The 115,343-nt window shown below is 59.6% G+C and carries 90 protein-coding genes, 6 tRNA genes, 9 rRNA genes and 1 pseudogene (2 of these 106 running past the window's edge); 40 read left to right on the top strand and 66 right to left on the bottom strand.

The annotated features are described in order from the left end of the window. Positions 1–745, bottom strand: the beginning of a protein-coding gene (locus ACEN9O_RS10775; protein WP_495617535.1) for an ABCB family ABC transporter ATP-binding protein/permease. It extends 1,112 nt beyond the left edge of the window; only the first 745 of its 1,857 coding nucleotides appear in the window; its start codon is at positions 743–745; its stop codon lies beyond the left edge, outside the window. A gap of 61 nt (positions 746–806) precedes the next feature. Here ACEN9O_RS10775 and ACEN9O_RS10770 point away from each other — a divergent pair, with 61 nt between their 5' ends. The 3 genes from ACEN9O_RS10770 to ACEN9O_RS10760 are packed head-to-tail and all read left to right on the top strand — an operon-like array spanning position 807 to position 3,202. After that, entirely contained in the window at positions 807–1,256 is a 450-nt protein-coding gene (locus ACEN9O_RS10770; protein WP_495617534.1) for an acyl-CoA thioesterase, read from the top strand. An 11-nt stretch (positions 1,257–1,267) separates the two neighbouring features. Then, entirely contained in the window at positions 1,268–2,851 is a 1,584-nt protein-coding gene (locus ACEN9O_RS10765) for an alkaline phosphatase D family protein (RefSeq protein WP_495617533.1), read from the top strand. A gap of 54 nt (positions 2,852–2,905) precedes the next feature. Next, the gene (locus ACEN9O_RS10760) at positions 2,906–3,202 is read left to right on the top strand and encodes a hypothetical protein (RefSeq protein WP_495617532.1); all 297 of its coding nucleotides are present in this window, start codon (positions 2,906–2,908) and stop codon (positions 3,200–3,202) included. Between the two features lie 40 nt (positions 3,203–3,242). Here the strand turns inward: ACEN9O_RS10760 and ACEN9O_RS10755 are convergent, their stop codons facing one another. From ACEN9O_RS10755 to ACEN9O_RS10740, 4 genes are all read right to left on the bottom strand, one after another. Next, positions 3,243–4,913 carry a long-chain-fatty-acid--CoA ligase gene (locus tag ACEN9O_RS10755; RefSeq protein ID WP_495617531.1) on the bottom strand — a complete coding sequence of 557 codons (1,671 nt, stop codon included), beginning with the start codon at positions 4,911–4,913 and terminating at the stop codon, positions 3,243–3,245. 3 nt (positions 4,914–4,916) lie between these two features. Next, positions 4,917–6,608: a long-chain-fatty-acid--CoA ligase gene (locus ACEN9O_RS10750; RefSeq protein ID WP_495617530.1), complete on the bottom strand. Its 1,692-nt coding sequence runs from the start codon at positions 6,606–6,608 to the stop codon at positions 4,917–4,919. Positions 6,609–6,798: 190 nt separating this feature from the next. Continuing rightward, positions 6,799–7,926, bottom strand: coding sequence for an aminopeptidase (locus tag ACEN9O_RS10745; RefSeq protein WP_495617529.1), 1,128 nt, complete (start codon positions 7,924–7,926; stop codon positions 6,799–6,801). 9 nt (positions 7,927–7,935) lie between these two features. Then, positions 7,936–10,014, bottom strand: coding sequence for a molybdopterin-containing oxidoreductase family protein (locus tag ACEN9O_RS10740; protein ID WP_495617528.1), 2,079 nt, complete (start codon positions 10,012–10,014; stop codon positions 7,936–7,938). Between the two features lie 147 nt (positions 10,015–10,161). Between ACEN9O_RS10740 and ACEN9O_RS10735 the strand changes: the two genes are divergently transcribed. Beyond that, positions 10,162–11,355, top strand: coding sequence for a M20 aminoacylase family protein (locus ACEN9O_RS10735; RefSeq protein ID WP_495617527.1), 1,194 nt, complete (start codon positions 10,162–10,164; stop codon positions 11,353–11,355). Here ACEN9O_RS10735 and ACEN9O_RS10730 read toward each other — a convergent pair. Then, the gene (locus tag ACEN9O_RS10730; protein ID WP_495617526.1) at positions 11,352–12,248 is read right to left on the bottom strand and encodes an NAD(P)-dependent oxidoreductase; all 897 of its coding nucleotides are present in this window, start codon (positions 12,246–12,248) and stop codon (positions 11,352–11,354) included. The genes ACEN9O_RS10735 and ACEN9O_RS10730 overlap by 4 nt on opposite strands. 204 nt (positions 12,249–12,452) lie before the next feature. Here ACEN9O_RS10730 and ACEN9O_RS10725 point away from each other — a divergent pair, with 204 nt between their 5' ends. Then, the gene (locus tag ACEN9O_RS10725; RefSeq protein ID WP_495617525.1) at positions 12,453–12,914 is read left to right on the top strand and encodes an acyloxyacyl hydrolase; all 462 of its coding nucleotides are present in this window, start codon (positions 12,453–12,455) and stop codon (positions 12,912–12,914) included. Positions 12,915–13,017: 103 nt separating this feature from the next. Here ACEN9O_RS10725 and ACEN9O_RS10720 read toward each other — a convergent pair whose 3' ends face one another. The 7 genes from ACEN9O_RS10720 to ACEN9O_RS10690 all read right to left on the bottom strand — a co-directional run bounded on the left by ACEN9O_RS10720 (position 13,018) and on the right by ACEN9O_RS10690 (position 20,913). Then, positions 13,018–14,178: a L,D-transpeptidase family protein gene (locus ACEN9O_RS10720; RefSeq protein WP_495617524.1), complete on the bottom strand. Its 1,161-nt coding sequence runs from the start codon at positions 14,176–14,178 to the stop codon at positions 13,018–13,020. A 68-nt stretch (positions 14,179–14,246) separates the two neighbouring features. Then, the gene (locus ACEN9O_RS10715; RefSeq protein ID WP_495617523.1) at positions 14,247–15,518 is read right to left on the bottom strand and encodes a L,D-transpeptidase Cds6 family protein; all 1,272 of its coding nucleotides are present in this window, start codon (positions 15,516–15,518) and stop codon (positions 14,247–14,249) included. A 257-nt stretch (positions 15,519–15,775) separates the two neighbouring features. After that, positions 15,776–15,888: ribosomal RNA gene (gene rrf / locus ACEN9O_RS10710) — 5S ribosomal RNA — on the bottom strand. Positions 15,889–16,051: 163 nt separating this feature from the next. Further along, positions 16,052–18,924: ribosomal RNA gene (locus tag ACEN9O_RS10705) — 23S ribosomal RNA — on the bottom strand. A gap of 220 nt (positions 18,925–19,144) precedes the next feature. Then, positions 19,145–19,220: transfer RNA gene (locus ACEN9O_RS10700), tRNA-Ala, on the bottom strand. 11 nt (positions 19,221–19,231) lie between these two features. Continuing rightward, positions 19,232–19,308, bottom strand: a tRNA-Ile gene (locus ACEN9O_RS10695). A 76-nt stretch (positions 19,309–19,384) separates the two neighbouring features. Beyond that, a 16S ribosomal RNA gene (locus ACEN9O_RS10690) occupies positions 19,385–20,913 on the bottom strand. Together the 16S, 23S and 5S rRNA genes with 2 tRNA genes alongside form the textbook arrangement of a ribosomal RNA operon. A gap of 428 nt (positions 20,914–21,341) precedes the next feature. Between ACEN9O_RS10690 and ACEN9O_RS10685 the strand changes: the two genes are divergently transcribed. Beyond that, positions 21,342–22,706 (top strand): sodium-dependent transporter, encoded by a 1,365-nt coding sequence (locus ACEN9O_RS10685; protein ID WP_495617522.1) that lies wholly within the window; start codon positions 21,342–21,344, stop codon positions 22,704–22,706. Positions 22,707–22,819: 113 nt separating this feature from the next. Beyond that, positions 22,820–24,001 carry a sensor histidine kinase gene (locus ACEN9O_RS10680; protein ID WP_495617521.1) on the top strand — a complete coding sequence of 394 codons (1,182 nt, stop codon included), beginning with the start codon at positions 22,820–22,822 and terminating at the stop codon, positions 23,999–24,001. A 17-nt stretch (positions 24,002–24,018) separates the two neighbouring features. Here the strand turns inward: ACEN9O_RS10680 and ACEN9O_RS10675 are convergent, their stop codons facing one another. The 7 genes from ACEN9O_RS10675 to ACEN9O_RS10645 form a co-directional block, all read right to left on the bottom strand. Next, positions 24,019–25,458 carry a DUF4214 domain-containing protein gene (locus tag ACEN9O_RS10675; protein WP_495617520.1) on the bottom strand — a complete coding sequence of 480 codons (1,440 nt, stop codon included), beginning with the start codon at positions 25,456–25,458 and terminating at the stop codon, positions 24,019–24,021. Positions 25,459–25,582: 124 nt separating this feature from the next. After that, positions 25,583–25,695, bottom strand: a 5S ribosomal RNA gene (gene rrf, locus ACEN9O_RS10670). Positions 25,696–25,822: 127 nt separating this feature from the next. Continuing rightward, positions 25,823–28,694: ribosomal RNA gene (locus ACEN9O_RS10665) — 23S ribosomal RNA — on the bottom strand. A gap of 220 nt (positions 28,695–28,914) precedes the next feature. Beyond that, positions 28,915–28,990 (bottom strand) — tRNA-Ala (locus ACEN9O_RS10660). An 11-nt stretch (positions 28,991–29,001) separates the two neighbouring features. Further along, positions 29,002–29,078 (bottom strand) — tRNA-Ile (locus ACEN9O_RS10655). A 76-nt stretch (positions 29,079–29,154) separates the two neighbouring features. Next, positions 29,155–30,682 (bottom strand): 16S ribosomal RNA (locus tag ACEN9O_RS10650). A 375-nt stretch (positions 30,683–31,057) separates the two neighbouring features. Further along, positions 31,058–31,342: an SDR family NAD(P)-dependent oxidoreductase gene (locus ACEN9O_RS10645; protein WP_495617519.1), complete on the bottom strand. Its 285-nt coding sequence runs from the start codon at positions 31,340–31,342 to the stop codon at positions 31,058–31,060. 187 nt (positions 31,343–31,529) lie between these two features. Here ACEN9O_RS10645 and ACEN9O_RS10640 point away from each other — a divergent pair, with 187 nt between their 5' ends. Then, positions 31,530–32,426 carry an AraC family transcriptional regulator gene (locus ACEN9O_RS10640; protein ID WP_495617518.1) on the top strand — a complete coding sequence of 299 codons (897 nt, stop codon included), beginning with the start codon at positions 31,530–31,532 and terminating at the stop codon, positions 32,424–32,426. Between the two features lie 87 nt (positions 32,427–32,513). Then, positions 32,514–33,044, top strand: coding sequence for an outer membrane beta-barrel protein (locus tag ACEN9O_RS10635; RefSeq protein WP_495617517.1), 531 nt, complete (start codon positions 32,514–32,516; stop codon positions 33,042–33,044). A 61-nt stretch (positions 33,045–33,105) separates the two neighbouring features. On the opposite strand, the gene ACEN9O_RS10630 is transcribed toward ACEN9O_RS10635, so the two are convergent. The 8 genes and pseudogenes from ACEN9O_RS10630 to ACEN9O_RS10595 form a co-directional block, all read right to left on the bottom strand. After that, positions 33,106–33,273 (bottom strand): hypothetical protein, encoded by a 168-nt coding sequence (locus tag ACEN9O_RS10630; RefSeq protein WP_495617516.1) that lies wholly within the window; start codon positions 33,271–33,273, stop codon positions 33,106–33,108. 318 nt (positions 33,274–33,591) lie between these two features. Further along, positions 33,592–34,068: a hypothetical protein gene (locus ACEN9O_RS10625; protein WP_495617515.1), complete on the bottom strand. Its 477-nt coding sequence runs from the start codon at positions 34,066–34,068 to the stop codon at positions 33,592–33,594. A 79-nt stretch (positions 34,069–34,147) separates the two neighbouring features. Then, positions 34,148–34,273 (bottom strand): annotated as a pseudogene (locus tag ACEN9O_RS10620) (IS256 family transposase); the annotation flags it as partial. A gap of 146 nt (positions 34,274–34,419) precedes the next feature. Further along, positions 34,420–34,532: ribosomal RNA gene (rrf, locus tag ACEN9O_RS10615) — 5S ribosomal RNA — on the bottom strand. Positions 34,533–34,659: 127 nt separating this feature from the next. Then, positions 34,660–37,532: ribosomal RNA gene (locus tag ACEN9O_RS10610) — 23S ribosomal RNA — on the bottom strand. A 220-nt stretch (positions 37,533–37,752) separates the two neighbouring features. Continuing rightward, positions 37,753–37,828 (bottom strand) — tRNA-Ala (locus ACEN9O_RS10605). 11 nt (positions 37,829–37,839) lie between these two features. Then, a tRNA-Ile gene (locus tag ACEN9O_RS10600) sits at positions 37,840–37,916 on the bottom strand. Between the two features lie 76 nt (positions 37,917–37,992). Then, positions 37,993–39,519: ribosomal RNA gene (locus tag ACEN9O_RS10595) — 16S ribosomal RNA — on the bottom strand. Positions 39,520–39,950: 431 nt separating this feature from the next. Between ACEN9O_RS10595 and ACEN9O_RS10590 the strand changes: the two genes are divergently transcribed. From ACEN9O_RS10590 to ACEN9O_RS10550, 9 genes are all read left to right on the top strand, one after another. Continuing rightward, on the top strand, positions 39,951–41,423 hold the full coding sequence (locus ACEN9O_RS10590; protein WP_495617514.1) for a B12-binding domain-containing radical SAM protein: 1,473 nt from the start codon (positions 39,951–39,953) through the stop codon (positions 41,421–41,423). A 126-nt stretch (positions 41,424–41,549) separates the two neighbouring features. After that, positions 41,550–42,677 carry an MlaE family ABC transporter permease gene (locus ACEN9O_RS10585; protein ID WP_495617513.1) on the top strand — a complete coding sequence of 376 codons (1,128 nt, stop codon included), beginning with the start codon at positions 41,550–41,552 and terminating at the stop codon, positions 42,675–42,677. Beyond that, positions 42,677–43,534, top strand: coding sequence for an ABC transporter ATP-binding protein (locus ACEN9O_RS10580; RefSeq protein ID WP_495617512.1), 858 nt, complete (start codon positions 42,677–42,679; stop codon positions 43,532–43,534). Before ACEN9O_RS10585 ends, ACEN9O_RS10580 begins: the two co-directional genes overlap by 1 nt. After that, positions 43,534–44,472 (top strand): MlaD family protein, encoded by a 939-nt coding sequence (locus tag ACEN9O_RS10575; protein WP_495617511.1) that lies wholly within the window; start codon positions 43,534–43,536, stop codon positions 44,470–44,472. The genes ACEN9O_RS10580 and ACEN9O_RS10575 overlap by 1 nt, the downstream gene beginning before the upstream one ends. 11 nt (positions 44,473–44,483) lie before the next feature. Further along, entirely contained in the window at positions 44,484–45,086 is a 603-nt protein-coding gene (locus tag ACEN9O_RS10570; protein ID WP_495617510.1) for an ABC-type transport auxiliary lipoprotein family protein, read from the top strand. A gap of 2 nt (positions 45,087–45,088) precedes the next feature. Further along, positions 45,089–46,243 carry a VanZ family protein gene (locus tag ACEN9O_RS10565; protein WP_495617509.1) on the top strand — a complete coding sequence of 385 codons (1,155 nt, stop codon included), beginning with the start codon at positions 45,089–45,091 and terminating at the stop codon, positions 46,241–46,243. Between the two features lie 41 nt (positions 46,244–46,284). Continuing rightward, entirely contained in the window at positions 46,285–46,602 is a 318-nt protein-coding gene (locus ACEN9O_RS10560) for a (2Fe-2S) ferredoxin domain-containing protein (protein WP_495617508.1), read from the top strand. 6 nt (positions 46,603–46,608) lie between these two features. Next, a complete protein-coding gene (locus ACEN9O_RS10555) occupies positions 46,609–47,274 on the top strand; it encodes an alpha/beta hydrolase (RefSeq protein ID WP_495617507.1) in 666 nt (221 codons plus the stop codon). A 48-nt stretch (positions 47,275–47,322) separates the two neighbouring features. Then, positions 47,323–48,468 (top strand): D-alanyl-D-alanine carboxypeptidase family protein, encoded by a 1,146-nt coding sequence (locus tag ACEN9O_RS10550; RefSeq protein WP_495617506.1) that lies wholly within the window; start codon positions 47,323–47,325, stop codon positions 48,466–48,468. 109 nt (positions 48,469–48,577) lie between these two features. On the opposite strand, the gene ACEN9O_RS10545 is transcribed toward ACEN9O_RS10550, so the two are convergent. Further along, on the bottom strand, positions 48,578–49,873 hold the full coding sequence (locus tag ACEN9O_RS10545; RefSeq protein WP_495617505.1) for an EAL and HDOD domain-containing protein: 1,296 nt from the start codon (positions 49,871–49,873) through the stop codon (positions 48,578–48,580). A 209-nt stretch (positions 49,874–50,082) separates the two neighbouring features. Here ACEN9O_RS10545 and ACEN9O_RS10540 point away from each other — a divergent pair, with 209 nt between their 5' ends. Then, positions 50,083–51,009, top strand: coding sequence for an aldo/keto reductase (locus ACEN9O_RS10540; RefSeq protein WP_495617504.1), 927 nt, complete (start codon positions 50,083–50,085; stop codon positions 51,007–51,009). 10 nt (positions 51,010–51,019) lie between these two features. Here the strand turns inward: ACEN9O_RS10540 and pssA are convergent, their stop codons facing one another. Further along, positions 51,020–51,799 carry a CDP-diacylglycerol--serine O-phosphatidyltransferase gene (gene pssA / locus ACEN9O_RS10535; RefSeq protein WP_495617503.1) on the bottom strand — a complete coding sequence of 260 codons (780 nt, stop codon included), beginning with the start codon at positions 51,797–51,799 and terminating at the stop codon, positions 51,020–51,022. Between the two features lie 144 nt (positions 51,800–51,943). Here pssA and ACEN9O_RS10530 point away from each other — a divergent pair, with 144 nt between their 5' ends. Together ACEN9O_RS10530 and ACEN9O_RS10525 are read left to right on the top strand one after the other, a co-directional pair. After that, positions 51,944–52,906: a CAP domain-containing protein gene (locus ACEN9O_RS10530; RefSeq protein ID WP_495617502.1), complete on the top strand. Its 963-nt coding sequence runs from the start codon at positions 51,944–51,946 to the stop codon at positions 52,904–52,906. After that, a complete protein-coding gene (locus tag ACEN9O_RS10525) occupies positions 52,903–53,469 on the top strand; it encodes an Hpt domain-containing protein (RefSeq protein ID WP_495617501.1) in 567 nt (188 codons plus the stop codon). The genes ACEN9O_RS10530 and ACEN9O_RS10525 overlap by 4 nt, the downstream gene beginning before the upstream one ends. A gap of 2 nt (positions 53,470–53,471) precedes the next feature. Here the strand turns inward: ACEN9O_RS10525 and ACEN9O_RS10520 are convergent, their stop codons facing one another. After that, on the bottom strand, positions 53,472–53,678 hold the full coding sequence (locus ACEN9O_RS10520; protein ID WP_495617500.1) for a hypothetical protein: 207 nt from the start codon (positions 53,676–53,678) through the stop codon (positions 53,472–53,474). A gap of 306 nt (positions 53,679–53,984) precedes the next feature. Between ACEN9O_RS10520 and ACEN9O_RS10515 the strand changes: the two genes are divergently transcribed. Beyond that, positions 53,985–54,974 (top strand): diguanylate cyclase, encoded by a 990-nt coding sequence (locus tag ACEN9O_RS10515; RefSeq protein ID WP_495617499.1) that lies wholly within the window; start codon positions 53,985–53,987, stop codon positions 54,972–54,974. A gap of 38 nt (positions 54,975–55,012) precedes the next feature. Here ACEN9O_RS10515 and ACEN9O_RS10510 read toward each other — a convergent pair whose 3' ends face one another. From ACEN9O_RS10510 to ACEN9O_RS10500, 3 genes are all read right to left on the bottom strand, one after another. Further along, a complete protein-coding gene (locus ACEN9O_RS10510) occupies positions 55,013–55,678 on the bottom strand; it encodes a glutathione S-transferase family protein (RefSeq protein WP_495617498.1) in 666 nt (221 codons plus the stop codon). Positions 55,679–55,811: 133 nt separating this feature from the next. Then, on the bottom strand, positions 55,812–56,600 hold the full coding sequence (locus ACEN9O_RS10505; RefSeq protein WP_495617497.1) for an FRG domain-containing protein: 789 nt from the start codon (positions 56,598–56,600) through the stop codon (positions 55,812–55,814). Between the two features lie 422 nt (positions 56,601–57,022). Beyond that, on the bottom strand, positions 57,023–57,187 hold the full coding sequence (locus tag ACEN9O_RS10500; RefSeq protein ID WP_495617496.1) for a hypothetical protein: 165 nt from the start codon (positions 57,185–57,187) through the stop codon (positions 57,023–57,025). 156 nt (positions 57,188–57,343) lie between these two features. Between ACEN9O_RS10500 and ACEN9O_RS10495 the strand changes: the two genes are divergently transcribed. Beyond that, entirely contained in the window at positions 57,344–58,303 is a 960-nt protein-coding gene (locus ACEN9O_RS10495) for a DUF932 domain-containing protein (RefSeq protein ID WP_495617495.1), read from the top strand. A 252-nt stretch (positions 58,304–58,555) separates the two neighbouring features. Here ACEN9O_RS10495 and ACEN9O_RS10490 read toward each other — a convergent pair whose 3' ends face one another. Further along, the gene (locus tag ACEN9O_RS10490) at positions 58,556–59,146 is read right to left on the bottom strand and encodes a BglII/BstYI family type II restriction endonuclease (protein ID WP_495617494.1); all 591 of its coding nucleotides are present in this window, start codon (positions 59,144–59,146) and stop codon (positions 58,556–58,558) included. Positions 59,147–59,208: 62 nt separating this feature from the next. Between ACEN9O_RS10490 and ACEN9O_RS10485 the strand changes: the two genes are divergently transcribed. Beyond that, positions 59,209–60,528 (top strand): DNA adenine methylase, encoded by a 1,320-nt coding sequence (locus ACEN9O_RS10485; RefSeq protein ID WP_495617493.1) that lies wholly within the window; start codon positions 59,209–59,211, stop codon positions 60,526–60,528. A gap of 61 nt (positions 60,529–60,589) precedes the next feature. On the opposite strand, the gene ACEN9O_RS10480 is transcribed toward ACEN9O_RS10485, so the two are convergent. After that, positions 60,590–62,551, bottom strand: coding sequence for an ATP-dependent nuclease (locus tag ACEN9O_RS10480; protein ID WP_495617492.1), 1,962 nt, complete (start codon positions 62,549–62,551; stop codon positions 60,590–60,592). A gap of 251 nt (positions 62,552–62,802) precedes the next feature. Between ACEN9O_RS10480 and ACEN9O_RS10475 the strand changes: the two genes are divergently transcribed. Continuing rightward, on the top strand, positions 62,803–63,369 hold the full coding sequence (locus ACEN9O_RS10475; RefSeq protein ID WP_495617491.1) for a recombinase family protein: 567 nt from the start codon (positions 62,803–62,805) through the stop codon (positions 63,367–63,369). Positions 63,370–63,438: 69 nt separating this feature from the next. Here ACEN9O_RS10475 and ACEN9O_RS10470 read toward each other — a convergent pair whose 3' ends face one another. Beyond that, complete coding sequence (locus tag ACEN9O_RS10470) at positions 63,439–63,747, bottom strand: helix-turn-helix domain-containing protein (RefSeq protein WP_495617490.1); 309 nt, start codon at positions 63,745–63,747, stop codon at positions 63,439–63,441. Between the two features lie 192 nt (positions 63,748–63,939). Here ACEN9O_RS10470 and ACEN9O_RS10465 point away from each other — a divergent pair, with 192 nt between their 5' ends. Then, a complete protein-coding gene (locus tag ACEN9O_RS10465; RefSeq protein ID WP_495617489.1) occupies positions 63,940–64,890 on the top strand; it encodes a toxin-antitoxin system YwqK family antitoxin in 951 nt (316 codons plus the stop codon). A gap of 69 nt (positions 64,891–64,959) precedes the next feature. On the opposite strand, the gene ACEN9O_RS10460 is transcribed toward ACEN9O_RS10465, so the two are convergent. The 9 genes from ACEN9O_RS10460 to rpmH all read right to left on the bottom strand — a co-directional run bounded on the left by ACEN9O_RS10460 (position 64,960) and on the right by rpmH (position 73,292). Beyond that, entirely contained in the window at positions 64,960–66,108 is a 1,149-nt protein-coding gene (locus ACEN9O_RS10460) for a YagK/YfjJ domain-containing protein (protein ID WP_495617488.1), read from the bottom strand. A 250-nt stretch (positions 66,109–66,358) separates the two neighbouring features. After that, the gene (locus tag ACEN9O_RS10455; protein ID WP_495617487.1) at positions 66,359–66,598 is read right to left on the bottom strand and encodes a helix-turn-helix transcriptional regulator; all 240 of its coding nucleotides are present in this window, start codon (positions 66,596–66,598) and stop codon (positions 66,359–66,361) included. Between the two features lie 125 nt (positions 66,599–66,723). Then, the gene (locus ACEN9O_RS10450; RefSeq protein ID WP_495617486.1) at positions 66,724–67,752 is read right to left on the bottom strand and encodes a hypothetical protein; all 1,029 of its coding nucleotides are present in this window, start codon (positions 67,750–67,752) and stop codon (positions 66,724–66,726) included. 17 nt (positions 67,753–67,769) lie between these two features. Next, a complete protein-coding gene (locus tag ACEN9O_RS10445) occupies positions 67,770–68,987 on the bottom strand; it encodes a tyrosine-type recombinase/integrase (protein ID WP_495617485.1) in 1,218 nt (405 codons plus the stop codon). Positions 68,988–69,164: 177 nt separating this feature from the next. Next, positions 69,165–70,544, bottom strand: coding sequence for a tRNA uridine-5-carboxymethylaminomethyl(34) synthesis GTPase MnmE (gene mnmE, locus ACEN9O_RS10440; RefSeq protein WP_495617484.1), 1,380 nt, complete (start codon positions 70,542–70,544; stop codon positions 69,165–69,167). Between the two features lie 167 nt (positions 70,545–70,711). Beyond that, positions 70,712–72,406 (bottom strand): membrane protein insertase YidC, encoded by a 1,695-nt coding sequence (yidC, locus tag ACEN9O_RS10435; protein ID WP_495617483.1) that lies wholly within the window; start codon positions 72,404–72,406, stop codon positions 70,712–70,714. A gap of 11 nt (positions 72,407–72,417) precedes the next feature. Beyond that, positions 72,418–72,684, bottom strand: a complete 267-nt coding sequence (gene yidD / locus ACEN9O_RS10430) for a membrane protein insertion efficiency factor YidD (RefSeq protein WP_495617482.1) — start codon at positions 72,682–72,684, stop codon at positions 72,418–72,420. Next, positions 72,681–73,121 (bottom strand): ribonuclease P protein component, encoded by a 441-nt coding sequence (rnpA, locus tag ACEN9O_RS10425; RefSeq protein ID WP_495618456.1) that lies wholly within the window; start codon positions 73,119–73,121, stop codon positions 72,681–72,683. The genes yidD and rnpA overlap by 4 nt, the downstream gene beginning before the upstream one ends. A 36-nt stretch (positions 73,122–73,157) precedes the next feature. Continuing rightward, positions 73,158–73,292: a 50S ribosomal protein L34 gene (gene rpmH, locus ACEN9O_RS10420; RefSeq protein ID WP_040378179.1), complete on the bottom strand. Its 135-nt coding sequence runs from the start codon at positions 73,290–73,292 to the stop codon at positions 73,158–73,160. A 386-nt stretch (positions 73,293–73,678) separates the two neighbouring features. Between rpmH and dnaA the strand changes: the two genes are divergently transcribed. The 4 genes from dnaA to ACEN9O_RS10400 all read left to right on the top strand — a co-directional run bounded on the left by dnaA (position 73,679) and on the right by ACEN9O_RS10400 (position 81,230). Beyond that, positions 73,679–75,076, top strand: coding sequence for a chromosomal replication initiator protein DnaA (gene dnaA, locus ACEN9O_RS10415; RefSeq protein ID WP_495617481.1), 1,398 nt, complete (start codon positions 73,679–73,681; stop codon positions 75,074–75,076). A 218-nt stretch (positions 75,077–75,294) separates the two neighbouring features. Then, positions 75,295–76,401 (top strand): DNA polymerase III subunit beta, encoded by a 1,107-nt coding sequence (gene dnaN / locus ACEN9O_RS10410; RefSeq protein WP_008453129.1) that lies wholly within the window; start codon positions 75,295–75,297, stop codon positions 76,399–76,401. A gap of 156 nt (positions 76,402–76,557) precedes the next feature. Then, the gene (gyrB, locus tag ACEN9O_RS10405; RefSeq protein WP_495617480.1) at positions 76,558–79,062 is read left to right on the top strand and encodes a DNA topoisomerase (ATP-hydrolyzing) subunit B; all 2,505 of its coding nucleotides are present in this window, start codon (positions 76,558–76,560) and stop codon (positions 79,060–79,062) included. 140 nt (positions 79,063–79,202) lie between these two features. Beyond that, complete coding sequence (locus ACEN9O_RS10400; protein ID WP_495617479.1) at positions 79,203–81,230, top strand: DUF2075 domain-containing protein; 2,028 nt, start codon at positions 79,203–79,205, stop codon at positions 81,228–81,230. Positions 81,231–81,293: 63 nt separating this feature from the next. Here the strand turns inward: ACEN9O_RS10400 and ACEN9O_RS10395 are convergent, their stop codons facing one another. From ACEN9O_RS10395 to aroQ, 7 genes are all read right to left on the bottom strand, one after another. Next, complete coding sequence (locus tag ACEN9O_RS10395) at positions 81,294–81,563, bottom strand: PAAR domain-containing protein (RefSeq protein WP_495617478.1); 270 nt, start codon at positions 81,561–81,563, stop codon at positions 81,294–81,296. Between the two features lie 12 nt (positions 81,564–81,575). Continuing rightward, on the bottom strand, positions 81,576–83,207 hold the full coding sequence (locus ACEN9O_RS10390; protein ID WP_495617477.1) for a type VI lipase adapter Tla3 domain-containing protein: 1,632 nt from the start codon (positions 83,205–83,207) through the stop codon (positions 81,576–81,578). A 20-nt stretch (positions 83,208–83,227) separates the two neighbouring features. Then, the gene (locus ACEN9O_RS10385) at positions 83,228–85,477 is read right to left on the bottom strand and encodes a T6SS effector phospholipase Tle3 domain-containing protein (RefSeq protein WP_495617476.1); all 2,250 of its coding nucleotides are present in this window, start codon (positions 85,475–85,477) and stop codon (positions 83,228–83,230) included. A gap of 6 nt (positions 85,478–85,483) precedes the next feature. Then, positions 85,484–88,282 (bottom strand): type VI secretion system Vgr family protein, encoded by a 2,799-nt coding sequence (locus tag ACEN9O_RS10380; RefSeq protein ID WP_495617475.1) that lies wholly within the window; start codon positions 88,280–88,282, stop codon positions 85,484–85,486. Positions 88,283–88,291: 9 nt separating this feature from the next. Further along, a complete protein-coding gene (gene tssG / locus ACEN9O_RS10375; RefSeq protein ID WP_495618455.1) occupies positions 88,292–89,206 on the bottom strand; it encodes a type VI secretion system baseplate subunit TssG in 915 nt (304 codons plus the stop codon). Positions 89,207–89,211: 5 nt separating this feature from the next. Then, the gene (gene tssF, locus ACEN9O_RS10370) at positions 89,212–91,047 is read right to left on the bottom strand and encodes a type VI secretion system baseplate subunit TssF (RefSeq protein ID WP_495617474.1); all 1,836 of its coding nucleotides are present in this window, start codon (positions 91,045–91,047) and stop codon (positions 89,212–89,214) included. Between the two features lie 122 nt (positions 91,048–91,169). Next, positions 91,170–91,796: a gamma subclass chorismate mutase AroQ gene (gene aroQ / locus ACEN9O_RS10365; RefSeq protein ID WP_495617473.1), complete on the bottom strand. Its 627-nt coding sequence runs from the start codon at positions 91,794–91,796 to the stop codon at positions 91,170–91,172. A gap of 119 nt (positions 91,797–91,915) precedes the next feature. Here aroQ and ACEN9O_RS10360 point away from each other — a divergent pair, with 119 nt between their 5' ends. Together ACEN9O_RS10360 and ACEN9O_RS10355 are read left to right on the top strand one after the other, a co-directional pair. Then, on the top strand, positions 91,916–92,305 hold the full coding sequence (locus ACEN9O_RS10360) for an HI0074 family nucleotidyltransferase substrate-binding subunit (protein WP_495617472.1): 390 nt from the start codon (positions 91,916–91,918) through the stop codon (positions 92,303–92,305). Next, positions 92,293–92,634 (top strand): nucleotidyltransferase domain-containing protein, encoded by a 342-nt coding sequence (locus ACEN9O_RS10355; protein WP_495617471.1) that lies wholly within the window; start codon positions 92,293–92,295, stop codon positions 92,632–92,634. The genes ACEN9O_RS10360 and ACEN9O_RS10355 overlap by 13 nt, the downstream gene beginning before the upstream one ends. A 29-nt stretch (positions 92,635–92,663) precedes the next feature. On the opposite strand, the gene ACEN9O_RS10350 is transcribed toward ACEN9O_RS10355, so the two are convergent. The 4 genes from ACEN9O_RS10350 to ACEN9O_RS10335 all read right to left on the bottom strand — a co-directional run bounded on the left by ACEN9O_RS10350 (position 92,664) and on the right by ACEN9O_RS10335 (position 100,052). Further along, entirely contained in the window at positions 92,664–93,578 is a 915-nt protein-coding gene (locus ACEN9O_RS10350; RefSeq protein ID WP_495617470.1) for a hypothetical protein, read from the bottom strand. A 96-nt stretch (positions 93,579–93,674) separates the two neighbouring features. After that, positions 93,675–94,235 (bottom strand): type 1 glutamine amidotransferase domain-containing protein, encoded by a 561-nt coding sequence (locus tag ACEN9O_RS10345; protein ID WP_495617469.1) that lies wholly within the window; start codon positions 94,233–94,235, stop codon positions 93,675–93,677. A gap of 107 nt (positions 94,236–94,342) precedes the next feature. After that, entirely contained in the window at positions 94,343–96,271 is a 1,929-nt protein-coding gene (locus tag ACEN9O_RS10340) for an SPFH domain-containing protein (RefSeq protein WP_495617468.1), read from the bottom strand. A 409-nt stretch (positions 96,272–96,680) separates the two neighbouring features. Further along, positions 96,681–100,052, bottom strand: a complete 3,372-nt coding sequence (locus tag ACEN9O_RS10335; protein WP_495617467.1) for a DUF4214 domain-containing protein — start codon at positions 100,050–100,052, stop codon at positions 96,681–96,683. A 144-nt stretch (positions 100,053–100,196) separates the two neighbouring features. Here ACEN9O_RS10335 and ACEN9O_RS10330 point away from each other — a divergent pair, with 144 nt between their 5' ends. Both ACEN9O_RS10330 and ACEN9O_RS10325 read left to right on the top strand, forming a co-directional pair. Beyond that, a complete protein-coding gene (locus ACEN9O_RS10330) occupies positions 100,197–100,928 on the top strand; it encodes a substrate-binding periplasmic protein (protein WP_495617466.1) in 732 nt (243 codons plus the stop codon). 8 nt (positions 100,929–100,936) lie between these two features. Beyond that, positions 100,937–102,139 carry a DUF2252 domain-containing protein gene (locus ACEN9O_RS10325; RefSeq protein WP_495617465.1) on the top strand — a complete coding sequence of 401 codons (1,203 nt, stop codon included), beginning with the start codon at positions 100,937–100,939 and terminating at the stop codon, positions 102,137–102,139. Here ACEN9O_RS10325 and ACEN9O_RS10320 read toward each other — a convergent pair whose 3' ends face one another. The 3 genes from ACEN9O_RS10320 to bufA2 are packed head-to-tail and all read right to left on the bottom strand — an operon-like array spanning position 102,140 to position 104,044. Then, complete coding sequence (locus tag ACEN9O_RS10320; protein ID WP_495617464.1) at positions 102,140–102,898, bottom strand: HvfC/BufC family peptide modification chaperone; 759 nt, start codon at positions 102,896–102,898, stop codon at positions 102,140–102,142. It lies immediately after the preceding gene. Then, on the bottom strand, positions 102,895–103,725 hold the full coding sequence (gene bufB / locus ACEN9O_RS10315) for an MNIO family bufferin maturase (RefSeq protein WP_495617463.1): 831 nt from the start codon (positions 103,723–103,725) through the stop codon (positions 102,895–102,897). The genes ACEN9O_RS10320 and bufB overlap by 4 nt, the downstream gene beginning before the upstream one ends. Before the next feature lie 52 nt (positions 103,726–103,777). Continuing rightward, positions 103,778–104,044 (bottom strand): BufA2 family periplasmic bufferin-type metallophore, encoded by a 267-nt coding sequence (gene bufA2 / locus ACEN9O_RS10310; RefSeq protein ID WP_495617462.1) that lies wholly within the window; start codon positions 104,042–104,044, stop codon positions 103,778–103,780. A 174-nt stretch (positions 104,045–104,218) separates the two neighbouring features. Between bufA2 and ACEN9O_RS10305 the strand changes: the two genes are divergently transcribed. Further along, positions 104,219–104,833 carry an OmpW/AlkL family protein gene (locus tag ACEN9O_RS10305; protein ID WP_495617461.1) on the top strand — a complete coding sequence of 205 codons (615 nt, stop codon included), beginning with the start codon at positions 104,219–104,221 and terminating at the stop codon, positions 104,831–104,833. 1 nt (position 104,834) lies between these two features. On the opposite strand, the gene ACEN9O_RS10300 is transcribed toward ACEN9O_RS10305, so the two are convergent. Further along, positions 104,835–105,758, bottom strand: coding sequence for a LysR family transcriptional regulator (locus tag ACEN9O_RS10300; RefSeq protein WP_495617460.1), 924 nt, complete (start codon positions 105,756–105,758; stop codon positions 104,835–104,837). Between the two features lie 113 nt (positions 105,759–105,871). Between ACEN9O_RS10300 and ACEN9O_RS10295 the strand changes: the two genes are divergently transcribed. Further along, the gene (locus ACEN9O_RS10295; RefSeq protein ID WP_495617459.1) at positions 105,872–106,471 is read left to right on the top strand and encodes an NADPH-dependent F420 reductase; all 600 of its coding nucleotides are present in this window, start codon (positions 105,872–105,874) and stop codon (positions 106,469–106,471) included. A gap of 68 nt (positions 106,472–106,539) precedes the next feature. Continuing rightward, entirely contained in the window at positions 106,540–106,977 is a 438-nt protein-coding gene (locus ACEN9O_RS10290; RefSeq protein ID WP_495617458.1) for a hypothetical protein, read from the top strand. 86 nt (positions 106,978–107,063) lie between these two features. Here the strand turns inward: ACEN9O_RS10290 and ACEN9O_RS10285 are convergent, their stop codons facing one another. The 3 genes from ACEN9O_RS10285 to ACEN9O_RS10275 all read right to left on the bottom strand — a co-directional run bounded on the left by ACEN9O_RS10285 (position 107,064) and on the right by ACEN9O_RS10275 (position 110,260). Further along, the gene (locus ACEN9O_RS10285) at positions 107,064–108,662 is read right to left on the bottom strand and encodes a methyl-accepting chemotaxis protein (protein WP_495617457.1); all 1,599 of its coding nucleotides are present in this window, start codon (positions 108,660–108,662) and stop codon (positions 107,064–107,066) included. A gap of 146 nt (positions 108,663–108,808) precedes the next feature. After that, a complete protein-coding gene (locus tag ACEN9O_RS10280; protein ID WP_495617456.1) occupies positions 108,809–109,105 on the bottom strand; it encodes a DUF4148 domain-containing protein in 297 nt (98 codons plus the stop codon). 156 nt (positions 109,106–109,261) lie between these two features. Continuing rightward, positions 109,262–110,260 (bottom strand): aldo/keto reductase, encoded by a 999-nt coding sequence (locus tag ACEN9O_RS10275; protein WP_495617455.1) that lies wholly within the window; start codon positions 110,258–110,260, stop codon positions 109,262–109,264. A 104-nt stretch (positions 110,261–110,364) separates the two neighbouring features. On the opposite strand from ACEN9O_RS10275, the gene ACEN9O_RS10270 reads away from it, so the two are divergent. The 3 genes from ACEN9O_RS10270 (at position 110,365) to ACEN9O_RS10260 (ending at position 113,950) form a co-directional block, all read left to right on the top strand. Beyond that, the gene (locus ACEN9O_RS10270; protein ID WP_495617454.1) at positions 110,365–111,273 is read left to right on the top strand and encodes a LysR family transcriptional regulator; all 909 of its coding nucleotides are present in this window, start codon (positions 110,365–110,367) and stop codon (positions 111,271–111,273) included. 29 nt (positions 111,274–111,302) lie between these two features. Then, positions 111,303–112,967, top strand: coding sequence for a M20/M25/M40 family metallo-hydrolase (locus ACEN9O_RS10265; RefSeq protein ID WP_495617453.1), 1,665 nt, complete (start codon positions 111,303–111,305; stop codon positions 112,965–112,967). A 125-nt stretch (positions 112,968–113,092) separates the two neighbouring features. Then, complete coding sequence (locus ACEN9O_RS10260; protein ID WP_495617452.1) at positions 113,093–113,950, top strand: REP-associated tyrosine transposase; 858 nt, start codon at positions 113,093–113,095, stop codon at positions 113,948–113,950. Between the two features lie 15 nt (positions 113,951–113,965). Here the strand turns inward: ACEN9O_RS10260 and ACEN9O_RS10255 are convergent, their stop codons facing one another. Both ACEN9O_RS10255 and folE read right to left on the bottom strand, forming a co-directional pair. After that, a complete protein-coding gene (locus ACEN9O_RS10255; protein ID WP_495617451.1) occupies positions 113,966–115,255 on the bottom strand; it encodes a thioredoxin fold domain-containing protein in 1,290 nt (429 codons plus the stop codon). A gap of 5 nt (positions 115,256–115,260) precedes the next feature. Next, positions 115,261–115,343: the end of a GTP cyclohydrolase I FolE gene (folE, locus tag ACEN9O_RS10250; RefSeq protein WP_495617450.1), read on the bottom strand. The gene runs 484 nt beyond the window's last position; 83 of the gene's 567 nt are visible here — the last part of the coding sequence; the start codon falls outside the window, past its right edge — the gene reads right to left on this strand; it ends in the stop codon at positions 115,261–115,263.

Below are 115,343 nucleotides of genomic sequence, written 5' to 3'. Positions count from 1 at the left end.
GCTTGGCTTCATAGTCCTCGTTGCCGAAGTACTTGACGGTCTCGTAGTTGATCAGCGAATCGATGGCCTTGGTGTTGGCCTTCGAATCCAGCTCGTTCATGGTGCGGCGGAAGTGCGTGCGCCAGTCGGTGATGAAGATGGTGAAGGAGATGTACGTCACCAGCGCGACGAAGGTGATCACCGAGAACCAGATGTCGTAGTGCGTGACGAGATAGCCCAGCACCAGCGTGATCTCCACCAGCGTCGGCAGGATGTTGAACAGCGTGTAGCTGATCAGCGAACCGACCGCGCGCGTGCCACGTTCGATATCGCGCGTCATGCCGCCGGTCTGGCGGTTCAGGTGGAAGCGCAGCGACAGCGCGTGCAGATGGCGGAACACCTGCAGCGCGATGGTGCGCACCGCGCGCTGCGTGACGCGCGCGAACAGGAACTCGCGCAGCTCGGTGAAGAAGGTGGTCGATACGCGCAGCACACCGTAGGCCACCAGCGCGCCCAGCGGAAGCACCAGCAGCGCCTGCGGATGCGACGGCGTGATGCTCATGCTGTCGATCAGGCTCTTCATCACGACCGGCACGCCGACGTTGGCCAGCTTGGCGCCGATCAGGCAACCCAGCGCCAGCAGCACGCGCCATTTGTAAACCCACAAGTAAGGGAAGAGTGTTTTCAGCGTGGCCATGTCGCTGCGCTGGGCGGCGTTGCTGGCGTTGTTGACGGGATCAGGCGGGGAGTTCGGGTAACGGCGCATGGCGGATGTCGGCTTTTTATGGTTCAATCCCGGTAATTGTAGCCCTTCAAGAGAATTCACGATGACCACCCCCGAAAATCCCACCACCATCAAAGTCGAAACCGTCAACCGCGGCCTGCCAGCGGGGAAAATGCCGGAATTGCGCATGATGCCGGCGCCGTCCGACGCCAACGTCTACGGCGATGTGTTCGGCGGCTGGATCATGGCCCAGGTCGACATCGCCGGCTCGCTGCCGGCCACCCGCCGCGCCAACGGCCGCGTCGCGACCATCTCGGTGAACTCTTTCGTGTTCAAGAACCCCGTGTTCGTGGGCGACCTGCTGTCGTTTTATGCTGATATTGTCAAGGTTGGCAATACATCCATCACCGTCAACGTCGAGGTGTATGCCGAGCGCAACCGCCTGCAGGCCTGCACCGTCAAGGTCACCGAAGCCACGCTGACCTACGTCGCCACCGACTCGGACCGCAAGCCGCGCAAGGTGCCGCCGATCGAAACGCTGATCCGCTCCTGATCCCGCGCGGCATGCAGCAGCCCCGCCGCACATTCCTGCTCACCGCCGGCCGCGCTTTGCCATTGACTGCGCTGGCCCTCTCCTGCGGCGCAGGCGCCCTCCAAGCCGCGCCTGCCAGCGCCAGCAACGCCTATCCGTTCAGCCTCGGCGTCGCCTCCGGTTCACCGCTGCCGGACGCCGTCATCATCTGGACCCGCATCCTGCACGATCCGCTCAACGCGGCCGCCACGCCGCAGCTGGCGTTCAGCGTGCGCTGGGAAGTCTCCGAGGATGAGCGCTTCAGCCGCATCGTCGCCAAAGGCACGGCCAGCGCCGCGCCGGAGCTGGCGCACAGCGTGCACGTCGACGTCACCGGCCTGGCGCCGGCGCGCTGGTACTGGTACCGCTTCATGCTGGGCAACGCCGTCAGCCCGGTCGGCCGCACGCGCACCGCGCCCGCCGCCAGCGCCATGCCGGACCAGTTGAAACTGGCCGTGGCCTCGTGCCAGCACTGGGAGTTCGGCAGCTACGCGGCGCACCGCCACATCGCGGCCGCAGCGCCCGATCTGGTGGCCTTCCTGGGCGATTACATCTACGAGTGGGGGCCGTACCAGCTCCAGCATCCGCAAACGGCGCTACGGACCGCTGAGAGCTTCTCGCTGGCCGATTACCGCGCCCGCTACGCCCAGTACAAGACCGACCGCGATTTGCAGGCCGCCCACCTGGCCGCGCCGTGGATCGTGACCTGGGACGATCACGAGGTCGCCAACGATTACGGCAGCGACCGCGATGAGCGGCTGGACCCGCACTTCCCCGAGCGCCGCGCGGCCGCCTACCAGGCCTTCTACGAGCACATGCCGCTGCGCCTGCCGCCGGCCGACTTCGCCCATCTGCGCATGTACCAGCGCTACGACTGGGGCCGGCTGGCGCGCTTCCATGTGCTGGACGATCGCCAGTACCGCTCCCACCATGCCTGCACGCCGGCCGGGCGCGGCGGCTCCAGCTCCGTGCTCAGGCGCGACTGCCCGGCGCTGATCGATCCCGGCCGCACCATGCTGGGCACCGAGCAGCAGCGCTGGCTGGAGCAAGGGCTGGCATCGTCGCCGGCGCGCTGGAACATCCTGGCGCAGCAAACGCTGATGGCGCAGAACAGCCAGGTGCCGATCGCCAATGAATCCGACGGCCGCTTCTGGACCGACGGCTGGGACGGCTACCCGGCGGCGCGCCAGCGCCTGTTCGACGCGCTGCACGCGAGCAAGGCCAGCAACCCGCTGGTACTGGGCGGCGACGTCCACAGCTTTTTCGCGGCCGAGCTCAACCGTATTCCCACGCGCCCGCATTCGGCCGCCAATCCCGTCATCGCCACCGAGTTCGTCGGCACCTCGGTGACCTCGCCGTCGCGTCCGCAAGCGCGCACCGAGCAGTATGTCGCCATGAACCACAGCATCAAGTACGGCCGCAGCGACAAGCGCGGCTTCATGCTGCTCAACATCACGCCGGCCGACACCACGACCTTGTTCCTGGCCCTGGACGATGTCGCCGCCCCAACCAGCCCCATCAAGACCATCGCCAGCTTCCTGGTGCGCGACGGCCGGCCCGGACTGGTTAGCGCTTGAATCGGGGCCGACACGGCCTATACTGGCTAGACCATCACCGTATGGAGGCGCTACATGTTGAAAGTAACAGAGAGTGAAATTGCGCAGGAGCTGGATAGCTATTTGCATCAGGCTCTGACGCAGACGATAGTCGTTGAACAGGCCGACCGCGATCCCGTGGTCGTGCTGTCACTGGCCGAGTTTGAAAGGCTGCAGGACGTCGACGACCAGCACTGGGCCGATTGCGCCCGCAAGGCCAACGTCGAAGGATATATCGATCACGATCATGAGGTGCGGCAGCGGCTGGCCGCCGCCATGAGGGACAAGCGGCTCGCTTGCATCAGGAAAGGGCCGCGTTTCGACCACCACTAGGATAAAAAAATCGCCTGTCTCAGCAGGCGATTTTTTTTGCTTACGCGGCGACTTTTTCGTCGCGCAGCTGGCGGCGCAGGATCTTGCCGACGTTGGTCTTCGGCAGCTCGTCGCGGAACTCGATGTACTTCGGCTTCTTGTACGCGGTCAGTTCGTGCTTGCAGAAGTCCAGCAGCTGCTCGGCGGTCAGGTTCGGGTCCTTGCGCACCACGAACAGCTTGACTGCTTCGCCGGAATTCTTGTCCGGCACGCCAATGCACGCCACTTCCAGCACGCCCGGATGCGAGGCCACCACGCCTTCCACTTCGTTCGGATAGACGTTGAAGCCGGAGACGATGATCATGTCCTTTTTGCGGTCGACGATGCGGGTAAAGCCCTGCTCGTTCATGATGCCGACGTCGCCGGTCTTGAAGAAGCCGTCGGCCGTCATCGACTTGGCGGTTTCGTCCGGACGGTTCCAGTAGCCGGCCATCACCTGCGGGCCGCGGATGGCGATCTCGCCGGTCGCGCCCAGCGGCAGCGCGTTGCCGTCGTCGTCCAGGATGCAGACGTCGGTCGATGGAATCGGCAGGCCGATGGTGCCGGTGAATTCCTTGATGTCGACGCGGTTGGCGGTGGCCACCGGCGAGGTTTCCGACATGCCGTAGCCTTCGATGATCGGCGTGCCGGTCAGCTTGAGCCAGCGGTCGGCCACGGCCTGCTGCACGGCCATGCCGCCGCCGTTGCAGACCGAGTACGAGGAGAAGTCCAGCTTGGCGAATTCGGCGTTGTTGAGCAGCGCGTTGTACAGCGTATTCACCGCGGGGAACACGGCCACGCGGTACTTGCCCAGCTCCTTGACGAAGCCGGGAATGTCGCGCGGATTCGGCACCAGCAGGTTCATACCCCCCATGCGCATGCCCATGAAGGCGCTGATGGTCAGCGAGTAGATGTGGTACAGCGGCAGCGCGCACACGAACACCAGCTGCTCGGCCTGCGGCTTGAATTGCAGCCAGGCCTCGTTCTGCAGCACGTTGGCGATGATGTTACGGTGCAGCAGCACGGCGCCCTTGGACACGCCGGTGGTGCCGCCGGTGTATTGCAGGAAGGCGATGTCATCATGGCCCTGCTTGACCGGGTTGAGCGTCAGGCGCGAGCCCTCGGCCAGCACCTGCTTGAACGAGACCGCGCTCGGCAGCGAGAACGCCGGCACCATCTTCTTGACATTACGGACCACGAAGTTGACCAGCGTGCCCTTCAGCGTGCCCAGCATGTCGCCCATGGTGGCGACGATCACGTGCTTGACCTGGGTGTGCTTGACCACCTGCTCCACCGTGGTGGCGAAGTTTTCCAGCACGATGATCGCTTCCGAGCCGGAGTCCACCAGCTGGTGCTGCAACTCGCGCGGCGTGTACAGCGGGTTGACGTTGACCACCGTGTAGCCGGCGCGCAGGATGGCCGCCATCGCCACCGGATATTGCAGCACGTTCGGCAGCATGATGGCCACGCGCGCGCCCGGCTTCAGGCCCTTGCTTTGCAGCCAGGCGCCCATTTGCAGCGACAGCTTGTCGAGCTCGCCGTAGGTGACGAACTTGTCCATACAGACGTAGGCGTTGCGGTCGGCAAACTTGCGGAACGATTCCTCCAGCAGGTGCGTCACCGAGCGGTACTGCGTGCTGTCGATTTCAGCGGGCACGCCTTCGGGGTAGGACTTCAGCCAAATTTTTTCCATGTCTTATGCAGCTTTCTTATTTTGGCCGGGTGGTTCATCACGCAGCACGCGCCGCAGGATTTTCCCGACATTGGTTTTGGGCAGCTCCTCGCGGAACTCGATATATTTTGGCTTTTTATAGCCGGTAAATTGTTCTTTGCAATAAGCCATCAACTGCTCGACCGTCAGGTTCGGATCCTTGCGCACCACGAATACCTTGACCGCCTCGCCGGAGTGCTCGTCCGGCACGCCGATGCAGGCACATTCCAGCACGCCGGGGTGCGCAGCGATCACGCCCTCCAGCTCGTTCGGATAGACGTTGAAGCCGGACACCAGGATCATGTCCTTCTTGCGGTCGACGATTTTGACGAAGCCGTTCTCGTCCATCACGCCGACATCGCCGGATTTGAAATAGCCGTCGGCCGTCATGACCTTGGCGGTTTCGTCCGGCCGGTTCCAGTAGCCGGCCATCACCTGCGGACCGCGGATCGCGATCTCGCCCGGCTGGCCCAACGCCACCTCGTTGCCGTCGTCATCGAGGATAGCGATGTCGGTCGACGGTACCGGCAAACCGATGGTGCCGGTGAAGGCCGAGCTGTCGGCGCGGTTGCAGGTAGCCACCGGCGACGTCTCGGACAAGCCATAGCCTTCGATGATGGACACGCCCGTCACCTTCAGCCATTTATCGTTGACGGCCTGCTGTACCGCCATGCCGCCGCCGTTGCAGATCTTCAGTCCGGAGAAGTCCAGGTGGCCGAACGACGGATGGTTCAACAGCGCGTTGTACAGCGTATTCACCGCCGGCAGCATGTTGAACTTGTATTTGCTGAGCTCCTTGATGAAGCCGCCGATGTCGCGCGGGTTCGGGATCAGGATGTTCAGCGCGCCGACCCGCGTGCCCCACATCGCGCAGCAGGTCAGCGCGAAGATGTGGTACAGCGGCAGCGCGCAGACGATGGTGATCTGTTCGGTCACATTGCCCAGCGCCGGCTTGGACCACGCCTCGTTCTGCAGCAGGTTGGCCACCAGGTTGCGGTGCGTCAGCGTGGCGCCCTTGGAGACGCCGGTGGTGCCGCCCGTGTACTGCAGGAAGGCCGGATCGGTGGGTTCGATCGACACCGGCGTCAGCTTCATGCGGCCGCCCTGCGACAGCGCGTCCTTGAAGCGCACCGCGTTCGGCAGCGAGAACGGCGGCACCATCTTCTTGATGCTGCGCACCACGAAGTTGACCAGCGCGCCCTTGAGGCCGCCGAGCATCTCGCCCATGCTGGCCACCACGATGTGCTTGACCTGTGTGCGGCCCAGCACCTGCTCCAGCGTGGTCGCAAAATTTTCCAGAATCAGGATGGCTTCGCTGCCCGAGTCGTTGAGCTGGTGCTCCAGTTCGCGCGGCGTGTACAGCGGGTTGATGTTGACCACGGTGTAGCCGGCGCGCAGGATGGCGGCGATGGCGATCGGATACTGCAACACGTTCGGCATCATGACGGCGACCCGCGCGCCCTTCTTCATGCCGCGGCTTTGCAACCAGGCGCCCAGGCGTTTGGAATACGCATCCACTTCGGCATAGGTGAGGAATTTGTCCATGCAGACGTAGGCGTTGCGGTCTGCGAACTTGTGGAAGGATTCTTCCATCAACTGCACCAGCGAGCGGTATTGGCTCGTGTCGACCTCCGTCAGCATGCCGGGCGGGTACGACTTCAACCAGATTTTTTCCATCCTGTGCCTCGTGTCTCGAATTATCGTTGTAAGGTCCGGCGCACAGTGCCGGTTCAGGGTCGGGGGATTCGTCTATGCGAACTTCCGGAGCCTACTTATAACGATGCTATCGGGCAGCAAGCTCAGACGCAAGCGCATTTAACCATATTTGAACGCGGCTTCTAACGGCTTTTTATGCTGCATTGCAACATCAATGCATGCCTTCCGATGCGGTGTCCGGCTGCTTGGTGGTCTCCGCGTTGAGCATTACCGGGCGGCCCAGTTGCTGCAGCTGCTGCTGACGTTGAACTAGATCAAGAGAAGCTAATTTTTGCACTGCAACATAAAATCGCACGAACGTTCGTTCCTGCTTTAGCAGGGAACGGAAGGCGGGCAGATAATCGTGGTAAGTTCCCACAGCGCTGAGGTGAGCGTTGGTCAACGGCTCGGCAAACCAGCGGTCGTAACCGGCGTAGCCGCCCCAGCTGTCCTTCAACTTCTGGTACTCGGTTTTCAGGTGGGCGAAGATGCGCGCCTTCTCGGCCCGCTTGTGGCGGGTGCTGGTCTTGCTGGCGTAGGTGTCGGCCAGCATCTTACGGTGACGCACCAGCAGCTCGAGGAAATCCTGGCGGCGCGCGTTGTAGCGGGTGTAGGCCTCGCGCATCGGATCGGTGCCGTACAGCTCCAGCCAGCGCGCCACGCCGGCCTCCTCCACCGCCGTCGCGAAGCCTTCGTTGAACTGCGAGTCGCCCTGCACGTACACCACCTGGTGCGCCAGCTCGTGGAACACCATGCGCGCCAGTTCCGCGTCGGAATAGTTGATGAAGGTCGACAGCAGCGGATCGCTGAACCAGCCCAGCGTGGAATACGCCGGCACGCCGCCGACCTGGACGTCGTCGTGCTCCTTGCGCAGCTCTTCCGCGTAGGCCATCGCATCTTCCTTGCTGTAGTAGCCGCGATAGCTGACGCAGCCGGCGATCGGGAAGCACCACTGGATCGGACGCAGCGACAGCTCCGGCGTCGCCACCACATTCCACAGCACGAAGGGGCGCGTCAGCGCGGCGTAGTTTTTATAGCTGGCGTTGTCGGGCAGGCCCAGTTCCTTGACGGCGAAGCGGCGTATCAACAACGCTTTTTCCAGGCGGGCCTTGAGTTGGGGATCGGTGGACGGATCGCCCAGCCAGTCTTCAATCGGACGGGCGTCCGACCACAGCGCATACTGGCCTTGGGCGGCTTGCATGTAGTACTTCAGTTGAGCGCAACCAGCCAGCATGAGTGCCGCGCAGCCCGCCGCGACCCAGTATCTGGCGCGGACGATTCGGCGGGCTAAGTTGCGCATACATTACCTTCAAGCAGCGACTCTTTCGACTTGTACCAGTGTATCGTAAAAAGTTGGTGCGCGGCCCATATCGGTCAACTGTTGGCTGGTAACCTCATTGGCGTTTTTACCATCCCTGCCTAGTTTTTTCCACCACACTGACAAGCCTACAACGAGGCCCGCGCGCGCCTTGTCCGTCACCCGCGCCTTGGCGATGAACGTGCCGCGGTCATTGAAGATGCGCACCATGTCGCCGTCGGCGATGCCGCGCGTCGCGCTGTCGTCGGGGTGGATGTCCAGGTGCGGCTCGCCCTCCGCCGAACGCAGGCTTTTGACGTTGACGAAAGTGGAGTTGAGGAAGTTGCGCGCGGGTGGAGAAATCATCGCCAGCGGATAGCGCTTAGCCAGCTCGGGATTGCTGGCCACCGATTCGTACGGCGGCAGATACGCGGGCAGCGGATCGAGTCCGTCGGCCGCCATCGCGGCGGAATAAAACTCGCACTTGCCGGACGGCGTGGGGAAGCCGCCATGCGCGAACGGCGCGTCGGGCATGTTGAGTTTCTGCCAGCCCTTTTGCTTCAGCGATTCCCAATCGAAGTTGACGGCCCGGGCATCCTGCGTGTTGAAGGCCATGGCCGCCAGCTGGTCGTCGCTGTCCTGGAAGCAGGGATCGTCAAAGCCCATGCGCGCCGCCAGCAGGCGGAAGATTTCCGTGTTGGCCTTGGCCTCGCCCATCGGCGCGATGGCGGCGTTGTTGGCCATCATGTACAGGTGGCCGTAGGCGGTGTGGGCGTCGACGTGCTCCAGTTGCGTGGTGGCCGGCAGCACGATGTCGGCGTAGTCCACGGTGTCGGTCTGGAAGTGCTCCAGCACCACGGTGAACAAATCCTCGCGCGCGAAGCCGGCCATGACCTTGGCCGAGTCCGGCGCGATCGCCAGCGGGTTGGCGTTGTAGACGATCACCGCCTCCACTTCCGGCCCGAACTCCGGCGAGCTCGCGCGCAGCAGGTCGTCGCCGATGGTGGTCATGTTGATGGTGCGCGGCTGCTGCTTCAGCAGGTCCGGCCGTTGCAGCGCCGCCTTGTTGGTCGGGAACGAGCCGCTGGACGACAGCTGGATGCCGCCGGCCGCATGGCGCCACGCGCCCACCAGCGCCGGCAGGCAGGCGATGCAGCGCACCGACATGCCGCCGCCGCGCACGCGCTGCACGCCGTAGTTGGTGCGGATCGCCACCGGCTCGCCGGCGCGCGCCATGCCGCCGTACAGCCGCGCCAGGTCGACCACTTCGGCCACGCTGATGCCGCAGGTTTCCGCCGTGCGTTCCGGCGTCCATTCCGCCGCGCGTTGTTTCAGCTGCTCGAAGCCCAGCGTGTGCTGTGCGATGTAGTCGTGGTCGAGCAGGTCTTCGGCGATCAGCACGTGCATCAGGCCCAGCGCCAGCGCGGCGTCGGTGCCGGGCAGCAGCGCGATGTGCTGGTGGCACTTCTCCGCCGTCAGCGAACGGTAGGGATCGATGGCGATCAGCCTGGCGCCGTTGCGCTTGGCTTCCTGCGCGCGGGTCCAGAAGTGCAGGTTGGAAGCGATCGGATTGCCGCCCCAAATCAGGATCAGCTTGGCGTTCTGGAACTGCTCCAGGTCAGTTCCGATCGAACCGCCGATGGTGTACTTGTAGCCGGTGGCGCCCGCCGTCGCGCAAATGGTGCGGTCCAGCAGCGAGGCGCCGATCTGGTTGAAGAAGCGCGACGACATCGACTCGCCCTGCACCAGGCCCATGGTGCCGCAGTAGCTGTACGGCAGGATCGCTTCCGGCGCGCGCGCGGCGATCGGCCTGAGGCGGGCCGCGATGGTGTCGAGCGCCTCGTCCCAGCTGATGCGCTCGAACTTGCCCTCGCCCTTCTTGCCGACGCGGCGCAGCGGATGCAGCAGGCGATCCTCGTGGTAGGTGCGCTCGGTGTAGCGTGCCACCTTGGTACACAGCACGCCGGCGGTGGTCGGATGGTCGGGGTCGCCCTTGACGGCGGTGGCCACGCCATCCTCCACCGTCACCAGCAGCGCGCAGGTGTCGGGGCAGTCGTGCGGGCAGGTCGCGCGGACTTGTGTGCTTGTCATGTCATAGATCCCAAAGCATGGACTGAAAGCACCATGGTAAACGATATGGCGACCATTCCGGACACGCTGGATTTGTTTGCGTGACAAGGGCTACAATGGCTGATCTCGATGCCCAAAAGGCAAGCGAACCCGACATTGGAGAAGCAGATGAAACTAGTTGATCCCATCATTGCATTTCAATCTGAAATACAGCAAATCCGGCGTGACCTGCACGCCCATCCCGAGCTGTGCTACGAAGAACAACGCACCTCCGAGCTCGTCGCCGACAAGCTGAGCGAATGGGGCATCCCGGTGATCCGCGGCCTGGGCCTGACCGGCGTGGTCGGTATCATCAAGCATGGCAGTTCCCAGCGCGCCATCGGCCTGCGCGCCGACATGGACGCGCTGCCGATGCAGGAAATAAACACCTTCGCCCACGCCTCGCGCCATCCCGGCAAGATGCACGCCTGCGGCCACGACGGCCACACCGCCATGCTGCTGGGCGCGGCCAAGCACCTGGCCGAGCACCGCAATTTCGACGGAACGGTTTACCTCATTTTCCAGCCGGCCGAGGAAGGCGGCGCCGGCGCGCGCCGCATGATCGAGGACGGCCTGTTCGAGCAATGTCCGATGGACGCGATCTACGGCATGCACAACTGGCCGGGCGCGCCGGCCGGCACGATGAGTGTGGTCGAGGGGCCGATGATGGCCTCCAGTAACGAGTTCTACGTCACCGTCAAGGGCAAGGGCGCGCACGCGGCCCAGCCACACAAGGGCATCGATCCGGTGATGGTGGCGGTGCAGATCGCGCAGAGCTGGCAGACCATCATCAGCCGCCAGAAGAGCCCGCTGGATACGGCGGTGCTGTCGATCACGCAAATCCATGCCGGCAGCGCCACCAATGTGATCCCCGATGAAGCCGAACTGGTCGGCACGGTGCGCACCTTCACCCAGCCGGTGCTGGACATGATCGAGCAGCGCATGGGCGAGATCGCCCGGCACACGGCGGCCGCGTTCGGCGCCGAGGTGGAGTTCAAGTTCCGCCGCAACTACCCGCCGCTGGTCAACCATCCGGCCGAGACCAGGTTCGCGGTGGAGGTGATGAAGTCGGTGGTGGGCGCGGACAAGGTCGACGACCAGGTCGAGCCGACCATGGGCGCGGAAGACTTCGCGTTCTTCCTGCAGAAAAAGCCGGGCTGCTACGTCTTCATCGGCAACGGCGAGGGCGACCACCGCGACGGCGGCCACGGCCTCGGTCCGTGCGTGCTGCACAACGGCAGCTACGACTTCAACGACAACCTGCTGCCGATCGGCGCCAGCTTCTGGGTGCGCCTGGCCGAGACCAGCCTGCCGCTCGCTTAAGCCAGCTGGTCCGGGGCGGTGCCGACGCGCTGCCCGGGATTCAAGGCTTCCAGTCCCAGCAGCGCCGCCGAATGATCGGCCTGCGGCACGGTCTCCGCCAGCGCCTGATAGCGCTCGGTCACCAGCTGCGTCACCGGCAAGGTGATGCCGGCCGCTTCCGCCGCCGCCAGGATGTTGCGCTGGTCTTTCAGCTGCGTCTTCACCTGGCCGCCGGCGACAAAATTCCGCTCCAGCATACGCTGGCCGTGCACATCGAGGATCTTGCTCTCGGCGAAACCGCCGCGTATCGCCGCCCGCATCGCTGCCGGATCGGCGCCGGCCGCCTGCGCCAGCAGCAAGGCCTCGGCCACGATGTTGATGGTGGCGCCGACGATCAGCTGATTGCACAGCTTGGCCACCTGGCCGCTGCTGGCCGGGCCCACCAGCGTCGGCCGGCCCATGGCCGCCAGCACTGGTTCGATCTCTGCGAAATCTTGCGCGCAGCCGCCCGCCATGATGGCCAGCGTACCGGCCGCCGCGCCGCCCACGCCGCCGGACACCGGCGCGTCGACAAAGCGCCGGCCCTGCGCCGCCAGCAACGCGTGGAACTCCTGCGCCTCCGCTTGACGGGTCGAGCTCATGTCCACCCACAGCGCGTGCGGCGCCAGCGCCGGCAAGGCCTGCCGCATCACGGTACCGACAATGGGGCCGGCCTCCAGCATGGAGATGACGATGTCCGCGTCGCGCACCGCCTCGGCCAGGTCCGCCACCGCGTGCGCGCCGGCAGCGGCCAGCGCGGCGGCCTTGGAATAAGTGCGGTTCCAGGCAGTCACCGCATGGCCGGCCGCCAGCAGGCGCCGCACCATCGGGTCCCCCATCAAGCCAATACCGAGAAAGGCAATTCGCGTAGACAATTCCAACTCCTGAGAAAAAAGTCAAAACGACTGACCCCCGGAATTATTTTAAGAACCCCGGTACAATCAGGACAGCCGTATAAATATGAGATACAGCACTTACATTGCAAGGATACTATGTTCGCGAAAAAATTAATTGCTGCAGCAGTAATAGCACTAACCGCCGTCCAGGGCGCGTACGCCGATGACAAACTGGTCGATTCCGTGGCCATCGATTATGGCAGCGCCGCCAAGGTGCAAATGGTGCGTTTCAGCGCCGCCAAGGATTGGAGCGCACGCTGGTTCCAGTCGAACGGCACCCACCTGAGCGGCTACTGGGAAGCCAGCGCCGGTCTGTGGAAGGAAAGCCAATACCAGAATATTTCGGGCAACACCGCTCACCTGTGGGATGTCGGCTTCACGCCGGTGTTCCGCTTCGAGAATGACAACAAGAAGGGCATCTACTACGAAGCCGGCATCGGCGTGCACCGCTTCTCCAAGCTGTACGACAACGACACCTATCGTTTGTCGACCCACTTCCAGTTCGGCGACCAGATCGGCATCGGCTACGTGTTCGACAACAACTGGGAAATCGGCGGCAAGATCCAGCACTTCTCGAATGGCGGTTACAAGAAGCCCAACACCGGCATCAACCTCCTCGAAGTCAAAGCGGCATATCACTTCTGATAAAAACGGGGTCAAGTCTGACATTCGGACACGAACTCTACCGTAACGCCAGCTACGGTAGAGTTCGTGTCCGAATGTCAGACTTGACCCCGTTGTTTTTTATTTATACGTTCGATTCGGCGACGATCTTCCAGCTCTTGCCTTCCTTGGCCCAGTACTGTTTCTTGCGCACGGCGTGGCGGTATTTGCCAACCACGATCTGCTGCGTGAAATTGCTGACGATGACCTCTTCCTGGCTAGGCTGGCGGAAGTAGCTCGGCTCGGTCACGGTCACGCTGATCTTCTTGGCGCCCGGCAGGAAGCGGTTCTTGTCCAGCCATGCGTTCACATCCTCATCGGCCGCCGACTTGAAGCGCGGCGAATACAGCGCGCGCAGGCCGGCATCGTCGCGGTTCTCGACGTCGCGACGCCAGGCTTCCACCAGCGAGCTGGCCACCCGCAGATCGCGCTCCATCTGTTCCTTGCTGACGAACTCGACCTGGTCACCGATCAGGATCGGCGTCTTGCCGATTTCCACCGTGCGGGTCAGCGTGTTCAGGTCGTCGTTGCTGACCACCACGCAGCCGTCGGTCGACAGCGGCGGGCGGCTGAAGGTTTCCGGCGGCGTGCCGTGCACCCAGATGCCGGAGCCGCTGCGGCCCTGCGCCTTGTCCCAGTCGTTCGGATAGTCGAGCGGCAGCGCGCCCTTGCCGTACATGTCGGGCAGCTTCACGCCCGGCAAATGGCCGATGATGTAGTACACGCCGACCGGCGTGCGCATATCGCCTTCCTTCAGCTTGTTGATGCCCAGCTTGCCCTGGCTGACGTAGAAGTCGGACAGCAGGCGGATCTGGTCGTTGCGGTTCTCGTACAGGTAGAGGCGCGAATGCTTGGCGTCGACGATCAGCGCGTGCTTCTGGTCCTTGCGCATCTGCAGCAGCGCGCGCGGCAGCAGCGCCGCCGACGGCCGGCCAGGCTCGGCCTGCATGCGCACGGCCGCCTCGCGCCGCAAGTCCGCCAGCTTGGACGCTTCGGCCGGCGGCACGGCGGCGCCCAGCACGCTCACTTCGCGGGTATGCATCAACAGGATGTCGCCGCGGACCAGGTGGCCCAGGCGGAAATTGGGATAGGCCACCACCAGCGCATCGGCCTTCTGCTGGGCCAGGCGCAGATTGTGCTGGGACAGTTCTTTGTAGATGTCGGAGAGCAGCTCTTCGGGATTGGCTTTACGGACGACCGGCGCCCGTTGCGGCTTTTTTGCGGCGTAACTGGCTGTTCCTCCCACTACACCGAGGAGGAGGACGCAAAGCAAGCCACTGGCGCGCCAGTGTTGCGAAAATCTAAAGTGTGACATCAGCTACCCGAGGCTTCCTGCTTAATCTGCCATTTTCCACCATTTTTGATCAGCACGAGCGTCTTCCGGCTTCTTGCGGTGAGGCGATCCGATTCATAGGTCTGGCGGAAGGTGACTTTGGCCGTATTGCCATTCACAACCACTTCCGGCCCGCCCACCTCGACATGGATGCGGCCCTTGCCTTCAATGCGGGCCCGGCGCTCATCGGCCCAGGCCTTGCGCGACAAACCTTTGGGCGGCTCGAACTCCTGGCTATAGTAACCGAGGTAGGAATCGACGTTCTGCGAAGTCCAGGCCTTGGCCCAGCCATGAACCTGGGCCAGCACCGCATCGCGTTCGGACGTATCCGGCTTGGCGGCTTTTTCCGGTTCGGGTTTAGCCGGTTTCGGCGGCTCCACTTTAGCCGGCTTGGCCGGCTCGGCTTGGGCGACCACCACTGGTGCAGCTTTAGCCGGCACGGGCGCGGGTACGGGCTTCGGTGGTTCAACCTTGGCCAGCACCGGCGCAGGCGCTGGTGCTGCGGGCTTGGCTGGAACCGGCGTCGGTACAGGCGCGGGCACGAGCGGCTTGGCAGCAACCGGGGCTGGCACGGGCGCCGCAGCCACTTTGACTGCCGGCGCCGGCGTCGGTGCTGGCGGCGTGACCGACAGCGACGGTATGCGTTGCAGCGAAGTGGACTTGCCGGTATCGGCAGGAATTTGCGAAATCAACGGCGGCGCGGCATTGGTTGCGGTGCGTGGTGCCGCCGCCTGGGCCACGTGTTGCGGCGCTGGCGCAGGCGCTGGTACAGACGCAGGCGCCGCTGCTGCGATCTCCGGCGCACCGAACTTGGCGCCGGTGCTGCTGGAGAAGTTCCGCAGCAGCGTCAGCTTGGACTTGGCCGGCGGCGCATTGTTCGAACCCAGCGCCAGCGCCTTGTCGTAGGCCTGGCTGGCCATCTTGCCATAGACGTCGCCCAGGTTCTCATAGGCCGTCATATAGCTTGGATTGGTGCGGATTGCTTTTTCCAGTGAGATGCGCGCCTTGTCGTACTGGCCGTTGGCCGCATACAGCACGGCCAGGTTGTTGTACGGTTCCGGCAGGTCTTTGTAATCTTCGGTCAGTTTGGTGAATACCGCGATCGCCTCGTCCGATTTGTTTTGCTCGGTCAGCAGCACGCCCTTCATGAAACGCATTTGCGGATCGGATGGGTGCTTGCTCAGGTATTCGTTGGTCTTGTTCAGTGCCTCGACAAACTTGCCGGCCTTGGCCAGTTTGCTAACGTCGGCCATCTCATCGGCACGTGCAGGCGCAAGCGCGAAGAGGCTTACTACGATGCCGGCGGACGCCAGGGCACGGTACAGCATTGTTGGGGCTGTATTATTTTTCATTGAGGTCTGAAGCAAGCACGAAAGCACACATGGTACACCTTTCGTTTCCGTAGATCAAAATCTAGCTTGTATCTTATATGCCTCTTTTTTCACAAAAAAATGGATGCCGAAAGCAAAAAACCCCACCTGGATCACCGGGTGGGGTTTTTATATAACTAGCCTGACGATAACCTACTTTCACACTGGTTGCAGCACTATCATCGGCGCAGAGTTGTTTCACGGTCCTGTTCGGGATGGGAAGGGGTGGGACCAACTTGCTATGGTCATCAGGCATTGACTTGTACTAGCGTCGCGTCTTTTTCCGCGCCGCCAAGAATCTGGAGGAAGTATTATAAACGATTTATATCGTTTATGTAGTAAATATTTTAGGTAATGAAGTTGTATCAACGAACGTTACAACGTACTTCTCATTCACCATAACCTGCTAAGGTTATAGGGACAAGCCGTACGGGCAATTAGTATCAGTTAGCTTAATGCATTACTGCACTTCCACACCTGACCTATCAACGTCCTGGTCTCGAACGACCCTTCAAAGAGCTCAAGGCTCTGGGAAATCTCATCTTAAGGCAAGTTTCCCGCTTAGATGCTTTCAGCGGTTATCTCTTCCAGACTTAGCTACCCGGCAATGCCACTGGCGTGACAACCGGTACACCAGAGGTCTGTCCACTCCGGTCCTCTCGTACTAGGAGCAGCCCCCTTCAAATTTCCAACGCCCACGGCAGATAGGGACCAAACTGTCTCACGACGTTTTAAACCCAGCTCACGTACCACTTTAAATGGCGAACAGCCATACCCTTGGGACCGGCTACAGCCCCAGGATGTGATGAGCCGACATCGAGGTGCCAAACTCCCCCGTCGATATGAACTCTTGGGAGGAATCAGCCTGTTATCCCCAGAGTACCTTTTATCCGTTGAGCGATGGCCCTTCCATACAGAACCACCGGATCACTATGTCCTACTTTCGTACCTGCTCGACTTGTCAGTCTCGCAGTTAAGCACGCTTATGCCATTGCACTATCGTCACGATGTCCGACCGTAACTAGCGTACCTTCGAACTCCTCCGTTACACTTTAGGAGGAGACCGCCCCAGTCAAACTGCCTACCATGCACTGTCCCCGACCCGGATAACGGGCCAAGGTTAGAACCTCAAATGAACCAGGGTGGTATTTCAAGGATGGCTCCACGAGAACTGGCGTCCCCGCTTCAAAGCCTCCCACCTATCCTACACAGATTGATTCAAAGTCCAATGCAAAGCTACAGTAAAGGTTCATGGGGTCTTTCCGTCTAGCCGCGGGTAGATTGCATCATCACAAACACTTCAACTTCGCTGAGTCTCGGGAGGAGACAGTGTGGCCATCGTTACGCCATTCGTGCAGGTCGGAACTTACCCGACAAGGAATTTCGCTACCTTAGGACCGTTATAGTTACGGCCGCCGTTTACTGGGACTTCAATCAAGAGCTTGCACCCCATCATTTAATCTTCCAGCACCGGGCAGGCGTCACACCCTATACGTCCACTTTCGTGTTTGCAGAGTGCTGTGTTTTTATTAAACAGTCGCAGCCACCAGTTTATTGCAACCCGTTCGCCCTACTGAAGTAAATCAGCCAAGCTACAAGGGCGTACCTTTTCCCGAAGTTACGGTACCAATTTGCCGAGTTCCTTCTCCCGAGTTCTCTCAAGCGCCTTAGAATACTCATCTCGCCCACCTGTGTCGGTTTGCGGTACGGTCTCGTATGACTGAAGCTTAGAGGCTTTTCTTGGAACCACTTCCGATTGCTTCAGCACCTAAGTGCCTCGTCCCAGTCCCTTGAATTACGCGCCCGGATTTGCCTAAGCGCCTTCTATGAACCAGAAACTGACTATTCCAACAGTCAGACAACCTTCCGCGATCCGTCCCCCCATCGCATCATACGACGGTGCAGGAATATTAACCTGCTTCCCATCAGCTACGCATCTCTGCCTCGCCTTAGGGGCCGACTCACCCTGCTCCGATGAACGTTGAACAGGAAACCTTGGGCTTACGGCGTGGGGGCTTTTCACCCCCATTATCGCTACTCATGTCAGCATTCGCACTTCTGATACCTCCAGCATCCTTTACAAGACACCTTCGCAGGCTTACAGAACGCTCTCCTACCATATCCTTACGGATATCCGCAGCTTCGGTGACTGGCTTAGCCCCGTTACATCTTCCGCGCAGGACGACTCGATCAGTGAGCTATTACGCTTTCTTTAAATGATGGCTGCTTCTAAGCCAACATCCTGACTGTTTTAGCCTTCCCACTTCGTTTTCCACTTAGCCAATCTTTGGGACCTTAGCTGGCGGTCTGGGTTGTTTCCCTCTTGACGCCGGACGTTAGCACCCGACGTCTGTCTCCCAAGCTCGCACTCATCGGTATTCGGAGTTTGCAATGGTTTGGTAAGTCGCGATGACCCCCTAGCCATAACAGTGCTCTACCCCCGATGGTGATACTTGAGGCACTACCTAAATAGTTTTCGGAGAGAACCAGCTATTTCCAAGTTTGTTTAGCCTTTCACCCCTACCCACAGCTCATCCCCTAATTTTTCAACATTAGTGGGTTCGGACCTCCAGTGCGTGTTACCGCACCTTCATCCTGGCCATGAGTAGATCACTTGGTTTCGGGTCTACACCCAGCGACTATCGCCCTGTTCGGACTCGATTTCTCTACGGCTTCCCGATCTGGTTAACCTTGCCACTGAATGTAAGTCGCTGACCCATTATACAAAAGGTACGCAGTCACGGAACAAGTCCGCTCCTACTGTTTGTATGCACACGGTTTCAGGATCTATTTCACTCCCCTCCCGGGGTTCTTTTCGCCTTTCCCTCACGGTACTGGTTCACTATCGGTCGATTACGAGTATTTAGCCTTGGAGGATGGTCCCCCCATATTCAGACAGGATTTCTCGTGTCCCGCCCTACTTGTCGCACGCTTAGTTCCACACATCGCATTTCACATACGGGGCTATCACCCGCTATGGCTCCAATTTCCAGTGGATTCTGTTATGCGTCATGCTAAAACGTGCAGGCTCATCCCATTTCGCTCGCCACTACTTTGGGAATCTCGGTTGATTTCTTTTCCTGCAGCTACTTAGATGTTTCAGTTCGCCGCGTTCGCTTTGCATACCTATGTATTCAGTATGCAATGACCTAAAAGGCCGGGTTTCCCCATTCGGAAATCTGCGGATCAAAGCTTGTTTGCTAGCTCCCCGCAGCTTATCGCAAGCTACTACGTCCTTCATCGCCTGTAATCGCCAAGGCATCCACCATGTGCACTTATTCACTTGTCCCTATAACGTTAGCCCCTGCGACTAAACAAGGAGCGTTTATAGGAATAAGAAGTACTACGTTGTTGCGTTTGTTGATACATACAATCATTACCCATCATTCTGCGTGTTACCGCAGAACGATACATAAAAATCTACTTACTTCTTCCAGATTGTTAAAGAACGTACAGCACTTGATCTCTAAAAGACCAAACCTAAGCATCTATGCTTACGTTTGAACTTTTGGTGGAGGATGACGGGATCGAACCGACGACCCCCTGCTTGCAAAGCAGGTGCTCTCCCAGCTGAGCTAATCCCCCATGGGTAAGACTGGTAGGGCTGGTTGGACTCGAACCAACGACCCCCGCGTTATCAACACGGTGCTCTAACCAGCTGAGCTACAGCCCCAAATGCTGTTCTTTAATATTGACAGTCGATAAGTGTGAACGCTTGATGAGTAGTCCGAAGACCAGTGCTACTCTAGAAAGGAGGTGATCCAGCCGCACCTTCCGATACGGCTACCTTGTTACGACTTCACCCCAGTCACGAATCCTACCGTGGTAAGCGCCCTCCTTGCGGTTAAGCTACCTACTTCTGGTAAAACCCGCTCCCATGGTGTGACGGGCGGTGTGTACAAGACCCGGGAACGTATTCACCGCGACATGCTGATCCGCGATTACTAGCGATTCCAACTTCATGCAGTCGAGTTGCAGACTACAATCCGGACTACGATACACTTTCTGGGATTAGCTCCCCCTCGCGGGTTGGCGGCCCTCTGTATGTACCATTGTATGACGTGTGAAGCCCTACCCATAAGGGCCATGAGGACTTGACGTCATCCCCACCTTCCTCCGGTTTGTCACCGGCAGTCTCATTAGAGTGCCCTTTCGTAGCAACTAATGACAAGGGTTGCGCTCGTTGCGGGACTTAACCCAACATCTCACGACACGAGCTGACGACAGCCATGCAGCACCTGTGTACTGGTTCTCTTTCGAGCACTCCCCAATCTCTCAGGGATTCCAGCCATGTCAAGGGTAGGTAAGGTTTTTCGCGTTGCATCGAATTAATCCACATCATCCACCGCTTGTGCGGGTCCCCGTCAATTCCTTTGAGTTTTAATCTTGCGACCGTACTCCCCAGGCGGTCTACTTCACGCGTTAGCTGCGTTACCAAGTCAATTAAGACCCGACAACTAGTAGACATCGTTTAGGGCGTGGACTACCAGGGTATCTAATCCTGTTTGCTCCCCACGCTTTCGTGCATGAGCGTCAGTTTTGACCCAGGGGGCTGCCTTCGCCATCGGTGTTCCTCCACATATCTACGCATTTCACTGCTACACGTGGAATTCTACCCCCCTCTGCCAAACTCTAGCCTTGCAGTCTCCATCGCCATTCCCAGGTTGAGCCCGGGGATTTCACGACAGACTTACAAAACCGCCTGCGCACGCTTTACGCCCAGTAATTCCGATTAACGCTTGCACCCTACGTATTACCGCGGCTGCTGGCACGTAGTTAGCCGGTGCTTATTCTTCAGGTACCGTCATTAGCAGGGGATATTAGCCCCCACCGTTTCTTCCCTGACAAAAGAGCTTTACAACCCGAAGGCCTTCTTCACTCACGCGGCATTGCTGGATCAGGCTTGCGCCCATTGTCCAAAATTCCCCACTGCTGCCTCCCGTAGGAGTCTGGACCGTGTCTCAGTTCCAGTGTGGCTGGTCGTCCTCTCAGACCAGCTACTGATCGATGCCTTGGTAGGCTTTTACCCTACCAACTAGCTAATCAGATATCGGCCGCTCCAGGAGCATGAGGTCTTGCGATCCCCCACTTTCATCCTTAGATCGTATGCGGTATTAGCGTAACTTTCGCTACGTTATCCCCCACTCCAGGGTACGTTCCGATATATTACTCACCCGTTCGCCACTCGCCGCCAGGTTGCCCCGCGCTGCCGTTCGACTTGCATGTGTAAGGCATGCCGCCAGCGTTCAATCTGAGCCAGGATCAAACTCTTCAGTTTAATCTCTGTTTATTTGCTACTTTCGTAGCACCGTCATTGCTGACGGGTCGCTCACTCAAAATACTGACAGGCCACTATTTTCGTAGCGCCTATTTCATTACTTCTTGTGAACATTTGATATTTTAAGTTTCACGCTACCGAAGCAGCGTGTGCACTTTCATCAAACGTCCACACTTATCGACTGTTAATTTTTAAAGAACTTATTCGGTACTGCGTTTGCTGCGGAGCGTTGTGTCCGTCAGCGAAGAAGAAAGAGTATGAAGCGTTTAGATCGTTTCGTCAACCCCTACTTTTTCTCGCTTCACTCAGCAACATGTGCTGTGTTCCGCGAGGGGGCGAACTATAGCAAAGCCCCCTCCAGCTCTGCAAGGCCTTTTTTCGAGCTGCTACAATCGCGCCCTTTTTATGTACAGGCAGGAATGCACTCAATGACCAATCACATCATCAAGCGCGGCGGCTTCAGCTCCAGCTTCGGCGTACTCGCGGCGACGCTGGGTTCGGCCGTAGGCCTTGGCAATATATGGAAGTTCCCTTATCTGACCGGCGCTAACGGCGGCGCCGGCTTCCTGTTGATCTACCTGCTCGCCACCTTGGTCATCGGCCTGCCCGTCATGATTGCGGAGATCACGATGGGCCGCGCGGCGAAAGCGAATCCGATCACGGCGCTACAAAATCTCAGCCCGAAAAAAGGCCTACCGTGGTGGCTGGTCGGCGTGGCCGGCATGGCAGCGGCCTTCCTCATCCTCTCCTTCTATTCCGAAGTGGTGGCCTGGGTATTCGCCTATGTACTCAAGGCCATCGGCGGCTCCATCCTGAGCAGCGACCGCCACGTCACCGAAGGCGCTTTCAGCGCACTGATCGCCGATCCGGTGCAATCGCTATTGTGGCAATGGGGTGTGCTGGCCTTCATCGGCGGCATCTTGCTGATGGGCGTAACTAAAGGCATCGAAGGCATCGCCAAGAAACTGATGCCCATCCTGTTCCTGCTGTTGCTGGTGCTGTGCGCGGTCAGCCTGTCGCTGGACAAGGCGGTCGACGGCCTGGCCTTCCTGTTCCGTCCCGACTTCAGCAAGATCACGGCGGGCGTCATCCTGACCGCGATGGGTCTGGCGTTCTTCAAGCTGTCGCTGGGCATGGGGACGATGATGACCTACGGCTCCTACTTCCGCGACGACCAGAACATCCCGCAGACGACGCTCCGGGTAATGGCTGCCGACCTGTGCGTCTCCATGCTGGCGGGCATCGCGATCTTCCCGGCCGTGTTTACTTTCGGCTTCGAACCGGCGGCCGGTCCGGCGCTGGTGTTCATCACCATTCCCGCCGTGTTCTCGCAGATTCCCGGTGGCCAGTTATTGATGGTCGCCTTCTTCGTGCTGGCATCGGTGGCGGCCACCGGTGCGATGCTGTCACTGATGGAAGTGCCGGTGGTGATCCTGCACGAACGTTTCGGCCTTAGCCGTGCGGAGGCCACGCTGCTGACCATCGCCGGCCTGATGCTGCTCGGCTCCAGCTGCGCGTTGACCAACAATGTGCTGGCCGATTTCAAGCTGTTCGGCATGAATATGTTCGACCTGTTCGACTTCGTCTCATCCAACTTACTGCTGCCGCTGGGTGGCATCTTGCTAGCGATATTCGTGGGCTGGATATGGGGCGCGGACCGGTTCGGCCAGGCATTGTCGAACCAGGGCACCCTGGGCAATCGGAGCACAATGCGCATCGTCTTCTTCCTGCTGCGCCATGTCTCGCCAGTGCTGATTCTTTTGGTAATGTTGAAGGGCTTGAATTTGTTATAGCCGCAACGCTCTCGCTCTTTTTTCACCACCGCCGAAGCAGGATGCATATACTGTCCTGACCGTGAATATCCTCAGGCTGCATGATGAACCAGAGCGAGATCCCCGTAGTGCCGATGCCGACAATACTCATCGTCGACGATTCTCTTTCGTACCTGGCGGCCCTGCTGGACCGGCTTGAACGGCACGGCTTCATGATCGTGCTGGCGCAGACCGCCGCCGAGGGTTTGATGCGCGCGGAATTTGCCGAGCCCGATCTGATCCTGCTCGATGTCGTCATGCCCGGCATCGACGGCTTCGAAGCCTGCCGGCGCCTCAAGGCCGGCAAAGCCACCAAGGATATCCCGGTCATCTTCATGACGGGCTTGACCGACCCCAAGCAAAAAGTCACCGGCTTCGATGCCGGCGGCGTGGACTACATCACCAAGCCATTCCAGATCGAAGAGGTCCTCGCGCGCATCAATACCCATCTGGCGCTGCGCCGCGCCAACCGCGAATTGCAGGACATGATCTCCACGCTGGACAAGGCGCGCGAAGATCTGGTGCGCAACGAACGCCTGGCCGGATTGGGGGCGATGGTAGCCGGCATCGCGCACGAGCTGAACACACCGATCGGCAACAGCCTGATGGCCGCCACCACGTTTGAAATGCAGACCGGCGACATCACCAAACACCTGGCCAAGGAAGGCGGCATCACGCGCAAGGAGTTTGAACATTACATCCAGAATGCGCAGCTGTCGGTGGATATCCTGAGCCGCAATCTGCACCGCGCGGCGGACATCGTCACCAACTTCAAGCAGGTGGCGGTCGACCAGACCAGTTCGCAACGACGCAGCTTTTTATTGGCCGAGGTGGTGACCGGCAATGTGCTGACATTGCAGCCGACCATCAAGCGCACCCCGTTCGTGATCCAGCAGCGGATACCGCCGGACCTGATGATGGAAAGCTACCCCGGCCCCATCGGCCAGGTGCTCACCAACCTGATCAACAACGCCATCCTGCACGGCTACGAAGGCCGCGGCGAAGGCCTGATCGACATCTCGGCCAGCCTCTCCCCGCAGGGCCTGGTAACGCTGTCGGTTGAGGATCACGGCGTCGGCATCCGGAAGGACTATCTGCCGCGCATCTTCGATCCCTTCTTCACCACCAAGATGGGGGTAGGCGGCTCCGGCCTGGGCCTGAATATCGTCCACAACATCGTCACCGAAATCCTGGGCGGCACCATCGACGTTGTTAGCGAGCCCGGCGGCGGCACCCGGTTTACCCTGACGCTGCCGATGCTGGCGCCGACGCGCTAGCGCCGGCGCCATGTCCGCTATTCCTGCGACCACAACGACAGCGCGCCCACCCCGGCCGCGACACTTGAGGCGGTACTTGCAGCGGCAGCGGCGGTGACAGTCGGCATGTCCGGCGGGACGCCCATGTGCGACATCGTCCGGCTAATGATCGCATACTTGACCGAGCCGTCTGCCTTGACGTAGCGATAAGCGCGCCAGGAAAGATCCTTGACCGTCAGACTGCCAGCCAGCACGCCATTCAACGCTGTCTGCACCGATGCAACCGGATACGCGTGGGCGCCGCTTGCATCGGTCACCGTTGCGGCGCCCTCTGCATCGAACACAATATTTTGCGTGGTCACGACACCGCAATCCTCGCGGTAGGTAGACAGCGTCACCCCTGCCAGCTCCTTGGGATTGGTAACCATCTGCGCCGCATTCAGCACCAGCAAGTCCGTCGATTTATTGCTGACGACGCTGGTTGCCGCATCAGTCACGGCCTGGCACAACATCAGCAGCGCAGGAGATGTGCCATCAGCCTGGCCGGCAATCGCCGATGAGGCGACGATGGGGGCGTCATATGACACCGTGGTGTTCGCTCCCGGGATTTTGGCAAAGCCGATCTGGCGCTCGCCCAAGCCGAATTCCAGCTTACCGCTAGGGATAGGAATTATCCCGCGTCCGAACGACAGCCAGTACCGCACTGGCGTCGCGATCGCACTATAGACGTTCTGGAAGGCAGAGTATCGTAGCAAGCTGGCCGTAGGATCCATATCCTGGGCAATCGACTGCACTGCCGCGTCAATCGCAGCCTGGTAGGCCGCGAGATCGGTGGCAGCATTGACCTGGGCCAGCAGGTCGACGCCAATGACGCCTTTAGGCGAAGTATCCGTCAAGCCCGCGGCGCTCAGCGCGGCCGCAAAACGGGTCGCCACTTCGTTCTTTTTTGCCAGGGCCGACAGGTCATCACCTTGCGCGCCCACCAGAATGGCCAGGGCTGCAAATGACCGGGTGATCGCTTGCCTGTCCAACGCGGCAACCCAGAAATTCTGGATACCGCCATCGGCATAGCGGCCAAATAAATTGATATAAACAGTATTAACGAATTCGGCGTTGGTGCCGGCGTACAAGTCGGACGCTTCCGTGCTTCTTCCAAATCCATCGACCACCGATTTGACGGTGGCATCGCTGCCATAGGCAGAGTACAAGGTGGACGTGGTAGAGGGCAGATTAAGGTTATCGAAGACTGCGGTCCAGTAGGCCAGGCCGCCACTGTCGGGGACGCGACCGTAATAAGCCAGATAGAGTGCCTGGACCAGTGCGGCATGTGCGGTCACGGTCGGCGGCGCGGTCGGTCCGGCGGCGCCCATGCGCAACCCTGCGGTGCGTGGAGCGGTACTATCCACATTCGAACCGCCGCAAGCTGTCAGCACAGCGGCGATCAGGCTCAAGGAAGCCCATTGTAGTTTGCGTTGCATGATTGTCTCCCCATCGAAATAATTACCAAATAGTACACGTTAACTATTTTTAATGGCGCCAATACAAGAGCCCAGACGAAAAAAAGCCCACCAAGATCACTTGATGGGCTTTTTAATATAACTAGCCTGACGATAACCTACTTTCACACTGGTTGCAGCACTATCATCGGCGCAGAGTTGTTTCACGGTCCTGTTCGGGATGGGAAGGGGTGGGACCAACTTGCTATGGTCATCAGGCATTGACTTGTACGAGCGACGCTTTCAGCGGCGCTCCGAATCTGGAATCAGTAAGTAATGGGGTAATGAAGTTGTATCAACGAACGTTACAACGTACTTCTCATTCACCATAACCTGCTAAGGTTATAGGGACAAGCCGTACGGGCAATTAGTATCAGTTAGCTTAATGCATTACTGCACTTCCACACCTGACCTATCAACGTCCTGGTCTCGAACGACCCTTCAAAGAGCTCAAGGCTCTGGGAAATCTCATCTTAAGGCAAGTTTCCCGCTTAGATGCTTTCAGCGGTTATCTCTTCCAGACTTAGCTACCCGGCAATGCCACTGGCGTGACAACCGGTACACCAGAGGTCTGTCCACTCCGGTCCTCTCGTACTAGGAGCAGCCCCCTTCAAATTTCCAACGCCCACGGCAGATAGGGACCAAACTGTCTCACGACGTTTTAAACCCAGCTCACGTACCACTTTAAATGGCGAACAGCCATACCCTTGGGACCGGCTACAGCCCCAGGATGTGATGAGCCGACATCGAGGTGCCAAACTCCCCCGTCGATATGAACTCTTGGGAGGAATCAGCCTGTTATCCCCAGAGTACCTTTTATCCGTTGAGCGATGGCCCTTCCATACAGAACCACCGGATCACTATGTCCTACTTTCGTACCTGCTCGACTTGTCAGTCTCGCAGTTAAGCACGCTTATGCCATTGCACTATCGTCACGATGTCCGACCGTAACTAGCGTACCTTCGAACTCCTCCGTTACACTTTAGGAGGAGACCGCCCCAGTCAAACTGCCTACCATGCACTGTCCCCGACCCGGATAACGGGCCAAGGTTAGAACCTCAAATGAACCAGGGTGGTATTTCAAGGATGGCTCCACGAGAACTGGCGTCCCCGCTTCAAAGCCTCCCACCTATCCTACACAGATTGATTCAAAGTCCAATGCAAAGCTACAGTAAAGGTTCATGGGGTCTTTCCGTCTAGCCGCGGGTAGATTGCATCATCACAAACACTTCAACTTCGCTGAGTCTCGGGAGGAGACAGTGTGGCCATCGTTACGCCATTCGTGCAGGTCGGAACTTACCCGACAAGGAATTTCGCTACCTTAGGACCGTTATAGTTACGGCCGCCGTTTACTGGGACTTCAATCAAGAGCTTGCACCCCATCATTTAATCTTCCAGCACCGGGCAGGCGTCACACCCTATACGTCCACTTTCGTGTTTGCAGAGTGCTGTGTTTTTATTAAACAGTCGCAGCCACCAGTTTATTGCAACCCGTTCGCCCTACTGAAGTAAATCAGCCAAGCTACAAGGGCGTACCTTTTCCCGAAGTTACGGTACCAATTTGCCGAGTTCCTTCTCCCGAGTTCTCTCAAGCGCCTTAGAATACTCATCTCGCCCACCTGTGTCGGTTTGCGGTACGGTCTCGTATGACTGAAGCTTAGAGGCTTTTCTTGGAACCACTTCCGATTGCTTCAGCACCTAAATGCCTCGTCCCAGTCCCTTGAATTACGCGCCCGGATTTGCCTAAGCGCCTTCTATGAACCAGAAACTGACTATTCCAACAGTCAGACAACCTTCCGCGATCCGTCCCCCCATCGCATCATACGACGGTGCAGGAATATTAACCTGCTTCCCATCAGCTACGCATCTCTGCCTCGCCTTAGGGGCCGACTCACCCTGCTCCGATGAACGTTGAACAGGAAACCTTGGGCTTACGGCGTGGGGGCTTTTCACCCCCATTATCGCTACTCATGTCAGCATTCGCACTTCTGATACCTCCAGCATCCTTTACAAGACACCTTCGCAGGCTTACAGAACGCTCTCCTACCATATCCTTACGGATATCCGCAGCTTCGGTGACTGGCTTAGCCCCGTTACATCTTCCGCGCAGGACGACTCGATCAGTGAGCTATTACGCTTTCTTTAAATGATGGCTGCTTCTAAGCCAACATCCTGACTGTTTTAGCCTTCCCACTTCGTTTTCCACTTAGCCAATCTTTGGGACCTTAGCTGGCGGTCTGGGTTGTTTCCCTCTTGACGCCGGACGTTAGCACCCGACGTCTGTCTCCCAAGCTCGCACTCATCGGTATTCGGAGTTTGCAATGGTTTGGTAAGTCGCGATGACCCCCTAGCCATAACAGTGCTCTACCCCCGATGGTGATACTTGAGGCACTACCTAAATAGTTTTCGGAGAGAACCAGCTATTTCCAAGTTTGTTTAGCCTTTCACCCCTACCCACAGCTCATCCCCTAATTTTTCAACATTAGTGGGTTCGGACCTCCAGTGCGTGTTACCGCACCTTCATCCTGGCCATGAGTAGATCACTTGGTTTCGGGTCTACACCCAGCGACTATCGCCCTGTTCGGACTCGATTTCTCTACGGCTTCCCGATCTGGTTAACCTTGCCACTGAATGTAAGTCGCTGACCCATTATACAAAAGGTACGCAGTCACGGAACAAGTCCGCTCCTACTGTTTGTATGCACACGGTTTCAGGATCTATTTCACTCCCTCCCGGGGTTCTTTTCGCCTTTCCCTCACGGTACTGGTTCACTATCGGTCGATTACGAGTATTTAGCCTTGGAGGATGGTCCCCCCATATTCAGACAGGATTTCTCGTGTCCCGCCCTACTTGTCGCACGCTTAGTTCCACACATCGCATTTCACATACGGGGCTATCACCCGCTATGGCTCCAATTTCCAGTGGATTCTGTTATGCGTCATGCTAAAACGTGCAGGCTCATCCCATTTCGCTCGCCACTACTTTGGGAATCTCGGTTGATTTCTTTTCCTGCAGCTACTTAGATGTTTCAGTTCGCCGCGTTCGCTTTGCATACCTATGTATTCAGTATGCAATGACCTAAAAGGCCGGGTTTCCCCATTCGGAAATCTGCGGATCAAAGCTTGTTTGCTAGCTCCCCGCAGCTTATCGCAAGCTACTACGTCCTTCATCGCCTGTAATCGCCAAGGCATCCACCATGTGCACTTATTCACTTGTCCCTATAACGTTAGCCCCTGCGACTAAACAAGGAGCGTTTATAGGAATAAGAAGTACTACGTTGTTGCGTTTGTTGATACATACAATCATTACCCATCATTCTGCGTGTTACCGCAGAACGATACATAAAAATCTACTTACTTCTTCCAGATTGTTAAAGAACGTACAGCACTTGATCTCTAAAAGACCAAACCTAAGCATCTATGCTTACGTTTGAACTTTTGGTGGAGGATGACGGGATCGAACCGACGACCCCCTGCTTGCAAAGCAGGTGCTCTCCCAGCTGAGCTAATCCCCCATGGGTAAGACTGGTAGGGCTGGTTGGACTCGAACCAACGACCCCCGCGTTATCAACACGGTGCTCTAACCAGCTGAGCTACAGCCCCAAATGCTGTTCTTTAATATTGACAGTCGATAAGTGTGAACGCTTGATGAGTAGTCCGAAGACCAGTGCTACTCTAGAAAGGAGGTGATCCAGCCGCACCTTCCGATACGGCTACCTTGTTACGACTTCACCCCAGTCACGAATCCTACCGTGGTAAGCGCCCTCCTTGCGGTTAAGCTACCTACTTCTGGTAAAACCCGCTCCCATGGTGTGACGGGCGGTGTGTACAAGACCCGGGAACGTATTCACCGCGACATGCTGATCCGCGATTACTAGCGATTCCAACTTCATGCAGTCGAGTTGCAGACTACAATCCGGACTACGATACACTTTCTGGGATTAGCTCCCCCTCGCGGGTTGGCGGCCCTCTGTATGTACCATTGTATGACGTGTGAAGCCCTACCCATAAGGGCCATGAGGACTTGACGTCATCCCCACCTTCCTCCGGTTTGTCACCGGCAGTCTCATTAGAGTGCCCTTTCGTAGCAACTAATGACAAGGGTTGCGCTCGTTGCGGGACTTAACCCAACATCTCACGACACGAGCTGACGACAGCCATGCAGCACCTGTGTACTGGTTCTCTTTCGAGCACTCCCCAATCTCTCAGGGATTCCAGCCATGTCAAGGGTAGGTAAGGTTTTTCGCGTTGCATCGAATTAATCCACATCATCCACCGCTTGTGCGGGTCCCCGTCAATTCCTTTGAGTTTTAATCTTGCGACCGTACTCCCCAGGCGGTCTACTTCACGCGTTAGCTGCGTTACCAAGTCAATTAAGACCCGACAACTAGTAGACATCGTTTAGGGCGTGGACTACCAGGGTATCTAATCCTGTTTGCTCCCCACGCTTTCGTGCATGAGCGTCAGTTTTGACCCAGGGGCTGCCTTCGCCATCGGTGTTCCTCCACATATCTACGCATTTCACTGCTACACGTGGAATTCTACCCCCCTCTGCCAAACTCTAGCCTTGCAGTCTCCATCGCCATTCCCAGGTTGAGCCCGGGGATTTCACGACAGACTTACAAAACCGCCTGCGCACGCTTTACGCCCAGTAATTCCGATTAACGCTTGCACCCTACGTATTACCGCGGCTGCTGGCACGTAGTTAGCCGGTGCTTATTCTTCAGGTACCGTCATTAGCAAGGGATATTAGCCCCCACCGTTTCTTCCCTGACAAAAGAGCTTTACAACCCGAAGGCCTTCTTCACTCACGCGGCATTGCTGGATCAGGCTTGCGCCCATTGTCCAAAATTCCCCACTGCTGCCTCCCGTAGGAGTCTGGACCGTGTCTCAGTTCCAGTGTGGCTGGTCGTCCTCTCAGACCAGCTACTGATCGATGCCTTGGTAGGCTTTTACCCTACCAACTAGCTAATCAGATATCGGCCGCTCCAGGAGCACAAGGCCTTGCGGTCCCCTGCTTTCATCCTTAGATCGTATGCGGTATTAGCGTAACTTTCGCTACGTTATCCCCCACTCCAGGGTACGTTCCGATATATTACTCACCCGTTCGCCACTCGCCGCCAGGTTGCCCCGCGCTGCCGTTCGACTTGCATGTGTAAGGCATGCCGCCAGCGTTCAATCTGAGCCAGGATCAAACTCTTCAGTTTAATCTCTGTTTATTTGACACTTGCGTGTCACCGTCATTGCTGACGGGTCGCTCACTCAAAATACTGACAGGCCACTATTTTCATAGCGCCTATTTCATTACTTCTTGTGAACATTTGATATTTTAAGTTTCACGCTACCGAAGCAGCGCGTGCACTTTCATCAAACGTCCACACTTATCGACTGTTAATTTTTAAAGAACTTCAATTCGGTACTGCTTGCAACCGTTGACAAAGCGTTGTGTTTGTCAGTTGCGAAGAAGGAAGATTATGAAGCGTTTAGATCGTTTCGTCAACCCCTACTTTTTCTCGCTTCACTCAGCAACATGTACTGTGTTCCGCGAGGGGGCGAACTATAGCAAGGGTGCAACGATTCTGTCAAACATTATTAATCACGATATCAACGCGCTTATGCACATCCTCGGCAAATGCCAGGAATTCACGCATTTCCTCCGGTTGCGATACGTCCAGGGCATACCATTCGGCCGAGCCGCCGGCGGCGCGGATTTCCGCTACCAACGCATGCAGCTTGTTTGACCTGCGCGCACCCAGGACTACATGATGCCCCTCGCCCGCCAGTTGACGAGCCGTCGCCGGGCCGCAGCCACGGCTGGCGCCGGCGATCAGAATCACCTTACGAATTGTTTGTACTGTGGTTGTCATGGCGCGGTCCTTTCAGTGGCATTAACACCAGACTGCATCTTACGGAACCGGGCCCGTGCCGCGAATGCACATGCCTATGTACTTCTTGCCTAATCCTATAGATCCGCGCCAGGATGGTGGCGACGAACGCGCGAATAATGGATCATTCCTATTCATCACAGCATGGGAGGGCACGGACGTGGAACGCATGATCGCACTGCATCAACAGTTGGCGCCAAACGAGGGCTACACCCTGTCCGCGCTCGACGACGTCCGCCTGACCCGTTCGAATTGCAGTTCCACCAAAACGCCGGCCATGTCCGATCCCTGTATCGCCATTGTGCTGCAGGGGCGCAAGCGCGCCTACTTTGGCGGCGATGTGCTTCAGTTCGACGCCGATCACTATCTGGTGGTCGCCGTACCCATGCCATTCACCAGCACCACCGACGCCACGCCAGAAGAACCGTTTCTGGGTCTGTCGATACGGGTCGACCGCACCACGCTGGCCGATCTCATGTTCGCCATCGACCAGACCGACAATGAAATCCCGGCTATGCCCAAGGGCATGATGACTACCCGCATGGATGATCGCCTGAGTGAAACCGTGATGCGCCTGCTCGAAGCCTTGAGCTCGCCCCTGGAAGCGCGTGTGCTCGGCCCCGCCATCGTGCGCGAGATTTGCTACCGCGTGCTGATGGGCGAACAAGGCGCGGCCATGCGCGCGGCGCTGACCCATCAGGGGCAGTTCGGCCGGATCGCCAAGGCGCTACGCCGCATCCACGCGGACTACGCGGCCGACATCGACGTCGGCATGCTGGCGGCGGAAGCGAACATGAGCGTGCCAGCCTTCCACGTGCACTTCAAATCGGTCACGCACTGCTCGCCGATTCAGTATTTGAAATCCGCCCGCCTGCATCAGGCGAGGCTGCTGATGGCCCGCAGTGAGATGACCGCACAATCGGCCTCGGCCCAGGTCGGCTATGAAAGCCCATCGCAATTCAGCCGCGAATTCAAACGTTTCTTTGGCCGCAGCCCAGGCGAGGAAGCCAGCGCCATGCGCCGTTTGCTGACCATACGGCCAGCCGAACCAACAAGATTGCTTTAAAGGCAATATGCGAATACTATTCGGTTTCTGGTGGAATTGAAAATTAATTAATACCACCCCGATTAGTCCATCATCATAAGGAACGCTATGCGACCCACCATCCTCGGCGCTGCAGCGCTTGCACTACTGTCAGCGGCCGCGCCGTCGTTCGCCGGGGCCGGCTTTGAACCCGGCGTGTATGCCGACATCAGCGCCGGCCGCACTTCGGTGACATCCAAGTACGCCGCCAACGGCAATGACATCTCCTTCGGCGGCGCGCTTGGCTACCAATACACGCCGAACTTCGGCTTCGAAGCCTATACCCGCAGCCTGAGCTTTATTCCCCTACAAGCGATCATCTCGTCGCCAGGCTATTACCCTGACCGGCATTACGGCATTGCAGCCATCGGCACCATGCCGCTGAACGATCGCTTCAGCCTGTTCGGCCGCGCCGGCGTGGGCCGCACAACCATGAAACCGAACCGCACCTCGATGAGCGACCGCACCGACACCGACGCAGTGCTCGGCCTCGGCGTGCGCTACGCATTCACTCGCAACTTCTCGCTGAGTCTGGAAGGCACCTACCTGAGCAAGAGCGAAGTATCGATCTATTCTTTCGGCGCCCGTTACCAGTTCTGATGTGCTTCACGCCTCACACCCGGATACAGCCGCGCCAACGCGGCTGAGATGATCCGCTGAATCAGGCCTGCCGCTGCTGCTCCTCGTTTTTACTGATGCCCACCACTTTCAGCGCAGACTTGAGCACGCTCCTGGCCCCGGCTTCGATCACCACGCTATCCTGCGCGGCCGACACCAACTGCGCAGCCAGGGGCGGCATCGACTGCGCGTAGGTCGATCGGCGCGGCAAGCTTGCCCACCGCTTCAAAAAAGACGTGCTCATGTACCCAGCAGCGCGCGAACGCATCGAGGGCTAGTAGCGGGTGGCGGCGCAGCTGCTTGCGCCAGCGCGCCTGTTTCACGAGCTCCGCCACAGCAGGACGTGGCAGCCCCATCTGATAAGCAGCATCAGCACCGTCATGACTCCAATTTGCGGCCCCAAACGTTCCAGTCCATCGCAGCAGCGTCACATTAGTCATGCGCTGATCGAAGGCTTCAGGATCAAAGCAGCCATTAACCCGCCGCAAGTAGTCCTTGCCTCTTGGCTGTCAGGCTCGTCTTGCAGCCGTCAATGTGTACACAGGGATATGTTGTTGGAGACGACTTCCCACGCTCCGGACTTGCGCGACATGGCGACTTTGGCGCCCAATCCGCACGCAGGCGCACCCTTGGAACCTGCCACAACGTCACTCGTGGTTTCAAACACCGCCGATTCTGCCCAAACGTCAAATTTGCTGAGGAATATATAGTCCAGCATTGATTCGGAGCGCTCATTGCGCGCAATGGCATCGGGTTCAACAACTATTCGACCCAGCGCGGCCAGCGCCGATTTGGCCTTGGCATTGATGTCGGGACCGACAACGAAATAGGTACTTGGCATGCGTTGGATGGCATGCAGTGCGCCCCAAGCAACAGCGAGGTACTCTGGATCGGCTGGCGTAGTGATTGATGAGGCGCAGCCTACAGGGCCGAGAGGCGCTGGCGTATTTATTGAGGCGCAGCCAAAAAGGCCAAGGGTCGTTACCAACGCGAGTATGTTTTTCACGGGGATTAATGAATTGCGTTAAGTGGGCTGGTGAATTGGGATCTGCCAGAAATTTTGTGTGCGGAGCAAAATTTCGTAGTTAGGTAATCGCGCTGGTGAAGCGCTCACCGAACATGACGGCGAACTGGTTTGCAGCGAGATTCCACGTACGCTGCGGTATCTTCCAGTCTTTCTCGATATTACGCAAGGCCAGGAATAGTAATCGATCATCAGTCCAAACGCAAAAAACCCCACCTGGATCACCGGGTGGGGTTTTTTATAGTGAAGCGCTGCAGTGCTGCGCTGAACAAATGGCCGCGGAATGCGAAAAGCCCCACCAAGATCACTTGGCGGGGCTTTTCTATATAACTAGCCTGACGATAACCTACTTTCACACTGGTTGCAGCACTATCATCGGCGCAGAGTTGTTTCACGGTCCTGTTCGGGATGGGAAGGGGTGGGACCAACTTGCTATGGTCATCAGGCATTGACTTGTACGAGCGACGCTTTCAGCGGCGCTCCGAATCTGGAAAAAGTAAGTAATGGGGTAATGAAGTTGTATCAACGAACGTTACAACGCACTTCTCATTCACCACAACCTGCTAAGGTTATAGGGACAAGCCGTACGGGCAATTAGTATCAGTTAGCTTAATGCATTACTGCACTTCCACACCTGACCTATCAACGTCCTGGTCTCGAACGACCCTTCAAAGAGCTCAAGGCTCTGGGAAATCTCATCTTAAGGCAAGTTTCCCGCTTAGATGCTTTCAGCGGTTATCTCTTCCAGACTTAGCTACCCGGCAATGCCACTGGCGTGACAACCGGTACACCAGAGGTCTGTCCACTCCGGTCCTCTCGTACTAGGAGCAGCCCCCTTCAAATTTCCAACGCCCACGGCAGATAGGGACCAAACTGTCTCACGACGTTTTAAACCCAGCTCACGTACCACTTTAAATGGCGAACAGCCATACCCTTGGGACCGGCTACAGCCCCAGGATGTGATGAGCCGACATCGAGGTGCCAAACTCCCCCGTCGATATGAACTCTTGGGAGGAATCAGCCTGTTATCCCCAGAGTACCTTTTATCCGTTGAGCGATGGCCCTTCCATACAGAACCACCGGATCACTATGTCCTACTTTCGTACCTGCTCGACTTGTCAGTCTCGCAGTTAAGCACGCTTATGCCATTGCACTATCGTCACGATGTCCGACCGTAACTAGCGTACCTTCGAACTCCTCCGTTACACTTTAGGAGGAGACCGCCCCAGTCAAACTGCCTACCATGCACTGTCCCCGACCCGGATAACGGGCCAAGGTTAGAACCTCAAATGAACCAGGGTGGTATTTCAAGGATGGCTCCACGAGAACTGGCGTCCCCGCTTCAAAGCCTCCCACCTATCCTACACAGATTGATTCAAAGTCCAATGCAAAGCTACAGTAAAGGTTCATGGGGTCTTTCCGTCTAGCCGCGGGTAGATTGCATCATCACAAACACTTCAACTTCGCTGAGTCTCGGGAGGAGACAGTGTGGCCATCGTTACGCCATTCGTGCAGGTCGGAACTTACCCGACAAGGAATTTCGCTACCTTAGGACCGTTATAGTTACGGCCGCCGTTTACTGGGACTTCAATCAAGAGCTTGCACCCCATCATTTAATCTTCCAGCACCGGGCAGGCGTCACACCCTATACGTCCACTTTCGTGTTTGCAGAGTGCTGTGTTTTTATTAAACAGTCGCAGCCACCAGTTTATTGCAACCCGTTCACCCTACTGAAGTAAATCAGCCAAGCTACAAGGGCGTACCTTTTCCCGAAGTTACGGTACCAATTTGCCGAGTTCCTTCTCCCGAGTTCTCTCAAGCGCCTTAGAATACTCATCTCGCCCACCTGTGTCGGTTTGCGGTACGGTCTCGTATGACTGAAGCTTAGAGGCTTTTCTTGGAACCACTTCCGATTGCTTCAGCACCTAAATGCCTCGTCCCAGTCCCTTGAATTACGCGCCCGGATTTGCCTAAGCGCCTTCTATGAACCAGAAACTGACTATTCCAACAGTCAGACAACCTTCCGCGATCCGTCCCCCCATCGCATCATACGACGGTGCAGGAATATTAACCTGCTTCCCATCAGCTACGCATCTCTGCCTCGCCTTAGGGGCCGACTCACCCTGCTCCGATGAACGTTGAACAGGAAACCTTGGGCTTACGGCGTGGGGGCTTTTCACCCCCATTATCGCTACTCATGTCAGCATTCGCACTTCTGATACCTCCAGCATCCTTTACAAGACACCTTCGCAGGCTTACAGAACGCTCTCCTACCATATGCTTACGCATATCCGCAGCTTCGGTGACTGGCTTAGCCCCGTTACATCTTCCGCGCAGGACGACTCGATCAGTGAGCTATTACGCTTTCTTTAAATGATGGCTGCTTCTAAGCCAACATCCTGACTGTTTTAGCCTTCCCACTTCGTTTTCCACTTAGCCAATCTTTGGGACCTTAGCTGGCGGTCTGGGTTGTTTCCCTCTTGACGCCGGACGTTAGCACCCGACGTCTGTCTCCCAAGCTCGCACTCATCGGTATTCGGAGTTTGCAATGGTTTGGTAAGTCGCGATGACCCCCTAGCCATAACAGTGCTCTACCCCCGATGGTGATACTTGAGGCACTACCTAAATAGTTTTCGGAGAGAACCAGCTATTTCCAAGTTTGTTTAGCCTTTCACCCCTACCCACAGCTCATCCCCTAATTTTTCAACATTAGTGGGTTCGGACCTCCAGTGCGTGTTACCGCACCTTCATCCTGGCCATGAGTAGATCACTTGGTTTCGGGTCTACACCCAGCGACTATCGCCCTGTTCGGACTCGATTTCTCTACGGCTTCCCGATCTGGTTAACCTTGCCACTGAATGTAAGTCGCTGACCCATTATACAAAAGGTACGCAGTCACGGAACAAGTCCGCTCCTACTGTTTGTATGCACACGGTTTCAGGATCTATTTCACTCCCCTCCCGGGGTTCTTTTCGCCTTTCCCTCACGGTACTGGTTCACTATCGGTCGATTACGAGTATTTAGCCTTGGAGGATGGTCCCCCCATATTCAGACAGGATTTCTCGTGTCCCGCCCTACTTGTCGCACGCTTAGTTCCACACATCGCATTTCACATACGGGGCTATCACCCGCTATGGCTCCAATTTCCAGTGGATTCTGTTATGCGTCATGCTAAAACGTGCAGGCTCATCCCATTTCGCTCGCCACTACTTTGGGAATCTCGGTTGATTTCTTTTCCTGCAGCTACTTAGATGTTTCAGTTCGCCGCGTTCGCTTTGCATACCTATGTATTCAGTATGCAATGACCTAAAAGGCCGGGTTTCCCCATTCGGAAATCTGCGGATCAAAGCTTGTTTGCTAGCTCCCCGCAGCTTATCGCAAGCTACTACGTCCTTCATCGCCTGTAATCGCCAAGGCATCCACCATGTGCACTTATTCACTTGTCCCTATAACGTTAGCCCCTGCGACTAAACAAGGAGCGTTTATAGGAATAAGAAGTACTACGTTGTTGCGTTTGTTGATACATACAATCATTACCCATCATTCTGCGTGTTACCGCAGAACGATACATAAAAATCTACTTACTTCTTCCAGATTGTTAAAGAACGTACAGCACTTGATCTCTAAAAGACCAAACCTAAGCATCTATGCTTACGTTTGAACTTTTGGTGGAGGATGACGGGATCGAACCGACGACCCCCTGCTTGCAAAGCAGGTGCTCTCCCAGCTGAGCTAATCCCCCATGGGTAAGACTGGTAGGGCTGGTTGGACTCGAACCAACGACCCCCGCGTTATCAACACGGTGCTCTAACCAGCTGAGCTACAGCCCCAAATGCTGTTCTTTAATATTGACAGTCGATAAGTGTGAACGCTTGATGAGTAGTCCGAAGACCAGTGCTACTCTAGAAAGGAGGTGATCCAGCCGCACCTTCCGATACGGCTACCTTGTTACGACTTCACCCCAGTCACGAATCCTACCGTGGTAAGCGCCCTCCTTGCGGTTAAGCTACCTACTTCTGGTAAAACCCGCTCCCATGGTGTGACGGGCGGTGTGTACAAGACCCGGGAACGTATTCACCGCGACATGCTGATCCGCGATTACTAGCGATTCCAACTTCATGCAGTCGAGTTGCAGACTACAATCCGGACTACGATACACTTTCTGGGATTAGCTCCCCTCGCGGGTTGGCGGCCCTCTGTATGTACCATTGTATGACGTGTGAAGCCCTACCCATAAGGGCCATGAGGACTTGACGTCATCCCCACCTTCCTCCGGTTTGTCACCGGCAGTCTCATTAGAGTGCCCTTTCGTAGCAACTAATGACAAGGGTTGCGCTCGTTGCGGGACTTAACCCAACATCTCACGACACGAGCTGACGACAGCCATGCAGCACCTGTGTACTGGTTCTCTTTCGAGCACTCCCCAATCTCTCAGGGATTCCAGCCATGTCAAGGGTAGGTAAGGTTTTTCGCGTTGCATCGAATTAATCCACATCATCCACCGCTTGTGCGGGTCCCCGTCAATTCCTTTGAGTTTTAATCTTGCGACCGTACTCCCCAGGCGGTCTACTTCACGCGTTAGCTGCGTTACCAAGTCAATTAAGACCCGACAACTAGTAGACATCGTTTAGGGCGTGGACTACCAGGGTATCTAATCCTGTTTGCTCCCCACGCTTTCGTGCATGAGCGTCAGTTTTGACCCAGGGGCTGCCTTCGCCATCGGTGTTCCTCCACATATCTACGCATTTCACTGCTACACGTGGAATTCTACCCCCCTCTGCCAAACTCTAGCCTTGCAGTCTCCATCGCCATTCCCAGGTTGAGCCCGGGGATTTCACGACAGACTTACAAAACCGCCTGCGCACGCTTTACGCCCAGTAATTCCGATTAACGCTTGCACCCTACGTATTACCGCGGCTGCTGGCACGTAGTTAGCCGGTGCTTATTCTTCAGGTACCGTCATTAGCAGGGGATATTAGCCCCCACCGTTTCTTCCCTGACAAAAGAGCTTTACAACCCGAAGGCCTTCTTCACTCACGCGGCATTGCTGGATCAGGCTTGCGCCCATTGTCCAAAATTCCCCACTGCTGCCTCCCGTAGGAGTCTGGACCGTGTCTCAGTTCCAGTGTGGCTGGTCGTCCTCTCAGACCAGCTACTGATCGATGCCTTGGTAGGCTTTTACCCTACCAACTAGCTAATCAGATATCGGCCGCTCCAGGAGCACAAGGCCTTGCGGTCCCCTGCTTTCATCCTTAGATCGTATGCGGTATTAGCGTAACTTTCGCTACGTTATCCCCCACTCCAGGGTACGTTCCGATATATTACTCACCCGTTCGCCACTCGCCGCCAGGTTGCCCCGCGCTGCCGTTCGACTTGCATGTGTAAGGCATGCCGCCAGCGTTCAATCTGAGCCAGGATCAAACTCTTCAGTTTAATCTCTGTTTATTTGCTACTTTCGTAGCACCGTCATTGCTGACGGGTCGCTCACTCAAAATACTGACAGGCCACTATTTTCATAGCGCCTATTTCATTACTTCTTGTGAACATTTGATATTTTAAGTTTCACGCTACCGAAGCAGCGTGTGCACTTTCATCAAACGTCCACACTTATCGACTGTTAATTTTTAAAGAACTTCAATTCGGTACTGCTTGCAACCGTTGACAAAGCGTTGTGTTTGTCAGTTGCGAAGAAGGAAGATTATGAAGCGTTTCGCTGTTTTCGTCAACCATCTTTTTCTCCACTCTTCGCTGCATCCACTCTTCGCTGCATTTACATGCTGCGTTTTGCGGGGAGGCGAACTATAGCAAAGGCCAACCACACTGGCAAGGGTAAAATAGCGGTTTCACCGAAACATAAGCACGTCATGTCCATTCTGCTCACCACTCTCAACGCCCGCTACACCCACGCCTCGCTGGGACTGCGCTATCTATTGGCAAATATGGGAGAGCTGCAGGAGCAGACCCGCTTGCAGGAATTCGTCATCGGCGCCAAGACCACCGAGATCGTCGAACGCATCCTGGCGCACGCGCCGCGGATCGTCGGCTTCGGCATCTATATATGGAACGTCGAAGAAACCACCAAGGTCGTCGCGATGCTCAAGCGCGTGGCGCCGCACGTGATGGTGGTGCTGGGCGGACCGGAAGTATCCTATGAGTCGAACGAACAGGAAATCGTCAAGCTGGCCGACTACCTGATCACCGGCTGGGGCGACGTCACCTTCCCCAAGCTGTGCGGCGAGATCCTCCACGGCCCCAAGCCGCTGATGAAGATCCACGCCGGCGTGCAGCCACCGATGGCCGAGATCAAGCTGCCCTACTCGCTCTACACCGACGACGACATCAAGAACCGCACCATCTACGTGGAAGCCTCGCGCGGCTGCCCATTCAAATGCGAATTCTGCCTGTCCGCGCTGGACAAGACCGCGTGGCCATTCGCACTCGATCACTTCCTGGCCGAGATGGAGTCGCTGCACGCGCGCGGCGCGCGGCTGTTCAAGTTCGTCGACCGCACCTTCAACCTGAATATCAAGACCAGCCTGAAGATCATGCAGTTCTTCCTCGATAAGCTGGAAGCCAATCCGGACGATCCGGTCTACGCCCACTTCGAGCTGGTGCCGGACCATCTGCCCGACGCACTGAAAGAAGGCATCAGCAAATTCCCGCACGGCGCGCTGCAATTCGAGATCGGCATCCAGAGCTTCAACCCGGCGGTGCAGACACTGGTCAGCCGCAAGCAGGACAACCAGAAAGCCGCCGACAACATCCGCTGGCTGACCGACCACTCCAACGCCCACATGCATGTGGACCTGATCGCCGGCCTGCCCGGCGAAACGGTGGAGAGCTTCGCCGAAGGCTTCAATAAGCTGTGGGCCCTGAATCCGCACGAGATCCAGTTCGGCATCCTCAAGCGCCTGCGCGGCACGCCCATCATCCGCCACACGCAGGAATACGGACTGGTATTCGAGCCGTACGCGCCGTACACCATCCTCGCCAACCGCGACATCGACTTCCCGACCATGCAGCGCCTGGTGCGCTTCGCGCGCTACTGGGACCTGGTGGCCAACTCCGGCCGCTTCGCTCACACGCTGCCGGTGCTGCTGGGCGACGACGCCTTCGGCCGCTTCATGGCGTTTGCCGACTGGTTGTATGCCAATACCGACGCCACTCACCGCATCGCGCTGGAGCGCCTGGTGGCGATGGTGTGCAAATACCTGCAAACCCAGGGCATGGACAAGGACGCCGCCGAAACGCTGCTGGCCAGCGATTATGCGGGCGCCAAGCCGAAAGCCGTCGAGACGCCGGCGCCCAAGCGGCAGGCCCGGAGACTGGCCGCTTGAGGCGATACCCCGCAAACCGGCACCAAGGGTCGGACCCCGGCGGGGTCCGACCCTGCCTGGCCTTGCGGGTCGGCTTGGGTGCATCCATTGGTAGCGGCCGGGGCGAAACTCCCTTAAACTGACGAAATGCCTATTGCCAAAGAGCCCACACTCACTCTCAATCCCGGCGCTGCCAAGGGGCCTTCGGTCGCTGCGGGCGGCACCTGGCAAGTGCACGCGCTGGCCCAGGGCAAGACCATGGCCACCATCACGGCGCTGATCAAGACCCTCAAGGCCGACAACGTCAAATGGGATTTGACGGCGATCGACAGCATGGACCACATCGGCGCCCAACTGCTGTGGAACGCCTGGGGCAAGACCCGCCCGGCCGAACTGCAACTGGCGCCCGGCCAGGAAGAATTCTTCAGCCGCCTCGAAACCACCGGCAAGCTCGAACTGCCGCGCGCCCGCGCGCAGCGCCTGACGTGGGTGATGAAGCTCGGCTTCGCGATGCTGCTGTTTGTCGAACACATGATCGCGCTGATCGCGTTGATCGGCCAGGTGGTACAGGAATTCTGGCGCTTCCTGCGCGCGCCCATGCGCGGCCCGTGGAAGGAAATCTCCGCGAATATTTTCCACGCCGGCTTCCAGGCGCTGGGCATCACGGCGCTGGTCGGCTTCCTGATCGGCGTGGTGTTCTCCTACCTCTCGGCACAACAGCTGCGCAACTTCGGCGGCGACATCTTCCTGGTCAACCTGCTCGGCATGAGCATCATCCGCGAACTGGGCCCGCTGCTGGCGGCGATCCTGGTGGCCGGCCGTTCCGGCTCCTCCATCACCGCGCAGCTGGGCGTGATGCGCGTGACCGAGGAACTCGACGCCATGCTGGTCATGGGCATCTCGCACGGCTTCCGCCTGATCATGCCCAAGGTGCTGGCCCTGGCCATCGCCATGCCGCTGCTGGTGATCTGGACCGACACCATCGCGCTGTTGGGCGGCATGGTATCGGCCAAGGTCGAACTGAATCTGTCGCCGCAATACTTCGTCCTCAAGCTGCCGGACGCGGTACCGCTGGCGAACTACATGATAGGCCTGGGCAAAGGCGTGGTGTTCGGCATCCTGATCGCGCTGGTGTCCTGCCACTTCGGCCTGCGCATCAAGCCGAACACCGAAAGCCTTGGGCGCGGCACCACCACCTCGGTGGTCACGGCGATCACCGCGGTGATCCTGGCCGACGCCGTGTTCGCAATCGTCTTCAGCGGCGTGGGGTTCTGATGGCCAATCAAGCACTCGTCCCCGAAAAAGCCTGCGGCCCCGGCACCGGCGAACTGACGCTGGACGGCAGCGTGCCGATCGTCGAGATCACCGGCCTGTGGACCAAGTACGGCCGCACCGTGGTCCACCAGGATCTGAACCTCGAGATCGAACAGGGCGAGATCCTGTCCATCGTCGGCGGCTCCGGCACCGGCAAGACCACCCTGCTGCGCCAGATGCTGGGCCTTGAAACGCCGGCGCGCGGCTGCGTGCGCGTGTTCGGCGAGGACATCACCGACATCGACTCCGAGCAGTTGCAACAGCTGCGCAATCACTGGGGCATGTTGTTCCAGCAGGGCGCGCTGTATTCCGCGCTGACGGTGTTCGACAACATCGCCCAGCCGATGCGCGAGCTGCACACGCTGCCCGAAGACCTGATCCGCGACGCCGTGCTGCTGAAGATGAACATGGTGGGCCTGGGCCCCGAGCACGCCAACAAGATGCCGTCCGACCTGTCCGGCGGCATGGTCAAGCGGGTGGCGCTGGCGCGCGCGCTGGCGCTCGAACCCAAGCTGCTGTTCCTCGACGAGCCGACCGCCGGCCTCGATCCCGACTTGTCCGAAGCCTTCGTCTCGCTGATCAAATCGCTGCACCGCGAACTGGGGCTGACGGTGGTCATGGTCACCCACGATCTCGACACGCTGTTCGCGCTGTCGACCCGCATCGCCGTGCTGGCCGAAAAACACGTGATCGCGCTAGGCCCGCTGCGCGACCTGCTGAAAATCGACCACCCGTTCATCAAGGAGTTCTTCCTCGGCGACCGCGGCCGCCGCGCGCTGGAAGCGCTGGACGAGAAAACCAATACGGAGTCCCACTGATGGAAAACAGATCCCACGCACTCACCACCGGCTTCTTCACGCTCACGCTGCTGATCGCCGCCATCCTGTTCGGCCTGTGGTTCAACCGCGACCGCGTCGAACGCGTTCCCTACGTGATCGCCACCGCGCAATCGGTGCCGGGCCTGAACCCGCAGGCGCCGGTGCGCTACCGCGGCCTGGAAGTGGGCAAGGTCGGCGGCATCGCCTTCGATCCCAAGGTGGCCGGCCAGATCCTCGTCACCCTCAACATCAACACCGACGCGCCGATCACCAGGACCACCTTCGCCACGCTGGGCTACCAGGGCGTGACCGGTATCGCCTTCATCCAGCTCGACGACGACAAGGTCGGCTCGCCGCTGCTGGCGACCAACAGCGACAACCCGGCCCGCATTCCGCTGCGCGCCGGCTTCTTCGACCAGCTGGAAAAACGCGGCAAGGAAATCCTGACCCAGTCCGAGGAAGTCACGCGCAAGCTCAACAACCTGCTCAGCCCTGAAAACCAGAAGACCATCCTCAGCGCCTTCTCCGACGTCAGCGCCACCGCCAACGCCTACCGCGAGCTGCCGGCCAAGCTGGAGCCGACCATCGCCAAGCTGCCGGCGCTGACCGAACAAACGCAGCGCACGCTGAACTCCTTCAACACGCTGGCCAACGATTCCGACCGCCTGGTGAAAACCCTGCAGGCGCCGGACGGCCCGATCGCCCGCATCGCCGCCACAGCGGACCGCATCGGCGGCTCGGTGGAAGCAGTGGCCGGCGGCATAGAACTCGACACGCTGCCGCAAGTGAACTCGCTGTCCGACGACACCAAGGCCTCGATGCGCGCGCTGCGCAAGACCATGAACAAGATTAACGACCGTCCGCAAAGCCTGATCTTCGGCGCCCCCGGCACGCCGCCGGGCCCCGGCGAAGAAGGCTTTTCCGCCTCGTCCAAATAAGGATCACTGAGATGACTACCGCCATCCGCAACGCCATCCTCGTCGCCGCCATCGGTGTACTGCTGGGCGCCTGCGCCAGCAAGGGCCAGTCGACCGCGCAATACGATTTCGGCCCGCTGCCGCCAGCCCCAGCGCCGGCCCGCGCCGCCATCGACTCGGTCATCGTGGCCGATATCGTCGGCCCGGCCGCGCTGGACACGGAACGCATGCACTACCGCCTGCTGTACTCGGACGCGCGCCAGTCGCGCCCCTACGCCTACAACCAGTGGACCGCCACGCCGTTCCAGCTGATGACCCAGCGCATGAAGGCGCGCATCGCGCAGGCCGGCGTCAAGGTGCTGTCGACCACCGACGCCGCCGCCAGCCCCACCGTGCTGCGCATGGAGGTCGACGACTTCGCGCAGAACTTCGACAGCGCCACCAGCAGCACCGGCACCATCAGCCTGCGCGCCTCGCTGTTCCGCAACCACAAGCTGGTGGACCAGAAGACCTTCAGCCGCAGCAACGCGGCCCCGACCCCGGACGCGGCCGGCGGCGCCCAGGCGCTGGCCGCCGCCACCGACGCCGTCACCGCCGATGTGCTGGCATGGCTGACGGCGCTGCCGTCGCAGTAGGAATGACCGAGACCACCACCGTCACGCCGCCTCCGCCAGCGCCGGAGCCGGCCAGCAAGCCGTCGCCGTTCACGCGGGCGGCGCTGCTGGCCTATGTGCTGCTGATCGTCTACGCCAGCTGGTTCCCGTTCTCGGGCTGGCACAACCAGGGATTGTCGCCGCTGATCTTCCTGGAAAACACCAGCATGCCGCGCTACTGGACCAAGTTCGACGCCATCACCAACGTGATCGGCTACATGCCGCTGGGGACGCTGATCGTCTACGCGCTGTACCCGCGCTTCAAGGGCGTCGCCGCCTGGCTGATGGCCACCGCCGGCGGCGTGCTGATCTCCGGCCTGATGGAAGGCGTGCAGACCTACCTGCCCAGCCGCGTCTCCTCCAACCTGGACTTCTACACCAACGCCGCCGGCTGCGCGCTGGGCGCCGTGATCGGCGTGCTGACCGTACGCCGCCTGCTGGACCGCAGCCAGCTGCAGCGCCTGCGCCAGGCCTGGTTCGCGCCGCACGCCAGCCAGGGCCTGGTGCTGCTGGCGCTGTGGCCGCTGGCGCAGATGTACCCGCAAAGCTTTTTGTTCGGCCTGGGCCAGCTGCTGCCCATCCTGTCGGAATGGCTGTCGCAGCTGCTCGACACCGAGATCGACCTGGCCAGCTACGTGCGGCCGGACGCCATCCTGACGGTGGAGCAATACTGGCTGTCCGAAACCATCATCACCGCCTGCGGCATGGTGGGCGCGGCGCTCACGCTGCTGTGCCTGCTGCGCAAGCCGGCCCCGCGCGGCCTGCTGGTGTCCGCCATGATCGCCGCCGCCGTCGTCGTCAAGGCGCTGGCGACGGCGCTGCTGTTCTCGCCGGAGAACGCCTTCGTCTGGGTCACGCCGGGCGCCGAGGGCGGCTTCCTGATCGGCGCCATCATGCTGGCCGGCCTGACCTTCGCGCCGCACGTGGCGCAGCGGCGGCTGGCGGCGACCACGCTGTTGCTGAGCCTGGTGATCGTCAACACCACCCCGGCCAATCCGTATTTCGTCGCCACCCTGCAGACCTGGGTGCAGGGCAAGTTCCTCAACTTCAACGGCGCGGCGCAGTTCCTGACCCTGCTGTGGCCCTTCTTCGCGGTCTGGTTCCTGTGGCTGCCGTCACACAAGCTCAATAAGCCCTGAACGGGTATCATAGCGGCTACCACTTTCCCCGAGACACAGCGATGAGCGACACTCCCTATTTCAAACACCACGTCTTCTTCTGCATGAACAAGCGTGACGACGGCCGCAACAGCTGCGGCGACCACGGCGCGGAAAGCGCGCAAAAGCACGCCAAGAAGCGCTGCAAGGAACTCAACATCAACGGCCAGGGCCAGGTCCGCATCAACCAGGCGGGCTGCCTGGACCGCTGCGACGAAGGCCCGGTGCTGGTGGTCTATCCCGAAGGCACCTGGTACACCTATGTCGACACCAGCGATATCGATGAAATCATCGACACCCACCTGGTGCAGGGCAAGGTTGTCGACCGTCTCAAAATCTGAAGAGCTATGAACAAGAACGAAAAATTCACCCTGGCCGGCGGCGCCGGCCAAATGGAAGGCATCCTCGACTACCCGAAGGCCGCGCCGCGCGGCGTCGCGCTGGTGGCCCATCCGCATCCGCTGTACGGCGGCACCATGGACAACAAGGTCGCCGTCACCCTGGCGCGCACCTTCGTCAACCTGGGCTACGTGGTGGCGCGCATCAACTTCCGCGGCGTCGGCGCCTCGGAGGGCGTGCATGACCACGGCCACGGCGAGACCGACGACATGGCCATGCTGCATGCCTGGATGACGGCCAAGTATCCCGGCCTGCCGGTGGCGCTGTCGGGCTTCTCGTTCGGCACCTTCGTGCAGTCGCAGCTGGCGCAGCGCCTGGCCGCCGCCGGCACGCCGGCCGAGCGCCTGGTGCTGGTCGGCGCCGCCGCCAAGAAATGGGACATGGCCGCCATCCCGGCCGACACCATCCTGATCCACGGCGAAAACGACGACACCATCCCGCTGATCGACGTGCTGGACTGGCTGCGCCCGCAGGACATTCCAGTCATCGTGATCCCCGGCGCCGACCATTTCTTCCACCGCAAACTCCAGCACATCAAGAGCTGGGTGACGCAGCTGTGGCACCGCGGCACCGATGTTGCCGAGACGGAAACGGACTCCGCAAGCGCCGACTAACGGCCTATAATCCCTACGCCTTTAACTTTTCACCGAACAAAGCAACCCATGAAAAAAATTATCGCGGCACTGGCCACCAGTGTGATGTTGATGTCCGCCGCCGTGGCGCAAACCCTGCCGCCGCCGACCATCGCCGCCAAATCCTGGCTGCTGCTGGACGCCACCAGCGGCCAGATCATCGCCTCGCAAGACCCGAACGCCCGCATCGAGCCGGCCTCGCTGACCAAGATCATGACGGCCTACGTCACCTTCGGCGCGCTGCGCGACAAGAAAATTGACCTGAAACAGATGGTCAACGTCTCCACCAAGGCCTGGAAGGTCGATTCGAGCAGCTCCAAGATGTTCATCGATCCGGCCACGCCGGTCAGCATCAACGACCTGCTGTACGGCCTGATGGTGCAGTCCGGTAACGACGCCGCCGTGGCGCTGGCCGAGGCGGTCGCCGGCGACGAGTCCGCCTTCGTGGTGATGATGAACAAGGAAGCCCAGCGCATGGGCCTGACCAACACCCACTTCGCCAACCCGCACGGCCTGCCAAGCGCAGAGAACTACTCGACCGCGCAAGACCTGTCGGTGCTGGCCAAGCGCGTGATCCTGGACTTCCCGGAGTTCTACAAGATCGACTCGGTCAAGAGCTTCACCTACAACAAGATCACCCAGCCCAACCGCAACCGCCTGCTGTGGCTGGACCCGACCGTGGACGGCATGAAGACCGGCCACACCGAAGCGGCCGGCTACTGCATGATCGCCTCGGCGCACCGTCCTAACGGCGCCGGCGAGCGCCGCCTGGTGTCGGTGGTGCTGGGCACCTCGTCCGACCAGTCGCGCACGCAGGAGAGCCAGAAGCTGCTGAACTGGGGCTTCCAGAACTTCGACACGGTCAAGCTGTACTCCAAGGGCCAGGCCATCGCCACGCCGGAAATCTGGAAGGGTTCCAAGGGCGCGGTCAAGATCGGCTTCGCCAACGACGTGCTGGTGACGGTGCCGAAGGGCGTGGCCGCCAAGATGAAGCCGCTGCTGGAACGCAAGGACCCGCTGGTCGCGCCGCTGGCCGAGAACAGCCGCGTCGGTTCGCTGAAGATGATGGTGGACGGCAAGCCGCTGCTGGAACTGCCGGTGGTGGCGCTGGAAACCGTCGACCAGGCCTCGATCTTCGGCCGCGCCTGGGATTCGATCCGCCTCTGGCTGAAATAAACCCCGCACGCCATTCCCGCGCAGGAGGGAATCCAGGCATTGCCTGAATTCCCTCCATAGGCAGCGTATTCCGCCGCTCAGCATGGATTCCCACTTTCGTGGGAATGACTTAATCGTCGTTGGCGTGGGTGTGCTGCATCGACTCCTGCGCCCACTTGAAGGCCGCCTGGCCGACCATGCCCAGGCCATCCATATCCAATCCCGCCTTCTCGGCGATCTCCAGCGCCCGCTCGACCTTGTCGCGCTCTAGCAGCAGCACGATCGTCAGATACGGCCCGTAGACCCCTTCACTGTTCAGCAACACATCGCGGATATCGTCCGACAGGTGCATCTTGTCGACCAGGTTGGCCATCGGCACACCCAGCAGGACATCGAACAGCGACAGCAAGCCCACCAGGAACAGCTCGTCGCGCTGGGCCTGCGGCAGCTTGCTGCACGTCTCCAGGAAACGCGCGCGCGTCAGCGCCACTTCCAGCAGCGATTCGTCGCGCGCCTGGTTGGCGCCGCCGCCCAGGCGGAACATCGACACCGTCAAGCCCCGATACAACTGATTCCGTCCCAGCACCATGAAGGCCTGCTGCAGGCTGGTCACCTTGGTGGTCTGGCCGTTGCTCGGCGCGTTGGCCCATTGCAGCACCTGGTAGGTCATGCCGGGATCGCGCTTGGCCACCTCGATCAGGGCCGGCAGTTCGGCATCGGTGCGCAGCAGGTTGAGCAGCTCGATCGAGGTCATGCGGCTCTGGTCGACCTTGGCGTCCGGGTCCACCTTGTCGCTGGTGGTCAGGAAGTGGCCCATGAAATAATTGCAGCCCCACGACAGGCACATGCGCTGCTCGTCCCACGATTCGACGCCGTCGACCGCCAGCTTCATGTCGGGATAGCGCATGCGCAACTGCTTGATCAGGGACTGGAAATCGGCCAGCGTATGCTCGCCCAGCGACAACATGGCGATATCGCACACCGCCAGCAGCGGCGCGTCGGCCGGATCCAGCGACACGCCGCGCAGCGCCACCTTGCAGCCGGTCTCGCGCAGCGCCGTCATGCGGCCGGCGATCTGCTCCACCGGCAGGCTGACACCCTTGCGGTCGAGCATGAAAACGGTATGCGGCGCCACCAGCGGCGCATGGCGGTTGAAGACCACCGCGTCCATGCTCAGCTGCACCAGCGCGATGCGGTTCTGGGCAAACTGCGGCAGGCGCGCCGCGACCAGGGTCTCGATCAGCACCGGCTCGGGCAGCGGCACGCGGTTGCCGCCGAGGGGCACGGAAAAACGATAGCCGCACAGGCGGTGGCGCTCGTCGACGATCTCGGCGCGCACCACGATCGCCTCGGGATCGCCCTCAGGATCAGCCGCCGGGGCGGGCGCTGGCGCCGCCTTGGCGGGCGCGGCAACCGGCGCAGGCACGGGTTCCGGTTTGGTTTTGAGAAATGATAAGAAGCCCACTTGCTTACCCTCCATCACCATATGTTTAATTTCGATCATACAATGAAACACCGGGCGAAAAACGCCGCCTGCCCAAAAATTCATTGCCTGACAAACACTGGCTCAGGTAACTAAAGTACAAGCTTGCCGCTATAATCTCGCTCACTTCCCACACCCCAGAAAGCGCGACCATGAGCTACGCCCCGCCGACCGAGTTGACCTGCCCCGCCATCGTCACCAGCAGCGGCGGGCTGACCTTGTCGCGCATCGTGGCCGGCATGTGGCGCATGAACGAATGGCAGCTGACGCCGCAGCAACGCGTAGCTTTCATCGAGCAATGTCTGGCCATGGGCGTCACCAGTTTCGACCATGCCGACATTTACGGCGGCTATGGCGTCGAGGCGCTGTTCGGCGAGGCGCTGGCGCTGCAACCGTCGCTGCGCGCGCGCATGCAGCTGGTGAGCAAGTGCGGCATCAAGCTGGTCAACGAGGCGCGCCCGGCGCACACCATCCAGCACTATGACACCAGCGCCAGCCACATCATCGCCTCGGCGGAAAATTCGCTGCGCCAGCTGGGCACCGACCACCTGGACCTGCTGCTGATCCACCGCCCCGATCCGCTGATGGATTTCGACGAGATCGCCGGCGCCTTCGCGCAGCTGCGCCAGGCCGGCAAGGTGCGGCATTTCGGCGTGTCCAATTTCAGCCGCCACCAGTTCGAATGCCTGAACCGCCGCATTGCGCTGGCCACCAACCAGGTCGAGTTCTCGCCGCTGTGCGTGGCGCCGATGTTCGATCAAACCTTCGACGGCCTGCAGGACCTGGGCGTGGCGCCGATGATCTGGTCACCGCTGGCCGGCGGCCGCCTGTTCAGCCGCGACGACGCCGACGGCAAGCGCGTGCGGACGGCGATCCAGAAGGTGGCCGACGAGCTGCAACGCCCGTTCGGCAGCGTAGTGTTTGCATGGATTATGCAGCTGCCGAGCCGGCCGCTGCCGTTGACCGGCTCGGGCCGCATCGAGGCGGTGGCCGAGGCGGTGGAGGCGACCCGGTTCAGCCTGAGCCGCAGTCAGTGGTTCGAGATCCTGCGCGCCGCGCGCGGCCACGAGGTGGCGTAAGGCCGGCGCCTCAGTCTTCGTACACCAGCGGCGGGGCGATGCCGCGCCAGCCCTGCCGCCACGCCAGGTTCAGCGCCAGCGTGCCGGCGATATACACGACGAAGAACAGCGCGAAGTACATGGCCTGCAACCAGGCCAGCAAGCCCAGGTTCACCAGCAGCAGCACCAGCGCGGCCTTGCTTTTCTTTTGCTTGGAGCTGGGGAAGCGCACGGACGTCACCATCAGCCCGCCCACCACGAACAGCAGCACGACGATCAGGCCGCCATGCAGCACCGAGGCCGCCGGGTCCGGCCACGCCACCACCACCGAGGCCACGCAGGCCGCGCCCGCCGTGCTCGGCATGCCGACGAAGTAGCGCGGATCGGTGCGGCCGACATTCACATTGAAGCGCGCCAGGCGCAGCGCGCCGCAGGCCACAAAAAAGAAACTGGCGATGCCGCCCACACGCAGCAGCGTCGGATGCTCCACGCCCAGCTGCACGAAGCCGTAGCAATACAACAGCAATGCCGGCGCGCAGCCAAAGTTCATCATGTCGGCCAGGGAGTCGAGCTGCATGCCGAAGGCGGAGGCGGTGTTGGTGGCGCGCGCGACCAGGCCGTCGAGCGCGTCGAACACGCCTGCCAGCACCAGCAGCACGGCGGCCAGCCGGTAGTCATGGGCGGAGCCGACCAGGGCGTTGTCGACCGAGATCACGATGCTGCCGAAGCCGCAGGCGATCGACATCAGGGTGACCAGGCTGGGCAAGGCGAACTTGGCGCGCTGCACGCGCGCATGGTGTAATGGCTTCAAATTGGGGCAATCAAAAAAGTAAGGGCAAGCCGCCCATTTTACCCCGGCGCCCCGCTTGTTCATACCGGGTGCTGCCGGAGTGAAATCTGGCATAAAATTAGCATAGCCGGCCACGGCCCGGCGGCACACTGTACAGGAGTTCCCATGATGATTCACCGTCGACGCCGCGCCTACGCGCTGGCACCCTTGCTGCTGGCCCTGCTGTTGTCCGCCTGCGGCGGCGGTGGCGGCGGCACGTCCGCCAGCGGCAACACCGGCGTCGCGCCGCCCGACCTTACCCAGGCGCCGGGCGCGCCCGCCTTCAGTGGCAACACCGCGCTTGACGGCTACAACTGGATCAACTACCGGCGCGCGCTGCTGGGCCTGTCCACCCTGGCGCGCAACGCCAAAATCGACGCAGCGGCCCAGGGCCATTCCAACTACCAGCGCCTGAACAACACCGTCACCCATGAGCAAACGCCCGGCTTGCCCGGCTTCACCGGTGTCGCCCTGCTCAACCGCCTGAACAACGCCGGCTACCAGGTCCCGCTGCCGTATGCGATCGGCGAAGTGATTTCCGCCACCAGCAACCCGTCCGGCTTTTACCAGGCGGAGGAATTGATCACGGCGATCTACCACCGCTTCGTGATGTTCGAGCCGGTGTTCAAGGAAATCGGCACCGGCGCCGCGACCACCAGCGCCAACTACACCTATTTCACCGCCGACCTGACCGCCGTCGGCGGCTACGGCGCCGGCCTGGGCGCCGGCCACATCGTCAACTATCCGGCCGCCAACCAGAGCGGCGTGCCGGTCAACTTCCTCAGCGACAGCGAATCGCCCGACCCGGTGCCGGGCCAGAACGAGGTGGGCTATCCGATCAGCGTCCACGCCGACACCATCCGCACCGGCGTCGGCGTGACGGTACTCAGCTTCGCGGTGGCGCCGCGCGGCGGCGCCGCGCTGAGCGCGCGCCTGCTCAGCCACGCCAACGACGCCGACACGCCCGAAACCGCGGCCGCCATCATTCCGCTGGCGCCGCTCAAGAGCGCCACCGTCTACGACGTCAGCTTCAGCGGCGTGGTGGCCGGCGTGCCCGTGACGCGCAACTGGTCGTTCACCACGCGATGACCGCGCCCGACGACGACGTGCTGCACGTGGCCACCGGCCTGCAGCAGTTGATGGGCGACTACGCGCTGTACCTGAACATCCTGCGCCACTTCCAGCAGCGCTACCGCGCGGCCGCGGCCGAGGTGGACGCGGCGCTGGCGGCCGGCGACAGCGCCGCTGCGCTGCGCATCGTCCACACCGTCAAGGGCGCGGCCGGCATGATAGGGGCGCAGCAGGTGCAGCGGCTGGCGGCCGCGCTGGAGGCGGCGTCCTGCGCCGCGCCGCTGGCACCGCTGGAACAGGCGCTGGCCCGGCTGACGCAGGCGATCGCCATCCTGCTGGCGGCCGAGCTCCCGCCGGACCTTCCCGCCATGCGGGCGCCGGCGCCGGACGCGCGCATGCTGGTGCGGCACCTGGCGCGGCTGCTGGAAGAAGGGGATGGGGCGGCCATCGACGTGCTGGAACAGTCGGCCACGGTGCTGGCGGCCGCTCTGGGTGTGGCGCGCTTCGGACAGGTGTCGGCGGCGGCCCACCAGTTCGATTTCGAGACGGCGCTGGCCCAGCTGCGCGAGGGCGCAGCCTGAGTTCAGCGGGTGTATTCCTTTTCCTCGTCGAAGGCGTCGGCGCACTCCTTGTCGCAGAAGCGGCGCACATTGTCCAACGGTTTGTCGCAGTACCAGCAGGCGCCCTTGGGCGGCAAGGTCTGGCGCGTGCGCGCGGGCGCCGGCGTCGCTGCGGCGGACGGCGGCACGCCGGCGCCATCATCCGGTACGCTCTCTTGTGTCGGTTCCACGATCGCCTCCTTTCCAGGCTGTGCTCAGGTCCATGCAAGATTACTTCAGCGGAATAAGCCATCCATGAGAATTCTCAACCAAACCATGATAGCAGGTTCGGCGTAGCGGCCCCATGCGTCAAAAGCGCCAAATCGTGCTTGCCCAGCCGCAGGACGCGCGCCGCAGAATGAGGAAATATTTTTTAATGGAAAAGTTGAAAATGATAGTGAGTCCAGCAGACAACGTCGACACCTGGAAAGGATGACAGCGGCGCGGCTGCGCTTATAATCGCGAGGTCACCACACCGTCACGCCAGGAAACAGCGCATGCAAGCAAACACCGTCGTCACCCCGCCTGCCGCCGGCAGCCACGCCCACCTGTCCGGGCGCGTGCTCGGCCTGGCCAACCTGGGCCTGATGGTGCTCGACGCCGGCGGTCGCATCGTCATGTGGAACCAGTGGCTGGCCAGCCACTCCGGCCTGTCCGCCCAGCGCGTGCAGGGCAGCGACCTGTTCGACCTGTTCCCCGAGCTGCGCGGCCAGCGGCTGGAGCAGGCGGTGCAGAGCGCCATGCAAAGCAAGCTGCCGCAACAGCTGTCGCCGGCGCTGAACCGCTCGCCGTTCCCGCTGTACCCGACCGGCACCTGGGGCGGCGAACGCGTCGAGCAGGCGGTGTCGGTCACCCCTTTCAGCGAAGGCAAGGAGCGGTTCTGTCTGATCGAGGTGAGCGACATCAGCAGCACCGTCGGCCGCGAACGCCAGTTGCGCGGCCAGGCCGAGGCGCTGCGCGCGCAATCGTATGTGGACGGCCTGACCGGCATCGCCAACCGCCGCCACTTCGACGTCGCGCTGGACCGCGAGCTGCGCCGCGCCCAGCGCAACAACGGCCAGCTGTCGCTGCTGCTGATGGACATCGATTCCTTCAAGGCTTACAACGACCACTTCGGCCACCAGCAGGGCGACGCCTGCCTGACGCTGGTGGCGGAAGCCTTCGCCGCCATGCTGCAACGCCCGGCCGACCTGGCCGCGCGCTACGGCGGCGAGGAATTCGCGGCCGTGCTGCCGGACACCGGCCCGGAGCAGGCGGCCCTGCACGCCGAGGCGATCCGCGCCCGCATCGCCGCGCTGGACATCACGCACGCACCGGCCGCCACCCGGCCGCACGTGACGATGAGCATCGGCGTGGCCACCTACGACAAGGACCGCCTGTTCGACGCGGCCACCATGCTGGCCGCGGCCGACGCTTGCCTGTACGCCGCCAAGCGCGCCGGCCGCGACTGCGTGATCGTCGACAGGCCGGCGGAAAACGCCGCCTGACCATCCATCGACGCCATGCCGCCCTGAGCCGACGCCGGCTACACAAGCAGTTCTGTTGCGGGCCGCAGCGGTACACCCTGCGCCGACGCGGCGGCCCGCTCGGCGGCCTGCGCGCGCAGGAAGGCCGGACGCTGGCGCAGCCGCTGCCAGTAGGCGGCGACGGCCGGTGTGAAGGACGTGTGCAGTCCCAGTTGCTCGGCCAGCAGCAGCGCATAGCCTACCGAGACGTCGGCCGCGGTGAAGCGGCCCGCGCACAGGAATTCGTTTTGCTCCAGGCGCGGCGTCAGCGTTTTCAGGCGCGATAAGAACCAGCGCGAGTAATCCTCCACCACCTGCGGCTGCAGCCGCTCCGGCGATTCGAAGCGACTGTAGCGCAGCACCAGCGTTTGCGGGAAGGTCAGCGTGGCTTCGCCGAAATGCAGGGTGTTCAGCCAGGCGCCATAGTCCGCCTCGTCCAGCGCGACGTTCAGCCTCGCCGCCGGATGGCGCTCGGCCAGGTACTGGCAGATCGCCGCCGATTCCGTCATCCGCATCTCGCCATCGAAGAAGGCCGGCACGGTGCCGCAGGGATTAATGTCGAGGTAGGACTTGTCGTGCACGCGCGGCGGGAAGGCCAGCATGCGCAGTTCATATGGCAACCCAAGCTCCTCCAGCATCCAAAGCGGACGGAAGGAACGCGCTGCGATGCTGTGGTAGAGGATCATGGGAGCCCTTTATTTTCCGATACAGAATGGAGTAAGGGGCCGCGTACGCCCTAGAAACAAGCAATTTATGGACATTTTTTTGTTTTGTGTACCTAAGCGTGTACCGAAGACAAGATGTGCTCTTGCTAGCCAGTCACTTTTCCCGAGGAAGGGTCACATCACACGTAAATGTGAAGTGCTGCTCTCTGCCACTGGCATATCCGTCGAATTCCATCGACTTCAATTCTGATGCTATCCCTGCTAGTCCTGGATAGACAAATGAGGTTGAGACCCCAAGTGTGCGCAGCCTCTCTCGTATAGCAGGCTTCCATTTTCCTGAAAAGGAAAGTTTCGCTAAGCCTGGAATCTGGATAGCGCTCAACGGATCGGCTGGCGACGAAAACACAGAGCGCTGGTTCAAGAATCTCGTGTCCGTGTAGCTCGGCCTCACAAATATGACTTCGCCTTGGTTGGGTTGCAAGGCAAATATACCAACAGGCTTGGTCCGATGCTCTTCCGTGTATTTTGCAGTCCGGTAGTCGTAGTACTCGTAGTCATCAGTGACCAGACGTTCGACATAGTGAATTGCCCCATTCACATCGTCACTCTTTTCTGCCGCGAAAAAGAGAGCTACTAGCGGATTTGTTGTCCAATCTAAGAGGCGAGTTGGCAACCCATAATGTTGAGCCAGGAATAACCATTCCCAATCCGTGCGTTTCTTTCTCTCGACGACAGGGGCAGCCAGTCGCTTGAATTCCCTCATCAACTTGAGTTCGATACTTGGCAATGAAGCCCCATTCTCAGCGTAGTCAAGCCTTGCAATAGTTGGGATCAAGGAATAATTTTCGTTTGTAAGCCCCCGAAATATCTTCGACGGCCCACCTTCTGGACGAATCGCAACAGACGTAAAGTGGGTCCAAAATTCCTCGAAAGTCGCGTGCATAACTCTTCCCCTACAGTGCAATTCCAGCAGTCTACTTCCCCTGAACTTCGGCGTCCATCAGACGCTTATGCCGGATGCAAGACCTCAACACGTCCAAGCGTACATTCCAGAAAAACTCAGCCATATATTCCTAGATTGTGATTGGTCAACGATCACAGTTCTTGAGCGGATTTCGTCCCGTCAAGCCTAACAAATTCAAATCTAGGAATCACCAAATGCATAGAAACGAAACCGCACTGGCAGTCGAGTACATTCCAGTGTCGCCAACCTGTCCAAATTGCAGTTCGCCACGTATAACAGCGCTGGGGTATGGCAGAAAAATTGGCGGCACTGTCGGCACCGTCGCAGGCGCAGCAAGCGGCGTAGCCGGAGCCATGGGTGGCGCGGAGGTGGGGGCCACCATAGGGCTGATTGCAGGCCCCCTAGGGGCCATTTTCGGTGGTATTGCAGGCGCCCTGCTGGGCGGACTGGCCGGTGGCGCTGTAGGCGGTGTAGCAGGCGCTCAGCTTGGCCGCGTTGTTGATGACAATATCCTCGACAACTACAGCTGCCTGTCTTGCGGACAGACGTTTGGCGAACCGCGTCAATAGACACGGCTCCCATTTTCAATTCGGCTGGGCCACATCGCCCGGCGAGTGGGGAGCACGTCGAAAGTGTGCTGTCCACGTCACCCAGCGAAATCACTGTCTAGCCTGCCGCGTGAGCGGTGCAACTGCAAACGAACAGATCGAAAGGAAATACCAATGACACATCTTCTTGAGCAAATGGCATACGTTGGCGCCCCGCCGTGGCATGGACTGGGCAACCAGCTCAGCGCCCATGAGCCAATCGAAATCTGGGCGAAGCAATCTGGTATGGACTGGCAAATTCGAGAAGCGCCTGTTCGCTTCATGGCCGCGAATGCCGGCAATCTTCATTCCATCGAATCGTTCCCCGAAAACAAAGTGCTGTTCCGTTCCGATACCAATGCCCCACTGTCCGTCGTAAGCCAGCGTTACAAGGTCGTACAACCCAGTGAAATTCTGGAGTTCTACCGCGATCTCACAGAGGTCTCGGGCTTCGAACTTGAGACAGCAGGGATATTGAAAGGTGGCAGGAAGATTTGGGCGCTGGCACGGACAGGGCAGTCATCAACACTCAAGGGAAACGACGTTACCAATGCCTACGTACTGCTCGCAACGGGGTGCGACGGCACTCTGGCGACGACGGCGCAGTTTACGAGCATTCGCGTCGTTTGCAACAACACGCTGGCGGTGGCCTTGGGGGCAAGTAAAGGTGCGGTGAAGGTCCGGCACAACACATCGTTCGATGCGCAAGCCGTCAAGCGCCAGCTCGATATTTCGGTATCGAGCTGGAGCTCGTTTATGTACCAAATGAAGGGCCTGAGTGAGCGGAAAGTGAAAACGCATGAAGCGATGAATTACCTACTGCGTGTTTTTTCCGAGGACAAGAAAACAACAAGTACCAACGCCAGCGACCGCACTATGGCGAAGATCATGGCGCTGTACGATGGCCACGGTAGAGGAGCTGAGCTCGCGTCAGCAAAAGGGACGGTTTTTGGCCTGCTCAACGCCGTGACGGAGTTTGTGGACCATGAGCGGCGCGCACGTAGTACCGATCATCGTCTGGAATCCGCATGGTTCGGACAGGGGGCATCAGTGAAGGAGAATGCACTCGAGCAAGCGCTGATGATGATTGCCTAGGTGCAACGATTGGAATGATAGGAGGGCCGGTGTGCCGGCTGTTGGCGGTATTACCGTCGCGAGTCTTGGAGGGCTTTTGGGAAGCTCAGTTGGCTGTGCAGCGAGAGCCAAGGTCGGCAAAAATTTGACGAAAGCATGCTAAACAATTTTCAATGCCTAGCGTGCGATTTCGGGTTCGGAGGACCAACAGTCTGACGGCGTCCATGCGTCATATATCCCGGCATTGAGCCGGGAACTTTGATCAACTATTGATCATGCATTTTCTAGGTACAGCGAGCTACTGATACCCAGCGCGAGCACCGGACAACCTCCCGATCCAGCGCCCAGAAGCTTAGGTTGTAGCTTACCAAAGTGCGTGGTGGAATTCCCAAAGGACTTCCCCCGGCCAAGCTCATCGAAGATGGTTTGAAGTTCCGTACACCTAGTGATGATGACACCGACGCTTACGGCCTTGAGCTCAAAAAGCAATCGGAAGTTGTTTAGGTCTCGGTCGAAAAATGGATCCTTGTTGTTCCATTCGATCTCTACGCCGATTCGGTTTTTGAAGCAATCGATGCTGTGGGTCGGCGTTAACCGTTCCACCCCGTCAATTTGCTGGCGAGTGTCAAATTTTTTCTCGATCCAACCGCGCTGATAGAGGGCCGAATCAAGCTCTTCGGCAATCTTCGACTTGCGCCCTCCCGCCTGAACAATGTGGCTCTTCCGCAGTCTGAAGTTAGTAAGAACTTCACATAAGTCACGCCATTCGTCAGGGAAGTCCCTCTCCAAAATCGCGGTAGCGTGGTTCCACTCTAAAAGTTGGTAATTTTCCAACACGAACCGAGGTAAAGCATCAATCGCCATCAACATTCCCATGTGAAATTATCTATTTACTTAGATACCACAAAGCTTGAAAAGGATCCACCGTGCTGTATGATCGTGGCCGAATAGCACTAGCGCAAACGAAGGATAAAATGGAAGTTTTTGATGATCAGAATGGCTCAGAGCCTGGGCACGCTGGGGTTGCATCGCTTGGACTGAGCGACACACGATGCCGCCCGCGACAGTACCCCCAAGTAATCAAATACATGGGTAGCAAAGCGGCAATTCTTGATTTCATAGGAGATGCTCTCTCCAAAGTACACACTGACGGTCGCCCATTCGTGGACCTATTCGCCGGTGCATGCGCAATTTCTGGTGGTTTTGGCCACATTGGCAAAGTTGTATCTAACGACATCCAAGAGTACTCTGCTGTAATAGCTAGCACCTACCTGAAGCGAGCCGAAAAAATCGGACAGTTCGACATCGTAGGGCTTGCAACGGTGATAGCAAATGCGAATTTAAAAAATCTACCTGACAACCTCAGCTACGCTCCGGGACTCACGCTCGCAGCGTTTAACAAGATAGAAAAACGCAATCAGCAACTCTTGTATAACGATTTTTCTCATACTCACCATCTCTTCACCCGTGTTTACTCTGGTACATGGTGGAGCGCGGAGCAGTGTGTATGGATAGATGCCTTTCGCGAGGTATTGGATAGTCTGCGTGATACAGGGAAAATTGAACTATCAGACTTCAATTTTGGACTTACATGCCTCATGCACGCAATGGCCTATACTAGTCAAGGCACAGGGCATTACGCCCAATACAGAGATGCAAAAACGGAGGATGGCATGGCCGATATCAGTAAATATCGCCGTGCATCTGTGCCAGCTCTCTTCAAGCGAAAATTCGACTCCTTACTAGCGTGGCATCTCGCAAATGTCGTGGAATACGATCATGCACTAACAGCGATGGATTATCGAGAGTGCCTCGCAAAGATAGAGCCTAGTATCGTCTATGCTGATCCGCCGTATGCGTTTGTTCATTACAGCCGGTTTTATCATGCAATGGAAACAGTAGTGAAATACGACTATCCTCAAATTCAGCACATCGGAGGAAAGGTAGTTAAAGGTCGTTATCGTGCAGAAAGACATCAATCACCTTTTTGCATAAAAACTCAAGTTCGCGGTGCTTTTATTGAGCTATTCAACGGCATCAAGGAATCGAAAAGTGACTTGTTGCTTAGCTATTCCAATACAGGCATGATCGATATTGACCAATTGATGACACTGGCGACTGACACTTTGGGAATTGAGTATGAAGTCTGGTTTGAGCATATGAGTCATACTCACATGACAATGGGGCGAAAAGAAGATCACTCCAGACAAGTCAAGGAATCGTTAATCATTGCACGGAAAATATGATGTTTGCGATCAGGGATGGCTATTTCCCACCTCTGATCGCAAAACATTAAATAATTGCTGCTTATGCAACGCCACTAAAGCGAGTATTGCCCGCCAAATTATTTTCAACCGCCCAACTGCCTATCTCCCCACGAAGTAATGTTAGATAGTCGATTCCAGGCGTCAACTTATCTACACCGAATGGCTCATGGTCACCCCCATCTATTAATCCTAATAAGAGCGCCTGGACCTTGGCAGCAATAGCGTCATCACCTTTAATAAAAGTGTACGCGTTCAACGGTTTGTCTTTTGACTCTTCATCACCACCTAAAAAACGTTCGAAGTCAGGGATACTAATTCGATGGCGGATTGACAACCCCGCGTCACGGGCCTCAATTACGGCATTTCGAATTTTCAAATTTTCCGTCCACATACCGTTCGCCGAGCCGTCTTTTTTAAATGGTGGGTCACAGTCATGTATGATGCCGAAGCTAATTTTAAAATGCTTCATTACCTTGATGAGAGGTAACAGAATGGCTTTTCCCCTAGCCCGTATGATGGTGACGCGATCCATCAACTCATGTTGTCGCTCTATAATAGATGACATAAATGCGGCATGTTCGGTATCGCCTTCAACCAAAACTGGATAGGAGCCAAAAAACACCTCTGCAAAACTTGGATCGATGTGTTGCAGGGCCTGAAGGCGCTGCTTTTCAGTACCCTCAAACTGAATATGGTCCGAACGATACGTCTTAGGAGTAATTGGCCCTTCATCCGCCCCGTTCTGACGTTCCAATCTCACTACCGTCGTATGGTCTTCAAAGGGATTGACGAAGTATGGCGAATGGGTAGTCATCAAGACCTGCCAATCCGGACTAGCTCCAAGTTGGTACAGATGCCGCTGAGCCGCTCGCGCCGCCATCGGATGCAAAGCATTTTCGGGCTCGTCGATTAACAGCAAGTAGCCGGGTAATGCGGGGTCCTCAGGGCTCTCGGGGATCGGTGCCCCTGCGATGTGCGCCGCCAACTGGGCGTTAGCGGTCTCCAACGCAGCTTGATATTCCGCCATGTTTTCAGGAGTCTCTTTTTTAGGCTTTTTCTTCTTTTCATCAGTTACCCGCTTTTCTAACTGCTTTCGGAACTCATCCCGAATTTCCTTTGCTCTACTTAGTTCATTGTGAACTTGCAACATAGCCCAGAACAATGCACGGCGAGCGCCGGTGCCTTGCTGCGAAAGCGACGTGACGGCCTTGCCATCCGCGACCCGCAACCCGGAACCCCGTTTAACGATGTCATCCACTTTAGGGATAAATGGAGCAGCAGCAATGTTTAAGCGAACTCCGAGAGCAGGAAACACGCTTTGGAAGCCCTTGGTAACTTGCTCCGCAATCTTGTTGAAGTCATTTTCGTGATTCGCGCTTAATACGTCGATGCTCGTCGTCACACTTGCTATTGCCTTCGACAACTCCGATTCCGTATTAAGTCGAGCAACTTCAAGACTGGATAGCAAAGGAGTCAATGCAAGTGTTAGAAGCATCTCCTCCGTTTTTGCCGCGTCGTCTAAAGACCCGATTCTAAGTGGGCGCGGCAGACGCGCCGAGAATACATTGTCCAGGCCTGCCGCGTTCTTGTCCGGGTCCCAATCACCCGCACCATCAGCACCGGCCTTCGGATTCCAGGTCGTGCGTATTTTTTCGAAGCTTGGTGCTGGCCATTGCCACCGGCTCCGAACAATCCTCAGGCCATCGAGATCAATTTTCCAATCAGCGTGAATGTTCCCAATCCCGTCAGGTATATGCACATCGAGGATCACCTCACAATGCTCGTCGTCATTTGCATGCTGATGCCGGTCTCGGGTGGCATCAAGCGTTAAGGACCCCTTCGCTAGCTCGTATGCACGCAAAATGGTAGATTTCCCGGCGTTGTTTTTCCCAACAAGGCAAACAACTTTGTCTAGCGCTATCTCCACCCCTTCATTACCAATACACCCGATATTGCGAACGGTCATGCGAACAAGCTTAGATCGATTGTTTTCTTCAGCCATAGTTCCTCCAGGAAACGGATTGTAAAACTAACAATTTGCGCTTAGTTCTTATTTTTGTCAAATTGAAAAGTTAACCGGGGATGTGCCTACAGCAACAATCAGCCTGTAACAGCCAAGGTTGGCTGTATCACAAGGGCAGGGTCTAGTGATGCGGGCCATCCCTCTCAGCAAAAACTATCAAAGACGGCCCGCACTCTAGACGTCATTGATAATCTCATAACACCTAAATCCTATTGATAAAGGGAATTTCCATGACGATTTATGGCTACGCCCGCACCTCGACAGTTGAGCAAGTTGCCGGGCTCGCAGATCAGATCGCGAAGCTAAAAGAAGCTGGTTGCACGGACCAGTCGATCTATCAAGAACAAATCAGTAGCGTCAAAATGCAGGATCGTGTTGAATTTGCAAAGGTGCTTGCACGACTCAAGGCCAACGACGTGCTCGTGTTTAGCAGCTTGTCACGGGCGGCGCGCTCGATGATTCACATGATCGAGATTGAATCAAAGGTTGCTGCTGCGAGTGCCACAATTCGCATCCTAGACTTGGCAATCGATACGGCTACTCCTGCGGGTCGGCTCACGTTCAACTTGTTTGCGTCAATCGCTCAGTTCGAACGAGAAAATATGCTGGAGCGTCAGAAAGTCGGCATTGCCGCTGCCAAGGAGCGGGGTGTCTACGTCGGTCGCGCGCCGACCGCCAAGGCCAAAAGCGCAAAGGTTCACTCTCTGCATGCGAAGGGGCTGACCAAGCAAGAAATCGCTGACGCATGCGCAATTGGAATCGCATCAGTGTATCGGATACTAAGAGCGGCAGCTTAATCGAATTGCGACCTGGAAATTATGCCGCAAAAATTTAGGAGCAGTTGCGATCTAGAACTATCCACCTACCTACCCGGTAGTTGAAAGCTTCTCTGCGAAATCCAGCAGCTGATTTTTATTTTCGGTGGACATTCGGTAAAACAAAACCGCCAGCTTTGCCTCATCCTCTTCGACAGCGTAGAAGTAGGTTAGAGGCAAATGCAAGACCTCCGCTATCCGCTCCACTAACTCGACGCTGGGAACCCGTGTCCCGCGCTCATATCGGTTCATCCTAGCACTCGCGCTCTCGACTTCCAGACCGGCGCGAAGCCCCAGTTGCTCCTGCGACAGTCCTTTTTTAAGCCGCGCATCCTTGAGGCGCTTTCCCAATATGGACATCTTCTGCTTTCAGACTCGAAAGAAAAAGATAGTCGTCGTTTCGGCTTGCCGTCATGCTACCGAATTGGTAGGATTGAGTTGCCATTGATCAACGATTGCTATTTTTGCAAAATTCAGATGCTGATCTAATTGGCAGATCAATTATGTCTGACCAGTTTTCTCCGCCTACTAATCTCATTGACTGGAGTCATCTTGAACACTTCAACTATACAAAAACATTTTCCACTATCGATAATTTTGGCTTCCACACTTGTATTGCAGGGCTGCGCTAACAAAGTAGATTGCAACGGGGATAAGGTGAAGGAAAATGCTCTTTCGATTATCCAATCACAACTTAGCGGCGCAGTTTGGTACAACGAAATACGCGCAGCATTGTCTGGCACGCCGACGCTGACCAACGTAAAGACTCTGACTAGTAATCCTGATTTAAAGCAAGCACAGTGCAGCGCTAAATACGCGATCACATACAACGGAAAGTTAAGAGAGATCGATTTTTCCTACAATCTATCATATCCTCAAGACAAAAATGAAACCGCTGTCGAAGTCGCGATAAATGACGTTATGAGCGGCATGATGGCGATAGCGGCCGTGGAGCGTCCAGTCAAGAATGGCATGGAGAAGATAATTGATCCAAAGACCGGAAATTTGCTGCACCAGCTCGAATGGAAGAATGGAATTCAGGATGGTGTTGAGAAAATCTATAATCCCGAAACCAACAAATTAATCGCGGAAATTCATGTTAAAGGTGGAAAGAAGGATGGGGCCGAAAAACGTTGGAACCAAGACGGGTCTGTTCTCTTAATTGATCTAAATTGGGTAAATGGCCTAGCTAATGGACACGAACAGCAATTTGATAAGACTGGTCAAAAAGTTTTCGTTGATCTAAACTGGAACGAAGGAAAAGCTACAGGATTACAAACTGCTGGAAGCATTGCAACGGGTTACACTGAATCCAATTTAAAGAATGGAGAACTAGATGGTCAAAGAAAAACATACTCGCTGGGGAGCGATGGAAAAACGTTATACGTTTCAAAGATAGAAAATTTCAAAGAAGGAAGACTTAACGGGTCGGTGCAAGACATAGGCGACAATGGAACCATTTTAGAGCAAAAAAGATATCAAGATGGAATTGAAGTAAAATAATTAAATGGAAAATCCATCAAGTAGACTATTGGATACATAGCCGAACAACCAAGTTTGGCTATGTATCCATTAATACTTCATTTCCAATCCTTTTTTTTCTGGAGGATTGTTTTCCCTAGAACGCGGCCTTCCTGCACCACTGCGGTTCCTCGCCGCGACGATCCCTTTTCCAATAGTCTTGGATTTCGAATTCAATTTCAACTTCAGATATTGTTCTTTTTTGCAAAGATAACTCAAAACGTCAGCTAACATTTCGCGCTTTTCCAGATCGAAGTGGCTTACCATGCCGATCCCGCAGCTCTTGTAACGGTTCTTGCTCCAGTTGCAGTTGAAATGGGTTCCTTTATTTTCAGAAACGTTTCCCTCCCAGTACTTTCCTATCTGCCAAGCCAAAAAACTATCGTTTTGTACCTTTGCGCCGTCGCAGAAAAATATCAGATGGAAATGGTAGCCTTTTCTTTCTCCATATTCGATCTTCCAAATATAGCCAACAACATTTTCGAATATGGAGTTCCATCTTTTACTGTTGTGAAACCGAGCCAAATGACGCCTGGCCTCTTCTAAAGAAATGGTTTTACTTAAACCCCTCCAGTAACCGAAGTCCAATCGAAGCACCAATAACCGTGAATATCTTGAGAACAAGTTTTCCTCGTATTTGAGACAAGACTTGTGGTTCCTAGTAAAGCTATACTTTCTATCCGATATTTTTTTCCGCGTCGCCTTGCTTCTACCTTCTCGTCGGATTTCAGCGCAAAACGAATTGAAGATATTTGCCTTAATTATTTCCGATTTTTTCTGATCTCGATCAAATTGATTGCCAAAATAGCCAACATACAGCCCCATAGACTTGCACGCTTTGAAGAAAATTTTCACATGTTCACTAAATTCAAACACCTCTGACCTAATGCTCAGAAATTTATCGAACATTTTCATTCTGCCACCTAGAAAGCAGGCCCTGACCACGTCATTTCCTCTTTTATCTTTTTCAAACTTAAATGCTAGTTCATCGCTAGCTAGCACTCGTCTTACAAAATTCTCTACCAAATAAATCATTCTTTCCAAACTATCGTCATATAGACCAGGTGGGAAGCCCTCTATTTCTGTGTCGGAGAAATTGGCATCTAGGCTGATAGCATTGTATATTTCTGTTAAGTGACCTGGATGGTTTTCTTGAACTATAGCCGATATGGAATATTCATCACTACTATTCGTTTTCATTGTTCACGCTCTGTACAATCCCTTGCTGTAAATTATAAATAACCAAATTCATTGATCTTTCAATTCTCTAGAAAATCGGTAATTTCTTTCAAATTAGGTCTGTAATATCGAAAATCCCATGTGGCAGGGCATCTACATAGTTACGTCGTTATCTTTGCGAGACATCTGCCGATAAAAAATCTACGAACTTCGGAAAACCGCACAAGTTGTAGGCTGATCGCGTATCTCGTAGTATCCGTTTTAGCTGCACTCACTTCCTGCAAACGCCCTCGCGGCTGATGCGTATCCGCCCTTCGATCCACGCCTCCACTTCGGATTCGATCCATCCTACTGAGGAGGAAGACAAGCGAATTTGCGTTGGGAATGTTGGATCGTAATAAGGCGAATTCTTATCCATCATGCAATACATGGTAGATACGGGAAGCCCGGTGCGTGCTTGAACCTGTTTGCGCCGCAGTATTGTCACTGCACTTTTGGAGTTGTCTGGCATTTGGTAGGCCTCATAGGACTTAGTGGGAACAAACCCATGATCTACCAAGCTCTTAGGGCATAAAAGAGGAAAGGGGGGAGCCGTCTCCGGCTCCCCCCTTTCCTCTTACCCCTTGTAATCTACTTTTATTTCCCTGCTGGTCTGCCAGGCAGTCTAGCCGCATCAGGTGTTGCGATTTGCCAAGCATAGTCAGCAAGATATCCCTTGATACCGCATGATTCCCATAGCTCAAATGCGGTAGCCCTATCCCGATATTTGGCGACGTCATTTGCGCCATCTTCCTGCCTCCATGCGGACGCCACAACGACTAGCGCCTCAAAGGGTGTAAGTCTACCGTCGGCTCTCCGCAATTCATAATGTTCTTGGTTCCAGCTCAAAAAGGATCGGCGAAGCAGCGCTGCGCCGGATGCGGCAAGCTTCTTTCCATAATCCCCGGATTCTCGCAGCGAACGCTCTACGCTCTCGGAATCTGGTTCAGTCCAGCCGCTACGGCTACAGTCCCAATGCATCATAGCGACTTCGTACAGTTTGATCAGCCTTCGCGGCATGTAGGGCTCCTCACGAAAGCCGATATCAAAGCGCCGCGTATATTTGGCCATAGCAGCCTCCTGCTTAGGAAGGTCGCTACGAAGAATCCCCATCAGGTCTGTAGTAAGAGTTAGCCTTGAGGGTGCAACTGTATTCCTTGTAGACCAATTGTTCGGGTCAACATTCTGAGGGTAGCAGGCAAAAGAGCGAAACATTCGGATATCTAAGAGCGTGTCGAATTCAGTAAGGGCTGGCGGTTCGATCAGCAGAGGTATGTCGTCTCCGTTGAGACGCACGCCAGCCTTAAATAGCGATTGAGATACCCTACCTAACGAAACCGCTGCCTTGCAATCTGACGGCGACAACACGACCATGCGAACGTCATGCATGACGCGTGCGGACAAGTCCTCAATCCTCTCCAAATGCATTTTCCGATTCACCCCGTTGAGGGTCGGATCTGCCAATTTAATCAAACTGGCAATAGTCGAATAAACGACCATGTCATCAGGGATGTACGCACAGATTCGAAGTTCCTTAGCTCCGCCTTTGTTGAGCAAATCTTCCACAGAGCAGCCCAACAGCGTAGCCGCCTCTAATAACGAAAATACAGCGCGTTTTGACATCATTGTCTTGCCCGGCACAATCATGCAGCTTTAAACAACGGAGTCACGCGAGCGCCGTCTAGTTGTGCATGCACAAAGTCCGCCCAAGCCTGAAGAATCAAACGGCGCTGGTCCGCATATTCGGCTCGGTTATACACTCCCTTGATCCCTTGGATTTTGTGCGCAAGCGCCAGCTCGATGGCATCAGAAGAATGTCCCATCTCGTGCAGATGGGTCGAAGCCGTGCGCCTGAAATCATGCAAGACAAAATGCTGCACGTCCAACGACAGCGCGCGCACGGCTTGATTAAGCGTACTCTTGCTAATAGGTCGATCCTCATAGCCCCGCGTGCTTGGGAAGAGGTAGGCAGACTCTCCGGAAAATGACCGAAGCTCGTTCAACATAGCGACGGCTTGATGGGACAAATAAACACGATGTGGCTTATCCTTCTTCATTCGCTCAGCAGGAACATCCCATACCGCCGACTCCAGATCGAACTCGTCCCAGGTCGCTTCGGTAAGCTCTGCCTTACGCACCATCGTAATGAACAAGAGATTCAGCGCCAACTTGAGCGCCCGCCGTATGTCTGATGTGTAGATTCCCCTCAAGACCTGACCAATCTCAATAGGCGAAAGCACGCGCGTGCGGCTTTCCTCTGTGGCGATAAAGCGGGCGACAAGCGCAGCCGCTGGGTTCGTTTCAGCCATCTGCCGTGCGATAGCGAAATCGTACATCCGCCGAAGTACGTTCCTCGTCAACAGCGCCATCTTCGGTGCGCCGCGTGACTTGATCCGGTCGCACAGCTCCAGGATGTCTATCGGTTTAACGTCAGCCAGCGGCATGCTCCCAAGGACCGGGTAAACATCTTTCTGCATGAGGCGGCGCATCGTCGTAACGTAGCTGTCCGATTTCCCCTGTACCTGCTCGTTTAACCACTCAGCTCCGAACGCCGCCACAGTATTCAGTTTCGCCGACTTCTCAGCTTGCATAGCGCGCTTCGGCGACTCTCCGCGCGCTACGAGGATGGCCCAATCGTCACGCCGCTTGCGGGCATCTGCCAGGCTGATTTCAGGGTAATTGCCGATGGTGAGAGTCGGCTGGCGAACGCCGTGGAGTTGGTAACGGTAGCGCCAGGCCTTTGTACCGCTTGGCATGATCTCAAGGGTCAGTCCGCCGGAATCGCTCACGCGATAGCGCTCGCTCTTGGCCTTGAGCGACTTGATTTTTGTATCGGTTAGCGGGGTAGCTTGGCGAGGCATGTACACAATCCTTTTAGGTACACAGTCAAGCGTCGTTGCTCGACCGTGTGCCAAAGTGTGTACCTAAAACATCGAGATGTCCATGTAAAATTTCGGAACCGATTGGACAATCAATTCAGTCCCTATAGGGGGAGAGCGCAAGAAATCGGAGTCTACTGGAATCCCTCGGAATCTCAACTATTTTCCGATGCAGAAGCGGGAGAAGATCACGCCCAGCAAATCATCCGACGAGAAGGCGCCGGTGATGCTGGACAGCTGCACCTGCGCCAGCCGCAGCTCCTCCGCGAACAGGTCCAGCGACTGATCGTTCTGCGCCGCGTGTTCGCCAGCGCGTTCCAGATGGGCGCCGGCGTTCTTCAGCGCGATCAGATGGCGTTCGCGCGCCAGGTACAGCGATTCGCCGGTCTGCTGCCAGCCGGCGATGCGCAGCAGCTCGGCGCGCAGCAGGTCGATGCCGATGTGCTCGTGCGCCGACAGGTAAACATGCGTCGCATCCTCCATCGGATCGACGCCCGGCTTGTGGCCCGACAGGTCGATCTTGTTCCAGATGCGCAGCACCGGCACGCCGGCCGGGAAGGCGGCAACGATGCCCTCGTCCGCGCGCGACGGGCCGTGGTCGGCGTCCAGCAGGTGCAGGATGACGTCGGCCTTGCCGACCTCGCCCCAGGTGCGCTCGATGCCGATGCGCTCGACCACGTCAACGCCGTCGTCGATCGCGCGGATGCCGGCGGTGTCGATGATGTTTAGAGGTATACCTTCAATCTGGATGGTCTCGGTGACCTTGTCGCGCGTGGTGCCGGCGATCGGCGTGACGATGGCCACGTCCGTGCCCGCCAGCGCGTTCAGCAGCGACGACTTGCCGACGTTGGGCTGGCCGACCAGCACCACGTTCAAGCCCTCGCGCAGCAGCGCGCCCTGCGAGGCCTGCTTGAACACCTGCTCCAGCGCGGCGACGATGCCGGCCAGCTGGCCGCGCGCGTCGGATTTTTCCAGGAAGTCGATTTCCTCTTCCGGAAAGTCCAGCGTGGCTTCGACCAGCATGCGCAGGCCGGTCACGCCGTCCACCAGCGCGTTGACGGTCTTCGAGAACGCGCCCGACAGCGACTGCGACGCCGACTTGGCGGCCGCTTCGGTGGAGGCGTCGATCAGGTCGGCCACGGCCTCGGCCTGCGCCAGGTCGAGCTTGTCGTTGAGGTAGGCGCGGCGCGTGAACTCGCCCGGCTCGGCCAGCCGCAGGCCCATCTCGGCGCCCGCCTCCAGCACGCGCGCCAGCAGCAGCTGCAGCACGATGGGGCCGCCGTGGCCCTGCAGTTCCAGCACGTCTTCCCCGGTGTAGGAATGCGGCCCCTTGAACCAGATGGCGATGCCCTGGTCGATCAGGGCGCCGTCGGCCTGCCTGAACGGGATGTAGGTGGCGTGGCGCGGCTGCAGCGTGGTGGAACCGAACAGCGCAGCGATCAGCGGCTTGAGGTTCTTGCCGGAGGCGCGTACCACGCCGATGCCGCCGCGCCCCGGTGCGGTGGCGATGGCGGCGATGGGGGAAGAGTCGATATTCATAAAGGAATTGTAAAGTAAAAATACGCCATTCAACCCCGTGTGCCTGAGCGATACGCTGGCCTCGCCGCTTAAGGGTCAGACCCCGTACGGGGTCTGACCCTGCCTGGGGGGCGGGGTAAAAAAAAGCCCGCGATTAACACGGGCTTTTCTGCAACATCAGCTGGCGATCAGGACTTGGCGGCCGCTGGTGCGAACTTCTTGGAGATCACGTACTGCTGACCGATCGACAGCACGTTGTTCACGACCCAGTACAGCACCAGGCCGGACGGGAAGAAGAAGAACATGACCGAGAACGCCAGCGGCATGAACAGCATCATCTTCGCTTGCATCGGATCGGCAGGCGCCGGGTTCAGCTTGGTGGTGATGTACATCGAGATCGCGTACAGCACTGGCAGGATGTACCAGGGATCCGGCGCGGCCAGGTTGGTGATCCAGCCTACCCACGGCGCGCCGCGGATCTCGACCGACGCCTGCAGCACCCAGTACAGCGCAATGAACACCGGCATCTGCACCAGGATAGGCAGGCAGCCGCCCAGCGGGTTGATCTTCTCGGTCTTGTACAGCTCCATGGTGGCCTGGTTCATCTTGGCCGGATCGTCCTTGTAGCGCTCGCGGATCGCCTGCATCTTCGGCGTGACCAGCTTGACCTTGGCCATGCTGCGGTAACCGGCGGCCGACAGCGGGAAGAACGCCAGCTTGATCAGGATGGTGAAGGCGATGATGGTCCAGCCCCAGTTGCCCAGCACCTGGTGGATGTGGTCCATGACCCAGAAGATAGGCTTGGCGATGATGGTCAGCCAGCCATAGTCCTTGACCAGCTCCAGGCCAGGCGTGACCTGCTCCAGCAGCTTCGATTGCTGCGGGCCGGAGTACAGCTTGGCGTCGTTGCTGACGGTGGCGCCCGGCGCCAGCGTACCCAGCTGCTGGATGGTGCCGATCGCGTACTGGTTGGTCGTCACTTTCTTGGTGAAGATGGTGCGCGCCAGCTTGTCCTGCGGGACGAAGGCCGAGACGAAGAAGTGCTGCGAGATCGCGAACCAGCCGTTGTCGGCCTTGGTCGGGTGATCCTGCACGGCATCCTTGCCGGTCTTGGCGGCTTCGGCGGCTTCTTTTTCCAGCGTGTCGAACTTCAGCTTCTTGTAGTGGTCTTCGGCGGTGTACAGCGTCGGGCCGGTGTAGCTGCTGTTGAAGTAGGAGTCGCCGGCCGGCTTGTTGCCGTCGTGGACCAGCTGCAGGTACAGCTCAGGCTTGACCGGCGCGGCGCCGACGTTGGTCACGTCGTGGCGCACGTCGATCACGTAGTCGCCGCGCTTGAAGGTGAAGGTCTTGGTCAGCTTGACGCCGCCCGATTCCGCTTCCAGCACCAGTTGTACCTGGTTGCCGTCGCCCAGCATGCGCGGGCCAGGCTTGGCCACGAAGCCGGTCTGGTGGTTCGGCAGGCCGGGCGCGCCGATCAGGCCGGTTTGGGCCAGATAGGTCTTGCCGGTGCCGGCGTCCACGTCGAACAGCACCTGGTTCTTGGTCGGGTCCACGCCGTCCTTGAACTTCAGCAGTTCCAGGCGCTTGATGGTGCCGCCCAGGGTGTCGACGTCGACACGGAACAGATCGGTGGTGACGGTGATGCGCTCACTCTTGAACGCCTCGGCCGCTGCGGGCGCGCCCGGCAGTGCGGCGGCGCCTGCCGCTGCGGTCGCGGTGGCGGCCGGCAGATCGGATTTCTTCGCTTCCGGGGCCTTGGCGGTCTGCGCCGGCGCGGGAGCAAACATGGAAGGTTTGCCTGTCGAGACCATCCAGTTGTTCCAAAGAACTACCAGCGACACGGCAAACACGATCCACAGGATGGTACGTTTATTGATATCCATTAGGCTATTTGTCAGGAGTGGTTGCAACCGCAAGCGGTCGTAGAAGAGGAATTCGTTTTGCCGTCCGCAGGGGGCACGGGATCATGCCCGCCCGGATTCCACGGATGGCAGCGGCACACGCGCTTGAGCGCCAGCAGGCTGCCCTTGGCGGCGCCGTGCACCTGCAACGCTTCCAGCGCATAGTTCGAGCAGCTCGGATGGAACCGGCAGCTCGGCGTCATCAGCGGGCTGATGGCCAGCTGGTAAAAACGCAGCAGGAAGCGAAGCAGATTTTTCATGATGCCACAGGTGGAGGCGGCGGCGTCGAAGGCAAGGCCGGTTTCGGCGGCTTGGCTGTCTTGGCCTGCGCGAACAGGCGTGCCAGTTCCACCCGCAAAGCCGCTTTCAGCTTGGCGGTGGTGGCCGGCCCGTCCTTGCTGTTGACCGGCTTGGCCAGGCGGATCAGGCAATCGATCGCCGGCAGGCTGGTCTGGCGGAACAGTTCGCGGGTCACGCGTTTGATCGTGTTGCGCGTGACGGCGCGCGGCGCAAATCGCTTGGCCACAACGACGCCCAGCCGCGCATGCGGCAATTCATTCAGACGGGTGTAGAGCACGAAGTGCGCGCTTTTTTGGGTAGGGCGCAAACGAAAAACGGATGAAAATTCATCCGTTTTAACGATACGCCGAACGCGCGCGAAGTCGTGTGAACCTTCGCCTGTCGAGCCGCTTGAAATACAGCTTTCCACGCGATCAGCTAACAAGCAGGTGGCTTATACAGCCAGACGCTTGCGGCCTTTGGCGCGACGCGCGTTGAGCACTTGACGGCCACCACGGGTAGCCATACGTGCGCGGAAGCCGTGGGTACGCTTACGGCGTACAACGGAAGGTTGGTAAGTACGTTTCATGTTGGTCTCGCTAAAAGCAGAAAAAAATGCAAAATCGGGTTGTGGCCCCGTCAGTTTTTGGTGCCAATGACACTTCGCGCACCCATGCCAACGCTACCGGCACAAGCTGGGTCCATCTCATCGCCCGCTAAATCCACGCTTACTCCATATTGACGTTCATGTGAATAAACTAGGAATACGGGCGGGGAACCCTGAATTATCAGCATTTCGGTCCCGCTTGTCAACAACTGATGGTCTCAGGCCGCCATTCGCGGGCCGTTGAAAGTGCGAAAATAAGCGTCGTGCCTGTGGATAACTTGGGCCGGCGAGAGTAGAATAGCGCGTTACGTGTGGCGAACCCAGGTTCACCGACACCCTGATCAGCAGTAAAGAATAGATAAAGATTCATGGATAATTTTTGGCAGACCTGCTCCGCCCAGCTGGAGCTGGAGCTGACGCCGCAACAATTCAGCGCGTGGATAAAACCGCTCATCCCCCTCGACTACGAGGCGGGCAAGCTGCGTGTGGCCGCGCCCAACCGGTTCAAGCTGGACTGGGTCAAGACCCAGTTCGCCAGCCGCATCACGGCGCTGGCCTGCCAGTACTGGGAAGCGCCGACCGAGGTGCAGTTCGTGCTCGACCCGCGCCTGGCGCTGCCGAAAAAGCCGGCCACCGTGGTGCCAGCGCCCGACTACAACGACGGCGCCCCGAACGGCAACGCCCGCGCCAACGATCCGGTGCCGTCGGTGCCCGAGTTGCCGGCCTCGGCCGCGCCGCGCCGCGAGCAGAGCCGCATCAACACCGACCTCACCTTCGACAGTTTCGTCACCGGTAAGGCCAACCAGCTGGCGCGCGCCGCCGCGATCCAGGTGGCCAACAATCCGGGCGTGTCGTACAACCCGCTGTTCTTCTACGGCGGCGTAGGCCTGGGTAAGACCCACTTGATCCACGCGATCGGCAACCAGGTGATGGCCGACCAGCCGGGCGCCAAGATCCGCTACATCCACGCCGAGCAGTACGTGCGCGACGTGGTGACGGCCTACCAGCGCAAGGGCTTCGACGACTTCAAGCACTACTATCACTCGCTCGACATGCTGCTGATCGATGATATTCAATTCTTCGGCGGCAAGAGCCGCACGCAGGAAGAGTTCTTCTATGCGTTCGAAGCGCTGATCGCGGCCAAGAAGCAGATCATCATCACCTCGGATACCTATCCGAAGGAAATCACCGGCATGGACGACCGTCTGATCTCGCGCTTCGATTCCGGCCTGACAGTGGCGATCGAGCCGCCCGAGCTGGAGATGCGCGTGGCGATTCTGCTCAAGAAGGCCAAGCAGGAAGGGGTCACGTTCTCGGACGACGTCGCCTTCTTTGTGGCCAAGCACCTGCGCTCCAACGTGCGCGAGCTGGAAGGCGCGCTGCGCAAGATCCTGGCGTACTCGCGCTTCCACGGCAAGGACATCACGATCGACATCGTGAAGGAAGCGCTGAAGGATCTGCTGTCGGTGCAGAACCGCCAGATCTCGGTGGAGAATATCCAGAAGACGGTGGCGGACTTCTTCAACATCAAGGTGGCCGACATGTACTCCAAGCGTCGCCCTGCCAACATCGCGCGGCCACGCCAGATCGCGATGTACCTGGCCAAGGAGCTGACGCAGAAGAGCCTGCCGGAGATCGGCGAACTGTTCGGCGGCCGCGACCACACCACCGTGCTGCACGCTGTGCGCAAGATCGCGCTGGACCGCACCAAGAACCCGGAATGCAACCACGAGCTGCACGTGCTGGAGCAGACATTGAAAGGCTAACACCGTCATTCCCGCGCAGGCGGGAATCCATGCACTGCATGAATTCCCTCCATAGAACGCCTGCCAAGACGCTCAGCATGGATTCCCGCCTGCGCGGGAATGACGGACAGTAGCGGTACGCGTGGTTTGCCTTTATGATCTAGGCAAAAAAGCACGGCTGCTCACAAGGCAACATTGTTATAAAAATATCGTTTAATCTTTACTATTGAGGATAATCTATGCAATTGGTCAAAACCACCCGAGATACCCTTCTCCGGCCACTGCAGATCGTGAGCGGTATTGTCGAGCGTCGGCACACTATGCCGATTCTGGCCAATATCCTCATCCGCAAAGAGGGCGAGAGCGTATCCTTCCTGTCGACCGACACCGAAGTCCAGATCACCACCAACGCCGAGATCGGCTCCGGCAGCGAAGTGACCGGCACCACCGTGGCAGCGCGCAAGCTGCTCGACATCCTGCGCGCGCTGCCTGAATCGGGCGACGTGACAATGACCCTGCTGAACAAGCGCCTGACGGTACAGACCGGCAAATCGCGCTTCGCGCTGCAGACCCTGGCCGCCGAGGAATTCCCGACCGTGCAGCAGGCCGACAGCTACAGCGCCTCCGTCACCCTGCCGCAGAAGACCCTGAAGCACCTGTTCAACATGGTGCACTTCTCGATGGCCCAGCAGGACATCCGCTACTACCTGAACGGCCTGCTGCTGGTCCTGGACGGCAAGAACGTGATCGCCGTGGCCACCGACGGCCACCGCCTGGCGTTCTGCCAGGTGGAGACCGAGCAATCGTTCGAGCGCCAGGAAGTGATCATCCCGCGCAAGACCATCATCGAACTGCAGCGCCTGCTGGAAGAGAACGACGAGACCGTGCAGCTGGACATCGCCGCCAACCAGGTCAAGCTGACCTTTGCCGACATCGAGCTGATCTCCAAGCTGGTCGAGGGCAAGTTCCCCGACTACACGCGCGTGATCCCGAAAGGCTACAAGAACGAATTCACGATCGGCCGCGATGAGCTGCTGCGTTCGCTGCAACGCGCCGCCATCATGACCAGCGACAAGTTCAAGGGCGTGCGCTGCATCATCACGCCGGGCAGCATGAAGATCAGCTCGACCAACGCGGACCAGGAAGAGGCCGTGGAAGAACTGGAAATCGACTACGGCGGCGACAGCGTCGACATCGGCTTCAACGTGACCTATCTGCTGGACGTGTTGAACAACCTGAAGTGCGACCAGGTCAACGTCGCGCTGGGCGATTCGAACTCGTCCGCGCTGATCTCGATCCCCGACAATGCCGACTTCAAGTACGTCGTCATGCCGATGCGCATATAAAACCGTAACAGCAGCACCGCCGCCGTCGTCATTCCCGCGCAGGCGGGAATCCATAGAACGCATAGAACGCCCGCCAGGACGCTCAGCATGGATCCCCGCCTACGCGGGGACGACGGGGAAGTTTCCCAGTAATTCGTCACATTGAGAAAGCAGCACATGTCCGCCATCCCAGAAGAGAATCCAGTACCAGTACCGGCCAAAACCGAAGAATACGGCGCAGCATCGATCCAGATCCTCGAAGGTCTGGAAGCAGTACGCAAACGACCGGGCATGTACATCGGCGACACTTCGGACGGCACCGGCCTGCACCACCTGGTGTTCGAGGTGCTGGACAACTCCATCGACGAATCGCTGGCCGGCCACTGCACGGAAATCCACGTCACCATCCACTCGGACAACTCGATCTCGATCACCGACAACGGCCGCGGCGTGCCGACCGGCCTGAAGATGGACGACAAGCACGATCCGAAGCGCTCCGCCGCCGAGATCGTCATGACCGAGCTGCACGCCGGCGGCAAGTTCGACCAGAACTCGTACAAGGTGTCGGGCGGCCTGCACGGCGTGGGTGTCTCGTGCGTGAACGCACTGTCCAAGCTGCTCAAGCTGACCATCCGCCGCGACGGCAAGGTGCACTACATGGAGTTCGTCCGTGGCGTGCCGCAGAACCGCGAGCTGGAAGAGAAGGACGGCTTCGCCGTCTCGCCGATCAAGGTCATCGGCGAAACCGACAAGCGCGGCACCGACGTGCACTTCTGGGCCGACGAGGAAATCTTCACCCACGTCGAATTCCACTACGAGATCCTGGCCAAGCGCATCCGCGAACTGTCGTTCCTGAATAACGGCGTCAACATCAAGCTGACCGACCAGCGCACCGGCAAGGAAGAAATCTTCGCGTTCGAAGGCGGCACCCGCGGCTTCGTCGAATACATCAACAAAGCCAAGACCGTGCTGCACCCGACCGTGTTCCAGGCCACCGGCGAACGCCTGTCGGACCAGGGCACCAACATCTCGGTGGACGTGTCGATGCAATGGAACGACGCCTACAACGAACAGGTGCTGTGCTTCACCAACAACATCCCGCAGCGCGACGGCGGTACCCACCTGACCGGCCTGCGCGCCGCGATGACCCGCGTCATCAACAAGTACATCGACGAGCAGGAATTCGCCAAGAAGGCCAAGGTGGAAATCTCCGGCGACGACATGCGCGAAGGCCTGACCTGCGTGCTGTCGGTCAAGGTGCCGGAGCCGAAGTTCTCGTCGCAGACCAAGGACAAGCTGGTGTCGTCCGAAGTGCGCGGCCCGGTCGAAGAGATCGTCGCCAAGACGCTGTCGGACTACCTGCAGGAAAAGCCGAACGACGCCAAGATCATCTGCGGCAAGATCGTCGAAGCGGCGCGCGCGCGCGAAGCGGCCCGCAAGGCCCGCGACCTGACCCGCCGCAAGGGCGTGATGGACGGCCTGGGCCTGTCGGCCAAGCTGGCCGACTGCCAGGAAAAAGATCCGGCGCTGTGCGAACTGTACATCGTCGAGGGTGACTCCGCAGGTGGCTCCGCCAAGCAGGGCCGCGACCGCAAGTTCCAGGCGATCCTGCCGCTGCGAGGCAAGGTGCTGAACGTGGAGAAGGCGCGCTTCGAGAAGATGCTGTCGTCGGAACAGATCACCACGCTGATCGCCACGCTGGGCACCTCGATCGGCCCGGACGAATTCAACGTCGACAAGCTGCGCTACCACCGCATCATCATCATGACCGATGCGGACGTCGACGGCGCCCACATCCGCACGCTGCTGCTGACCCTGTTCTATCGCCAGATGCCGCAGCTGGTCGAGCGCGGCCACATCTACATCGCGCAACCGCCGTTGTACAAGGTCAAGGCCGGCCGCGACGAGCGCTACCTGAAGGATGACGCGGAAGAAGCGAGCTACATGATGAACGTGGCGCTGAACACCGCCGCGCTGATGCCGCGCGAAGGCGCCGATCCTATCGTCGGCGAACCGCTGGGCGAGCTGGTGCGCCAGTTCAACCTGGCCAACGTCATCATGATGCGCCTGACGCGCGTGATCGACCGCGCCGCGCTGACCGCCATCATGACCGGCGTGACCTTGAACCTGGACACGCAGGAGCAGGCCGAGGCATCGGCCCGCGCGCTGGCGGCCGAGATCAACGACATCAGCGTGAAGGTGACGGTGATATCGGATGAGCTGTCCGAGAAGCACGCGCTGCGCATCGAGCGTATGCACCACGGTAACGTGAAGGTCAGCGCGATCGACGCCGACTTCGTGCAGGGCGCGGACTACAGCGTGCTGGCCAGCGCGGCAGCCACGTTCAAGGGCCTGATCGGCGAAGGCGCCTACGTGCGCCGCGGTGAAGGCGAGCGCACCAAGGAATCGGCCGTGGTGGACTTCCACCAGGCGATGCAGTGGCTGCGCGATGAGGCGGAGCGTGTGGTGTCCAAGCAGCGCTACAAAGGTCTGGGTGAGATGAACCCCGATCAGCTGTGGGAAACCACCATGGACCCGACCGTTCGTCGTCTGCTGAAGGTGCAGATCGAGGATGCGATTGCTGCGGACCAGATCTTCACGACGTTGATGGGGGATGACGTGGAGCCGCGCCGCGCGTTCATCGAGAACAATGCTCTGCGTGCGGGTAACATCGACGTCTAAGCAGTCTGTGCGTCAAAAGAAGGCCAACTTAACAGTTGGCTTTTTTTTCGCCCTTAAACATTTAGTTGCTTTTAAAAATTTCAAATGTTTTAATTAGTTAAGCAAGCTCAGCTTTAAAACTTTTTGGAAGCCACTAACTAATGCCAGCGTATTATCGGGCGACAATTACAGATTTCCTTCAAGCAGATCCAAATAGCATACTGGGATCACTTCAAGCGGCATACGCCGCCGACGGGTTTTTATCACAGTACTCTAAGCAAACGCAGGCTTGGAACAATGTGATCCCCCTTCTAAACAAAGAGTTTCAGACTCTGATGCAAGCATTCCCATCCGCTGGGGCTTGGACGCTTATTCTCGAATATCCGCTGTACCGATTGCGCAAACGAATAGATGTAGTTGTCCTCACAAATGCTCTAGTCATCGTGATCGAATGCAAAGTCGGGAGTCACGACTTCCTCACTCAGGATCGACGGCAAACGGAAGAGTACGCGCTAGACTTGCGGGACTTTCACGAAGCCAGCAGGACACGTCCAATCGTGCCTATCCTCTGGAGCACTTCTGCCACTGAGCTACCGTCCGAATATCCAGAATACCGATCGTCGGAGGAACAAGTAGCACCGATCATTTGCGTCGGTAAGGAGGGTCTTGCTAGGCGACTATTTACACTCGGCTCAGTTAGCGGCACCGCTCATCTGGTCGCAGAGGAATGGGATAAGTCCGCGTACCGCCCGGTGCCAAATATCATTGAGGCCGCTACTAGCATCTTCTCTGGACATGGGGTCAGCGCGATTGCAAACAAGGACGCTGACAACCTTCAAATTGCATCTGCCCGTCTTATCGCCCTAATTGAAGAAGCAAAAGCGAAAAAAGCCCGCTATATGCTATTTCTTTCCGGGGTCCCGGGCGCCGGAAAGACGCTCGCTGGGCTACACGTTGTACATGGGGCCATAGCCACGGGAGTCGAGCAAGAGGGCGATATCGTGTATTTATCAGGTAACACCCCACTCGTGGTTGTGTTACGTGAAGCACTCGCGCTCGATGAGTATGAGCGTAGCCGAGCGTATGACAAAGGCACGCGCAAATTAGAAGACATCCGACGCAGTGTGCGGACGCGAATACAGCACATCAATGACTTCCTTCAGCAAGGCATGCTAGGCGGGTCATGCACACCGCCACATGAGCATGTAATCATCTTCGATGAGGCCCAACGCGCTTGGGATGAAAAACAGGGCTTGGAAAAATTTAATCGCTCGGCGTCCGAACCCGAACTGATAGTAGAGCTAATGGAACGACACGAAGATTGGTGCGTTTGCATTTGTCTGGTGGGCGGAGGACAAGAGATTAACTCTGGCGAGAAAGGAGTCCAAGGCTGGGGCGACGCGCTAAGAAAATTGTCCAAACAGCGACAAGAACAATGGTCCGTTTTCGCGCCGCCTCATGTCCTCAGCGGCGGAATCTCCGCAGGCTCCTTTTCGCTCGGAGCATTACCATCATCAATCGCGACACAAGAAGAACGGGATTTACAACTATCCGTGCCAATGCGCAGCTATCGCTCACCTAAACTAAGTCAATGGGTCAACGAAGTCCTAGCTGGTGACGCTGACGCCGCTCGCGCAACAGCAACTGAGCTTGGTGATTATCCGCTATTGATTACCCGCTCACTTTCGCAAGCTAAACAATGGCTTCAACAACAAGCAAAAGGGAAGCGGCGATACGGTTTGCTGGCCAGTTCTGGCGCGCGGCGGTTGCGAGCAGATGGTATTGGAACTTTTCTGCATGCCACTGCAGGTGCCGAGATAGCGCACTGGTATCTCAGCGAGCCAGGCGATATTCGATCATCTTTTGCACTAGAAGTCCCTGCTAACGAATACACATGCCAAGGATTGGAACTCGACTTTACTTGTCTATGCTGGGGAGGCGATTTACTTTGGGACGAAGCGAAAACAGCCTGGCAGCACCGGCGTTTGTCGGGCAACAAATGGCTGCAATTACATATCTCGGTAGCGCAGCAATTTTCGGAAAACTCCTATCGAGTGCTACTTACTCGCGCCCGTGAAGGAATGATAATTTGGATTCCCTGCGGCGACCTGAGAGACCATACACGAGCGCCGGCACCGCTTGATGCGACGGCTCGGTTTTTAACCCGATGCGGGGCGGGTCTCATATGAGCAAGCGTAATATCGCCGCAGAGTGGCCCGGTATACGTGCAGATAAAAGGGAGCAACAACAGCTCACTCTTGATAGAGATTTTCGCTGGTAGCTTGAAGAGTTGCCCCACAGCTGGTCTTGTGTCCTTCGTAGGCAACTGGGCGGCCGTCAATCGTGTGCTTGTCGTCGCCTTCGACGATAGTGCAAATGCCGCCGTGACCAACCATCGGGCATGTACATTGATCGCCGATGCATGCGACAGCCTTTCCATCCACTGTGAAGTGCGGCGCACTGCTGCTGATAACTTTACCGCCGTGCGACGTAGGATCGCCAACGCAAATTACCTTAGGCATTACGTCCTCCTTTTATGGTCTCGGTTCCTCGTAATTTTTCGGATCTATAGCGGGAACGGTGGCGTTTCTGAGTACGTCACCACCAATCGGGTGCTGTTGTTCCTTCCGTTTTTCATCTGAAGGTGGGCTTATGAAGATGATGCTCGCCTCGGTGGGGTCGCGCAAGTTGAAGGCAGCACTGATGCCGCCTTCGCGATAACTTCCAAGGACACCAATTGCGGTTTGCATGAAGAAGGTTGCCGCACCGGTATTACCCAAGCGACGGTCGGTATCTATGAACCGATTAGCTTCGTTCGGATCAAACTTCGGGCCACCGTTTTCTGCCACTTTGCGCAGCATCCCATGGAAGTCAATTAGCTGCGAGGTCTTACCGCCTGTAGCCACTATTACTCGAGCTGGGCCAGCGACTCTTTGAGCCGGCGGAAGAGTTTCTAACGCAGCCTTCCAGCCTTCCTGCAACGCAGTTTGCCGATCAGCTGCATGCTTTAGCGGCTTGCCATCTACTTCGGTCATTTTGACGAAGACGGGACGGTGCAAGAAGCCCAGTGTGGGCAGTTTGTCGAACTGTTCGAGTTGCAGTGTGTTCCAAGGTACAGGAAACCAGGGCTTCGATTGCCAGTGCCGTGATAACGTCGGCTTAGCGGGCATGCTCAACGCCTCGATAAGGTTGAAATTAAACTTCCTGGTATCGGAATTGCTGAGCTCTTTGGAAAATAGCTCCGCCTCAGCGAGCCATTCCGCGCTCGTGGGTGTGCGGCCGATATGCATAGTTGACGTGTTGTACTCAGGTGGAGCAGGAACCTTTTTTTCAAGTGCCAGATAATTCAGCCAAACACGTCTGGCAATTCCATATTGATTCAAAACCTCGACATTTGGCTGAGGCTCTTCAAGATCTCTAAACACAAATGGTCGAAGACTTTCCACGCGATCTCTTCTGGCGATGACAAATGCCGCTGAGGCGTCTGGCATCTGGGATGTATAGTAACCATCGTCGAGAAGCTTGGCAGGGGAGGATGCGTCTGCTCGAACGGAATCACCATCAGAAGTTCCTAAAATGATGAACGGAACTGTGGGGTTTTGATCAAAAAATACGAATATGGCTTCGATCACGCGATCTGGTCTCTCCGACAGTTCCCTGTGGGCAATAATAAAAATATGCATATCCCAGATGCCGCTGACGATTCCTCCTTGCGGCCGTTCTGGTCGATCTGCTTTTTTTTTGTCTTGATAGCGGGGAGCAGCATTGAATACCGGTATTCCCCAATATCGCGGAGTATCCAGCACAGCATTTTCGAGGGTTGCTTCTTCGCGACTTCCAGCTTGCTGCATCTTCTCAATGCCTCCCCAAGGGCTGTTCTTGGGGTCCATATCGCGAATCACTTTGTAAGGATTTCCGTTTGCGAGCGCATCCCATAGCGCACCTTGGCGAAATCGATCTAACGTGACACCCAAACCTATGATCTCAAGCACGTCCTCTTTACTTTTCGTCGTCGAGGCCACAAGAGAAACAGAAGCACCAGCAGATTCAACTCTTATTTTCGAATTCATCTTAAGTGGTCTTTCGCCTTGATAAGAAAAAAAAGTACCGCCCGCTCCGAGCAATCCGACACAGACGGCCATCGTCAGCACTATTTTGGTCTTCATTTTTTCACGTCCCCTATCGGCTAACTTTTCAGTTCAGATAAAACACTTGAAGGGAGCCCTTCGGGAAGAACTGGCAGTCCCATAGGTAAAATTCCGGTCGAGTAGTAGTCCGAGTTACCTTCGATTAGGGTACGTCGCCAGCCAGGTTCGGCAGCCAAGTAGGGCGCACGTTTGTCTTCAAAATCCGACCACTGCAGAATTTGATGACGCCGAGGCATGCGAACATTATTCTGCAATCGCCAATCGGCGACATCGCACAAATATTCATAGAATGCCGGATCGCTAGAGGCTTTGCCGCCACCTATCGCCACATCGTAGGCTGTAACATTCCGGTGGTTCGCTTGGCCACCAAATATAGCTCCGTGAAAGGACCGTGGCATGATTTGCTGCTGCCACCTAAAACGACCCTCATTAGGTGTCTCCCAGCGTCTGACAAGAACTTTAGAAGATGATGTAGATGCAAAGGAAGTCGCGGATGCTGAACTAACATAGACTTCCAAGATCTCGCAACAGGCAGAGGGGTCCTTACCCTTATTTAGGAATGCTTGAGCTGACGAGATCAGATCCTGAGCAACCACCACAGCGCCAGAATAAAGCTGAGGGAATGGGCTAAGAATTGGATCTTCACCAGAGGCATATTCCCGCGCCAATGGATAAGTGACGTAGTCCCATACGACGTTTAGGCCGTATTCACTAGTAACCGCGATAGTGGCGTCGTTCGGATCGACACGTTCACAGGCACCTGCGCGCCCTTGTGCATCAGGCAGCGCCCCCTCAGTCATGCTTGCTTCTACCGGAACTCTAAGTGCCTCTCCATTTATGGTTCGGATCCCCTGATAGCGAATTTCATCGTCACTAAGGCCAAGTTTCGGTCGAGTTGTCTCTTCGAGATGGCTGCGAACAAAATGCTTGCTGAGCCAAGTGTCGCTTACTTCTGTATGCGTATGATCCTCTTCCTTTGGATGACGAAGAACGAAATAGAACGGACTGTCAGCTGACCCGACTAAGACAGGCTTCCCTGATTTGGGGTCTGGCCGCTTCTTTGCAGTGAACACTCTTTGGCGAAAACCGTCCCCCAGCGCTGAAAGCGGCTGATATATCGTTTCGGCACGCTTCTTCATTGCTGCCGCTCGCTGGAAATTGGGAACGCCCTGCCAACCTATTCCTTGGACATTTTGCAGGGCGACAGTCATGTCCTCCGGGCAGAAATATAGATAGACCTTTCCACGGTTATCTCGATCAGCCGAGGCGCTCCAATTTTTTCCGACAGCGCCACAGTGCTTTCTAGCGTCGCTTAGCTCCATCAACGGAGGTGCGGTATGCTTACACGACCATACACCGCGAACAACGCCAGCAAGTGTCTGCAGCCTGGCATGGATTGTCTGCGTTCCGTCTATGGACCCATACCGTCCACTCATAAGGCTGTCTTCCTGGTCACTATAGGCATCCACAACTTTGATGGTCTCATCGATCAAGCTATACGGCGGATGGGTCAAAATTAGAGTGTCTGCAGGCCTCGCATTGGGCTGCTTTTCCTTCATGCGTGGATCTAAAAGAAACGCTTGTGCTAGAAGGCTAATCAAACATCCCTGACTGTGCGCAACGATTGAAACGGTTTCATCTTCGTCATAATCCCTAATCATGCAAATCAGAGCAGCAAGCCGTTGCGCGGCCAGGATCATGTACATCCTGCCTGGGTTGTTCAATACGGGGTGAGTTGCGTCATGTTGTACCCGGTCCAAAGCCCGACCAACACCCCACTTACCTTTATTCCACATATCCGGTAGCGTACTTGTCGCGTTCGCGAAAGGACCACCCCCCTTGCTAAAGTCCTTGTCCAGCCGATTTCCGTTTCGATCAAGTGCTTGACCACGCGACAACTTGGCGTCCAACTGGACACGTCCAGCCTCTTCACGATAGCCCCAGTAAAAAGGAATAACCGGACTCAACGTAGCCGAAGTGATTGTTCGTCTAAAGAAAACGGCATCGGGATCATCAAGAAGTCGCTTTCTATCGTCATCGGTCGGTAGCCTATAGTTTGCCGGTGTCAAATCACCGTTCAACCGATTGGACAGCCCCTCACACAAGCCTCGCTCCACCGCCGCGTAGGCTGTGCCGGTATCATTTACTCCATGGACCAAAATGACATTCCCAGGTGTGTTATGCCTAACCGGAAGAATTTTGTCTTTGCTCCGATTCGTCATCGTCACGCCGTTCGCAACGCCAACCTCATACGGAATCTTGGGATACCTCGTTTTTTCAGCTTCCATGGTCCGTCACCCCTTGTTGTTCTTGATCGCTTTAGCAGCAACCATATGCATGGCGTCTCGTTGGATCAATTGGGTCTTACCATCCTCATCGCTTTGTTCCTCCAGATCGCTACCGTCACTAATAGTGCTAACGACGTCCATACCGGGCGCAGCTATGCCTCCGTCCATATGGGCGTAGTAGCGTGCCTGGAATTTCAAGTCGCCTTGGCCGTTCTCAAATTTCGGCAATACCGCAGCCATCGTCGATGGTCCTTGGAAAGGGAAGCTGGATCCGTGATGGGTAATGGTGCCGTTTGTGCCGACCGTAATTCCCCCACCGATCTTAATAAACGAACCGTCTTCAGCAATCAGTAAAATCTCCTTCGCGACGCCAATGATCTTGCCTTCGGTGGCAGTAAACTTCACATCTTTAGCGGAATTTAGCTCGGTCTCGTTTTGCTGACTTTGCATGAGAAGCTTGCCCTGATGTGCAATCACGTCGACTCCATCACTTTGTGCGAATAGCGAGATACCCCGACCAGCGTGAAGGGTGGCACGCTGGCCTGCCGTCATTTGCAAGTTCTGCTGCGCTACCGTATTCAAACTGGTGCCCGCATAGCTGACCATAGCCTTAGTGGTAGCGAAGCTGATACCATCGGGCGCCGTGACCGCTATCATGGGTTTGCCTCCCGCCGTCCCCTTCGGTTCCGTATTGCTGCCGCCTTCCCAAGATGTGAATGCCGCTTGCAATTGATTTTGTCCCTCGCTATCAATCCCTTTTCCCTGGTTTTGAGCGGCAAAGCCGCCAAGTGAGGAAGCCAGTTCTGCGCAGTCCGCCATTAGTCCCAAAAACTGAACGCGATCCATTTGTTTATTGGCCTTACCAATACGCTGCCACGCGGATAACAACATCCCTTTGGCCGCATGCAGTGCGATTTGCTCATCGCTGCTTAATTCCACGCCTTCACCTCGCGGCGTTCCGTACCCGCTCGCCTTGGGCTGAGTAAGATATCCGAGATTTAATTCACTACGCCCGTGCTCGCTAGATAATTGCGCGCTGATCTCTCCTTGGGTGTCATCTAAGCGCAGCTGATTGCCGCGTGTACCTTTGATTTCGCGGCTTTTGATCCCGGAGAGGTAGCGGTTGCCGGGAAGGTCGCCGGCGTTGCTCAGCGCTGGCGGCTGCGCCTGCTGGTTGTAGAGCTGCCCGACGATCACCGGCTTATCCGGATCGCCGCCGAGGAAATTGATCAGCACCTCAGTACCAACGCGCGGCAGGCCGATGGTGCCGCATTGTTGAAGGCTCCCCGGTCCATTGCCAGCCCAGTTCGAAGCAACGCGCACCCAGGCCGAATCCCTGTCGGAATCGGATGCGCCGATGCCGGAGGCCGCCTCGTGGTCAGCTGGGCGCGTGCCGGGGAAGCGGATTTTGACTCGTCCCATCTGATCGCAATGCACCTCCTCCCCTTCCGGTCCGACGACGATCGCGCTTTGCATCAGCGCCTGCGGCAAATCCGTGTGCGGATCGTAGGCCGGCACGATGATCACCCCGCGTCGCACTGCCGTGAACTGGATGTGCATGCGCAGCGGCCCCGACGCCACCTTGTCCGCCACATCCCTTTGCATCTGCATCTCCTGCGCGCCCTGCATCCACCGGCTGCGTGCGAACAGCTTCTCCACGCGCGCCGCCAGCGCCTTGGGCAGGTTGTTCTGCGCGTTCACCTGCAAGGCCGTGACGATAAAATCCCGCTCCTCGGCCGGATGCTCATCCACTTCAGGATGCCCGGTCAGCGTAAAGTACTCCCCCGCGCACAGATCGCGCACGCTGCCTTCGCCATGAAAGCATTTCGACTCGTAATCGTGCCGGCTCATGCGCAGTTTGCCGAGGCGGCACAAGTCCTCGTTGTCATCGCCGGCATGCGGCGGCAGGATTTGATAGTCGTCCAGACTGGCGGCCAGCTCGTTGCCGTGGACACCTTGATCAACGCCGCTACCCACATCTGCCATCATGAAGTCGCGCCCCTGCGGATTGCGATAGTCCCAGCTGTGCCGCGTCACCTTGCCCGGTTGCAGGCTGCGCACTCCGCTCCAGGAGGTGATCGTATCCCGCTCCTCGGTCGCGGCATCGCGGTGATAGCGGATCGTTCCGGCCGCGTTCTGGCGCAGGCTGTCGGCATTATTGAACAGCACCAGCGTATGCACCGGCCACTCCCCGCCCACAGCGCGCACATACCAGCCGATGCCGCGCCGCTTCAACAAGCGCCGGATGAACGCCGCATCCGACTCGTTGTGCTGCATCGTGAATTCGCGTTGCGGATACTCGCGGATCGTGAAAAATTCATCCAGCTCGTGCTTGAAGCAGACGCCCAGGATAGGGCTGCTCTGACGCCATTCGTTGAGGATGCGCTGCACGATCTCCACTTCATCCATGTTGCGGAACACGCGCGTGTTGATGCGCTTTTCCAGTATCGCCAGCGCATCGCGCAGCACCAGCTGGTAGCTGGCCAGGCCGCCGTCGCTGTCGCCCGAACTGGCCTCGGTAACGATGCCGCACACGCTGCGCAAGTCGCCGCGATCCGTGATGAAATCTAGCGCGGCCGGCACGGCGATCATCTCCTTTAGCGGCAGATGCGCATTGGACGACACGCACAGCACGCGGTACTCGATGCCGCCACACAGCGTCTCGGAGCCGAACACCCGCTGCGGCAGCAGCATGTCGTCGTTGACGCCTCCCTGCAGATCCAGACGCAATCGCAACGGCCGGTTGCTGGTCACGAGTTCCTTGGCCAGGCCCATGAAGCTGAAAAAGTCGTTATCGCTTTCCACAATCGCTCCTCAGATATGCAGCAGGTACATCAACTCTTCCCGGTCCTGACTTGACGGCCCGTCCACCAGGCAGGCATTCACACCCAGCCGGCATCCGCCATCCATGCTCAGCGCCGACACATCCTGCGCCCGCTGGATCAGATGCACCTCATACGTCATGCCCACGCCGCAGTGCAGGCCCAACATCGCTTCCAGCCGCAGCGCGGCGCTGTGACCGGGCAGGAAATCTTCATAGGTCGCCCGATCCAGCGGACCAATCCGCAGGCGCACCCGCGTATCGCAACCGTAGATGCGCTCCCCCAGCATCACGCCCGCGCCCAGATCGACATGCGCCTTGCCCAACTGCGCCTGATCCGCAGCCGGCAGCGCTTGCCACTGCCCCACCAACTGCTCCACCACAAAGCGCACGTTGAAGTATTCCGAGTAGAGTCCCGCCATCAGCGGTGCCGATACGCTGCGGCTCCGGATCTGCATCGCGTAGCGCGCCAGCGTCTCGCGGTCGACGGCTCCGTCGGCATGCGCACCGGACAGCGCAAGCAGCATCGCGAGAAAACCGTCGCCGCCATCCGGCGCCGTGATGCATTCCGGCCGATGCTTGGCCCACGCTTGGTAAAACATGCACAGCGACCGGTGCGACAACATATCCAGAAACGCGCGCGGTCCGCCATCGTTGCTGCTCCTCTCATGGCGGCTGATGCGCTCTGAGTAATGCAGCGGCAGCGCACCATGGCTGCCCAGCAGGCCCATGAAGGCAGGCGTCAGGCGAATCAGATCGTCGCCGTCGTCGCTGACGTTCTCGATCTGGTTCGGCGGGAACGCCAGCGACAGCCGGTTGCGATAGCGCAGCCGACGCGGCGGCTGCGCCTGCTCGATCAGGCGCACCGCCTGGAAGAACTCGAAGCTGTGCGGCTCGGCCAGCAGCACGTCGATCAAGCCAGCGTCAGTGCGCCGTTGCGAGGCAGGCATCGCAGCAACTCCTTTCCGCTACCGTGGGACAGCACGACCAGTTGCGTGAAGCTGTTCAAATGCACATGCAGGCCGAACAGATGATCGAGCACCTGCGCGAACGCGTGCAGCCCGGTGCCGGCATACGCCTCCTCGTCCAGCGACACCCGCACTTCCACGCCGCGCAGATACGCACTGCCGCGCGTCTGCCGCACCCACGCGCTGGCCGGCTGCTGCGACAGCGCCATAACGCCATCGATCTGCCGCTGCGAGACGGCGCTGTCCTGCTGGGCGTACAGCCGCAGCATCGCGGCCAGCGCCGGCAAGCCTTCCTGCGTCAGCGAGCGGTGATTCAAGGCCAGCTGCGTGATCAGTCCCCATTGATTGCCGCCGCTCGGCTGGCGGAAGGACCGCGTCGGCCGCCGCAGCAGGCGTATCGGAAAATTGCCGGTGGCCGCTTCGGCGCTGAGGTCGCCAGCCGCGCGGCCGTACTCCAGGCCATGCGGCAGGTTGCGATTGGTGCAGGTGACGCGCACCGACGCCGTGCCCTCCTCCAGCTTCAGCGGAGAGAAGTCGCGGTCCACCAACGCCAGCGTATATTCGTGGCCGGCTGCGGCATCGGCCAGATCATCGTCGCGATGGGCCAGCCAGTAGTGGCCTTTGCGGCTGTCCTCTTCTCCGTGGCGCAGCGAATAGTAGGGAAAGAATTCGGTGATCGAATTGCCCTGCGGCGACTTGCGCAGCAGCTGCACCGCATCGATGCTGTAGATCTCGCACGCGTTGCCTGGCATTTCGTCCGGCATCAGCGGATAGCTGCTGCGGCGATGATCGACGCGGATCGGCGTGGCCGGCTGCGTGAACAGGTTGATCACTGGCGTGCAGCCGAGCAGCAGGTGGTCTTCCGACAGCGTGCGCAGGATGCGCGCAGCCGGCGCGTCGGGACGCAGGTTGGCCAGGGCGATGCGCAGTGTCAGCCGCGAGCAAGCGGCCGGGCTGGCGGCGAGCAACGCGGGCAGGTCGATATCGAAGAAGTCGAATTTCTCCGGGAAGGCGAAGTACTCGCTCAGCAGCCGGTAGGCGCTGTGCTCCGAGGCGGCGGCCGGCAGCAAGGCATCCCCGGCGGCGAAACCGGCCGGTGCGATCGGCAGTCGGTCCAGCATGCGCCACTGACCGTCCGCCTCCACACAGGCGCAGGCTGCGCGCATGAAGAGCATGTCGCGCAGCGTGGCCCGCAGCGAAGCCTCACCGTCGATGAAGACGCGCAGCGTCGACAGGCCCAATGCCGCCAGGCCGCGTGCGGTGGCCGTGCTGTCGATGGTGATGCAGATCGCGGAGCCGGCCTCGCCCGGCAGCGGCAGGGGCGACGGCGCCTGGATGTAGGGCTCGAACCAGGCGGCGCTGATGGTCACCGGCGCCACCGTCACATCGTAGACGCTGCGAAAGCGGCAGCTCACGGCGCTGCGCCCCAGCGACTTCAGCGCCGTGCCGCGGGGCAGTGTGGTGACTTCGCTAACCGGGCTCTTGGCGGCGCTGTAGTCGATGCGGGCGATGGAGCAGGAGGGTATCGGCCGCAGGTAATGCGGATACAGCATGCCCAGCAGCGCTTCGGTGAAGTTGGAATAGCCGTCGTCCAGCAGCTTGGCGACGCGGGCGTTGAGAAACGCCGAGGCCTGGATCAACCGTTCGACATGCGGGTCGGCGCAAGTCTCGCCGCTTATTTGCAAACTGCCTGCCAACTTGGGGTAGCGGTTTGCAAACTCGGCGCCGGAGCGGCGCAGCATGCTTAGTTCGCGCTCGAAGTAAGGCAGCAGCTTTTCCATCGTGGCATCCCTCGCAGTTTTTTACCGCACAGGTTGCCGATGATGTCATGCCCGCATGCCACGCTTTTGATCTCCAACAATCGCCTTGTAGCTTGCACTACGCAACGCCGGGAGCCGCAAACTTATTGCGGCGATTGAAACGGCGCCAGCGCCTGCTCGACCGCTGCGGGGCTGAGCGCTTTTGCTTCAAGTGTCTGGAGGGCGCGCGCCACGTCAGATTTCCGCGCCGGATTTCGCAGCACGGCCTGGTTATCGATCATGGAGCGCAATATCTGCGCGGTGAGCCGGTCAAGCTCAGGGCGTACGGTCTTCGCCAGATCGGGGGCGTCGGCAAAGCGCTCCACCTGTTGCGCGCGCCATTGGGCGAACAGTTCTCGCTGCACGGTTTTGGACGCTTCGATCTGGGCCCGAAACACGGCTTCGATCCAGCTGGCCGGCAAGCCCAGCGCGGCGCCCTGCTCCACTGCGGCGCGGATGACCTGCGCCTCACGCGGCAAGTCTTCGACCGGCGAGTGCGCATTCCATTTGGCGCGCGCCACGCCTTGCGCCAGCAGCAGACGTTGATCGATGGCGAGCCTCAACGATTCCAGCCGCGTCAGGCTCTCGCCACGCGCGGCCGTGTTATCGAGGCGGTCGCTGGGGTTGTCTTGCGCGCCGGCCGCCCCGCCTGCAAGCAGCAGGAGCAGCAAGGCGGCGCATCTGGTGGCGCTGCCGAACTGGCGGCGGACGTCATCGATACGATAAAGCATGGCAGGTAGGGCGAACGCTAGTCCGCCGCAATAATGAACAAGACGTCATTATCGCCCACGGCGCCGCTTATTTGGATCCCGTCTATAATACAAAAGACAAGTTCCCCGTTAAGACCGCGATGAACAAACGTCTAATCGAGCGCAGCAACGATTTTCTATCTGCCGTCAACCGGCTGGAAGAGGCACTTGCGCAGCCAGAGAATTCGTTTCTCAGAGACGCGACTATCCAGCGCTTCGAATTCACCTATGAGTTGGCGTGGAAGGCTATCAAGCTATGGCTGGAGACCAAAGACATTGTGGTACTTAACGCCAAAGACACCTTGCAGGCAGCGCTTGAGCAAGGGCTGCTCACCGACGGCAATAGCTGGAGCCAACTGCACCGGATGCGTAATCTGACCAGCCATACCTACGACGAAGCGCAAGCCAAGGCCGTATATCAATTCATCAAGCATCAGGGCCTCCAGCTGTTTTCTGAACTGGCAAAAACGGTGAGCACGTGGACGAGCTAGCGCCATGCTCCCAGCGCTTCGGCCTGAGCGAGTTCATACTGGATTCGCTATGCGAGGTCTTTTCCCGACATCCAACTATCGACAGTGTGATGGTCTACGGCTCACGCGCGGCCGGAACGTATCGTCCGCAATCCGACATCGATCTTGCAGTGTTTGCCCCATCCATGAGTGAGCGCGATTTCGGCAGCCTGTGGAGCGCCTTGGATGATTTGCCTATCCTGTTTCGGCTAGACGTCATTCATTGGGACCAGATCGCCAACGACGCACTTAAGCAAGGCGTGCGACAGCATGGCGCCCTGCTTTATCCAGACCCACGGGGCGGCGGGTAACGACAACGGCCGCCCGGCATGCCTACGGTTTATTTAGTCACCCGCTCCCATCCTGCGCGCACCGCGTCCTTGAACTTTTCCCAGCTCGATTGCGCGTGCTTGCTTTCCCAACCGCTGCGCAGCTCAGGCTCCACGTGCTCCCACGGCTTGTCCTTGTAGCCGGGATTGCCGGCCATCGATTCGCCGTAGCGGTAGGCCGGGTCGTATTCCTGATACGTGCCGCCGCCGTAGGAGAAGGTTTCCTTCCAATGCGTGCGGAAGTACAGCACGTCTTCGCTCTCGCCGCGCAGGATGTCCAGGCTGTCCTGATTCGGCGCGGCCGAGTCGCGCGGGTAGATGCGCATGCCGCTGCGCTGCACCGTGCTCTGCTCCGAGATCGGCGCGTTCACGCCGGTCATCGACGGCGATACCGTCTCGCCGCGCTGCATCGAGCCCGGCGTCAGCAGGCCTTGTTCGGAACGCGCGAAGTCCACCGCCTCCTCGCGCTGGCGGATGCCGTGCTGCTCCGGCGCGCTTTGCTGCGCACCCAGGCTGGTCTGCGGCGTGCCGGCGCCGCTGCGCAGCACTTCGCCGCCGGTCCAGCCGCTGGCGCGCCACATGGTCTCGTGCTCGTCGATGTCGATCGGGTTGAAGTCCTCGACGATGTCGGCCGCGCGGTCCGCCGCGTCCAGGCTGCTGGTCTGCACGGTCAGCACCACGTGGCCGCGGTTCAGCGCTTCCGCATAGATGTGGCGGTCCGCATGCTCGCGCCCCAGCAACTGGCTGAACATCTGCTTGATGCTGTGGAGGATGGATTCGTTGTCGTTGATGCGCGGCGTGCCGGCCACGCTGCCGGAATCGCTCACGGTGATGCTCTCGGCGGCATAGCCGCTGTGGACCAGTTCGTCCTTGGCCCGGTTGGCCTCGGCGCGGGTTTCAAATACTGCTGCCAATGTGTGTGTCATGATGGGCTCCTGGATTGAGACGGGAGAGGATTCCATTCCCAGTCTACGTTCTATGCCGTGAGGGTAGCGCCCGTTTGCCAACAGGAAAGCCGCCGTTCATGCCGCCATCAGCTGTTGTTGCAAGGCCTGGTTGAACGCGGGGATGTCGTCCGGCTTGCGGCTGGTGATCAACTTGCCGTCGACCACGACTTCCTCGTCGCTCCACTCGGCGCCGGCGTTGCGCAGGTCGGTGGCCAGGCTGGGCCAGCTGGTGACGTGCTTGCCCTTGACCAGGTCGGCGTCGATCAGCGTCCACGGGCCGTGGCAGATGGCGGCGATGGGCTTGTCCTCGCGGCCGAAGTCCTTGATGAAAGTGATCGCCTCCTTGTGCAGCCGCAGCTGGTCGGGATTGGCGACGCCGCCCGGCAGCACCAGCGCGTCGTAGTCGGCAGGGCTGGCGTCGCCGACGTTGAGCTCCACCTGGTAGCGCGAGCCCGGCTGCATGTGGTTGAAGGCCTGTACATGCTCGCCCTTGGCCTTGGTGGAGACCAGCGTCACATGCGCGCCCTGCTGCTCCAGAAAGCGCCGCGGTTCCGCATATTCGGCCTGCTCCACGCCGTCCGTCATCAGGATTGCGATGTACATGTCGGTCAATGGGGAATTGTCCTGGTTAGCCATGATGCCCTCCTCTCGGTCTGTGAGCGGGCAAGCATGGCACATCAGCGCGGTAAAGCATGTGCGCGCACGAACATAGGCGGCATGTCCGTGCGCGCAGCCGGCGCGGGTCAGGCTTTGTTTTCGATAGCCTGTGTCAACTCCCCGGCCTTCATCGCGCTCATCAGGCCCATCAGCGTGCCGAAGGCGTTGCTGTCGCCGCCGCCCATCTGCACTTGCGGCACCAGCGGCACCTTGGCCGTTTCAAACGCTTCGGCCAGGCGCAGCATCACGGTCTGCATCAGTTGCTTGTCCGCGCCTTCGCCCTGCATCGCTTCGGACTTGGCCTGGATGGCCGCCGCCTCCGCCTCGCCCACCGAGCGGATGGCCGAGGCGCGGCCGGCGCCTTCCATCTCCTGGCGGAACTTGTCGGCCTGCGCCAGCGCCTCGATTTCCTGGCGGCGCTTCTCGGCGGCCTTGACGCTGGCCGAACCCTGGTTCTCCTTGATCGAGATGTCCACCAGCGAGCCGGTCAGCTCCTTCTGCTTGGCGGCGCGTTGTTCGGCCTCGTTCAGCTCGCGCTGCTTGTCGGCCGCGATCTGTTTCTGCGCGAAGGTTTCCACCTGTTCGCGGGCGATCTGGCGGTCGCGCAGCTGGGCCATGATGTCCTCGATCTTGTTGTCGCCGGCCTGCGGTTTCGGCGTGCCGATCAGCACCTCCTGGAATTCCAGCGAGTAGGCCTGGAAGCGCTGCTTCATGTCGGTCGAGGCGTTGTTCTGCAGCTCGCTGCGCGACTGGATCAGGTCGATGAAGGTCTTGGTCTGCGAGACGTTTTTAAAGTACGACGACACCATCGGATCAAGCGTCTGCTCGACCAGCTGCGCCACGTTGCCGAAGCGCTGCACCACCATCGGCGCCTTGCGGTAGTCGATGTGCACCACCACCGACAGCGGCAGCTGCGGTTCGAACGCGTCCTTGGTGATCAGGGTGATCTCGCGCAGGTTCTTGTCGAAGTTGGAGCCGCTCTCGCCGGACTTCCACATCAGCACGAAGTTGGTGGTCGGCACCAGCTCGATCTTGCCGGCGTAGGTGTTGAAGGCGTATTTGCCCGGCATCAGCGCGTCGCGCCACACGCCGCGGCAGCCGGTCTCCACCAGCTCGCCGTGCGAGTACTCGCTGCCCGACAGGTCGGTGCCCACGCGGCCCGTGTACGACACCACCACGCCGACAAAGCCGACCGGGATGATGGTCTTCTTGATGAACTCCACCGTCGCGAACAGGCGGTTGATGAAGTAGGTGCCCTCCACCAGCACGCGCTCCTGGCGGCCGCGACGGCCACCGGCGGCGAGGAATTTCTCCGGCTCCTGGAAGGCGTTGTGCGTGTCGCCGACATCGGGCGCCAGCAGCTCGTCCTTCAGCAGGCCTGGGCCGTCCTGCACCGTCACCACGGCCAGCTGGTCGGAGTCATGCGAACCGGTCACTTCCTTGATCACCACAGGCTTGAAGCCGCCGCGCTCGTCGAGCACGCCGCGCATCTGCTGGTAGTAGGCTTTTTCCAGCGCGTCGAGCGACATCGAATAGGTCGTCTCTTCCGTCATCACGACGAACAGCGCGGGGTTGATGATGTGCGTACCTTCGCGCAGCACCATACGCTGCGGGCCTTTCTGGCCGCCGTCGCGCAGGAAGTCGCGGACGTTGCGGAAGTCGACGATGCGCGAGTTGTCGGCCAGCGTCTGGCCGGCCGGCAGGTCGAGGCCGTCGCGGGCGAACACGTAGGCGATGGTGCCCTGCGTGACCGAGACCATCGGATGGATGTGCACGCGATACTGGAACGGTGCGAAGAAGTGGAAGCCGCCGCGGCGCAGGTCAGGCTGCAGGCCGGCCTCGCCGTTCAGCGCGAGCAGGCCGTTCTGCACCGAACCGGACGAGCTCCATAGCTTTTCGATGACCCCAACGCGGTCGTTGGGGATGTACTTGATGGTGCCGGAAAACTTGATCAGGGCGGCGATGATTAAAATCAGGACGACAACGGTCACTTCACTGCCAAGCAGGGTAAACATACGAACCTTTCGGTTGTGGAAAAAGTTGTGGATGCAGGTGTAGCGTGTGCAGGCTGACGCAGCTAGCGTGGCGGGCTGGCAAAGGTCAGGCTGGCGTGTGGGGGAGTTGCTGCGCTTGCCGCGAGGGCACTAACGAGTGGGGTGAACACGATTTTTTGTTAGACATTTCAGTGAGTTCGTGCAGCTCATTCTGGCACAAATACCTTGAAGGTAAAGGCCGCCTGCCGCGATTAGAGTCAGCGCTCTAATCGCTGCAAGGTAGCTTAAGGGAACCCTGAATAACCGAGATTTCGTCATTCCGCGCAAGCGGGAATCCATGCGGCACCTCCAATCATGCGGCTTATGGATTCCCTCTTGCGCGGGAAGTCATTTCCCCTGGGAGGGGAAATGACGGTTTTTCGAGGTGCCCTTAACCGACGGGGGTATAGCTGAAGCCGACGCCGACGATCTTGGCGACGGCGGCCTGGTTTTCCGCGCTCTCGCTAAAGCCCATCAACACGTCGGCGCGCGACACGCCGTCGTGCAGGCGGTCCAGCCAGAAGCTGCCGCCGCCGGCATCCGGCGCGCGGTGCAGCACGTTGTTGTACAGGTTGGTGACGAACTGCTGGTCGGTCGGTGCCGTGCCGTAGAGGTTCTGGAATTCCGCGCTGTCGATGAAGTTCTGCGCCACCATCTTCAGGCTGATGCCATGGTCCAGCGCATTGATCCAGAAACCGGCGCCGCCGCTGTCCGGCGCGCGGTTGAAGGCGGCCTGGTACAGGCGGTACGCCTGGCCGCCGGCGCCGTCCAGATCCAGCGCCACCGCGTGATCGGAGAACATCAGGCGCTCGACGTTGGTCAGCACGTCGGCATCCTTGTCGGCCCAGTAGTCCTTGACGCTGACGCTGCCGTCGGTGTTGCGGACGATGCTCAGCTCGTACTGCTTTTGCGTGTAGTACGCGGTGTCGAGGCCGGCGCCGCCGTTCAGGCTGGCGCCTGTGCCCTTGCCCACCAGGTAGTCGTTGCCGTCGGTGCCCGCCGCGACCGGCTTGGTGGTGGTGAAGGTGTAGCTGGTGGAGCCCACGTAGTGGTTGCCGGCCAGGTCGAGGATGCTGCCGTCCGGCAGGTTCAGCGTGTAGGTCTGGCCCGGCACCAGGTTCTGGTGCGGATTGATCACCAGCGTATGGCCGGACACCGACGCCAGGGCTTCGCCGTTGCTGCTCGTCACGGCGACACCGGCGGCGTCGGTCAGCGTGATGCCCGTGCCCAGCATGATGGTCTCGTTGAAGTTCAGTGCGAAGTGCGGCGTCAGCGGCACATCGACCGCGCCCGCCGCCACCGTGGCCGACAGCAGCTTCGGCGCCGTCACGTCGCCGCTGGTCAGGGTTTCCTCAACCGTGTAGGTGCCGGTGTGGCCGGTGGCGCCGTGGATGTCGACGTAGTAGTCGCCGGTGGCGGTGGCGATGTAGGACATGCGGGGTTCATAGCCGCTTGCGACGCTGCTGCTGGCATAGGCATACGAGTAGCCGTAGTTGCCCACCAGCGTCATGCCGGCATAGTTGCTGCTGGTATCCAGGGTGCCGCCGCCGCTGGACTTGCCGTGCAGGTCGAACACATAGGTCCGGCCCGCATCGAGGTGGACCTTGATCCAGTCATGGTCATCCGCCACGCCGATGGTGCCGGTGACCGGCGCGCCAGGGCTCAGCGTGCCCAGCGTGGCGCTGGTGGCGGGGAAATCGTCGCGCCCCATGTCGGTCGCACTCAGCTTGTAGCCACCCGCCTGGCCGCTGCTCGGCGAGGTCGCCACGGTCAGGTAAAAATCACCCGATTGCTGCGGCTCGAACAGCTTGTAGACTTTGCCGTCGCCCGTGTACTGGTAGCGCAGCGACATGTAGGAACCGGAACCGTCCCGCATTTCGAGCGACGCGTAATTGCTCCAGTTGCTGCCGCCTTCGGTCGATGCCAGTTCCAGCGCATAGGTCTCGCCGGCGATCAGATGCACCTTGAAGACGTCGCTGTCGCTCGGCAGCTCCAGCTTGCCGGTCACGGCCTTGCCGGGCTCCAGCGCGCCGGCATGGGCCGCGTCGTTGCCGTAGTCGTCCTTCTCGCCGTATTGCGCCGCCACCACGTAGGTGCCGGACGACTGCGGCGCCCCTACTTCAAGGTAGTAGGTGCCCTTGACCGCCGGCGTGAACGGCAGCGTCGAGGCGGTGTTGTTGTAGCTGGGGTCCGCCTTCACCAGCAGCTTGCCCGAGGCGTCGAGCAGGTTGAACGTCGTGTTGTAACTGTTGAGCGTACCGACGCCTTCCTTCTGCCCCTTGAGCGTGAACCAGTAGATCGAACCGGCATCGAGCGAGACCGCAAACCAGTCGCGGTCGCCGCCGCCGGCTTCCAGCTCGCCACTTGCCGGAACGTCCACCAGCAGCGTGCCGGCGGTGGCGGCGGTGGCGCCGAAATCGTCCACCGTCTTGCTCGCGGAGACGGTGTAGGAAGCGCCGGTGTAGCCCGACGCCTGCAGGTAAAAACTGCCGTCCTTGGTCGGCGTGTAGCTGAAGGTGCTGTCGCTGTAGTTCGGCGACGCGACGACGGAGCCGTCGCTATTTTGCAGCTGCAGGGTCTGCGTGTAAGCGGGGATGGTTCCGTTGGCGGCGATGCTGAAGGTATAGGTCACGCCGGCGGCCAGATCGGTCTTGAACATGTCGACATCGTTGGGCGCCTGTATCTTGCCGCTCAGCGAAGTCCCCACCGCCAGCCCGGCAGCGCCGGCGTGGATGTTGCTATAGTCGTCGGACTCGGAAATGCCCAGCTTGATCGTGTAAGGCAGGGCGGTGGTCAAGGTGGTGTAGGAACTGTCCGCGCGCGCCGTGTAGGTGCCGGTCTTGGTCGCCTGGAAGCGCAGCACCGTCTCGTTGTTGACCATCTGGCTGCTATAGCCGGCGTACTGGCCGTCGCTGTCAGTCAGGTAGAGGCTGAGACCGCGGCTCTCGCCGCTCTGCGTATTCAAGGTTACCGTGTAGGTCTGGCCCGCCACCGTGCTGATGGTGAAGGGGTCGCTGTCGCCGCTGAATTCCAGCGACCCGCTCAGCTTGGCGCCCTCGTTCAGTTTGCCCGGCGCGGCGGCCGTAAAATCGTCGGTCAGCAGACGCATGGTCTGCGTGTAGCTGCCGACGTAGGAGTTGCCGCCTACGGCCAGGTAATAGTCGCCGCCGGTCTCCACCCTGAACGGATAGCTGCCGACCGAACCGTAATAGTATCCGCTGCTGTCATAGATGGCGGTGTTGGCCGGCACCGACCCCGTTCCGGCGCTGAAGGCGATGATCTGGCCGGCGTCGGCGTGGAACTTGAACCAGTCGACGTCATTCGGCCGCTCGAGCACGCCGGTAGCGGTTTTGGCGACGAAGACGCCGGTGGTGCTGGCGTCGGAGGCAAAGTCATCCGCCGCAGGCAGCGCCACCTTGACGGTGTAGCTGCCGGTGCCGCTGTACCCGGCGCCGGCCGCCAGGTAGTAGTCGCCGGTCGTGGTCGGCGTAAAACTCAAGGCCGGCCCGAAACTGCCGTTGCCATAAGCGTAGCCCATCCACTGCCCGGCGGGGCCCATCAGCGTGAGCGTCGTGTACGACAGGTTGGCCAGCGTGCCCCCGCCTTGCGCCGAACCGTTCAGCGTCAGCACGTAGCTGGTGCCGGCCGTGAGCGACATGCGGAACCAGTCGTTGTCCGACGTGGTCTCAAAGATGCCGGTCGTGCCCTTGCCGACAACCAGGCTGCCGGTGGTGTTGATGTCGCTGCTGAAGTCGTCGCTCATGGATGGGAATTGAGGATAAATTAATAGTTCCAACATCATATCAACATTACACTTCGGAAAAACTATTCAATTGTCACCCCTCGGCCGCGCCGCACCGCGCACAGCGTCTATAATTGGTTTTCCCTGCCAAACTGGAAACAGCCCATGCCGAAGCCCGTGCCGTCCCTGCTAGCGCTGACCTTGGCGGCCCTGTCGCTGACAACGGCGCATGCCGCGCCGGGCGAGCTGGTGATGCTGGCGCCGCTGGACCAGACCATGCCCATCGTCCGCTTCAGCAACGGTGCGCTCGATGGCGGTATCCTCAAGGACCTGGGCGACGCGCTGGCGCAGCGGCTGGGCCTGCGCGCGGTCTACCTCAGCGTCGACGTGGCCGGCGTCACGCCCGCCCTCACCAGCGGCCGCGCCGACGCCATGTGCTACGTGATGCCGGTCTGGATCGACGGCGACTACGACTGGAGCGCGCCGCTGCTGCCCGACACCGAACTGGTGGTGGCGAGTGCCGACGCGCCCCACCTGCGCTCGCTCAACGACCTGCGCGACCGGCCGATCGGCACCGTGGCCGGCTACCGCTATCCGCGCCTCGAAAAGGTGCTGGGCAAGCGCTTCTTCCGCATCGACTCGGCCAGCATGGACGTCAACGTGCAGCAGATGGTGGCCGGCAAAGTGCAATACACGCTGGCCGGCGAGAACACGCTGTTCTACCTGCAACGCATCCATCCCAAGCTGAAACTGCGGCCGGAACTGGTGTTCGCCGCCTTCAAGGCGCAGTGCGCGTTCTCGCGCAAATCGCAAGTCCCCTTCGCCAAGGCCAACCGGGTCATCGACGCCATGCTCAAGGAAGGCGTCATCGACCAGATCCTGGCGCGCTACCGCTAGAGGCCGGCATGGACGCCGACGCACTGATCGCCGCGCTGCAAGCCCACAACCAGGACCGCGACCCGCAGCTGCTGCGCATGAAGTACCGCAAGATGGCGCAGAACGCCTTCCTGTTCCTGCGCGGCGCCGACCACCTGTTCTACGACGCCCTGCCCGACCAGCCGCTGTTCCGCGGCGCGCCGCTGGCGTGGGCCTGCGGCGATCTGCACGTGGAAAACTTCGGCAGCTACAAGGGCGACAACCGCCAGGTCTATTTTGATATAAACGATTTCGACGAAGGCGCGCTGGCGCCGGCCAGCTGGGACCTGGTGCGCCTGCTGGCCAGCATCCAGTGCGGCGCCGACGCGCTGCGGGTGTCGGCGCCGGAGGCCGCGCAGCTCGGCGCCCGCTGCCTGGACGCCTACCGCGCCGCGCTCGCCGGCGGCAAGCCGCGCTGGGTGGAGCGCGAAACCAGCGTGGGCCTCATCCAGGACCTGCTGTGCGATCTGAAAAACCGCAAGCGCGCCGACTTCCTCGACAAGCGCACCACGCGCAAAGGCCAGCGCCGCAGCCTCAATCTGGACGGCGAGAAGGCCTTGCCGCTGCTGCCCGGCCAGCGCGAACTGCTGGCCGAATTCCTGCCGCGCTTTGCGCAACAACAGGACAACCCCGGCTTCTACACCATGCTGGACGCGGCGCGCCGCATCGCCGGTACCGGCAGCCTGGGATTGATGCGCTTTGTGGTGCTGGTCGAAGGCAAAGGTTCGCCGGACGGGAACTACCTGCTCGACATCAAGGAGTGCAAGCCGTCGGCGCTGGCGCCGCGCCTGGCCGCGTGGAAGATCAAACAGCCGGCATGGCCGGACCAGGCCAGCCGCGTGGTGGCGGTGCAGCAGCGCATGCAGGCGGTCGATCACGCCTTCCTGCACGCGATAACGCTGGACGGCAAATCCTGCCTGCTGCGCGGCCTGCAACCGTCGGAAGACCGCGTGGCGCTCGATGCATGGGGCAAGCTCAGTCGACTGGAAGAAGTGATCGCCACCATGGGCTGCAACCTGGCCTGGGACCAGCTGCGCGGCGCGGGCCGCAGCGGCGCCGCCGGCGCCGATGCGCTGATCGCCCACGGCCACGACGACAGCTGGCGCCAGCCCATGCTGGATGCCGCCGCCGCAATGGCCGCGCTGACGCAAGCGCAATGGGAAGCGTGCAAGGCATGGCTTGCAAATGCCTGACTAGTGCCTGACCAGCACACCCTGCGCCAGCCAATGCTGCAGATAGCCTGCCAGCGCCAGCATCGCCTCCTCGCCCGCCGCCGCGCATACCTCGCCGAAGGTTGCACCTTCCGCGATGCGGTACAAGGCTTGCGCCTCCACCGCCGCCAGCGAACGGAAATGCGGCTGCTCTCCCTGGCGCCACACCAGCCAGTGCGTGGCGTCGGTGGATTGCACCACTTCCGGCGGCTCGGCTTCGGCGGCCAGCGCCTGCCACAGGGCGACCGCGTTCCAGTGCATCTCCAGCAGATGCACCGACGGATGCAGGCCGAATTGCAGATCGCCCCATTGCTCCGGCGGTAAGGCCGCCATGTCGGCGGCGGCCAGCGGCCTGACGTCCGGCGCGTCGAAGGCCAGGCCCAGCGCCCATTCCAGTCCCGCCAGTTCGGCGATGAAGGGATAGTCCGGCAACGCCGACGCCGCATGCGCGGCCAGGCCGGCGCCGAACCAGCGCAGGTTGGCATGCTGCGACGGATGCGCGGCGAGATAGCTGTTGGCCAGTTCGGCGAACATGTCGTCGCCGACGAAGCTCCAGGTCTTGTCGTAGGCTTCGCACAGCGCCTGCCGCAGGCGGCTGCGATAGGCGCGGTGGTAGATCGCCAGCCGCGAGCCCGCGTTCAGGCCGTACTGCTCGCGCACGGCGGCGTGGATGGCGCCGGGCGCTTCGTCGGCCAGGATGTAGCGCTGGAAGTCCAGCTGCAGGCGTTCGAGCGGATTCATGCCGCCTCCGCGAAGGCGCGCGCGCGCCGCAGTTCCGCCGACAGCTCGGACAGCGGCGGAATATTATCGTCGCGCTCTATCATCGTCGCCACCTTGCCGAAGCGGCGCACGGCCTGCGCATACAGCGCCCACACGGGATCGGCCACCGCCTGGTCGTGGGTATCGATGATGCAGCCTTCCTGCACGCTGTGGCCGGCCAGGTGGATCTGCTGCACGCGCCGCGCGGGCAGCGCGTCCAGGTAGGTAATCGGGTTGAAACCGTGGTTGACGCAGCTGACGTAGACGTTGTTCACGTCCAGCAGTATCAGGCTGTCGGACTCCTCGGCCACGGCGGCGACGAAGTCCCATTCCTGGAAAGTGTCCGACTCGAAGGACAGGTAGCTCGACACATTCTCCAGCAACAGCGGGCGTTCCAGGTAATCCTGCACGCGCCGCACATTGCGCACCACGGTGGCCACCGCCTCCTCGGTGTACGGCAGCGGGAACAGGTCGTGCATATTGGTGCCGTGCGTGCCGGTCCAGCACAGATGGTCCGACACCCACAGCGGCTCCACGCGCCGCATCAGCGCCTTCAGCTCGCGCAGGTATTCGTCGGACGGCCCTTGCGGCGTGCCGATCGACATCGACACGCCATGCATCACCACCGGATAGTCGCGGCGTATGCGGTCCAGCATCGCCAGCGGTTTGCCGCCGGGGACCATGTAGTTCTCGGACAGGATCTCGAACCAGTCGATGCCCGATACGGCGGGCGGCATGGCGATGATGTCGTTGTAATGCGCGGGGCGCAGGCCAAGGCCGAAACCTGGCGACGGTAGTGTGGATGTCATGGTGTGGGAAGCGCCGGCGGTGCCGGCGCAGTAGCGATGATTACTGCGGTGATTACTTGTCCAGGTCGACGATCTTGCCCTTCTTGGCGAAGCAGGCGCCGGCCTTGGTGGCCAGGAAGCCGTGGCCCTTGCAGGAGTTCTGGCCCTTGCAGGCGTTTTCCGCGGTGGCGCAATCGCTGGTGCCCTTGCAGCTGTTGATGCCGGCGCAGTGCACGGTGTCGTCGGCGCTGATGGTGGTGGTGGCGGCGATGGCCGATGCCGACATGGCCAGGGTTGCGACGGTTGCTGCCATTGCTGCGATGCGGGTGATGTTGTTCATGTGAGACTCCAAAAAAGGTAAGTTAGGTTGGTGCTGCATGACTCTGTCGCGGCCACTGCCCGCTTACTTACACACTTTTGAAAAATATTTTGTATTTTGACTTGAATCAAAGTTTTTACTGCGCTGCATCAATAGACTTCTCTACGTTACTTAACGACGACAAAGAGGGTTGAAATGAGCAAGTCCTTAGCAGCAGCAGTATTGGCCACCGTGAGCCTGATGGCAGGCAGCAGCGCAATGGCGGAAGAAACCCCGTGGTTGGTGCGCGCGCGCGCCGTGCATCTGGATACGGCCAACAAGTCCGATCCGGTCGGCGGCGTCGGCGCATCCGACCGCCTGACCGTCAGCAACAAGACCATTCCGGAATTCGATGTCTCCTACTTCTTCACGCCCAACCTGGCGGCCGAACTGGTGCTGACCTATCCGCAAAAGCACGACGTGGCACTGGACGGCAACAACATCGGCACCTTCAAGCACCTGCCACCGACGCTGCTGATGCAATATCACTTCGTGCTCAATTCGCCGTTCAAGCCTTACGTCGGCGCGGGCGTGAACTACACCACCATGTCCAAGGTCGACCTCCTGGGCGGCAAGGGCGGCCTGGAACACGACAGCTTCGGCCTGGCGCTGCAAGCGGGCGCGGACTATGCCATCGATAAGAAATGGTCGCTCAACTTCGACGTGAAGAAAGTGCAGATCCGCAGCGACGTCTTCATCAGCGGCGCCAAGGTCAGCCGTGTGAAGGTCGATCCGCTGATGGTTGGCGTCGGCGTCGGCTACCGCTTCTGATTCACAGCGCCGAGTAGCGCTTCGCCAGCCCGCGCTGGCGGAACGCCTCGGTGACGAAATCGACAAAGGCCCGCGTCTTCGCGGGCATCAGTTTCTGGCTGGTGAAGTACAGCGAGATCGGGCCGGCATCCTCATACCAGTCCGGCAGCAGGCGTTTCAGCGCGCCGCTTTGCAGATGCTCCACCACATCGGCCACCACCAGCGTGGCCACACCCATACCCAGCACGGCCGCGCCGCAGATCGCATCGGGATCGTTGATGAATACGTGCGGGCGCAGTTGCGCCGTCATTTCCTCGCCCAGGCGATTGCGCATCTTGCGCGCCTTGACCTTGCCGGTCTCCGGCGAACGCATCGCGATCGCATCGAGTGCCGCCAGGTCGGCCGGCGTGGCGGGCCGCTTGCGTCCCTTCAGGTAGGACGGCGCGGCCACCACGATCATATGCGCCGGCACCAGCTCGCGCGCCACCACGCCCGGCGTCAGCTCGAAGCCGCCGCCTATCGCCGCGTCATAGCCGCCGGCGATCAGGTCCACCGGGCGGTTGTCGAAGCTCAGGTCCAGTGTCACGCCCGGATAGCGCGCCATGAAGGCCGGCATCAGCGGCAGCACCTGCTGGCGGCCGAAGCGCGGCGCCACGCTCAGTTTCAGCACACCGGCCGGCTCGCCCGCCTTGGCGGTCACCTCGGCGATGGCGCCCTGGATGCTGTCCAGCCCCGCGCCCACCGAATGCAGGAAGCGTTCGCCCGCCTCGGTCAGCGTCAGGCCGCGCGTACTGCGCTGGAACAGGCGCACGCCCAGGTTGCGCTCCAGCTGCGCCACATTGCGGCTGACCGCCGCCGGCGTCAGCGCCAGGCGGCGCGCGGCGGCGGAAAAATTGGCCGATTCAGCACTGCGCACGAACGACTCGAGATTGGACAGGGTTTCCATTTTTTGGCTTTCAACGTTTGCTTGAAGGTGATAGTAGTCAGCCGATACTACCGCTATCGATGGTGAGTGGCCATACTTGATTCATACCCACCACATCGAAAGCGAGCTACATCATGAACATCTCCATCATCGGCGCAGGCGCCATCGGCACCGCCATCGCCCGTTTGCTGTCGCGCGCCGGCATCGCCGCCTCCATCGCCAACAGCCGCGGCCCGGAGTCGCTAGCCGCGCTGGCGGCGGAACTGGGCCCACACATCAGGGCCGTCAGCGTAGAGGAAGCGGCCAAGGCCGATGTGGTCTTCATCGCCGTGCCGTGGGCCCGCTTGGCCGACGCGGTGCGCGGCCTGCCAGCCTGGAACGGCCGCATCGTCATCGACGCCAACAACGCCATCGAAGCGCCGTCGTTCAAGGCGGTCGACCTGGGCGGCCGCGCTTCCAGCACCGTGGTTGCGGGGCTGCTGCCGGGGGCGCGCGTGGTCAAGGCTTTCAATCACCTGGTTGCCGCGCTGCTGGCGACCGACCCGCAAGCAGAGGGCGGACGCCGCGTGCTGTTCTATTCCGGCGACGATGCCGACGCCAGGAACACCGTCGGCCAGCTGATCGAAAAGCTGGGCTACGCCGGCATCGATCTGGGCACGCTGGACGGCGGCGGCAGGCTGGCGCAATTCCCCGGCGGCCCGCTGCCGGTGCTAAACCTGGTGCGCCACGCCTGATCAGCGGTCGACGTGGGGCCGGGGCCGCTATAATGGGCACGCCCCCACCATTAACGGAACCCCGGCCCATGCGCAAGATCCTGATAGTCCTGACCGCCCTGACGCTGACCGCATGCGTCGACGACACGGCTTCGTACTACGCGGACGGCAGCACCGGCAACCACGCCCTGACGCTGCATCGCGCGCAAAAACACTTCTGGAGTAGCGAAAGCACCATCGAGCTGATCATGCAGCGGCTGCCGGAGTGCCTGCGTCGTATTGAATTGACCGAGATGCCGGCCGATGACGTGGAGATCGAACTGCTGTCCGGCGGCGACAACGTCTGGACGCTGCGGGCCGGCAAGGAGATGTGGCAGGTCGAAACCCAGACCTGCACCCAGTACCCCGACGTCAAAGGCGACGGCGGCGAATTGATCGGCGTGTTCCGGGTCGAGGGCAAGAAGCTGGTGTTCGAAGCCGCCGTGCTCGAACCGGTCGGCACCGACGCTACCGCCCCCGCCAAATAATCAACACGTCGTTCCCGCGCAGGCGGGAACCCATAGAACGCATCCTAAGCAAACTCAGCATGGATTCCCGCTTTCGCGGGAATGACTCAGCGGCTCAAGGCCAGACGGCCCGGACGACCGCCAGCGGCGGCCTGATCGCCATTCAGCGTAAACCGGCTGACCAGCTCGGCCAATTTGCCGGCCTGCTCCTGCATGCTGCCCGCGGCGGCGGCGGCCTGCTCCACCAGCGCAGCGTTCTGCTGCGTCACCGAATCCATTTCCGTGATCGCCATGTTGACGTGGCCGATGCCCGTGCTCTGCTCGCCGGACGCCTCGGTAATCGCCGACATGATCTGCGTCACCCGCGACACGCTGGCCACCACCTGGTCCATCGTGGTGCCGGCCTCCGCCACCAGCACGCTGCCGGCGTTGATGCTTTCCACCGAGGCGTTGATCAGCTCCTTGATCTCCTTGGCCGCGCCGGCCGAGCGCTGCGCCAGGTTGCGCACCTCGGACGCCACCACCGCGAAGCCGCGCCCCTGCTCGCCCGCGCGGGCCGCCTCCACCGCCGCGTTCAGCGCCAGGATGTTGGTCTGGAAGGCGATGCCGTCGATCACGCTGATGATGTCGACAATGCGCGTGGCCGAGGCGTTGATGGTGTCCATGGTCTGCACCACCTTCGACACCACCTGCCCGCCTTTCTCCGCCACCGACGACGCCGACAGCACCAGCTGGTTGGCCTGCACCGCGTTGTCGGCGTTCTGGTTCACGGTCGAGGTCAGCTCCTCCATCGACGCGGCCGTCTCCTCCAGCGAGCTGGCCTGCGATTCGGTGCGCGCCGACAAATCCATATTGCCCGAGGCGATCTCGCCCGAGGCGGTGGCGATGGTGTCGGCGCTGCGGCGGATCTCGCCGATGGTGTCGGCCAGCCGCGCCTGCATCGACTTCATGCCGTACAAAATGCTGGCGCGGTCCGACTCGTGCGTCCTGATGCTGGCGCTGAGGTCGCCGCCGGCGATCTGCCGGGCGATCTCGCTGACGTATTCGGGATCGCCGCCGATGGTGTGGCGCAAGCTCTTGTTGACCATGCTGACGATGGCCCACAGCACCACGCACACCAGCGCCAGCACGCCGGCCGATTTGTACAGCGACTGGTAGAAGGCGGTGTCGATGTCGTCGATATAGGCGCCGGTGACCAGGTTCCAGTCCCACTGCGCGAAGTGCACCACGCGGCTCATCTTGGGCACCGGCTCCTTGGTGTTGGGCCGCGTCCAGGAGTAGCGCACGAAGCCGGCGCCTTCCGGCCGGGCGCCGGCGGCCTGGATGTCGCGGTACAGATAGGTGCCGTTGGGATCCTTGAAATCGACCATGTCCTTGCCGTCGTTTTCAGACTTGAAGGGATTCATCAGCGAGCGCGTACCCTGGGTGATGGTGATGTAGCCGTCCTTGCCGAAGCGCAGGCTCTTGATCACGGCCATCGCCTGCTTCTGCGCGTCTTCCTTGCTCAGGGCGCCGGAGCTGGCCCTGTCGCCGTACAGCTTGAGGATGCTGAGGCCGGCGTCGTCCAGATTCATCAGGTCGATCTGGCGTTCTTCGATGCGCACCGCGCGCATCTGCATGGTCTGGTACAGGAAGATGGCGGCAATGCACAGCAGGCTGCAAATCAACGGTACCCAGAGCTTCTGGTGGAAGGACAATTTGTTCATGGCACGAGGTCTCCGTCTTGTCTTGTGGAAAGCAGAATACTCGAATTGTCTCGGACAAATGTCGCTTATTTGCAAAACTCAAAAAAAACACAGCGGGCGCGGCGATCTGCATCGCGGCGCCCGCTGGCACTGGGATCCCCTCCGGCTTATTGCGCGGCGCCCGCTTTGGCGGTGGTGGCGGCCAGCTTCACCTCCACCGTGGCGGTCTTGCCGCGTGGCGCCACATAGGCGACGTCGGTGGTGACTTCGTTCTGCTCCAGCAGGCCGGCCCGGATGGCGGCGATGGTCTCAGCCTTGACTTGGGCGCGGGTGACCGTGCTCGGCGTCGGCTTGGCGTTGGCGATGTCGGCGGTGACTTCGTTCTGTTCCACAGGGCCCTGGGCGAAAGCTGCACCAGCAGCAAGCAGGAGGGAGACCGATGCGATGATGGATTTGGCGTTCATTTTGATGCTCCTTGTCAGATTAAGTGTGGCGCCCGGTTCCCGGGAGCCAACCGGCTTTGTGTCGTCGATGGAGTCATCTTAGGATTAATTTTTCAGATAAAAAAGCGCAAATATCCGGTCAAACACATCCGTTTATCCGATCAGTTGGCCGATGCTTCAGGCTTTTTCGCTGTCCAGCACCGTGGTCGAATGCGCATCGTAGCGGTCGCCTGCCGCCGCGCCGGCCGGCACCGCCTGCTCCAGCCGCGCCAGGTCGGACGGCGACAGCTGCACCCTGGTCGAGGCCAGCGCCTCCTCCAGCCGCACGCGGGTGCGGGCGCCGACCAGCGGCACGATGTCCTGGCCCTGCGCCGCCACCCAGGCGATCGCCACCTGCGCCACCGACACGCCCAGCTCGCCGGCGATGGCACGCAGCTTCTCCACCAGCGCCAGGTTGCGGTCCAGGTTCTCGCCCTGGAAGCGCGGGCTGGCGCGGCCGCGGAAGTCGGCCTCGCCTTCGCGCTGCTTGCTCCAGTGGCCGCTGATCAGGCCGCGCGACAGCACGCCGTAGGCGGTGACGCCGATGCCCAGCTCGCGGCAGGTTTGCAGGATGCCGTTCTCGATGCCGCGCGAGATCATCGAATACTCGATCTGCAGGTCGGCAATCGGGTGCACGGCGTGGGCGCGGCGCAGGGTTTCGCTGCCGACCTCGGACAGGCCGATGTGCCGGACCTTGCCGGCCTGGACCAGCTCGGCGATGGCGCCGACGGTGTCCTCGATCGGCACGTTCGGATCCAGGCGGGCCGGGCGGTAGATGTCGATGTGCTCGACGCCCAGGCGCTGGAGCGAATACGCGGCGAAGTTCTTCACCGCCACCGGCCGGGTGTCGATGCCGACCCAGTTGCCGGCCGGGTCGCGCAGCGCGCCGAACTTGACGCTGATCTGCACCTGGTCGCGGCCGCCGGCGGCCAGCGCCTCGGCCAGCAGCATTTCGTTGTGGCCCATGCCGTAGAAATCGCCGGTGTCGAGCAGGGTGACGCCGGCCTCCATGGCGGCGCGGATGGTGGCCAGGCTTTCCTTGCGGTCGGCGGGGCCGTACAGGTCGGACATGCCCATCAGGCCCAGGCCCAGTTGAGCGACTTGCGGGCCGGTGTGGCCAAGTTTGCGGGTTTGCATTTTGAATCTCCAAGGTGGTTAGCGAGTGGATTCATTATGCTATTATCGATTGCGGCAATAAATACAGTAAATCCTATTACTTTATTCGAACACAGATAACAATCATGGACCAATTCAAGGCCATGCAGATCTTCAAGGCGGTGGCCGACTGCAAAAGTTTTACGCAGGCGGCCGAACAGCTGGACCTGCCCAAGCCCACCGTCACCAACGCCGTGCAGGCCATCGAACAGCAGCTGGGCGTGCGCCTGCTCCAGCGCACCACGCGCAAGGTCAGCCTGACGGCCGAAGGCGCGCAATACCTGGAGCGCTGCACCGCCCTGCTCAACGACCTGGACAACCTCAACGGCCTGTTCGCCGGCGAGGGCCGGCTGCTGCGCGGCGCGGTGCGGGTCGACCTGCTGGAGCGGCTGGCCCACCTGTACGTGATCCCGGCGCTGCCCGCCTTCTTCCAGCGCCACCCGCACATCCAGGTGCGGCTGGGCTCGAACGACCGCTTTGTCGACCTGGTCGGCGAGGGCATCGACTGCGCGGTGCGCGGCGGCACGCTGCGCGATTCCACGCTGGTGGCGCGGCGCATCGACTCGATGGAGCAGATCAATGTCGCCGCGCCCGCCTACCTGGAACGCCACGGCCGGCCGCAGACGCTGGACGACTTGCGGCACCACACGGCGGTCAACTTCTTCTCCAGCCAGAGCGGGCGCGACCTCGACTGGGAATACGTCGACGCCGACGGCATCGAGCGCACCCAGGCCATGCGCAGCCAGGTCTCGGTCAGCGGCACCGAGGCCTACCTGGCCGCCTGCCTGGCCGGACTGGGCCTGATCCAGATGCCCCGCCAGAGCCTGCTGCCGCTGCTGGCCGCAGGCCAACTGGAGGAAATCCTGCCGCAATGGCGGCCCGCGCCGCTGCCCTTGAACATCGTTTACGCGCATAATCGTCACCTGTCGCCGAGGGTGCGGGTGTTTGTCGACTGGCTTGCTAGTGTTCTTGAGCAACAAACTGTGTCAGAATGAGGCATTCCTTCTTTACAATCCCTTTCCACATGAAATACCTACTGTCGATGGCGCTGCTGGCGTCAGGCGCCGGCCACGCCCACGCCGCCGCGCCCAAGGCCGGCAAACCGGTCGAGGCCGCGGTTGCCCGCATCGACGGCGAGCGCCTGCTGGAGCACATCACCATGCTGGCCTCCGACGAGTTCGAAGGCCGGGCGCCGGGCACGCACGGCGAAACCGTCACCATCGACTACCTGCAGCAGCAGTTCAAGAAGCTGGGCCTGGAGCCGGGCAACCCGGACGGCACGTATCTGCAGGCGGTGCCGCTGGTGGCCATTTCCAGCCATCCCACGCTGAGCTACGTCAAGGACGGTCAGAGCAAGCAGCTGACCTTTGGCGACGACTACGTCGCCTGGACCGCGCGCACCGAGAAAAAAATCGAGGTCGCCAACTCCGAGCTGGTGTTTGTCGGCTACGGCGTGCAGGCGCCGGAATTCCAGTGGGACGACTACAAGGGTGCCGACCTCAAGGGCAAGACCCTGGTCATGCTGATCAACGACCCGCCGCTGCCGGACCCCAAGCATCCCAAGCTGCTGGACCCGGCCATGTTCGGCGGCAACGCGATCACCCGCTACGGCCGCTGGAACTACAAATTCGAGATGGCGGCCAAGATGGGCGCGGCCGCCGCGCTGATCGTGCACGAGACCCGCCAGGCCACCTACCCGTACGAGGTGGTGCGCAACAGCTGGGGGCGCGAGAATTTCGCCCTGAAGAGCAAGACGCCGGACCCGGCCTTCCCGGCCATTCCCGGCTGGCTGCAGGGCGACCGCGCGCGCGAGCTGTTCAAGGCCGGCGGCCAGGACTTCGACGCGCTCAAGCAGCAGGCCCTGTCGCGCAGCTTCAGGCCGGTGCCGCTGGGCGTCAAGCTCAACGTCACCGCGCTCAACGCCTGGCGCGAAGTCGGCTCGCACAACGTGGTGGCCAAGCTGCCCGGCTCCGATCCGCTGTTGAAGAATGAAGTGATCGTCTACACCGCGCACTGGGACCATTTCGGCATCGACGAGAGTTTGCCGGGTCCGCGCACCCAGCAGATCTTCCACGGCGCCCTGGACAACGCCGCCGGCGTCGCCGCGCTGCTGGAAATCGCCCGCGCCTACAAGGCGCTGCCGGTGGCGCCCAAGCGCACCATCGTGTTCGTGCTGACCACGGCCGAGGAACGCGGCCTGCTGGGCGCGCAATACTACGCGCGCAATCCGCTGTACCCGCTGAACAAGACGCTGCTGAACATCAACGTGAACGGCTTGAACATGTGGGGCCGCACCCGCGATGTCGAGCTGAGCGGCATGGGCAAGTCCAGCGCCGACGACCTGGTCGCCGCGATCGCGCGCAGCCAGGGCCGCAGCGTGCGGCCGGACAGCAACGCCGACTACGGCAGCTTCTACCGCGGCGACCAGTTCGAGTTCGCCCGGGGCGGCGTGCCGGTGGTATACCTGCGCAGCAGTTCCAACTTCGTCGGCAAGAGCGCCGGCTACGGCCGCGAAAAGCTGCTGAACTACAGCGCCCACCAGTACCACACCGTCAACGACACGGTGCAAGCCAAATGGGAAACCAGCGGCGCGGTGGAAGACATCGAACTGCTGTTCAAAGCCGGCTACCAGGCCGCCCAGGGCAAGGACCGCCCGCAGTGGCAAGACAACGCCGAATTCAAACGCTAACCCCGGTGGGGTCAAGTCTGACATTCGGACACGACCTCTGCCGTACCTGAAAAGATCAGTCCGGACTGCGGCGAGTTCTGCGTTTTATCAGCGCCGCGCCACGGCACAGCGACTACATTGCGGAGATGGTCCGCCCACTCCGACTCGAATTCCCCGGTGCGCTGTATCACGTCACTTGCCGCGGCAACCGACGTGAGGCGATCTTTCGCGATCGCGCGGACCGCCTGGCCTGGCTGGAGGAAATCGAACGCGTGTGCCGCCGTTTTCATTTCGTGATCCACGCGTATTGCCAGATGACGAACCACTACCACGTGCTCATCGAAACGCCCGAAGGCAATCTCGGACAAGGCATGCGCCAATTGAACAGCGCGTACTCGCAATACTACAATCGCCGCCACGAATTGGCCGGGCACGTGATGCAGGGCCGGTATCACGCCATCCTGGTGCAGAAGGAGGGCTACCTGCGCGAACTGGCGCGCTATATCGTCTTGAATCCCGTGCGGGCCAGTGAAGTGGAAGCGCCCGGCGACTGGGAGTGGAGCAGCTACCGCGCCATGATGGGCGAGGCGCCGGCAGCGGCCTGGCTGGCGACGGGCTGGCTGCTGGCCTGCTTCGGCCAAGACCCGATCGCGGCCGGGCAAGCCTATCACCGGTTTGTCATGGCAGGCAGGCATGCGGACAGCCCGCTGAAGAAAGTGAGTTTCCGTTGCATGCTGGGCGACGCCGTCTTCATTGCCCGGCACAGGGAATCCGCGACGCAATCAAGGTCGGCGGAGATCGCGCGGGTGCAAAGACGCGCGCTTGCCTTGTCGCTGGAAGAGTATGCCTCGACATTCGCGCCGCGCGAAGTCGCGATGGCAGAGGCCTATCGGTCCACCGCGTTTTCGATGGGGCAAATCGCCGCGCATTTCGGCGTCTCGGTTAAAACGGTCAGCCGCGCTGTCGCCGCGTCGGAACTCGGCAAGGATCGGCACGACGGATGAGGTCGTGTCCGAATGTCAGACTTGACCCCCGAGTTTTTGCAGCTGGGCCAGGTTGCGCTGTTGTTGGGCGTCGGCGCCGGCGGTGGCGATGTCGGCGCGCAGGCCCAGGCGGGCCGCTTCGATGCGGACGCTGTCCTGCGGTGCCAGTTCCAGCAGGCTCATCAGGTAGGTGACGCCCCATTGCAGGCGCGTCGCCGGACCCACGGCTGCTTGCCAGGCCTTGCCGTACCAGTCCAGCACGGCCGCCGTGTCGCCGCGCCGCTTGGCACTGGAGGCCAGGCTCAGCATGAAGTAGTACGGGGCGTGCGATCGCGGCAGTTCGGCCAGCAGCACCTGCTCGGCCTGCGGCGCCAGGCCGGCGTCGTTCAGGGCGCTGACCGCTGTGTTGACCAGCGTGTGGCGCTCGTACGGATCGCTGGACTCGGCCAGCGCCGCTTCCACCCGCAGGCGCACCTGCTCCTGCAAGCCTTGCGTCGGCGCCAGCAGGCGGCCCAGGCGCATTTGCAGGCGCACCGCCGTCAGCCGGTCCGGCGCGCTGAGCCAGAAATCGTCGGCCCATTGCGCGGCGGTGGCGCCCAGCGCCGCCACCAGTTCCTCGCGCCGCGTGGCGAACTTGATCAGGGGGATGGCGCTGTTGCCGAGGAGGTCCATGTTGGCGCGCGCCAGCCGCGCGTCGGCAAACACCTTCAGCAGCAAGGCGGCGTTGGCCGCCGCGTCGACATCCTTGCCGGCCATGGCCAGCTGCGCGTGCAGTTGCAGGCGCACGCCGGCGTCGGCGTCGTCGCAGGCGCGCACCAGCGCCAGCAGCGTCGGCGCCAGCGCACGCGCGCCCAGCAGGCGGCCTTCGTCGGTGTCCCAGGAATAATGGCTCAGCAGCGACCATTCGCCGGCGCTGAGCTTGCGCTCGCCCGACAAGGCCGCCGCCAGCGCGGCCGGGGCCGACGATCCGGCCGCATGCACGGCCAGCGCCACGTCGAACGCGGCCGTGAACAATTCGCCGTCCAGCTCGCACGGCAGGCGCGTGATTTCGCTGCCGTCCGGCGCGTACAGCACCAGCGTCGGATAGCTGCGCAGGCCGTACCGCGCGGCCTGCGCCTGCGCGCCCGCGCTGTCGCCGTCGAGGTGGAAACAGAGCACCGCCGATGCGCGCTGGACGAACTCGTCACGCGCGAAAATTTCGGATCTGACCCGGTTGCAGGGCGGGCACCAGGCCGCGCCCCAGTACAGGAACAGCGGCCGTTGCTGCGCCGCCGCCAGGGCGAAAGCGGCGTCAAGGCCGCCGTGCTGCCACGCGATCGCAGCCATGCCGCTTACGACTCGCGCGCCAGGGCCAGGAATTCGGTGCGCATCGCCAGGTTGGGCTGCAATTCGCCCAGCATGGCCGAGGTGACGG

This window comes from Duganella sp. Dugasp78, assembly GCF_059491455.1.
Note: the sequence above shows the minus strand (reverse complement) of the source record. Positions and strands in the feature narration are given on the sequence as shown.

Excerpts from the sequence above, each read along its gene's own strand:
- ACEN9O_RS10770 (WP_495617534.1), top strand. The coding sequence starts at position 807 with ATGACCACCCCCGAAAATCCCACCACCATCAAAGTCGAAACCGTCAAC.
- ACEN9O_RS10765 (WP_495617533.1), top strand. The coding sequence starts at position 1,268 with ATGCAGCAGCCCCGCCGCACATTCCTGCTCACCGCCGGCCGCGCTTTG.
- ACEN9O_RS10760 (WP_495617532.1), top strand. The coding sequence starts at position 2,906 with ATGTTGAAAGTAACAGAGAGTGAAATTGCGCAGGAGCTGGATAGCTAT.
- ACEN9O_RS10755 (WP_495617531.1), bottom strand. The coding sequence starts at position 4,913 with ATGGAAAAAATTTGGCTGAAGTCCTACCCCGAAGGCGTGCCCGCTGAA.
- ACEN9O_RS10750 (WP_495617530.1), bottom strand. The coding sequence starts at position 6,608 with ATGGAAAAAATCTGGTTGAAGTCGTACCCGCCCGGCATGCTGACGGAG.
- ACEN9O_RS10745 (WP_495617529.1), bottom strand. The coding sequence starts at position 7,926 with ATGCGCAACTTAGCCCGCCGAATCGTCCGCGCCAGATACTGGGTCGCG.
- ACEN9O_RS10740 (WP_495617528.1), bottom strand. The coding sequence starts at position 10,014 with ATGACAAGCACACAAGTCCGCGCGACCTGCCCGCACGACTGCCCCGAC.
- ACEN9O_RS10735 (WP_495617527.1), top strand. The coding sequence starts at position 10,162 with ATGAAACTAGTTGATCCCATCATTGCATTTCAATCTGAAATACAGCAA.
- ACEN9O_RS10715 (WP_495617523.1), bottom strand. The coding sequence starts at position 15,518 with ATGGCCGACGTTAGCAAACTGGCCAAGGCCGGCAAGTTTGTCGAGGCA.
- ACEN9O_RS10685 (WP_495617522.1), top strand. The coding sequence starts at position 21,342 with ATGACCAATCACATCATCAAGCGCGGCGGCTTCAGCTCCAGCTTCGGC.
- ACEN9O_RS10680 (WP_495617521.1), top strand. The coding sequence starts at position 22,820 with ATGCCGACAATACTCATCGTCGACGATTCTCTTTCGTACCTGGCGGCC.
- ACEN9O_RS10675 (WP_495617520.1), bottom strand. The coding sequence starts at position 25,458 with ATGCAACGCAAACTACAATGGGCTTCCTTGAGCCTGATCGCCGCTGTG.
- ACEN9O_RS10645 (WP_495617519.1), bottom strand. The coding sequence starts at position 31,342 with ATGACAACCACAGTACAAACAATTCGTAAGGTGATTCTGATCGCCGGC.
- ACEN9O_RS10640 (WP_495617518.1), top strand. The coding sequence starts at position 31,530 with ATGATCGCACTGCATCAACAGTTGGCGCCAAACGAGGGCTACACCCTG.
- ACEN9O_RS10635 (WP_495617517.1), top strand. The coding sequence starts at position 32,514 with ATGCGACCCACCATCCTCGGCGCTGCAGCGCTTGCACTACTGTCAGCG.
- ACEN9O_RS10590 (WP_495617514.1), top strand. The coding sequence starts at position 39,951 with ATGTCCATTCTGCTCACCACTCTCAACGCCCGCTACACCCACGCCTCG.
- ACEN9O_RS10585 (WP_495617513.1), top strand. The coding sequence starts at position 41,550 with ATGCCTATTGCCAAAGAGCCCACACTCACTCTCAATCCCGGCGCTGCC.
- ACEN9O_RS10580 (WP_495617512.1), top strand. The coding sequence starts at position 42,677 with ATGGCCAATCAAGCACTCGTCCCCGAAAAAGCCTGCGGCCCCGGCACC.
- ACEN9O_RS10575 (WP_495617511.1), top strand. The coding sequence starts at position 43,534 with ATGGAAAACAGATCCCACGCACTCACCACCGGCTTCTTCACGCTCACG.
- ACEN9O_RS10570 (WP_495617510.1), top strand. The coding sequence starts at position 44,484 with ATGACTACCGCCATCCGCAACGCCATCCTCGTCGCCGCCATCGGTGTA.
- ACEN9O_RS10565 (WP_495617509.1), top strand. The coding sequence starts at position 45,089 with ATGACCGAGACCACCACCGTCACGCCGCCTCCGCCAGCGCCGGAGCCG.
- ACEN9O_RS10560 (WP_495617508.1), top strand. The coding sequence starts at position 46,285 with ATGAGCGACACTCCCTATTTCAAACACCACGTCTTCTTCTGCATGAAC.
- ACEN9O_RS10555 (WP_495617507.1), top strand. The coding sequence starts at position 46,609 with ATGAACAAGAACGAAAAATTCACCCTGGCCGGCGGCGCCGGCCAAATG.
- ACEN9O_RS10550 (WP_495617506.1), top strand. The coding sequence starts at position 47,323 with ATGAAAAAAATTATCGCGGCACTGGCCACCAGTGTGATGTTGATGTCC.
- ACEN9O_RS10540 (WP_495617504.1), top strand. The coding sequence starts at position 50,083 with ATGAGCTACGCCCCGCCGACCGAGTTGACCTGCCCCGCCATCGTCACC.
- ACEN9O_RS10530 (WP_495617502.1), top strand. The coding sequence starts at position 51,944 with ATGATGATTCACCGTCGACGCCGCGCCTACGCGCTGGCACCCTTGCTG.
- ACEN9O_RS10525 (WP_495617501.1), top strand. The coding sequence starts at position 52,903 with ATGACCGCGCCCGACGACGACGTGCTGCACGTGGCCACCGGCCTGCAG.
- ACEN9O_RS10515 (WP_495617499.1), top strand. The coding sequence starts at position 53,985 with ATGCAAGCAAACACCGTCGTCACCCCGCCTGCCGCCGGCAGCCACGCC.
- ACEN9O_RS10510 (WP_495617498.1), bottom strand. The coding sequence starts at position 55,678 with ATGATCCTCTACCACAGCATCGCAGCGCGTTCCTTCCGTCCGCTTTGG.
- ACEN9O_RS10505 (WP_495617497.1), bottom strand. The coding sequence starts at position 56,600 with ATGCACGCGACTTTCGAGGAATTTTGGACCCACTTTACGTCTGTTGCG.
- ACEN9O_RS10495 (WP_495617495.1), top strand. The coding sequence starts at position 57,344 with ATGACACATCTTCTTGAGCAAATGGCATACGTTGGCGCCCCGCCGTGG.
- ACEN9O_RS10490 (WP_495617494.1), bottom strand. The coding sequence starts at position 59,146 with ATGGCGATTGATGCTTTACCTCGGTTCGTGTTGGAAAATTACCAACTT.
- ACEN9O_RS10480 (WP_495617492.1), bottom strand. The coding sequence starts at position 62,551 with ATGGCTGAAGAAAACAATCGATCTAAGCTTGTTCGCATGACCGTTCGC.
- ACEN9O_RS10475 (WP_495617491.1), top strand. The coding sequence starts at position 62,803 with ATGACGATTTATGGCTACGCCCGCACCTCGACAGTTGAGCAAGTTGCC.
- ACEN9O_RS10470 (WP_495617490.1), bottom strand. The coding sequence starts at position 63,747 with ATGTCCATATTGGGAAAGCGCCTCAAGGATGCGCGGCTTAAAAAAGGA.
- ACEN9O_RS10460 (WP_495617488.1), bottom strand. The coding sequence starts at position 66,108 with ATGAAAACGAATAGTAGTGATGAATATTCCATATCGGCTATAGTTCAA.
- ACEN9O_RS10455 (WP_495617487.1), bottom strand. The coding sequence starts at position 66,598 with ATGCCAGACAACTCCAAAAGTGCAGTGACAATACTGCGGCGCAAACAG.
- ACEN9O_RS10450 (WP_495617486.1), bottom strand. The coding sequence starts at position 67,752 with ATGATGTCAAAACGCGCTGTATTTTCGTTATTAGAGGCGGCTACGCTG.
- ACEN9O_RS10445 (WP_495617485.1), bottom strand. The coding sequence starts at position 68,987 with ATGCCTCGCCAAGCTACCCCGCTAACCGATACAAAAATCAAGTCGCTC.
- mnmE (WP_495617484.1), bottom strand. The coding sequence starts at position 70,544 with ATGAATATCGACTCTTCCCCCATCGCCGCCATCGCCACCGCACCGGGG.
- yidC (WP_495617483.1), bottom strand. The coding sequence starts at position 72,406 with ATGGATATCAATAAACGTACCATCCTGTGGATCGTGTTTGCCGTGTCG.
- yidD (WP_495617482.1), bottom strand. The coding sequence starts at position 72,684 with ATGAAAAATCTGCTTCGCTTCCTGCTGCGTTTTTACCAGCTGGCCATC.
- rpmH (WP_040378179.1), bottom strand. The coding sequence starts at position 73,292 with ATGAAACGTACTTACCAACCTTCCGTTGTACGCCGTAAGCGTACCCAC.
- dnaA (WP_495617481.1), top strand. The coding sequence starts at position 73,679 with ATGGATAATTTTTGGCAGACCTGCTCCGCCCAGCTGGAGCTGGAGCTG.
- dnaN (WP_008453129.1), top strand. The coding sequence starts at position 75,295 with ATGCAATTGGTCAAAACCACCCGAGATACCCTTCTCCGGCCACTGCAG.
- gyrB (WP_495617480.1), top strand. The coding sequence starts at position 76,558 with ATGTCCGCCATCCCAGAAGAGAATCCAGTACCAGTACCGGCCAAAACC.
- ACEN9O_RS10400 (WP_495617479.1), top strand. The coding sequence starts at position 79,203 with ATGCCAGCGTATTATCGGGCGACAATTACAGATTTCCTTCAAGCAGAT.
- ACEN9O_RS10395 (WP_495617478.1), bottom strand. The coding sequence starts at position 81,563 with ATGCCTAAGGTAATTTGCGTTGGCGATCCTACGTCGCACGGCGGTAAA.
- ACEN9O_RS10390 (WP_495617477.1), bottom strand. The coding sequence starts at position 83,207 with ATGAAGACCAAAATAGTGCTGACGATGGCCGTCTGTGTCGGATTGCTC.
- ACEN9O_RS10385 (WP_495617476.1), bottom strand. The coding sequence starts at position 85,477 with ATGGAAGCTGAAAAAACGAGGTATCCCAAGATTCCGTATGAGGTTGGC.
- tssF (WP_495617474.1), bottom strand. The coding sequence starts at position 91,047 with ATGGAAAAGCTGCTGCCTTACTTCGAGCGCGAACTAAGCATGCTGCGC.
- aroQ (WP_495617473.1), bottom strand. The coding sequence starts at position 91,796 with ATGCTTTATCGTATCGATGACGTCCGCCGCCAGTTCGGCAGCGCCACC.
- ACEN9O_RS10360 (WP_495617472.1), top strand. The coding sequence starts at position 91,916 with ATGAACAAACGTCTAATCGAGCGCAGCAACGATTTTCTATCTGCCGTC.
- ACEN9O_RS10350 (WP_495617470.1), bottom strand. The coding sequence starts at position 93,578 with ATGACACACACATTGGCAGCAGTATTTGAAACCCGCGCCGAGGCCAAC.
- ACEN9O_RS10345 (WP_495617469.1), bottom strand. The coding sequence starts at position 94,235 with ATGGCTAACCAGGACAATTCCCCATTGACCGACATGTACATCGCAATC.
- ACEN9O_RS10340 (WP_495617468.1), bottom strand. The coding sequence starts at position 96,271 with ATGTTTACCCTGCTTGGCAGTGAAGTGACCGTTGTCGTCCTGATTTTA.
- ACEN9O_RS10335 (WP_495617467.1), bottom strand. The coding sequence starts at position 100,052 with ATGAGCGACGACTTCAGCAGCGACATCAACACCACCGGCAGCCTGGTT.
- ACEN9O_RS10330 (WP_495617466.1), top strand. The coding sequence starts at position 100,197 with ATGCCGAAGCCCGTGCCGTCCCTGCTAGCGCTGACCTTGGCGGCCCTG.
- ACEN9O_RS10325 (WP_495617465.1), top strand. The coding sequence starts at position 100,937 with ATGGACGCCGACGCACTGATCGCCGCGCTGCAAGCCCACAACCAGGAC.
- ACEN9O_RS10320 (WP_495617464.1), bottom strand. The coding sequence starts at position 102,898 with ATGAATCCGCTCGAACGCCTGCAGCTGGACTTCCAGCGCTACATCCTG.
- bufB (WP_495617463.1), bottom strand. The coding sequence starts at position 103,725 with ATGACATCCACACTACCGTCGCCAGGTTTCGGCCTTGGCCTGCGCCCC.
- bufA2 (WP_495617462.1), bottom strand. The coding sequence starts at position 104,044 with ATGAACAACATCACCCGCATCGCAGCAATGGCAGCAACCGTCGCAACC.
- ACEN9O_RS10305 (WP_495617461.1), top strand. The coding sequence starts at position 104,219 with ATGAGCAAGTCCTTAGCAGCAGCAGTATTGGCCACCGTGAGCCTGATG.
- ACEN9O_RS10300 (WP_495617460.1), bottom strand. The coding sequence starts at position 105,758 with ATGGAAACCCTGTCCAATCTCGAGTCGTTCGTGCGCAGTGCTGAATCG.
- ACEN9O_RS10295 (WP_495617459.1), top strand. The coding sequence starts at position 105,872 with ATGAACATCTCCATCATCGGCGCAGGCGCCATCGGCACCGCCATCGCC.
- ACEN9O_RS10290 (WP_495617458.1), top strand. The coding sequence starts at position 106,540 with ATGCGCAAGATCCTGATAGTCCTGACCGCCCTGACGCTGACCGCATGC.
- ACEN9O_RS10285 (WP_495617457.1), bottom strand. The coding sequence starts at position 108,662 with ATGAACAAATTGTCCTTCCACCAGAAGCTCTGGGTACCGTTGATTTGC.
- ACEN9O_RS10280 (WP_495617456.1), bottom strand. The coding sequence starts at position 109,105 with ATGAACGCCAAATCCATCATCGCATCGGTCTCCCTCCTGCTTGCTGCT.
- ACEN9O_RS10275 (WP_495617455.1), bottom strand. The coding sequence starts at position 110,260 with ATGCAAACCCGCAAACTTGGCCACACCGGCCCGCAAGTCGCTCAACTG.
- ACEN9O_RS10270 (WP_495617454.1), top strand. The coding sequence starts at position 110,365 with ATGGACCAATTCAAGGCCATGCAGATCTTCAAGGCGGTGGCCGACTGC.
- ACEN9O_RS10265 (WP_495617453.1), top strand. The coding sequence starts at position 111,303 with ATGAAATACCTACTGTCGATGGCGCTGCTGGCGTCAGGCGCCGGCCAC.
- ACEN9O_RS10260 (WP_495617452.1), top strand. The coding sequence starts at position 113,093 with ATGGTCCGCCCACTCCGACTCGAATTCCCCGGTGCGCTGTATCACGTC.
- ACEN9O_RS10255 (WP_495617451.1), bottom strand. The coding sequence starts at position 115,255 with ATGGCTGCGATCGCGTGGCAGCACGGCGGCCTTGACGCCGCTTTCGCC.